The sequence below is a fragment of the Streptosporangium sp. OZ121 genome, assembly GCF_051918885.1.
GTDB lineage: Bacteria > Actinomycetota > Actinomycetes > Streptosporangiales > Streptosporangiaceae > Streptosporangium.
In genome coordinates this window covers 618862-734204 of the sequence record NZ_JBPXMC010000001.1, presented here as the reverse complement: position 1 = coordinate 734204, position 115343 = coordinate 618862, and the positions used below count along the sequence as shown (strand labels likewise).

General features: G+C 71.0%; 100 protein-coding genes and 1 riboswitch (1 of these 101 running past the window's edge). Of the genes, 54 read left to right on the top strand and 46 right to left on the bottom strand.

From position 1 onward, the window contains the following. Positions 1-96 precede the first annotated feature (96 nt). Entirely contained in the window at positions 97-1083 is a 987-nt protein-coding gene (locus ACTOQ1_RS03485; protein WP_440064346.1) for a ferrochelatase, read from the bottom strand. Between the two features lie 93 nt (positions 1084-1176). Between ACTOQ1_RS03485 and ACTOQ1_RS03480 the strand changes: the two genes are divergently transcribed. Both ACTOQ1_RS03480 and ACTOQ1_RS03475 read left to right on the top strand, forming a co-directional pair. After that, a complete protein-coding gene (locus ACTOQ1_RS03480; protein ID WP_440064344.1) occupies positions 1177-3198 on the top strand; it encodes a S9 family peptidase in 2022 nt (673 codons plus the stop codon). Positions 3199-3406: 208 nt separating this feature from the next. Continuing rightward, the gene (locus tag ACTOQ1_RS03475; protein WP_440064771.1) at positions 3407-4141 is read left to right on the top strand and encodes an inositol monophosphatase family protein; all 735 of its coding nucleotides are present in this window, start codon (positions 3407-3409) and stop codon (positions 4139-4141) included. A 157-nt stretch (positions 4142-4298) separates the two neighbouring features. Here the strand turns inward: ACTOQ1_RS03475 and ACTOQ1_RS03470 are convergent, their stop codons facing one another. Next, positions 4299-4463: a hypothetical protein gene (locus ACTOQ1_RS03470; RefSeq protein ID WP_362681299.1), complete on the bottom strand. Its 165-nt coding sequence runs from the start codon at positions 4461-4463 to the stop codon at positions 4299-4301. A gap of 222 nt (positions 4464-4685) precedes the next feature. On the opposite strand from ACTOQ1_RS03470, the gene ACTOQ1_RS03465 reads away from it, so the two are divergent. The 5 genes from ACTOQ1_RS03465 (at position 4686) to ACTOQ1_RS03445 (ending at position 9868) form a co-directional block, all read left to right on the top strand. Then, positions 4686-5339 carry a response regulator transcription factor gene (locus tag ACTOQ1_RS03465; RefSeq protein WP_350946642.1) on the top strand — a complete coding sequence of 218 codons (654 nt, stop codon included), beginning with the start codon at positions 4686-4688 and terminating at the stop codon, positions 5337-5339. A gap of 80 nt (positions 5340-5419) precedes the next feature. Continuing rightward, the gene (locus ACTOQ1_RS03460; protein WP_440064769.1) at positions 5420-6745 is read left to right on the top strand and encodes a sensor histidine kinase; all 1326 of its coding nucleotides are present in this window, start codon (positions 5420-5422) and stop codon (positions 6743-6745) included. Positions 6746-7017: 272 nt separating this feature from the next. Then, complete coding sequence (locus ACTOQ1_RS03455) at positions 7018-7317, top strand: DUF4193 domain-containing protein (RefSeq protein WP_030914836.1); 300 nt, start codon at positions 7018-7020, stop codon at positions 7315-7317. An 81-nt stretch (positions 7318-7398) separates the two neighbouring features. After that, the gene (locus tag ACTOQ1_RS03450; protein WP_440064341.1) at positions 7399-8355 is read left to right on the top strand and encodes a hypothetical protein; all 957 of its coding nucleotides are present in this window, start codon (positions 7399-7401) and stop codon (positions 8353-8355) included. A gap of 55 nt (positions 8356-8410) precedes the next feature. After that, a complete protein-coding gene (locus ACTOQ1_RS03445; RefSeq protein WP_440064339.1) occupies positions 8411-9868 on the top strand; it encodes an alpha,alpha-trehalose-phosphate synthase (UDP-forming) in 1458 nt (485 codons plus the stop codon). 99 nt (positions 9869-9967) lie between these two features. On the opposite strand, the gene ACTOQ1_RS03440 is transcribed toward ACTOQ1_RS03445, so the two are convergent. Then, positions 9968-10264 carry a DUF4235 domain-containing protein gene (locus ACTOQ1_RS03440; protein WP_440064337.1) on the bottom strand — a complete coding sequence of 99 codons (297 nt, stop codon included), beginning with the start codon at positions 10262-10264 and terminating at the stop codon, positions 9968-9970. A 112-nt stretch (positions 10265-10376) separates the two neighbouring features. On the opposite strand from ACTOQ1_RS03440, the gene valS reads away from it, so the two are divergent. The 7 genes from valS (at position 10377) to ACTOQ1_RS03405 (ending at position 17524) form a co-directional block, all read left to right on the top strand. After that, a complete protein-coding gene (gene valS, locus ACTOQ1_RS03435) occupies positions 10377-12914 on the top strand; it encodes a valine--tRNA ligase (protein WP_440064335.1) in 2538 nt (845 codons plus the stop codon). Between the two features lie 386 nt (positions 12915-13300). Continuing rightward, positions 13301-14557 carry an AI-2E family transporter gene (locus ACTOQ1_RS03430; RefSeq protein WP_440064333.1) on the top strand — a complete coding sequence of 419 codons (1257 nt, stop codon included), beginning with the start codon at positions 13301-13303 and terminating at the stop codon, positions 14555-14557. A gap of 11 nt (positions 14558-14568) precedes the next feature. Beyond that, complete coding sequence (locus ACTOQ1_RS03425; RefSeq protein WP_440064331.1) at positions 14569-15123, top strand: PaaI family thioesterase; 555 nt, start codon at positions 14569-14571, stop codon at positions 15121-15123. Further along, entirely contained in the window at positions 15120-15563 is a 444-nt protein-coding gene (dut, locus tag ACTOQ1_RS03420) for a dUTP diphosphatase (protein WP_440064329.1), read from the top strand. Before ACTOQ1_RS03425 ends, dut begins: the two co-directional genes overlap by 4 nt. Positions 15564-15702: 139 nt before the next feature. Further along, positions 15703-16386, top strand: coding sequence for a DUF3710 domain-containing protein (locus ACTOQ1_RS03415; protein WP_440064327.1), 684 nt, complete (start codon positions 15703-15705; stop codon positions 16384-16386). 49 nt (positions 16387-16435) lie between these two features. Continuing rightward, entirely contained in the window at positions 16436-16828 is a 393-nt protein-coding gene (locus tag ACTOQ1_RS03410) for an OB-fold nucleic acid binding domain-containing protein (protein ID WP_344744598.1), read from the top strand. A gap of 33 nt (positions 16829-16861) precedes the next feature. Continuing rightward, entirely contained in the window at positions 16862-17524 is a 663-nt protein-coding gene (locus ACTOQ1_RS03405; RefSeq protein WP_440064767.1) for a DUF3159 domain-containing protein, read from the top strand. A 188-nt stretch (positions 17525-17712) separates the two neighbouring features. On the opposite strand, the gene ACTOQ1_RS03400 is transcribed toward ACTOQ1_RS03405, so the two are convergent. After that, positions 17713-18384 (bottom strand): potassium channel family protein, encoded by a 672-nt coding sequence (locus ACTOQ1_RS03400; RefSeq protein ID WP_329084000.1) that lies wholly within the window; start codon positions 18382-18384, stop codon positions 17713-17715. Further along, positions 18384-19049: a potassium channel family protein gene (locus ACTOQ1_RS03395; protein WP_362681267.1), complete on the bottom strand. Its 666-nt coding sequence runs from the start codon at positions 19047-19049 to the stop codon at positions 18384-18386. Before ACTOQ1_RS03395 ends, ACTOQ1_RS03400 begins: the two co-directional genes overlap by 1 nt. Positions 19050-19165: 116 nt before the next feature. On the opposite strand from ACTOQ1_RS03395, the gene ACTOQ1_RS03390 reads away from it, so the two are divergent. Then, entirely contained in the window at positions 19166-21208 is a 2043-nt protein-coding gene (locus tag ACTOQ1_RS03390) for an APC family permease (RefSeq protein WP_440064324.1), read from the top strand. Between the two features lie 68 nt (positions 21209-21276). Then, the gene (locus ACTOQ1_RS03385) at positions 21277-22524 is read left to right on the top strand and encodes a class I SAM-dependent RNA methyltransferase (protein ID WP_440064322.1); all 1248 of its coding nucleotides are present in this window, start codon (positions 21277-21279) and stop codon (positions 22522-22524) included. 363 nt (positions 22525-22887) lie between these two features. Here the strand turns inward: ACTOQ1_RS03385 and ACTOQ1_RS03380 are convergent, their stop codons facing one another. Continuing rightward, entirely contained in the window at positions 22888-23181 is a 294-nt protein-coding gene (locus tag ACTOQ1_RS03380; protein WP_440064320.1) for a hypothetical protein, read from the bottom strand. Between the two features lie 374 nt (positions 23182-23555). On the opposite strand from ACTOQ1_RS03380, the gene ACTOQ1_RS03375 reads away from it, so the two are divergent. Beyond that, the gene (locus ACTOQ1_RS03375) at positions 23556-25331 is read left to right on the top strand and encodes an MOSC domain-containing protein (RefSeq protein ID WP_440064319.1); all 1776 of its coding nucleotides are present in this window, start codon (positions 23556-23558) and stop codon (positions 25329-25331) included. Here ACTOQ1_RS03375 and ACTOQ1_RS03370 read toward each other — a convergent pair. Beyond that, entirely contained in the window at positions 25315-26001 is a 687-nt protein-coding gene (locus ACTOQ1_RS03370) for a response regulator transcription factor (RefSeq protein ID WP_440064317.1), read from the bottom strand. The two genes, ACTOQ1_RS03375 and ACTOQ1_RS03370, sit on opposite strands and share 17 nt — an antisense overlap. Before the next feature lie 56 nt (positions 26002-26057). Then, positions 26058-27242, bottom strand: a complete 1185-nt coding sequence (locus ACTOQ1_RS03365) for a sensor histidine kinase (RefSeq protein ID WP_440064315.1) — start codon at positions 27240-27242, stop codon at positions 26058-26060. 158 nt (positions 27243-27400) lie between these two features. On the opposite strand from ACTOQ1_RS03365, the gene ACTOQ1_RS03360 reads away from it, so the two are divergent. Beyond that, entirely contained in the window at positions 27401-27637 is a 237-nt protein-coding gene (locus tag ACTOQ1_RS03360; protein WP_440064314.1) for a hypothetical protein, read from the top strand. Between the two features lie 98 nt (positions 27638-27735). Here the strand turns inward: ACTOQ1_RS03360 and ACTOQ1_RS03355 are convergent, their stop codons facing one another. After that, positions 27736-28971, bottom strand: coding sequence for an MFS transporter (locus tag ACTOQ1_RS03355; protein ID WP_440064312.1), 1236 nt, complete (start codon positions 28969-28971; stop codon positions 27736-27738). A gap of 143 nt (positions 28972-29114) precedes the next feature. Between ACTOQ1_RS03355 and pdxR the strand changes: the two genes are divergently transcribed. Next, the gene (gene pdxR / locus ACTOQ1_RS03350; RefSeq protein ID WP_440064310.1) at positions 29115-30602 is read left to right on the top strand and encodes a MocR-like pyridoxine biosynthesis transcription factor PdxR; all 1488 of its coding nucleotides are present in this window, start codon (positions 29115-29117) and stop codon (positions 30600-30602) included. A gap of 110 nt (positions 30603-30712) precedes the next feature. Here pdxR and ACTOQ1_RS03345 read toward each other — a convergent pair whose 3' ends face one another. The 3 genes from ACTOQ1_RS03345 to ACTOQ1_RS03335 all read right to left on the bottom strand — a co-directional run bounded on the left by ACTOQ1_RS03345 (position 30713) and on the right by ACTOQ1_RS03335 (position 32931). Then, the gene (locus tag ACTOQ1_RS03345) at positions 30713-30913 is read right to left on the bottom strand and encodes a hypothetical protein (RefSeq protein WP_440064309.1); all 201 of its coding nucleotides are present in this window, start codon (positions 30911-30913) and stop codon (positions 30713-30715) included. Positions 30914-30990: 77 nt separating this feature from the next. Next, positions 30991-31761, bottom strand: coding sequence for a Clp protease N-terminal domain-containing protein (locus ACTOQ1_RS03340; protein ID WP_440064307.1), 771 nt, complete (start codon positions 31759-31761; stop codon positions 30991-30993). A 105-nt stretch (positions 31762-31866) separates the two neighbouring features. Continuing rightward, positions 31867-32931, bottom strand: a complete 1065-nt coding sequence (locus ACTOQ1_RS03335) for a hypothetical protein (RefSeq protein ID WP_440064306.1) — start codon at positions 32929-32931, stop codon at positions 31867-31869. Positions 32932-33079: 148 nt separating this feature from the next. On the opposite strand from ACTOQ1_RS03335, the gene ACTOQ1_RS03330 reads away from it, so the two are divergent. The 5 genes from ACTOQ1_RS03330 (at position 33080) to mug (ending at position 40800) form a co-directional block, all read left to right on the top strand. Beyond that, positions 33080-34003, top strand: coding sequence for an LLM class F420-dependent oxidoreductase (locus ACTOQ1_RS03330; RefSeq protein ID WP_440064304.1), 924 nt, complete (start codon positions 33080-33082; stop codon positions 34001-34003). A 187-nt stretch (positions 34004-34190) separates the two neighbouring features. Continuing rightward, complete coding sequence (locus tag ACTOQ1_RS03325) at positions 34191-35966, top strand: 3' terminal RNA ribose 2'-O-methyltransferase Hen1 (protein ID WP_440064303.1); 1776 nt, start codon at positions 34191-34193, stop codon at positions 35964-35966. Then, positions 35959-38457: a polynucleotide kinase-phosphatase gene (locus ACTOQ1_RS03320; protein WP_440064302.1), complete on the top strand. Its 2499-nt coding sequence runs from the start codon at positions 35959-35961 to the stop codon at positions 38455-38457. Before ACTOQ1_RS03325 ends, ACTOQ1_RS03320 begins: the two co-directional genes overlap by 8 nt. A 300-nt stretch (positions 38458-38757) precedes the next feature. Continuing rightward, complete coding sequence (locus ACTOQ1_RS03315) at positions 38758-40167, top strand: sugar porter family MFS transporter (RefSeq protein WP_440064300.1); 1410 nt, start codon at positions 38758-38760, stop codon at positions 40165-40167. A 27-nt stretch (positions 40168-40194) separates the two neighbouring features. After that, the gene (gene mug, locus ACTOQ1_RS03310; protein ID WP_440064765.1) at positions 40195-40800 is read left to right on the top strand and encodes a G/U mismatch-specific DNA glycosylase; all 606 of its coding nucleotides are present in this window, start codon (positions 40195-40197) and stop codon (positions 40798-40800) included. 110 nt (positions 40801-40910) lie between these two features. Here the strand turns inward: mug and ACTOQ1_RS03305 are convergent, their stop codons facing one another. After that, on the bottom strand, positions 40911-41477 hold the full coding sequence (locus tag ACTOQ1_RS03305) for a DUF1707 SHOCT-like domain-containing protein (RefSeq protein ID WP_440064299.1): 567 nt from the start codon (positions 41475-41477) through the stop codon (positions 40911-40913). Positions 41478-41484: 7 nt separating this feature from the next. Continuing rightward, positions 41485-42267: a PadR family transcriptional regulator gene (locus tag ACTOQ1_RS03300; RefSeq protein WP_440064298.1), complete on the bottom strand. Its 783-nt coding sequence runs from the start codon at positions 42265-42267 to the stop codon at positions 41485-41487. An 843-nt stretch (positions 42268-43110) separates the two neighbouring features. Between ACTOQ1_RS03300 and ACTOQ1_RS03295 the strand changes: the two genes are divergently transcribed. The 9 genes from ACTOQ1_RS03295 (at position 43111) to ACTOQ1_RS03255 (ending at position 62637) form a co-directional block, all read left to right on the top strand. After that, on the top strand, positions 43111-43836 hold the full coding sequence (locus tag ACTOQ1_RS03295; protein WP_440064296.1) for a metal-dependent hydrolase: 726 nt from the start codon (positions 43111-43113) through the stop codon (positions 43834-43836). A 190-nt stretch (positions 43837-44026) separates the two neighbouring features. After that, the gene (gene acnA, locus ACTOQ1_RS03290) at positions 44027-46822 is read left to right on the top strand and encodes an aconitate hydratase AcnA (RefSeq protein ID WP_440064295.1); all 2796 of its coding nucleotides are present in this window, start codon (positions 44027-44029) and stop codon (positions 46820-46822) included. A 655-nt stretch (positions 46823-47477) separates the two neighbouring features. Continuing rightward, entirely contained in the window at positions 47478-48824 is a 1347-nt protein-coding gene (gene tnpB, locus ACTOQ1_RS03285) for an IS607 family element RNA-guided endonuclease TnpB (protein ID WP_440064294.1), read from the top strand. A 261-nt stretch (positions 48825-49085) separates the two neighbouring features. Next, complete coding sequence (locus tag ACTOQ1_RS03280) at positions 49086-50201, top strand: sugar ABC transporter substrate-binding protein (RefSeq protein WP_440064293.1); 1116 nt, start codon at positions 49086-49088, stop codon at positions 50199-50201. A gap of 193 nt (positions 50202-50394) precedes the next feature. Beyond that, positions 50395-51159, top strand: coding sequence for an ATP-binding cassette domain-containing protein (locus ACTOQ1_RS03275; protein WP_362681189.1), 765 nt, complete (start codon positions 50395-50397; stop codon positions 51157-51159). Continuing rightward, the gene (locus ACTOQ1_RS03270; protein WP_440064292.1) at positions 51156-52403 is read left to right on the top strand and encodes a sugar ABC transporter permease; all 1248 of its coding nucleotides are present in this window, start codon (positions 51156-51158) and stop codon (positions 52401-52403) included. The genes ACTOQ1_RS03275 and ACTOQ1_RS03270 overlap by 4 nt, the downstream gene beginning before the upstream one ends. A 35-nt stretch (positions 52404-52438) precedes the next feature. Beyond that, positions 52439-53647 (top strand): ROK family transcriptional regulator, encoded by a 1209-nt coding sequence (locus ACTOQ1_RS03265; RefSeq protein ID WP_362681183.1) that lies wholly within the window; start codon positions 52439-52441, stop codon positions 53645-53647. 290 nt (positions 53648-53937) lie between these two features. After that, positions 53938-62172: a polymorphic toxin-type HINT domain-containing protein gene (locus ACTOQ1_RS03260; protein WP_440064291.1), complete on the top strand. Its 8235-nt coding sequence runs from the start codon at positions 53938-53940 to the stop codon at positions 62170-62172. Positions 62173-62181: 9 nt separating this feature from the next. Continuing rightward, positions 62182-62637: a hypothetical protein gene (locus ACTOQ1_RS03255; RefSeq protein WP_440064289.1), complete on the top strand. Its 456-nt coding sequence runs from the start codon at positions 62182-62184 to the stop codon at positions 62635-62637. A gap of 197 nt (positions 62638-62834) precedes the next feature. Here ACTOQ1_RS03255 and ACTOQ1_RS03250 read toward each other — a convergent pair whose 3' ends face one another. From ACTOQ1_RS03250 to ACTOQ1_RS03240, 3 genes are all read right to left on the bottom strand, one after another. Beyond that, the gene (locus ACTOQ1_RS03250; protein WP_440064287.1) at positions 62835-63236 is read right to left on the bottom strand and encodes a hypothetical protein; all 402 of its coding nucleotides are present in this window, start codon (positions 63234-63236) and stop codon (positions 62835-62837) included. 311 nt (positions 63237-63547) lie between these two features. Then, a complete protein-coding gene (locus tag ACTOQ1_RS03245; protein WP_440064286.1) occupies positions 63548-64330 on the bottom strand; it encodes a neutral zinc metallopeptidase in 783 nt (260 codons plus the stop codon). Between the two features lie 142 nt (positions 64331-64472). After that, complete coding sequence (locus tag ACTOQ1_RS03240) at positions 64473-65318, bottom strand: neutral zinc metallopeptidase (RefSeq protein WP_440064284.1); 846 nt, start codon at positions 65316-65318, stop codon at positions 64473-64475. 182 nt (positions 65319-65500) lie between these two features. Between ACTOQ1_RS03240 and dxs the strand changes: the two genes are divergently transcribed. Beyond that, entirely contained in the window at positions 65501-67420 is a 1920-nt protein-coding gene (gene dxs / locus ACTOQ1_RS03235; protein WP_440064283.1) for a 1-deoxy-D-xylulose-5-phosphate synthase, read from the top strand. On the opposite strand, the gene ACTOQ1_RS03230 is transcribed toward dxs, so the two are convergent. Beyond that, positions 67365-68021, bottom strand: a complete 657-nt coding sequence (locus ACTOQ1_RS03230) for a DedA family protein (protein WP_440064282.1) — start codon at positions 68019-68021, stop codon at positions 67365-67367. The genes dxs and ACTOQ1_RS03230 overlap by 56 nt on opposite strands. Positions 68022-68182: 161 nt before the next feature. Here ACTOQ1_RS03230 and ACTOQ1_RS03225 point away from each other — a divergent pair, with 161 nt between their 5' ends. Further along, the gene (locus ACTOQ1_RS03225) at positions 68183-69643 is read left to right on the top strand and encodes an amino acid permease (protein ID WP_440064281.1); all 1461 of its coding nucleotides are present in this window, start codon (positions 68183-68185) and stop codon (positions 69641-69643) included. Between the two features lie 57 nt (positions 69644-69700). Here the strand turns inward: ACTOQ1_RS03225 and ACTOQ1_RS03220 are convergent, their stop codons facing one another. Both ACTOQ1_RS03220 and ACTOQ1_RS03215 read right to left on the bottom strand, forming a co-directional pair. After that, positions 69701-71803 carry a 3-hydroxyacyl-CoA dehydrogenase NAD-binding domain-containing protein gene (locus tag ACTOQ1_RS03220; RefSeq protein ID WP_440064279.1) on the bottom strand — a complete coding sequence of 701 codons (2103 nt, stop codon included), beginning with the start codon at positions 71801-71803 and terminating at the stop codon, positions 69701-69703. Continuing rightward, positions 71800-72999: a thiolase family protein gene (locus tag ACTOQ1_RS03215; RefSeq protein ID WP_440064278.1), complete on the bottom strand. Its 1200-nt coding sequence runs from the start codon at positions 72997-72999 to the stop codon at positions 71800-71802. The genes ACTOQ1_RS03220 and ACTOQ1_RS03215 overlap by 4 nt, the downstream gene beginning before the upstream one ends. Positions 73000-73202: 203 nt before the next feature. On the opposite strand from ACTOQ1_RS03215, the gene ACTOQ1_RS03210 reads away from it, so the two are divergent. Continuing rightward, complete coding sequence (locus tag ACTOQ1_RS03210) at positions 73203-74195, top strand: LacI family DNA-binding transcriptional regulator (RefSeq protein WP_440064277.1); 993 nt, start codon at positions 73203-73205, stop codon at positions 74193-74195. A gap of 202 nt (positions 74196-74397) precedes the next feature. On the opposite strand, the gene ACTOQ1_RS03205 is transcribed toward ACTOQ1_RS03210, so the two are convergent. The 4 genes from ACTOQ1_RS03205 to ACTOQ1_RS03190 all read right to left on the bottom strand — a co-directional run bounded on the left by ACTOQ1_RS03205 (position 74398) and on the right by ACTOQ1_RS03190 (position 78395). Further along, positions 74398-75144 carry a hypothetical protein gene (locus tag ACTOQ1_RS03205; RefSeq protein ID WP_440064275.1) on the bottom strand — a complete coding sequence of 249 codons (747 nt, stop codon included), beginning with the start codon at positions 75142-75144 and terminating at the stop codon, positions 74398-74400. A 127-nt stretch (positions 75145-75271) separates the two neighbouring features. Continuing rightward, entirely contained in the window at positions 75272-76117 is an 846-nt protein-coding gene (locus ACTOQ1_RS03200; RefSeq protein ID WP_440064273.1) for a sugar phosphate isomerase/epimerase family protein, read from the bottom strand. Then, the gene (locus ACTOQ1_RS03195; RefSeq protein WP_440064272.1) at positions 76114-77253 is read right to left on the bottom strand and encodes a dihydrodipicolinate synthase family protein; all 1140 of its coding nucleotides are present in this window, start codon (positions 77251-77253) and stop codon (positions 76114-76116) included. Before ACTOQ1_RS03195 ends, ACTOQ1_RS03200 begins: the two co-directional genes overlap by 4 nt. Further along, on the bottom strand, positions 77253-78395 hold the full coding sequence (locus ACTOQ1_RS03190; RefSeq protein ID WP_440064271.1) for a Gfo/Idh/MocA family protein: 1143 nt from the start codon (positions 78393-78395) through the stop codon (positions 77253-77255). The genes ACTOQ1_RS03195 and ACTOQ1_RS03190 overlap by 1 nt, the downstream gene beginning before the upstream one ends. 214 nt (positions 78396-78609) lie before the next feature. Between ACTOQ1_RS03190 and ACTOQ1_RS03185 the strand changes: the two genes are divergently transcribed. From ACTOQ1_RS03185 to ACTOQ1_RS03170, 4 genes are all read left to right on the top strand, one after another. After that, positions 78610-79176 carry a PadR family transcriptional regulator gene (locus ACTOQ1_RS03185; protein WP_440064269.1) on the top strand — a complete coding sequence of 189 codons (567 nt, stop codon included), beginning with the start codon at positions 78610-78612 and terminating at the stop codon, positions 79174-79176. Between the two features lie 188 nt (positions 79177-79364). Further along, positions 79365-80084, top strand: a complete 720-nt coding sequence (locus tag ACTOQ1_RS03180) for a VOC family protein (protein ID WP_440064267.1) — start codon at positions 79365-79367, stop codon at positions 80082-80084. Positions 80085-80349: 265 nt separating this feature from the next. Further along, positions 80350-80982, top strand: a complete 633-nt coding sequence (locus ACTOQ1_RS03175; RefSeq protein WP_440064265.1) for an HNH endonuclease family protein — start codon at positions 80350-80352, stop codon at positions 80980-80982. A gap of 212 nt (positions 80983-81194) precedes the next feature. Beyond that, complete coding sequence (locus ACTOQ1_RS03170; RefSeq protein ID WP_440064263.1) at positions 81195-81680, top strand: ATP-binding protein; 486 nt, start codon at positions 81195-81197, stop codon at positions 81678-81680. Positions 81681-81815: 135 nt separating this feature from the next. Here ACTOQ1_RS03170 and ACTOQ1_RS03165 read toward each other — a convergent pair whose 3' ends face one another. Continuing rightward, positions 81816-83042 carry an HRDC domain-containing protein gene (locus ACTOQ1_RS03165; protein WP_440064262.1) on the bottom strand — a complete coding sequence of 409 codons (1227 nt, stop codon included), beginning with the start codon at positions 83040-83042 and terminating at the stop codon, positions 81816-81818. Further along, complete coding sequence (locus ACTOQ1_RS03160) at positions 83039-83635, bottom strand: DUF3000 domain-containing protein (protein WP_362681124.1); 597 nt, start codon at positions 83633-83635, stop codon at positions 83039-83041. The genes ACTOQ1_RS03165 and ACTOQ1_RS03160 overlap by 4 nt, the downstream gene beginning before the upstream one ends. Before the next feature lie 699 nt (positions 83636-84334). Between ACTOQ1_RS03160 and hemE the strand changes: the two genes are divergently transcribed. Next, on the top strand, positions 84335-85372 hold the full coding sequence (gene hemE, locus ACTOQ1_RS03155) for a uroporphyrinogen decarboxylase (RefSeq protein WP_440064261.1): 1038 nt from the start codon (positions 84335-84337) through the stop codon (positions 85370-85372). Between the two features lie 104 nt (positions 85373-85476). Here the strand turns inward: hemE and ACTOQ1_RS03150 are convergent, their stop codons facing one another. Further along, positions 85477-86562, bottom strand: a complete 1086-nt coding sequence (locus ACTOQ1_RS03150; protein ID WP_440064260.1) for a DUF4349 domain-containing protein — start codon at positions 86560-86562, stop codon at positions 85477-85479. Positions 86563-86707: 145 nt separating this feature from the next. Between ACTOQ1_RS03150 and hemG the strand changes: the two genes are divergently transcribed. The 3 genes from hemG to ACTOQ1_RS03135 all read left to right on the top strand — a co-directional run bounded on the left by hemG (position 86708) and on the right by ACTOQ1_RS03135 (position 89868). Further along, the gene (gene hemG / locus ACTOQ1_RS03145) at positions 86708-88150 is read left to right on the top strand and encodes a protoporphyrinogen oxidase (RefSeq protein WP_440064259.1); all 1443 of its coding nucleotides are present in this window, start codon (positions 86708-86710) and stop codon (positions 88148-88150) included. A gap of 2 nt (positions 88151-88152) precedes the next feature. Next, positions 88153-88854, top strand: coding sequence for a hydrogen peroxide-dependent heme synthase (hemQ, locus tag ACTOQ1_RS03140; protein WP_440064257.1), 702 nt, complete (start codon positions 88153-88155; stop codon positions 88852-88854). Between the two features lie 444 nt (positions 88855-89298). Continuing rightward, positions 89299-89868, top strand: a complete 570-nt coding sequence (locus ACTOQ1_RS03135; protein WP_440064256.1) for a hypothetical protein — start codon at positions 89299-89301, stop codon at positions 89866-89868. Here the strand turns inward: ACTOQ1_RS03135 and ACTOQ1_RS03130 are convergent. Next, on the bottom strand, positions 89846-89983 hold the full coding sequence (locus ACTOQ1_RS03130; protein WP_440064254.1) for a hypothetical protein: 138 nt from the start codon (positions 89981-89983) through the stop codon (positions 89846-89848). The genes ACTOQ1_RS03135 and ACTOQ1_RS03130 overlap by 23 nt on opposite strands. Before the next feature lie 171 nt (positions 89984-90154). Then, positions 90155-90556 carry a peptide-methionine (R)-S-oxide reductase MsrB gene (gene msrB, locus ACTOQ1_RS03125; RefSeq protein WP_440064253.1) on the bottom strand — a complete coding sequence of 134 codons (402 nt, stop codon included), beginning with the start codon at positions 90554-90556 and terminating at the stop codon, positions 90155-90157. A 539-nt stretch (positions 90557-91095) separates the two neighbouring features. Between msrB and ACTOQ1_RS03120 the strand changes: the two genes are divergently transcribed. Continuing rightward, the gene (locus ACTOQ1_RS03120; RefSeq protein ID WP_440064252.1) at positions 91096-91602 is read left to right on the top strand and encodes an NUDIX hydrolase; all 507 of its coding nucleotides are present in this window, start codon (positions 91096-91098) and stop codon (positions 91600-91602) included. A 134-nt stretch (positions 91603-91736) separates the two neighbouring features. Next, positions 91737-92189 (top strand): YbaB/EbfC family nucleoid-associated protein, encoded by a 453-nt coding sequence (locus ACTOQ1_RS03115; RefSeq protein ID WP_440064251.1) that lies wholly within the window; start codon positions 91737-91739, stop codon positions 92187-92189. 93 nt (positions 92190-92282) lie between these two features. Here the strand turns inward: ACTOQ1_RS03115 and ACTOQ1_RS03110 are convergent, their stop codons facing one another. The 4 genes from ACTOQ1_RS03110 to ACTOQ1_RS03095 all read right to left on the bottom strand — a co-directional run bounded on the left by ACTOQ1_RS03110 (position 92283) and on the right by ACTOQ1_RS03095 (position 95053). Then, positions 92283-93092, bottom strand: a complete 810-nt coding sequence (locus tag ACTOQ1_RS03110; protein WP_440064249.1) for a hypothetical protein — start codon at positions 93090-93092, stop codon at positions 92283-92285. A 16-nt stretch (positions 93093-93108) separates the two neighbouring features. Next, positions 93109-93498 carry a hypothetical protein gene (locus tag ACTOQ1_RS03105; protein ID WP_440064248.1) on the bottom strand — a complete coding sequence of 130 codons (390 nt, stop codon included), beginning with the start codon at positions 93496-93498 and terminating at the stop codon, positions 93109-93111. A 230-nt stretch (positions 93499-93728) separates the two neighbouring features. Then, on the bottom strand, positions 93729-94100 hold the full coding sequence (locus ACTOQ1_RS03100) for a hypothetical protein (RefSeq protein WP_440064247.1): 372 nt from the start codon (positions 94098-94100) through the stop codon (positions 93729-93731). A 212-nt stretch (positions 94101-94312) separates the two neighbouring features. Then, complete coding sequence (locus tag ACTOQ1_RS03095; protein WP_440064246.1) at positions 94313-95053, bottom strand: pyrimidine reductase family protein; 741 nt, start codon at positions 95051-95053, stop codon at positions 94313-94315. 146 nt (positions 95054-95199) lie between these two features. Between ACTOQ1_RS03095 and ACTOQ1_RS03090 the strand changes: the two genes are divergently transcribed. Then, a complete protein-coding gene (locus tag ACTOQ1_RS03090; RefSeq protein WP_440064245.1) occupies positions 95200-95586 on the top strand; it encodes a hypothetical protein in 387 nt (128 codons plus the stop codon). A gap of 135 nt (positions 95587-95721) precedes the next feature. On the opposite strand, the gene glgX is transcribed toward ACTOQ1_RS03090, so the two are convergent. The 4 genes from glgX to ACTOQ1_RS03070 all read right to left on the bottom strand — a co-directional run bounded on the left by glgX (position 95722) and on the right by ACTOQ1_RS03070 (position 102097). Further along, positions 95722-97842 (bottom strand): glycogen debranching protein GlgX, encoded by a 2121-nt coding sequence (glgX, locus tag ACTOQ1_RS03085; RefSeq protein ID WP_440064244.1) that lies wholly within the window; start codon positions 97840-97842, stop codon positions 95722-95724. 312 nt (positions 97843-98154) lie between these two features. Continuing rightward, the gene (locus tag ACTOQ1_RS03080; protein WP_329083919.1) at positions 98155-98583 is read right to left on the bottom strand and encodes an OsmC family protein; all 429 of its coding nucleotides are present in this window, start codon (positions 98581-98583) and stop codon (positions 98155-98157) included. Between the two features lie 190 nt (positions 98584-98773). After that, positions 98774-100414 carry an isovaleryl-CoA dehydrogenase gene (locus tag ACTOQ1_RS03075; protein WP_440064242.1) on the bottom strand — a complete coding sequence of 547 codons (1641 nt, stop codon included), beginning with the start codon at positions 100412-100414 and terminating at the stop codon, positions 98774-98776. A gap of 225 nt (positions 100415-100639) precedes the next feature. Further along, on the bottom strand, positions 100640-102097 hold the full coding sequence (locus tag ACTOQ1_RS03070) for an ankyrin repeat domain-containing protein (protein ID WP_440064241.1): 1458 nt from the start codon (positions 102095-102097) through the stop codon (positions 100640-100642). A 143-nt stretch (positions 102098-102240) separates the two neighbouring features. Between ACTOQ1_RS03070 and ACTOQ1_RS03065 the strand changes: the two genes are divergently transcribed. Both ACTOQ1_RS03065 and ACTOQ1_RS03060 read left to right on the top strand, forming a co-directional pair. Continuing rightward, positions 102241-103026 carry a DUF1707 SHOCT-like domain-containing protein gene (locus tag ACTOQ1_RS03065; RefSeq protein WP_440064239.1) on the top strand — a complete coding sequence of 262 codons (786 nt, stop codon included), beginning with the start codon at positions 102241-102243 and terminating at the stop codon, positions 103024-103026. 237 nt (positions 103027-103263) lie between these two features. Further along, positions 103264-103596, top strand: coding sequence for a hypothetical protein (locus ACTOQ1_RS03060; protein ID WP_440064237.1), 333 nt, complete (start codon positions 103264-103266; stop codon positions 103594-103596). On the opposite strand, the gene ACTOQ1_RS03055 is transcribed toward ACTOQ1_RS03060, so the two are convergent. The 6 genes from ACTOQ1_RS03055 to ACTOQ1_RS03030 form a co-directional block, all read right to left on the bottom strand. Then, complete coding sequence (locus ACTOQ1_RS03055) at positions 103551-104312, bottom strand: sirohydrochlorin chelatase (RefSeq protein WP_440064235.1); 762 nt, start codon at positions 104310-104312, stop codon at positions 103551-103553. The two genes, ACTOQ1_RS03060 and ACTOQ1_RS03055, sit on opposite strands and share 46 nt — an antisense overlap. Next, entirely contained in the window at positions 104309-105037 is a 729-nt protein-coding gene (locus tag ACTOQ1_RS03050; protein ID WP_344746662.1) for a phosphoadenylyl-sulfate reductase, read from the bottom strand. Before ACTOQ1_RS03050 ends, ACTOQ1_RS03055 begins: the two co-directional genes overlap by 4 nt. Next, the gene (locus ACTOQ1_RS03045; RefSeq protein WP_440064233.1) at positions 105034-105231 is read right to left on the bottom strand and encodes a hypothetical protein; all 198 of its coding nucleotides are present in this window, start codon (positions 105229-105231) and stop codon (positions 105034-105036) included. Before ACTOQ1_RS03045 ends, ACTOQ1_RS03050 begins: the two co-directional genes overlap by 4 nt. After that, entirely contained in the window at positions 105228-105371 is a 144-nt protein-coding gene (locus ACTOQ1_RS03040; protein WP_440064232.1) for an Insertion element protein, read from the bottom strand. Before ACTOQ1_RS03040 ends, ACTOQ1_RS03045 begins: the two co-directional genes overlap by 4 nt. 79 nt (positions 105372-105450) lie before the next feature. Further along, entirely contained in the window at positions 105451-107133 is a 1683-nt protein-coding gene (locus tag ACTOQ1_RS03035) for a nitrite/sulfite reductase (protein WP_440064231.1), read from the bottom strand. Positions 107134-107654: 521 nt separating this feature from the next. Further along, complete coding sequence (locus tag ACTOQ1_RS03030) at positions 107655-107780, bottom strand: hypothetical protein (RefSeq protein ID WP_440064229.1); 126 nt, start codon at positions 107778-107780, stop codon at positions 107655-107657. A 92-nt stretch (positions 107781-107872) separates the two neighbouring features. Between ACTOQ1_RS03030 and ACTOQ1_RS03025 the strand changes: the two genes are divergently transcribed. From ACTOQ1_RS03025 to rsgA, 5 genes are all read left to right on the top strand, one after another. Continuing rightward, a complete protein-coding gene (locus tag ACTOQ1_RS03025) occupies positions 107873-108718 on the top strand; it encodes a TIGR03084 family metal-binding protein (protein WP_440064227.1) in 846 nt (281 codons plus the stop codon). An 85-nt stretch (positions 108719-108803) separates the two neighbouring features. Continuing rightward, complete coding sequence (locus ACTOQ1_RS03020; protein ID WP_440064226.1) at positions 108804-109202, top strand: YccF domain-containing protein; 399 nt, start codon at positions 108804-108806, stop codon at positions 109200-109202. 93 nt (positions 109203-109295) lie between these two features. Further along, the gene (locus ACTOQ1_RS03015; RefSeq protein ID WP_440064225.1) at positions 109296-110324 is read left to right on the top strand and encodes a YihY/virulence factor BrkB family protein; all 1029 of its coding nucleotides are present in this window, start codon (positions 109296-109298) and stop codon (positions 110322-110324) included. Continuing rightward, positions 110317-110400, top strand: a riboswitch (ZMP/ZTP riboswitch). Its footprint overlaps the gene before it by 8 nt. A gap of 32 nt (positions 110401-110432) precedes the next feature. Next, complete coding sequence (gene glyA / locus ACTOQ1_RS03010; protein WP_362681052.1) at positions 110433-111689, top strand: serine hydroxymethyltransferase; 1257 nt, start codon at positions 110433-110435, stop codon at positions 111687-111689. A gap of 416 nt (positions 111690-112105) precedes the next feature. Further along, positions 112106-113224: a ribosome small subunit-dependent GTPase A gene (rsgA, locus tag ACTOQ1_RS03005; protein WP_440064223.1), complete on the top strand. Its 1119-nt coding sequence runs from the start codon at positions 112106-112108 to the stop codon at positions 113222-113224. Between the two features lie 131 nt (positions 113225-113355). Here the strand turns inward: rsgA and ACTOQ1_RS03000 are convergent, their stop codons facing one another. From ACTOQ1_RS03000 to ACTOQ1_RS02990, 3 genes are all read right to left on the bottom strand, one after another. After that, on the bottom strand, positions 113356-113670 hold the full coding sequence (locus ACTOQ1_RS03000; RefSeq protein ID WP_012893126.1) for a WhiB family transcriptional regulator: 315 nt from the start codon (positions 113668-113670) through the stop codon (positions 113356-113358). 104 nt (positions 113671-113774) lie between these two features. Then, complete coding sequence (locus tag ACTOQ1_RS02995; protein WP_440064222.1) at positions 113775-114704, bottom strand: sucrase ferredoxin; 930 nt, start codon at positions 114702-114704, stop codon at positions 113775-113777. Positions 114705-114967: 263 nt separating this feature from the next. Beyond that, positions 114968-115343, bottom strand: partial view of a glycerol-3-phosphate dehydrogenase/oxidase gene (locus tag ACTOQ1_RS02990; RefSeq protein ID WP_440064220.1) — the end only. It continues 1202 nt past the right edge of the window; 376 of the gene's 1578 nt are visible here — the last part of the coding sequence; its start codon lies off the right edge, out of view; the stop codon is at positions 114968-114970.

Sequence of the window (115343 nt, the reverse complement as noted above, 5' to 3'; positions counted from 1 at the left end):
CGGCCCCGTGACCGCCCAGAGCCCCGCCACCGGGTCAGAGGCGAAGCCAAGGCCCCCATGAACGCCAAGGCCCCGTGACCGCCCGCGGTCGCGCGGTCACCCGCGGCGGCGCGGCGGGGCCGGGCAGCAGGTGGCCGCGCACGCGACGGGCTCGGGCTCGGCGAGCAACTCCCCGACCATCGAGACGAACCGCGGGTGGGTGCCGGCCGTGGACGCCCTGACCAGCGGCAGGCCGATCTTCCTCGCCGTCTCCGCGGCCTCCACGTCGAGGTCGTAGACGACCTCCATGTGGTCGGAGACGAAGCCGATCGGCACCAGCACCACCGCCGGGGCGTCGACCTCCAGCAGGTGGTCGCAGACGTCGGGTTCCAGCCAGGGGATGTGCGGGGCGCCGCTCCGGCTCTGCCAGACCAGGTCCCACGCCCTGCCGCCACCGTCGCCGCCCTCGTCGCCGCCGCTCACCTCGGCGGTGACCAGCGTCGCCGCCCGGCGCAGCTGCGCCTCGTACGCCCCGCCGCCGGGTCCGGCCGTCGCGGCCATCGAGGTCGGGATGCTGTGCGCGGTGAAGACCAGCCGCGCGGAGTCCCTGAGCCCGGCGGGCAGCCGGTCCAGGGCCTCGCGGGTGCGGTCGGCCATCGCCGCGACGAACCCGGGGTGGTCGAAGTAGTGCCGGAGCTTGACGATCTCCGGGGCACCCTCGACCGCGGCCCTGGCGAGCGCGATGTCGTCGATGTACTGGCGGCAGGCCGAGTACGAGCTGTAGGCGGCGGTGACGAAGGCCGCGGCCCTGCGCACGCCGTCGGACGCCATCCGGCGGAGCGTGTCCTCCAGGTAGGGATGCCAGTTGCGGTTGCCCCAGTAGACCGGAAGGTCGATGGTCGGCTCCACGGCCGCGATCAGGTCGCGGCACTGCTGGTTGATCGGGCTGGCCCCGCCGAAGCGCTGGTAGTGCGCCTCGACCTCCAGCAGCCGCTCACGCGGGATCCCCCTGCCCCGGACCACGTTCTCCAGGAACGGCATCACGTCGTCCGGCTTCTCCGGTCCCCCGAACGAGACGACGAGAAGCGCGTCGTAATTCCCCATGGCATTCATCAAACCGCATGCCGGGGTGTCCTCTTGCCTGGTCACCTTGAGTAGTTCGTTATCAACAAGGTTTGTGGATGCATGTTCGGATGCATGTTCGGAGACGATCGCCGAGGTAGGTTCGAAACCGTGACCCCATTTAACGACATCCGCGATTATGTCGGCGTGCCGCGGGTGGCATCCCTGCGGCTATCCCTCGATGGAGCGCGCTTGGTCAGTGTGGTGCAGGCGCTCAATCCCGACGGAAAATCCTACGGGACCTCCCTGTGGGAGATCCCTCTCGACGGACGCCGCCCGTACCGGCTGACCAGATCCGTCAAGGGCGAGGCGGGGGCCGCGTTCACGCGGGACGGCGACCTGCTCTTCGGCTCGCGCCGGCCCGACCCGACCGTCAAGGAGGCCGACGAGGAGGTCCCCGCGCTCTGGCTGCTGCCCGCGGCGGGAGGCGAGGCCCGGCAGGTCGCCTCCAGGCCGGGGGGCATCGCCGGATTCGTGACCGGCGGGAAGACCGTGGTCTTCGGCTCCGACGTGCTCCCCGGCGACGAGGCGGGCGAGGCCGAGCGGCGCAAGACCCGCAAGGACGCGGGGATCAGCGCGATCCTGCACGAGAGCTACCCGGTGCGCTACTGGGATCACGACCTCGGCCCCGGAGAGCCCCGGCTGTTCGCGGGCACCCTGGGCGACGGCGAGCGGCTGACCGAGGTCAGGGACCTCACCCCGCAGCCGGGCAAGGCGCTGTCCGGCCACAGCGCGTGCGACGTGACACCGGACGGCTCCACGGTCGTGACGACCTGGGGCGTGTCGATGCCGCGGGGCGAGCTCCGCTTCGAGCTGGTCGCCATCGACACGAACGACGGCGGCGCCCGGCGGATTTTGGCCGCCGCGGACGAGCACGACTTCGACGGGCCGGTCAAGATCTCCCCCGACGGGCGCCTGGTCGCGTGCGTCAGGAACAACCACGCCGACATCGACCGGATCCCCGAGAGCACCCTGTGGATCGTCGACATCGCCACCGGAGAGGGCCACCCGGCGGGCGGCGAGCTCTGGCCGTCCGACATCGCCTGGGCGCCCGACTCCCGCTCGCTGCTCGTGGCCGCCGACGACCACGGCTGCCGCCCGATCTTCCGGGTCCCGGCCGACGGGTCCGCGCCGGAGCGGCTCACCTCCGACGCCGCCGCCTACTCCTCGCTCAACGTCGCGCCCGACGGTGCCGTCTACGCGCTGCGCAGCGCCGTGGACGCTCCCGCCGCCCCGGTCAGAGTGGCCCCGGACGGCACGGTCGAAAAGCTCGCCTCCCCCGCCCCCGGGCCGGAGCTGCCCGGCACGCTCACCGAGGTCACCGCGACCGCCGACGACGGCGCGGAGATCAGGGCCTGGCTGGTGCTGCCGGAGGGCGCCTCGGCGGAGAACCCCGCCCCGCTCCTGCTGTGGATCCACGGCGGCCCGCTGTCCAGCTGGAACGACTGGTCCTGGCGCTGGAACCCGTGGATCATGGCCCAGCACGGTTACGCCGTGCTGCTGCCGGATCCGTGCCTGTCCACCGGTTACGGGCCGGACATGATCCGGCGCGGCTGGGCCGACTGGGGCCCGCGCACCCACGCCGACCTGATGGCGATCACCGACGCCGCCCTGGAGCTGCCCCAGGTCGACCCCGCCAGGACCGCCGCCATGGGCGGCTCGTTCGGCGGCTACATGGCCAACTGGGTCGCCGGGCACACCGGCAGGTTCAAGGCGATCGTCACGCACGCCTCGCTCTGGAACCTCGACCAGTTCGCCGGCACCACCGACGCGTCCATGTACTGGCAGCGCGAGTTCGGCTCCCCGGGAACCAGCCTGTACGCGAAGCTCTCCCCGCACCTGGCGCTGGAGAACATCTCCACCCCGATGCTGGTCGTCCACGGGGACAAGGACTACCGGGTGCCCATCGGGGAGGCGCTGCGCCTGTGGTGGGACCTGCAGCGTTCGGAGGTGGAGTCGAAGTTCCTGTACTTCCCCGACGAGAACCACTGGGTGCTCAAGCCAGGCAACGCGGTTGTCTGGTACGAGACCGTTCTGGCCTTCCTCGCGCAGCATGTCCTCGGGCGCGAGTGGAAGCGCCCGGAGTCGCTGTCGTGAGCCCGGCGCGGCGAGCGGGGGTCGCCGTGCGGCGGGGGCGGGCCGGGCAAGGACCAGGGGGACGGGCGGGGAATGCCGTACGCCCGGCTGGGCATATGGGGGCGGCGGGTGCCGTCGTGGACCCGTTGGAACGAGTGAGGAGCGGATCGTGGACAGCGCCGTGACCTTCGGCCGGCTGGCGGAGGAGATCGCCAGGGAGGCCGGCGAGATGCTGTTGGCCAAGCGGCCGCCCCGTCCCGAGGTGCTGGCCACCAAGTCCAGCCCGACCGACGTGGTGACCGCCCTCGACCGGGCCTCGGAGGAGCTCATCCGAGACAGGATCAAGGCGGTCAGGCCCGACGACGCGATCCTCGGCGAGGAGGGCGGTCCCACCGGCGAGGGCAGGGTCCGCTGGGTCGTCGACCCGATCGACGGGACGGTCAACTTCCTGTACGGGGTGCCCGAGTGGGCGGTCAGCATCGCGGTCGAGGTGGACGGCGAGGTGATCGCGGGAGTGGTCAACGTCGTGCCCCGCGGCGAGGTGTTCACCGCCGTCAGGGGCGGGGGCGCGTGGCTGGCGGGGGAGCGGCTGAGCTGCAACACCGGCGTACCGCTGGAGCGGGCGCTGATCGCCACCGGGTTCGGCTACGAGAGCGGGCGGCGCGAGGTGCAGGCGGAGGTGCTCCGCCACGTGCTGCCCCGGGTGCGCGACATCCGCAGGGGCGGCTCGGCCGCCTCCGACCTGTGCGCGGTGGCGGCGGGGCGGGTGGACGGCTACTACGAGCGTGGCCCCCAGTACTGGGACTACGGGGCCGGCGGCCTCATCGCCGCCGAGGCGGGGGCCAGGGTCGGCGGGCTGGAGGGCAGGCCGGCCGGTCCCGGCCTCACCCTGTGCGCGGCACCGGGCCTGTTCGAGGAACTGCACGACCTGCTGCTCCCGCTCGACCCGGAACGCGACGCCTGACCCCGGGAGGGGCGCCGGCGGTCCCCGGCTCCGGCCCGTGAGGGCTACCGGCCCCCGGTCGATGGGCCCCCGGTCGGTGGGGCTTCCGGCCGATGGGGGCGAGGGGAGAAGGGCACGAAAAAGCCCCCCGGCCGGTGGGCCGGGGGGCTCCTTCCCGTCAGCGCTGGATGGGGACGCCGTTGTCTGTGGCCAGACGGTGGAGATCCTCGATCTCGGCGGTGAAGGTGTCGGCGAGGTAGTCGTCGCCGGAGGTCCTGGCCTCCTGCAGATTCCTGCGTGCCTGGTCGAGGCGGTGTTCGATTGTGGTGGTGAACTCGCCCATCTCACCTTCTTTCTCACGGGCTCATGGGGACGGAAGATACCGCGATAGAGACTGGAACCGGCTGTACCCAGGGTGAACCACGAGCTAAACCTGTGTGTTTCCGACATCACACGGAGTGCCCGCTCCTGTGAGGGCCTTACCGTGTGCTTACAGGTGGTGAGGGGAGAATGGGCAGCCGGGCCGGCGGTTGCTCAGGGAATGTGACGGGAGGTGCCATAAGCCGTGCGAGTGCTTGTGGTGGAGGATGAGCGGGTGCTCGCCGACGCGATCGCGACCGGGCTCCGGCGCGAGGCGATGGCCGTGGACGTGGCCTACGACGGCGCCGGGGCGCTGGAGCGGACGGGATACATCGACTACGACGTCATCGTCCTGGACAGGGACCTGCCCAAGGTCCACGGCGACGAGGTCTGCCGCCGCCTCGTGGCCTCCCGCACCGCGTCCAGGATCCTCATGCTGACCGCCTCCGGCGACGTCGACGACAAGGTGGAGGGGCTGGGGCTGGGCGCCGACGACTACCTGGCCAAGCCCTTCGTGTTCGTCGAGCTGGTCGCGCGGGTGCGGGCGCTGGGCCGCCGTTCGGCCCCGGCGCTGCCGCCGGTGCTGGAGCGGTCTGGGGTCCGCCTGGACCCGGGCAAGCGGCTGGTGACCAGGGACGGCGCCGAGGTCGCGCTCACCAAGAAGGAGTTCGCGGTCCTGGAGGAGCTGATGCGCGCCGAGGGCGCGGTCGTCAGCCAGGAGGACCTGCTGGACAAGGCGTGGGACGAGAACATCGACCCGTTCACCAATGTGGTGCGCGTCACCATGATGACGCTGAGGAAGAAACTGGGCGAGCCTCAGGTGATCGAGACGGTGCCCGGGGTCGGGTACAAGTTGTGAGCACTCCGGCAGGCGGGGGAGAGGAACGCCCGAGGTTCGTCCCGGTGGGCGAGAACCGCGAGTCGGTGCCGACCCACCCGATGATCAGCCCCCATTCCGAGCGGGGCGCCTGGAAGAGCGAGCGGCTGGAGTCCGGGCCCCCCGCGAGGGAGGGGAGGTCGGCCGAGCGGCCCCCGCCGCCGGCCGGCCCGCCCGCGTGGGACGGGCCGCCCCCGGTGGGTGCCGCCCCGGCGCCGCGGACCCCGCTGGCCCGGCTACGGGCGATCATGGACCGGCTCAGCATCCGGTGGCGGCTGACCATCACCTACGCCGTGCTGTTCTTCACGGCCGGCGCCCTGCTGATGGCCGTGATCTACCTGATGGTGGGCTGGGCGCTCTACGGGGCGTGGCCGCCCTTCCCGTACGACGAGCTGAGGCAGCTCGTGGGGCCGGACATAGCGACCAACTTCAAGCAGGAGTGGTACTGGCAGCAGCACGTCGCGATCACCGGGGCGCAGCGGGAGATGCTGGCCCGCTCGCTGCTCGCCCTGCTGGGAGTCGGCATCCTGGCCGTCATCATCGGCTACATCGTCGCCGACCGGGCGCTCAAGCCCATCCAGCAGATGACCGCCACGGCCCGCAAGCTGTCGGGCTCCACGCTCGCCCACGAGCGGATCGACCTCAAGGGGCCCGACGACGAGCTGAAGGAGCTGGCAGACACCTTCGACGCGATGCTGACCAGGCTCAATGTGGCCTTCGACACACAAAGAAGATTCGTGGCCAACGCCTCGCACGAGCTCCGCACCCCCCTGACGATCAACCGGACGGTCCTGGAGATCGCCCTGGGCGATCCGGAGGCGTCGGGTGACCTGAAGGCGCTGGGCCGCACGCTCCTGGAGGTCAACGCCCGCAACGAGCGCCTGATCGAGGGCCTGTTGCTGCTGGCCCGCAGTGAGCGCGAGCTGAGCGTGCGCAAGCCGGTGGACATGAAGGACGTGGCCGAGACCGTCGTCGACCAGCTCGCCGCGCGGGCCGAGGAGGCCGGGGTCACCGTGATCCCCGAGCTCCGCAGTGCCGAGACCGTCGGCGATCCGGTGCTGCTCGAACGGTGCGTGGCCAACCTGGTGGAGAACGCGATAAAGCACAACCTCTCCGATTCCGGACGTCTGTGGGTCAGGACGGGAATGGTGGAGGGTGCCTTGGTTGTTCAGGTGGCCAACACGGGGCCGCATGTGCCCGCGTACGAGGTGAACAGCCTTTTCGAGCCGTTCCGGCGGCTCAACGCCGACCGGGTCGACTCGGACAAGGGGGCGGGGCTCGGGCTGTCCATCGTCCGCGCGGTCGTGCGCGCCCACGGGGGCAACGTGACCGCCGTACCCAGGGACGGAGGAGGTCTGGTGGTCACCGTGCGACTTCAGTCACGTTGATCCGGCGGGGGGCGTCTCGTTCACGCCGTACATGTGGTTGGATGTGCCGTCGAACACGGTGGTGCATGCCGCCGATGCTGTGGTTTACGCCATATTTGGCTAACCGTGGCCATTGGCAGTACGTCCCTCACGTGTAGGGAGGTTCAGTGACCATTCCGGCGGGGTACCGAAGCAGGAATCTCTCTGGCGGATCGGGCACAAGTCGTGCCTCTCGAACGTTACACACGCGCGAGTGAGCGCAGACAGATAGATGAGGGGGATGGAGCAGACCGATGGCTACCGATTACGACAGCCCACGCAAGACCGACGACGACCTCAGCGAGGACAGTCTTCAGGAACTGCAGGCCCGCCGTACCGACAAGTCCTCGGGCAGCATCGACATCGACGAGACGGATCTCGCCGAGTCGCTCGAACTGCCGGGCGCGGACCTGTCAAATGAGGAGCTCTCGCTCCGGGTGATTCCTCGTCAGGCCGACGAGTTCACCTGCGCGCGCTGCTTCCTGGTGCACCACCGCAGTCAACTCGCCGTTGAGAAGAACGGCCAGCAGATCTGCCGGGAATGCGCGGCTTGAGATGATTCCGATGGCCTGTCCGAGGTGTGCTCTTCCAGGTATGGGTAGGGCCTCAGGACAGCCTTGAGGAGGTTCCGAGACATGACGTCAGAGAACAGGCGGACCGGTGCCGCGCCGGACGACTCCACGGCCGAGGAGTCGGACGGCGCGCCTGATCACAAAGGGGCCGCGGACGCCGGTCCCGATCACGAGGGGGCCGCGGACGGCGGGTCCGGCCGGAAAGTGCCCGTGGACGCCGGTCCCGATCACGGGGTGGCCGCGGACGACGAATCCGAGCGGGGGGCGGCCGCGGGCGGCCGGTCCGACCAGGAGGTGGCCGAGCTCGTCGGCAGGCTCGCCGATCCGGGCGACATGGACGGGGCCGAGCGGCGGCGGCTGCTCGGCCGTCTCACGAAATCACTGGCACGAGGGGCGAAGAGGGCCAAGGAGTCGGGAGAGGGCCGGGGCCGCTGGCTGACCGACGTGTTCATGGCCGTGGCGCCCCGCATCCCCATCCGCGACCTGCACACCCTTTCCGAGCATCATCACGGTCTCACCTCCGAGGCGCTCGCCGACGATCTGGTACGCACCGCGACCAAGGCGACCATGGCGGTCGGGGCCATCGGCGGGGCCGTCGCCGCCGCCGAGTTCGCCGCTCCTCCCCTCCTGCTCTCCGCCCCCGCCCAGCTCGTGGCCGAGACCCTCGTCGTGGCCGCGATCGAGGTCAAGCTCATCGCCGAACTCCACGAGGTGTACGGGATCCAGGTGCCGGGCACCGGCTCCCAGCGGGCCATGGCCTTCGCGATGGCCTGGTCCAAGCAGCGCGGTGTCGACCCCATGGCACCCGGGACGATGACCGTCGCCCTGGGCACCGCGGCCAAGACCGCCCTGCGCAACAGGCTGATGCGCACCCTCGGGCGCCATCTCACCACCTTCGGCCCGTTCCTCACGGGCGCCGTGGCCGGGGGGTTCCTCAACCGCGCCGCCACGAAGAAGCTCGGCGAGGTCGTACGGGCCGATCTGAGGGTCCACCGTGCCCTCCCGCCTGGGAAGTCATAGAAACCTCTCAAACGGGTAGTTAATTCAGTAAGCCCCCGACTACCTGGAGGAATCTGTGCTGGGCCGCAGCGCATTTGTGATCGTCGCCAACCGTCTCCCCGTCGACCGAGTCGGTGAGGACATGTGGCGGCGCAGTCCCGGCGGCCTCGTCACCGCGATCGCCCCCGTCCTGCAGCGCAGGGAGGGGGCCTGGGTCGGCTGGCACGGCGCCCCCGACGAGAACCTCGAACCCTTCGAACACGACGGCATGCAGCTCGTCCCCGTCCCGCTGTCCGAATCCGAGGTCGAGCTCTACTACGAGGGCTTCTCCAACGCCACCCTCTGGCCGCTTTACCACGACGTGGTCGCCGCACCCGTCTACTCCCGGGTCACCTGGGAGGCCTACCGCACCGTCAACGAGCGCTTCGCCGAGGCCGCGGCAGAGGAGGCCGCGGAGAACGCCGTCGTGTGGATCCAGGACTACCAGCTCCAGCTGGTCCCGGCCATGCTGCGCAAGCTCCGCCCCGACCTGCGCATCGGCTTCTTCCTGCACATCCCCTTCCCGCCGGTCGAGCTGTTCTCCCAGCTGCCGTGGCGGCGCGAGATCGTCGAGGGCCTGCTCGGCGCGGACATGGTGGGGTTCCAGCGCCCCGGTGGCGCGTCCAACTTCATCCGGCTCTGCCGCCGCCTGCTCGGTCTCCAGCACCACAAGCACGAGATCTACGTGGAGGACCGGGTGGTGCGCGCCGGGGCGTTCCCCATCTCCGTCGACTTCGGCGAGCTCGACTCCCTGGTCAGGGAGCCGCACATCATCGCCAGGGCCAGGGAGATCCGCGCGGAGCTGGGCGACCCCGAGTGCCTGCTGCTCGGCGTCGACAGGCTCGACTACACCAAGGGCATCGGCCAGCGCCTGAAGGCGTTCGGCGAGCTGCTCTCCGAGGGGGCGATCAAGCCGGGTGAGGCGGCGTTCGTGCAGATCGCCACCCCGAGCAGGGAACGCGTCGAGGAGTACATGCGGCTGCGCGACTCGATCGAGCTCCAGGTCGGCCGGATCAACGGCGAGCAGGGGGAGCTCGGGCAGCAGCCCGTGCAGTACATGCACCAGTCGTACGGCCGGGACGAGCTCGCCGCGCTCTACCTCGCGGCGGACGTGATGGTGGTGACGCCGCTGCGCGACGGGATGAACCTGGTCGCCAAGGAGTACATCGCCTGCCGCAACGACCTGCGCGGCGCCCTGGTGCTCAGCGAGTTCGCCGGGGCGGCCGACGAGCTGCGCCAGGCGTTCATGGTCAACCCCTACGACGTCGACGGCCTCAAGCGGGCGATGCTGACCGCGATGCGGGCCACCCCGCACGACCTGTCACGCCGGATGCGGTCGCTGCGCCGGAGGGTGTCCACCTACGACGTGGACCGCTGGGCGCAGGAGTTCCTCACCTCGCTGGAGTCCTCGGGGTCCACGGGTTCCCAGCTGTCCCCGGAGGCCCTGGGGCCATCGGAGCCCCCGGAGCCGTCGGAAACCACGGAACACCCCTGACCTCTCGCCGGGTGACACCGGGTGACACCGGGTGACACCGGGAGACACCGGGAGACACGGCGTCGCCGCGGGGGCACGGCCCCCGCGGTACGGTCGCCGTCAGGTGGTGACCTCCCTGGCCGCGTCCTTCACGGCCTTCCACGCGTCGTAGCGCTTCCTGGCGGTGCGGGCGACCACGATCTGCGTCACCTGCATGCCGACCCCCATCACCACGGCGTAGCCGATCGCCTCGCCGAGGCTGATCTCCAGGGACTCGTTGTCGACGGGCGGCTTCCTGCCGGTGGCCTTCTCCCAGGCGAACCCGATGGCCTTCTTCGCCCCCCACGCGGTGGCGAGGCCCAGGAGGCCGCCGATGGCCCTCCACGCCATGTCCTGCTTCTCGGTCTTGTCGGCCATGTGGTCCTCCCGTTCGCGGTTCGCCCCAAGAACACTAGTCTCCCCGAGCGCCGCATCGCGTGAAGCCATACCATAGGGAGGCATGACACAACAGCGACCGCGCTCTGCGCCCATGCCCGAGAAACCGACTCTCGACGGCCTGGAAGCCGTATGGGCGGGCCGCTGGGAGACCGAGGGAACCTACCGTTTCGACAGGTCGCGCACGCGCGGGGAGATCTACTCGATCGACACCCCGCCGCCGACCGTCTCCGGCTCCCTCCACGTCGGCCACGTCTTCTCCTACACCCACACCGACACCATCGCCCGCTTCCAGCGCATGCGCGGGCGTGAGGTCTTCTACCCCATGGGCTGGGACGACAACGGCCTGCCCACCGAGCGCCGGGTGCAGAACCACTTCGGCGTGCGCTGCGACCCCTCCGTCGCCTACGACCCCTCGTTCGAGCCCCCGGCCAGACCCGACCCCAAGCGGCAGATCCCGATCTCGCGCGGAAACTTCATCGAGCTGTGCGAGCGGCTCACCGTCGAGGACGAGAAGGTGTTCGAGGAACTCTGGCGCCGCCTGGGCCTGTCGGTCGACTGGTCGCTGACGTACGCCACCATCGGCGACGCCGCCCGCACCGCCTCCCAGCGCGCCTTCCTGCGCAACCTGGCCAGGGGGGAGGCGTACGTGGCCCAGGCGCCCACGCTGTGGGACGTCACCTTCCGCACCGCCGTCGCCCAGGCCGAGCTGGAGGACCGCGAGTGGCCCGGAGCCTTCCACCGGCTGGGCTTCGGCCTGTCGCAGGAGCAGCGGGCCAGGGGGTTCGGCGACCGGGTCTGGATCGAGACGACCCGCCCCGAGCTGCTGCCCGCCTGCGTCGCGCTCGTCGCCCACCCGGACGACGAACGCTACCGGCCCCTGTTCGGCACCACGGTCAGGACGCCGCTGTTCGGCGTCGAGGTGCCGGTGCTCGCCCACCACCTGGCCGAGCCGGACAAGGGCACGGGCATCGCGATGATCTGCACCTTCGGCGACGTCACCGACGTCGTCTGGTGGCGCGAGCTCGACCTGCCCACCCGCGCCGTCATCGGCTGGGACGGCAGGCTGCTGCCGGACGCGCCCGAGGGCGTGCCGCGGGAGCCGTACGCGGAGCTGGCGGGGCGGACCGTGCACGGCGCCCGCGAGCGGATCGTGGAGCTGCTGCGCGCGTCGGGCGACATGGAGGGCGAGCCGCGCGCCGTGAAGCGCGCGGTGAAGTTCTACGAGAAGGGCGACCGGCCCCTGGAGATCGTCACCACCCGCCAGTGGTACATCCGCAACGGCGGGCGCGACCTCGCCCTGCGCGACGCGCTCCTGGCGCGCGGCGCGGAGCTGTCCTGGCACCCGCCGCACATGCGGGTCCGCTACGACAGCTGGGTGCAGGGGCTGGCGGGCGACTGGCTGATCTCCCGGCAGCGGTTCTTCGGGGTGCCCATCCCGGTGTGGTACCCCCTGGACGACGAGGGCGAGCCCGACCGTTCCGCGCCGATCGCGCCGCCCGAGTCCGCGCTGCCGATCGACCCGTCCACCGACGTCCCGCCCGGCTACACCGAGGACCAGCGCGGCAAGGCGGGCGGCTTCATCGGGGACCCGGACGTCATGGACACCTGGGCCACCTCCTCGCTGACGCCGCAGATCGCCGGGGGCTGGGAGCGCGACCGGGACCTGTTCGAGCGGGTCTTCCCGATGGACCTGCGCCCGCAGGCCCACGAGATCATCCGGACCTGGCTGTTCTCCACCGTGGTCCGCGCCCACCTGGAGCAGGGCACCCTGCCCTGGAGCGACGTCGCGATCTCCGGATGGATCCTCGACCCCGACCGCAAGAAGATGTCCAAGTCCCGGGGCAACGTGGTCACCCCGCTCGGCCTGCTGGAGCAGTACGGCTCCGACGCGGTCCGCTACTGGGCGGCCGGCGGCCGTCCGGGCACCGACACCGCGTTCGACACCGGTCAGATCAAGGTCGGCCGCCGGCTGGCCATCAAGATCCTGAACGCCTCCAGGTTCGTCCTGGGCCTGGGAGAGGGAGGCGGGGAGGTCACCGAGCCGATCGACCTGTCGATGCTGGCCCGGCTGTCGGAGGTGGTCCACGAGGCCACCGAGGCCTTCGAGGGCTACGACTACACCCGCGCGCTGGAGCGCACCGAGCGGTTCTTCTGGGAGTTCTGCGACGACTACCTGGAGCTGGTCAAGGCCAGGGCCTACGACGACGCCCCCGGCGGGAGCGGCGCGAGCGACGCGAGCGCGGCGGCGCGTTCGGCGCACGCGGCGTTGCGCGAGGCGCTCGACGTCATGCTCCGGCTGTTCGCCCCCTTCCTGCCCTTCGTCACCGAGGAGGTGTGGTCCTGGTGGCGTGAGGGCTCGGTGCACCGGGCCGCCTGGCCCCAGGCGCGCGAGCGGGAAGGCGATCCCGAGCTGCTGCCCGCGGTGGCCGCCGTCCTCGGCCGGGTCCGCAAGGCCAAGTCCGACGCCCGCCTCTCCATGCGCGCGGAGGTCGCCCGGCTGACCGTCACCGGCGCGCGGGTCGACCTCGTGCGCCGGGCACAGGACGACCTGTGCGGCGCGGGCGTCATCGACGAGTTCGTGCTCCAGGAGGGCGAGGGGGACCTGCTGGTGGAGGTCACCCTCACCTGACCGGCGGGCGCGCACGCGAATCTGTCCTCGCCGTCGGGGAATCCTGCCTTACGGTCGAGGCAGGACAGGTGAGAGGAGGACAGGCATGCCGCCAGGATGTGGCAACTGCAGCTGCTACCTCGAAGACAGGGTGATCTCCCGCCCGCCGGACGAGCGCTGACCTCAGCCGGGTGAGCGCCCGCCCCTGACCGGGCGGGCGCTCAACCCGGCCGCCTCCGCCGGTGGGCGCGTTCCCGACGGGCGTCGCGCGGCCGGCCGCCGGGCAACAGCGGCGCAGGCCCGCGCATAGCCGCAGGTCCGGGTCGGCTGGAATCCCCCGGACCCGTCCGTGGGAGCGCTTCGAAACCCTCGCGCATTTCCCTTCCGGGCGTGACAGTCTGGATTACGTGATCTCCGATCGGGAACGCCTGACCAGCCTGGTGCCTCGCACGTTGCTGCGCATCGCGATGTGGAGCCTCTGCCTGATCATCATCGGCTGGGCCGTCTTCTACTTCGCGCAGTTCATCGCGACGTTGCGCATCGTGGTGCTGCCGGTGGCCATCGCGCTCCTGCTGACCGCGCTGCTGTTCCCGCTCACCAGGCGGTTCGGCGCGATGGGCATGCGGCCCATCTACGCGACCTGGCTCACGATGATCATCGCGCTCACCGTGCTCGGCGGCACCGGCTGGATCATCGGGGTGCGCGCCAACGACGAGTTCCCCGGCCTCGTCGACCAGGTGCGCCAGACGGCCAAGACCGTGGAGAACTGGCTCTACACCGGGCCACTGCACCTGCAGCCGACCCAGATCACCAGCTGGGTCGACGAGATCGGCAAGCAGATCACCACCCAGCGCAACCAGATCACCCAGACGGTCCTCACCGGCGCCACGGTGGCGCTGGAGGTGCTGGCCTCCATCGTGCTGCTGCTGTTCGTGACGTTCTTCCTGCTCAAGGACGGCGACCGGATCTGGTCGTGGTTCCTGAAGGGCTTCGGCGACGTCGCGCCCCGCGTCGACATGGCCGGGCGGGCCGCCTGGGTGACGCTCTCGCACTACGTGCAGGGCACGGTCGCGGTGGCCGCCGTACACGGCGTGATCATGGGTATCGTGCTCGCGGGGATGGGCGTGCCGCTCTGGGCGCCTCTCGCGGTGATGATCTTCCTGGCCAGCTTCATCCCCATCGTCGGCATCTTCTTCGCCGGCGCCGTGGCCACCCTGGTCACCCTCGGCGCCAAGGGCCCGATCTACGCCCTGATCTTCCTCGGCATCCTGCTCGTGGAGCAGCAGCTGGAGAACCACGTGCTCCAGCCGCTGATCGTCGGCAGGGTGCTCCACTTCCACCCGTTGGCGATCATCCTGGTGCTGGCGGTGGGCGGCATCCTGGCGGGCATCGCCGGGGCCGCCGTGGCGGTGCCGGTGGCCGCCGTGATCTACCGGGCACTGCCCGAACTCATGGGCGGTTCCCATCTGGCGCTGCCACCGGCCCCGCCACATCCCGATCCCGGCGGGCCCGTTCCCGGTGGCCCCGATTCCGGTGGCCCTGATCCAGGCGGCTCTGATTCCGGCGGCCCCGAGCCCGGTGATCCGGGTGATCCCGGCGGCCCGGCGCCGTCGGGTGCGGCGGGAAAACCGGTGAATGAGGAATCACCGCAGCCCAGGGGGTAACGTTCTGCCCCGTGACCCGTTCCGCCCTGACCACCCCCCCACCGGATGCGACCCGCCCGAGGCCGCTTCCCGGCGCGCCCGCTCCCGGCACCCCGCTCGGCCCCCACTACAGCCGCTGCTTCGGCTGCGGCGCCGGACACCCGAACGGCCTGCACCTGACCGCCCTCACCCCTGACGGGGTCACGGTGGTCGCCGAGTTCACCGTGGAGGAGACCCACCAGGGCGCGCCCGGCCTGGCGCACGGCGGCGTGCTCGCCGCGGCGATGGACGAGGTCATCGGTATGTCCGTGTGGCTCTTCCAGCGCCCCTACGTCACCGGGCGGCTGGAGACCGACTATCTCGCGCCGGTTCCGGTCGGCACCGTCCTGCATCTTCGCGCCTGGTGCAACGGCATGTCGGGCAGGAAGGCGTACCTTGAGGCTGAGGGCCGGATCGGTTCCCCGGACGGCCCGGTCGCCGTGCGGGCCGCGGCGCTCTTCATCGAGGTGGCCATGGAACATTTCGCCAAGCACGGCGACATCCAGACGATCGCCGACGAGCACCACGAGTACGAGGTGAACCCGTGACCCACACCGTCGAGGTGTTGATCCACCGGCTCGACGCCGACCTGCCGCCGCCCTCGTACGCCCACCCGGGCGACGCGGGCGCCGATCTCCACGCAGCCGAGGACGTCGAGCTCCTCCCCGGAGAGCGGGCCGTGGTCGGCACCGGGCTGGCGATCGCCCTGCCCGACGGGTACGCCGCGTTCGTCCACCCGCGCTCGGGCCTGGCCTCCAGGCACGGCGTGACGCTCGTCAACGCGCCCGGCACCGTCGACGCGGGATACCGGGGCGAGATCAGGGTGACGCTGATCAACACCGACACCAAGAACGCCGTACGGCTGCGCAGGGGAGACCGCGTCGCGCAACTGGTGATCCAGAAGGTGGAGAAGGCGGTGTTCCACGAGGTGGACCGGTTGCCGGGATCGGCGCGAGGCGCCGGCGGGTTCGGGTCCACCGGCCGCTGACAGGGAGCGAACCCGGCGAGATGGGCGAGGTGGCCGGTGGTGATCGGGGACCGGAGCGCGCCTCCGGCCCGCGGGGCCGCCCGCCGCCGTGCCCGGCGGGGGACGAGTGACCAGTGAATCTTCAAGGAGCGTGAGGAAAGTGTTCGGACGTAACCGCCGTGAGAAGTCCCCGGCCGCCAAGGCCGCCAAGGCCGTGGTGGAGGAGGTCGAGCAGGTCCCTTCGCGGGAGTCGGGGCCGTGGGACGCCGACGAGCCCCATCCCGAGCGGGAGCGGGTCGACCTCGGAGGCATGCGCCTGCCGGTCGACGCCGGTTTCGAGGTGCAGCTCAACCTGGCCGGTGACCAGATCGTCGGCGCGGTGGTCCTGTTCGAGGGGAGCGCCCTGCAGGTGCACGCCTTCGCGGCGCCCAAGCGGAGCGGGATCTGGGAGGAGGTCAGGGCCGAGCTGGCCGAGGGGGTCAAGAGCGCCGGGGGCACCGCCGAGGAGCGGGAGGGGGCGTTCGGCGTCGAGCTGGCCGCCAGGATCCCGGCGGAGGGCGGCGAGCAGCCGGTCCGCTACATCGGGGTGGACGGGCCACGCTGGTTCCTGCGCGCGGTGATCAGCGGGAAGGCCGCGGAGGACGCCGGGGTCGCCGCGACGCTGGAGGGTGTCGTCCGGGACATAGTCGTGGTACGCGGCGACGAGCCGATGGCGCCCAAGGAGGCGATCGAGCTCCGGCTGCCGCCCGAGGCCAGGCAGGCCGCGGAGCAGCAGGCCGCCGGGGGCGACGTGCCCGACCTCAACCCGTTCGACCGCGGGCCGGAGATCGCCGAGATCCGCTGACGGGCCCGATCGCGTACGCTGGTTCGACTCGTGTGTGAAGGAGAGGTCCGTGGGTTCTCAGGAGCCGCATAAACAGAGCGGTCTGCGGGGGTTCTTTCGCCGGTTGACCGCCGGTCAGGCCGAATTGGAGGCCGACGAGCTCCAGCAGGACCTCGACCGCCACGGCGCCACGCCCATCGTCTCGTGCGGCATGCGCCGCCGCTTCTGCGTGACCGGTACGCTGCGGACGGTGACACTGCGCCCCCGCGGAGGCGCTCCGGCGCTGGAGGCCGAGCTTTACGATGGTTCCGATGTGATCGACCTGATATGGCTGGGCCGAAGGAAGATCGCGGGCATCGAGCCGGGGCGCCTGGTGCTGGCGGAAGGACTCGTCAGCGTGCAGGATGGCCGCAAAGTCATGTTCAATCCGAGATACGAGCTGCGCCCCGCGGGCGGTGCGTGAGTGATTGACGATCACGAGACGGTGAGCGAGAAGATGACCACCACCGGCGAGACCACCGCGCACGACACGGTCGAGGCCGCGATCCGCAGCCAGCTTGCCAAGGCCTTCGGCGGAGTGCGGGGCGTCATCGAGGCCGCCGTGCCCACCATCGCCTTCACCGGCATGTGGGTCGCCACCTCCAACCTGAAGCAGTCCCTGATCGTCAGCATCTCGGCCGCGGTGCTGCTGCTCGTCGTGCGGCTGCTGCAACGCTCGACGCCGCAGTTCGTGGTCAACAGCCTGATCGGCATCGGCATCGGCGCGTTCTTCGCCTCCCGCACCGGCCAGGCGGAGGACGTCTTCCTGCCGGGCATCCTCTACAACGCCGGCTACTCCGTGGTGATGCTGCTGTCGATCGTCACCCGATGGCCGGTGGTGGGCTTCCTCATCGGATCCGTCACCGGCGACCCGACCGCGTGGCGCGCGGATCCGGCCGTGGTGAAGCTGTGCACCAGGCTCACCTGGCTGCTGATGATCCCGTGCGTGGTCCGGGTGGCGGTGCAGCTCCCCGTCTACCTGATCGGCCGGGACGACGCCGTCGCCGAGCTGGGCATCCTCAAGATCGCGATGGGCTGGCCGCTCCAGGTCGCGGCATTCGCCGCCATGGTGTGGCTCCTGGCTCGGGGCAGGACCCCGGTGCGGCCCGCGGTCTCCTGACCGCGGGGCCCGGTCCCGGGTCCGCCGCCCTCCGCGCCGTCGCGGAGGGCCTCCCTTTCCCCGCCGGCGCGGCCCTTCCCGCCTGCTCCGGGTCCGGGCCGGGAACGGCGTGCGGCGCGGGGGGATCCCGGCTTCGCACCTGCTCCGGGTCCGGGCCGGGAACGGCGTGCGGTGCGGGAGATCCCGGCTCAGCGGGGCGTGCGGTGCGGAGACAGGAGCTCGGCCAGCTCCTCCTCGACCTCCTGGCTGGCCACGAACATCAGCTCGTCACCGGCCTCCAGCGGGTCGTCGGCGGTGGGCACCAGCACCCGGCCCTCGCGCAGGATCGCGACCAGGGCGGTGTCGTTGGGCCACGGCACCGAGCCGGCTCGCTGGCCGACGACCGGCGCGTCCTCGGGCAGGGTGAGCTCGACCAGGTTGGCCTGCCCCTGACGGAAGGTCATCAGCCGCACCAGGTCGCCGACGCTGACCGCCTCCTCGACCAGCGCGCTCAGCAGGCGCGGGGTCGAGACGGCCACGTCGACGCCCCACGACTCGTTGAACAGCCACTCGTTCTTGGGGTGGTTGATCCTGGCGACCACGCGCGGCACGCCGTACTCCGTCTTGGCGAGCAGCGACACCACGAGGTTGACCTTGTCGTCGCCGCTGGCGGCGACGACCACGTGGCACTCGGCCAGGCCCGCCTCGTCCAGCGAGGAGATCTCGCAGGCGTCGGCGAGCAGCCACTCCGCCCGCGGCACGGTATCGATCTTGATGGCCTTGGGGTCGATGTCGACGAGCAGGACCTCGTGGCCGTTCTCCAGGAGTTCGGCGGCGATCGACCGGCCGACCGCTCCCGCGCCGGCGATGGTGACGCGCATCAGTGCTCCTCCTCCGGCGCCCCGGACAGCACCTTGTTGATGCGGTCCATATCGGTCTCGACCGCCATGACGTGCAGCACGTCGCCCTCCTGCACCACCGAGTCGTTCTTGGGCAGCAGGGTGTCGCCGATCCGGTTGATGAACGCCAGTCGGGTGCCCGCCGCCGCCTCCAGATCCCTCGTCGGGGTGCCGATCCAGCCGGGGTGGTAGGCCACCTCCGCCAGCACCACGCACCCGCTGGGGTCGCGCCAGAGCGGCTCGGCGCCCTCGGGCAGGACGCGGCGCAGGATCTGGTCGGCGGTCCAGCGGACCGTGGCCACGGTGGGGATGCCCAGCCGCTGGTAGACCTCGGCGCGCCGGGAGTCGTAGATCCTCGCCACGACGTTGTCCACGCCGAACGTCTCGCGGGCGACCCTGGCGGAGATGATGTTCGAGTTGTCGCCGCTGCTCACCGCCACGTAGGCGCCCGCGGCCTCGATGCCGGCCTCCTCCAGGACGTCCCGGTCGAACCCGATCCCGGTCACCCTGCGACCCCGAAACCCCGCCCGCAGGCGGCGGAACGCCTGCGGGTCACGGTCGATGATCGCGACCGAGTGGCCGCTGTCCTCGAGGATGTGCGCCAGGGTCGAACCGACCCGGCCACACCCCATGATCACGATATGCATGCTCCCCCGCCGGTCGCTGTGAGGCGGATCTTGATCCCGATGTATTCAGCCAGTATGGACCGCCCCAGGAGTGCCGCGTGAGTGGGGCCGAGTAATAACGGCTAGCATCTGCAGACGTGTCGAAGGTGACGGACCTTGTCAAACGCCTTTTCATCGGGCGGGCGCTGCGCAGCACGCAGCTGCACGAGCAGCTGCTTCCCAAGCGCATCGCGCTGCCCGTCTTCGCGAGTGACGCCCTCTCCTCCGTGGCCTACGCCCCGCAGGAGATCCTGGTCATCCTCTCTCTCGCCGGAGTCTCCTTCTACCACTTCAGCCCCTGGGTCGCCGTCGCCGTCGTGGTGGTGATGCTCACCGTCGTGGCGTCGTACCGGCAGAACGTGCACGCCTACCCCAGCGGGGGCGGCGACTACGAGGTCGCCACCGTCAACCTCGGCCCGAACGCGGGCCTGACCGTCGCCAGCGCCCTGATGGTCGACTACGTGCTGACCGTCGCGGTCTCGGTCGCCAACGGCGTCGACTACGTGGGCGCCACCATCCCGTACGTCGCCCAGCACAAGCCGCTGGTCGCGATCCTCATCGTCGTGCTGCTGACGATCGTCAACCTGCGCGGCATCCGCGAGTCGGGCGCGGCCTTCGCGATCCCCACCTACGCCTTCATGTTCGCCGTCCTCGGCCTGGTCGCGTGGGGCGGTTTCCGGGTGCTCGTCCTCGGCGACGAGCTGCACGCGCCCACCTCCGGGTACGAGATCATCGCCGAGCAGACGAACCTGACCTCCTTCGCGGCGGCCTTCCTGATCCTGCGCGCGTTCTCCTCCGGCTGTGCCGCCCTCACCGGCGTCGAGGCGATCAGCAACGGCGTGCCCGCCTTCCGAAAGCCCAAGAGCAAGAACGCCGCGAACACCCTGCTGATGATGGGCCTGGTCTCGGTGACCATGTTCGTCGGCATCATCACCCTGGGGCTGGCCTCGGGCGTCAAGGTCGCCGAGCCCTCCGTCGCCTACCGCGACGTCCTCATCGACGGCAAGCCCGCCGGAACCGGCTACTACCAGCAGCCGATCATCGCCCAGGTGGCGGACGCGGTCTTCGGCAACGGCTCGCTGCCCTTCTTCGTCATCGCGGCCGTCACCGCGCTGATCCTGTTCCTGGCCGCCAACACCGCCTTCAACGGCTTCCCGGTGCTCGGCTCGATCCTGGCCCAGGACCGCTACCTGCCCCGCCAGCTGCACACCCGGGGAGACCGGCTCGCCTTCTCCAACGGCATCGTGATCCTCGCCGCCGGGGCCTGCCTGCTGCTGTGGGGCTTCGACGCCGACGTCAGCCGCCTGCTCAACCTCTACATCGTGGGCGTCTTCGTGTCGTTCACGCTGAGCCAGATCGGCATGGTCAGGCACTGGACCCGGCACCTGAGGACCGAGGGCGACCTGAGGGTCCGCCACCAGATGCACCGCTCGCGGACCATCAACTTCTTCGGCGGCGTGATGACCGGCGTGGTGCTGGTGGTGGTGCTGGTCACCAAGTTCACCCACGGTGCGTGGATCGTCTGCGTGGCCATGCCGGTGCTGTTCCTGATGATGAAGGGCATCCACCGCCACTACGAGAACGTGGCCGCCGAGCTCGCCGTCGCCGAGGACCCCCAGGTGGACGAGTCGATGCTGCCCGCGCGCAACCACGCCATCGTCCTGGTCTCCAAGATCCACAAGCCGACCCTGCGCGCCCTCGCCTACGCCCGCGCCACCCGTCCCTCCAAGCTGGAGGCGATCACCGTGGGGGTGGAGGGCCCCGAGGCCAGGGCGCTGCAGGAGGAGTGGGAACGGCGCGGCATCCCGGTGCCGCTGAAGATGCTCGACTCGCCCTACCGCGAGATCACCCGGCCGATCCTGGAGTACGTCAAGTCGCTGCGCCGCCGCTCGCCCCGCGACGTGGTGAGCGTCTACATCCCCGAGTACGTCGTCGGCCACTGGTGGGAGCACCTCCTGCACAACCAGAGCGCGCTGCGGCTGAAGGGCCGCCTGCTGTTCCAGCCGGGTGTGATGGTCATCAGCGTGCCCTGGCAGCTGCACTCCTCCGACCGGCTCAAGGGCCGCCCCGAGCCCTTCGCGCCGGGTGCCGTACGCCGTCCGCGCCAGGAGGCGGCACGGGACGAGGACGTCAAGGCATAACCTTTCGTATGCGCTCCTGACGCGAGGAGGCTCGACCGACGACGGATTTTCCCTTGGGGGCAACGACCATGGCCATCGAACTGACCGTAGGACCGGTTGCGCACGGTGGCTGGTGCGTCGCCCGCCACGACGGCCGGGTCGTCTTCGTACGGCACGCGCTGCCCGGCGAGCGGGTCACCGCCGAGATCACCGAGGAGACCTCCCGGTTCCTGCGGGCCGACGCGATCGAGATCCTGGAGCCCTCCGCCGACCGGGTGACCCCGCCGTGCCCGTTCGCGGGCCCCGGCCGCTGCGGCGGCTGCGACTGGCAGCACGCCTCCCTCGACGCGCAGCGCCGCCTGAAGGCCGACGTGGTGGCCGAGCAGCTCAAGCGCCTGGCCTCGATCGACTGGAAGGGCACCGTCGAGGAGGTCCCCGGAGCCCCGGACGGGCTCGGCTGGCGCACCCGCGTCCAGTTCGCCGTCGACCGCGAGGGCGGCCTGGGCCTGCGCCGCCACCGCTCCCACGACGTCGAGCCGGTGGACGCCTGCCTGATCGCCCACCCCGAGGTGGAGAACGTCGGCGCCGAGGTCATGAACTGGCGCAACGCCTCCTCGGTCGAGGTCATCGCCTCCACCACCGGCGACCAGGCGGTCGTGGTCGCGCCCAAGCCCCGCCGCACGGTGGCCGTGCCCGACCTCGACACGAGCGTGGCCGTCTTCGTCGACGAGGGCAAGGGCCGCAGCCGCGTCGTCCACGGCCGCAACCATCTCGTCGAGCGCGTCGCCGAGCGCGACTTCCAGGTCACCGGCAGCGGCTTCTGGCAGGTGCACCCCGGCGCCGCCGCCACCCTGCTCGACGCCGTCATGGAGTTCGCCGCCCCGCAGCCGGGGGAGTGGGCCCTCGACCTCTACTGCGGCGTCGGCCTGTTCGCCGCCGGGCTGGCCGAGGCGGTCGGTCCCGAGGGGGCCGTGTTCGGCGTCGAGTCCGAGTCCGTGGCGGTCCGCGACGCCGAGCGCAACCTCCGCGACCTGCCCCAGGCCCGCTTCGCCAGGGGACGGGTGGAGAACGCCCTCGACCGCTTCGGCATCGAGCGCGCGGACCTGGTCGTCGTCGACCCGCCCAGGGCCGGGCTGGGCCGCGACGTCGTCGACCGCGTGACCACCCTCCAGGCGACCCGGATCGTGTACGTCTCCTGCGACCCGGCCACCCTCGCCCGTGACCTGGCCTGGTTCGCCGAGCGGGGCTACCGCCTCGCCGATCTGCGGGCTTTCGACGCCTTCCCGATGACCCATCACGTGGAGTGCGTGGCGCACCTGGTCAGCGAGACGGTCTAGCTGTTGACCTGGGAAGACGCAATGAATGGTGTTTCATCAAACCCCAGGGTTCCCCCCGTGGATTGCGCATAAGTGCGCATGAGATGCGCACGATCATGGAAGCGCCCCGCGACCGGTTCGGTCGCGGGGCGTACGAGACAGGCCCGGGGCTCACGGGGTCGGGGCTCTCGCGTCTGACGCCACTGCCGGCCCGCTCGGCGACGAACGTCCCGAGCCCGCGGACGGAGTAGGCGATGTCCCCAGGCTGAGACGCTCGGGGCGAATCACCCTGGAACCTTATAGGTTGCCGAACATCCGGAAAAAGGTGACCTTTATCTAGGTTCCGCACTTCGGGTCACCCGAATGGAAAGAGCGGAATATCGGTCAGCGTATGCGACCGAAGACCAGGATTTCTGTCCTGGCGGTCGCCACGGTCATCACGTTCTCCACACACCTCTGGGTAGGAGCATTCATGACACTGGTGAGGAAAATTCTCGCGGGGACGGCTCTGTGTGCGTCGGCGCTTCTGGTCCCCGCCGCCGTCGCGACGCCGGCATCCGCGTCGACCTCGGCGTCTGCGTCGATGTCGGGTCCCGTCTCCATCGCCGCGAACAGCTGCGGCCTGCCGACGAGCGCCAGGCCGCCGAGCAGGTTCATCAGAAGCTGGAGCGACTGCAACACCTGCATCAGAGAGGCCTACAAAAGGTCGAACCCCACCCTCGGCCTCCGGTACTACTGCACCTACAACCCGAGTAACAACCTGAACGACCTGCACCAGTACCTCGGTTAGCCGCAAGAGCCGGCGGCCCCGCCATCGGCCTGGCCTGAATCCATTTCGTGAAGGAATCCGGGCCGCACGCCATGTGCGGCCCGGATTTCGTCATCTCCTGGCGAATCACGTCAAGGCGCGAAAAGAGGGCTGGAAGGTGAACGCCACAGTCGGGGCCGCGCTGCGCGCAGGTCCGGGGGCCGCGCTGCGAGATCCCAGCTGACCTGCGAGAACGAGGTATCGTGCAAGGGAGCCGGGTGCCTCTTGGTGAGGGGGAAGACACGTGGCGACGCTCCTGTCGATCAACGTCGGCCTGCCCAGGGACGTCCCGTGGCACGGCACGACGGTGCACACCGGGGTGTGGAAGCGGTCCGTGGCCGGGCCGCGCACGGTACGCCGCCTGAACATCGACGGGGACGGCCAGGGAGACCTTCGGGGGCACGGCGGCGAGCACCGCGCGGTGCTGGTCTACCAGATCGACTCCTACCGGCACTGGCAGGAGGAGCTCGGCCGCGACGACTTCGTCTACGGCCAGTTCGGGGAGAACTTCACGGTCGACGGGCTGCCCGACGACGAGGTGTGCGTCGGCGACCGCTACCGCGTCGGGGAGGCGGTGTTCGAGGTCACCCAGCCCCGGGTCACCTGCTACCGGGTGGGCCTGCGGATGAACGAGCCGCGGATGGCGGCCCTGCTGGTGTCCCACCGGCGTCCCGGGTTCTACCTCCGGGTGATCACCGAAGGGCGGGTGGAGGCGGGCGACGAGATCGTCAAGGTCGCCTCCGGCCCGGAGGCGATGTCCGTCGCGGAGATCGACGCCCTGCTCTACCTGCCGGGCCACCCCCGCGACCGGCTGGAGCGGGCGCTGCGCATCCCCGCCCTGAGCGAAGGCTGGCGGGGGTCCCTGCGCGCCCTGCTCGACCGGCCTGATGACAGGGGCACGAAGAAGGGATCGGCGGGGAACCCGGGGCTGACACCCGTCGCGGCCGGGCCGTCGCCCGCCTGGCCGGGGTTCCGGCCGCTGCGGATCACCCGGATCGACGCCGAGAGCCGCAGCGTGTTCTCGCTGACCCTGGAGGCCGTCGACGGGGAGCCGCTGCCCGCCGCCCTGCCGGGCCAGTTCCTCACCGTACGGCTGCGCCCCGAGAGCGGCGGCCCGCCGGTCATCCGCAGTTACTCGCTGTCCGGTCCTCCCGACGCCGGTCGCTACCGGATCAGCGTCAAGCAGGAGCCCAGGGGTGTCGCCAGCACCTATCTCCGCACCCACCTGCGTGTCGGCGACCTTCTCGAAGCGGCGGCGCCGCGCGGCACGTTCACCCTGGAAGAAGGCGACGCTCCGGTCCTGCTGCTCTCGGCGGGCATCGGCGCGACCCCCGTCCTCGCCATGCTGCACGCCCTCGCCGCCGCCCGCTCGACCCGCGAGGTGTGGTGGCTGTACGGCACGCGCGACGGTACGGAACACCCGTTCGCCGCGGAGAGCGGCGGCCTTCGCGCCCTGCTTCCCAACGCGCACGAGCACGTCTGCTACAGCCGGCCCGCGCCCGGCGACCGCCAGGGAGTCGACTACGGCACGGCGGGACGGCTGTCGGTCGAACTGCTCGGCCGCCTCGGCGTCCCGCACGCCGCCGACGCCTACCTGTGCGGTCCTCCCGCCTTCATGCGCGACCTGCCGCCCGCCCTCGTCGCCTCCGAACTCGCCCCCGCGAGCGTCCACACGGAGGTCTTCGGCGCGGAGGCGGCGCTGACGCCGGGAGTGACCCCGGTAGCCGCCCGCCCCCCGCACCCACCCGACGGCGCGCCGGGAGCCGGGCCCGCCGTCACGTTCGCGCGCAGCGGCCTCACCGTCTCCTGGAACCCCGCCTACGAGAGCCTGCTCGACCTCGCGGAGGCGTGCGATGTGCCGACTCGCTGGTCGTGCCGTACCGGGGTCTGCCACACCTGCGAGAGCGGTCTGCTGTCCGGCGCGGTCGGCTACTCGCCGGAGCCGGTGGAGGCCCCCGCCGACGGCAACGCGCTGATCTGCTGCTCGCAACCCCGCGAGGACCTCATCCTCGACCTCTGAATCGCGTCGTGGTCCGGGCCGGCGTGCTCGCGTCGTGGACCAGCAGGGCGATCTGGACCCGGTTGTTGAGATCCAGCCGGGTCAGGATCCGTGACACGTGCGTCTTCACCGTCGGCAGCGCCAGATGCAGCTCCCGCGCGATCTCCGCGTTGGAGCGGCCGCGCCCGACCGCCAGGGCCACCTCCCGCTCCCGCTCGGCCAGCAGCGCCAGCCGGGCCCGGGCGGCGGCGGCCCGGTCCTCCTGCTCGGAGCCGTCCGTCACCTGCTCGATGAGGCGGCGGGTGACGGCGGGGGAGAGCACCGGATCTCCGGCGGCCACCGTCCGCACGGCCGTGACGATGTCCTGCGGCGGGGTGTCCTTGAGAAGGAACCCGGCCGCGCCGGCGCGCAGCGCCCGCAGTACGTGCGCGTCGGTGTGGAAGGTGGTCAGGACCAGCACCTCCGGGGCACCGGGCCGGGCCCGGAGCCTCTCGGTGGCGGCCAGCCCGTCGACGCCCGGCATCCGGATGTCCATCAACACCAGATCGGGTCCGTACGCGGCGACCAGGGCGGGTACCTCCGCCCCGTCGGCGGCCTCCGCGACGATCTCGACGTCCGGGGCCCCGCCCAGCATCAGGCGCAGCCCGGCCCGCACGATCGCGTCGTCGTCGACCAGCAGGACGCGGATCACCTCGTCCCCCTCCTCGGCTCCGGCCCGCGACGGGTGCGGATCACTTCGTCCCCTCCTCAGCCCCGGCCCGTGACGGACGCGATGTCCGTCGCGGGCCAGGGTAGTGAGGCGTGGACCAGGAAACCACCGTCGGCGGGACCGGCCGTCAGCTCACCGCCCGCCAGGCGGGCCCGTTCGGCCAGCCCGATCAGCCCCTGCCCGACGTCCCCGCCCCCGCCCGTGCCGGAGGCCGGAGCCGGTCCGGGCGGCGGCGCGTTACGGACCTTCACCGCCAGCCCGCCCGCCGGGCCCCCGGTCACCTCCACCGCGACCGCCGCGCCGGGCGCGTGCTTGCGTGCGTTGGTCAGCGCCTCCTGGACGATCCGGTACGCCGTACGCCCCACCACGGGCGGCGGCGCCGGTCCTTCCGGCGGCCCGGTCAGCTCGATCCGGCCGCCCGTCGCCCGGGCCTCCGCCACCAGCCGGGCCAGGTCCGCCAGTTCCGGCTGCGGACGCTCACTCTCCTCGGGTCCGGCCCGCAGCACCCCGATCACCTCGCGCAGGTCGCGCAGGGCCAGGTGGGCGCTCTCCCGGATCACCCCGGCGGCCCGCGCGATCTCCTCCCTGGGCGCGCCCGGGTTGAACTCCAGCGCCCCCGCGTGCACGCTCAGCAGCGACAGCCGGTGACCGAGCACGTCGTGCATCTCGCGGGCGATCTCCTCCCGCGTCTCCCGCCGGACCCACTCGGCGCGCGACTCCGCGTCCGCCTCGGCCAGTTCGGCACGCTCTCGCAGCGAGGCGATCAGCTGCTGCCGGGAGCGCCGGAACAGCCCCCACCCGATGGCCCCGGCGATCAGCGCGAAGTACGTCAGCGCCGAGTCCGCGCGGGCCTCGGGCAGCTCCGCCACCTGCCACAGGAAGACGGGCAGCGGCGCGAAGGCCAGCGCCGCCACCCACGCCGTGACCCGCCACGGCCGGGTCGCGGCCACCGTGAACACCGCCACCATCGCCGGGCCGGTCAGGTAGTGCGCCTGGGTGCCCGCGAGCAGCAGCGTCACCGCCAGCGACACCGGCCAGCGCCGCCGCAGGAGCACCGCCGCGCACCCCAGCCCGCCGGCCACCTGGTCGGCGTCCCGCCACACGGGATCGAGGTCCTCGGGGATCGGGACGGACTGCGAGCTGACGGCGGCGAAGCAGGCGGCGAAGAGGAACAGCGCCAGGTCGGCGACCCAGTCGCGGCGGGTGCGGTGGATGCGGCGCATACTTCGAAAACCTACGCGCCCCCCGCCCGCGACCGGGCGTCCAGGCCGCGGCCGGATACTTAAGTACGACTCCCGGCCCGCCGGCGGCCGACCTTGGTCACCACCCGGCCGTCCTGAGCCCGATCCGGTGCCCGCAGCCACGCGCCTACCGTCGGGCCATGACCTCCACCTCGAACTCCCCCCTGGCCGCCCTGTCCGGCCTGATCTGCTTCGTCCTCGTCGTCGGCGGCACGAGCGGCCTCCTGCACGAGTGGTTCGGCTGGATCCACTTCATGGGCTTCGTCCGTTTCCTCGTCCCCGGCGGCTACGAGGTCTACAGCTACGTCGTCATGATCGTCCTCGGCCTCGCGGTGGGCGCGGCCGGTGACGCGGTCACCCGGCGAGGCCGCGGATGACCCGCCGGGCGTCCACGAGCCGGCCCGCGCGACGGGGCGGCGGGCCATCCGGCGGGAACGGCCGCCCGGCCTCGGCGATCTCGCGGCGTCCGCGCCCGCTACCCGGACACCCCCTCGGCGGCCGGCTCCGCCCGCCGGGTTCGCAGGGCCCAGCGCACGGCCGGTCCCGTGGCGAGGCCGGACAGCAGGAACAGGCCGCCGAGCACCAGCCAGCCCGGGGTCCCCCAGGTGAGGATCAGCGTCGTGAGCAGCAACGGGCCGAGCATCCTGGCGACCGCCGCGCCGGACCCGAAGAAGCCCTGGTACTGCCCCTGCCTGTCGGCCGGGGCGAGATCGAACCCGATCTCCCAGGCGCCGGAGGCGTGCGCCATCTCGCCGAACACCTGCAGGCAGGCCGCGAGGAGCAGGACGAGCGCGGCGGCCCACGCCGAGGACCAGGCCGGTGACAGGGCGAACACCGCGCACGCGGCGAGCAGCACCGCGCCCGCCCGCCGTACGGACCTGGCGGCGCTCTCCAGGTCCGTGACCCGCCGGGCCACCCGCACCTGGAACAGCACGACGCCCAGGGTGTTGAGGATCAGCAGGGCGGAGACCGTCCAGCTCGGGGCCTCGGTCCGCTGGACGATCCACAGGGGGATGACCAGGCTGAGCAGCGGCATGTTCAGCAGCGTGACCATGTTGAGCAAGGAGAGCAGGGCGTACGGCCTGTCCCTGAGCACCGCCAGCGCCGGTTCGCCCGCCGGTGCGGGCGCCGCGGGCGGCACCGGGGGAAGGCGGAGCAGGATCAGGGCGGAGAGCAGGAAGCTCAGCGCGTCCATCGCGAGAACCGTCAGGTAGGCCGCCCGGCTGTCGAGGTGCAGCGCCGCCCCGCCGAGCGCGGCGCCGACCGCCAGCCCGGCGTTGACCGTCGCCTGCAGGTGGGCCCGGACCCGCGTCCGCCGCGTCCTGTCCACCAGACCGGCGAGCAGCGCCTGCCTGGCCGCGGCGAGCCCGCACTGCGAGATCGCGTACAGGCAGGCGGCCACCACGAACACGGGGAAGGAACGGACGAACAGGAACGAGCCGACCGCGGCGGCCGTGGCGACGGCCAGCAGGACCGCCGTGCCGCGAGGTCCCCGGCGGTCGGCGAGGTGGCCGAGCGGGACGCCCGCCACGAAGCCGACGGCCCAGCCGAGCGTCAGCGCGAAGCCGACCTGGGTCGGCGAGAGCCCCACGATCCGGATGAAGTAGAGCGCCGAGCACACGTAGTACGCGCCGTCCCCGATGGAATTGGTCAGTTGCGCGAGGGCGAGGACCCGGGGCGGCCCGGACGAGGGCATGATCCGGTTGAGCATGGTGCTCCTTCGTCGGTTTTTCGGTCGTCACGGGCCTGGCAGGGCTCGCCGCGAGCCGTACGGAGGGCAACTTTAGGGAGACCATTGGTCCCATGTAAGATCCAATATGAGGAGAGTCCACTGGGCCAATACGAGGGGACGCAATGGACTTCCACGTGAGCCTCACCGGTCGTGGCGATCTGTCCGCCCGCATCTACCGGCAGCTCCTGGACGCCGTCCTCGACGGCCGCCTGCGCCCGGGGGAGCGTCTGCCCCCCACCCGCGAGCTGGCGCGGCGGCTTGACGTGTCGCGCAACACCGCGGCGGTCGCCTACGAGCGGCTCACCGCCGAGGGCGTTCTCGTCGGCCGGGTCGGGGCGGGCACCTTCGTGTGCGCCGAGCCCCTCGCCCGCACCCGTCCCAGGAACGCGCCCGCGGGCGGCGGCGTGCGTCCCCGCCGCCTCTGGCGCTCCCCGGCCGCCCCACCGGCCGAGCCGGAGGGAGAAGTCGCCTACGACTTCAGGGTGGGGCTCCCCGACGCGGAGCTGTTCCCGCTCGAAACCTGGCGCAGGCTCGTCGCCCGCGAGCTGCGTCCGGCGCTGGTGCGCTCCGCCGGCTACGGCGACCCCTCCGGGTACGCGGACCTGAGGGAGGCCGTCGCCCGCCACGTCGGTGTCTCCCGCTCGGTGCGGGCGAGCGCCGATGACGTGCTCGTCACGCAGGGAGCCCAGCAGGCGCTCGACCTGATCGGCCGCGTCATGATCGAGCCGGGCTGCCGGGTGGCCGTCGAGGAGCCGGGCTACCCTCCGGCCAGGCTGCTGTTCCGGTCCCTGGGCGCGCGGGTCGTCGGCGTACCCGTCGACGGGGAGGGCCTGGACGTGGCCGCCCTCCCCGACTCCGCCCGCCTCGTCTACGTCACGCCGTCACACCAGTTCCCGCTGGGTACGCCGATGTCGCTCGGCCGCCGCGCCGCGCTGCTCGAATGGGCCGGGCGGCGCGGCGCCGTGGTGATCGAGGACGACTACGACAGCGAGTTCCGCTTCGAGGACCGCCCGCTCGAACCGCTCCAGAGCCTCGACCGCAGCGGTCACGTCATCTACGTCGGCTCCTTCTCCAAAACGATGCTGCCGATGCTGCGCCTGGGCTTCCTGATCGCCCCCGCCTCGCTCCAGCCCGCCCTCCGCGCCGCCAAGCGGCTCACCGACTGGAGCGGCGAGCTTCCCACCCAGGCGGCGCTGGCCGGCTTCATCGACGAGGGCCTCCTCGGGCGGCACGTCCGCAAGGCGACGCGCGAGTACGCGGCCCGCCACGAGCGGATCCTCACCATCCTCCGGCGTGACCTCCACGAGTGGCTGGAGCCGGTTCCCTCCGCCGCGGGCCTGCACCTGTGCGCCTACCTGAAGCCGGACGCCGGGGTCGACACGGCCCTTGTGGCGGCGTACGCGCGGGAGGCGGGCGTCGCGCTGCAGGACCTCGCCGCCTACTACGGTGAGGCTCCCGCGAGGGCGGGGCTGGTGCTCGGGTACGGTTCGATCCCCCTGGAGAGGATCGAACCGGGCCTGGGGCGGCTCGCGGAGAGCTTCCGCGAGGCGGGGAGTTCTCGTGAGGCGGGGAACCTCCGCGCCGGACCGCGATGCCGGCCGGTGCCCTGACGGTGTCCACCGGTTCTCCCTCGCCGTCCTCCCGCCGTCGCCCCGACCGGTCGCGACCTCCGCGAGGTCGGCCACGATCCGGTGATCGAACCGCTGGGCACGCGGAACACCTACTGGCCGGCCTCCGGCTCCCGGCCCGGGCCCGCCTCGGTCAGGAAGCGCCCGATGAGGGCGCGCGCGCCCATGCCCGCGCCCATGCCCGCGCCCATGCCCGCCGGCACCCCGGCGAGCACGCCCGAGCCCATCCCCACGAGCACGCCGACGGCGATCCCGGTGGCCAGCCACGCGATCACGCCCGCTACCAGGTACACGGCCGGGCGGGTGGTCACCGGGTACCCGCGGTGTGGACGTCCCGTCCCTCGGGGCGGGGAGGGAGTCGCGCCCACGCCTACGCCTCGTCCGCCGTGCCGAGGCGCTCCTCCAGCCGTTCGAGCCTGAGCAGGACGGGGCGCAGCTCCTCGCGCACGGCCGCCGACAGGGCGCTCGCCGCGTCGGCGGGCAGGGCCGGGGGAGGGGCGGCGGGCCGGGTCTGCGCGCGCAGGTGGACGTACCCGGCGAGCGCGGCCGAGACCGCGTGGCGGGTCAGCCGGTGCTCGGCGCCCAGCTCCCGCAGGATGCGCCCGGCCGCCCCGTCCGGTTCGGCGACCAGCCCGAGGAGCAGGTGCTCGCAGCCGACGTAGTTGTGACCGAGCGAGGTGGCCTCGGTGACGGTCATCTCCAGGGCCGCCGCCGCGGGCGCCCCGAAGGCGATCTCCGCCTCGTCGGAGCCGGTCGCGGCCGGGGTGTCGAGGCTGAGCCGGTCCAGGCGCCGCCGCACCTCCTCGGGGTCGATCTCCAGGGCGCCGAGAACCTGGATCGCCAGGTTGCCTCCCTCGGCGAGCATGCCGCCCAGCAGGTGCTCGGTGCCGACCTCGGCCGCACCCAGGGCGCGCGCCTGCTCCACCGAGAGCCTCACCACGTCCCGGGCTCGCGGGGTGAAGTGGGTGAGGCGCGCGGTCAGGTCGTCGAGGTCGGGGGCGCCGAGCGCCGTCTCGCGGATGGCCGTCACCCGCCGTACGGCCTGCTCCAGAGCCCGCTGGCACACGGCGGAGACCGGCACGCCCGCCTTCTTTACCGCTTCGGCCAGCTCGTCGGGCAGATAGACATTGATCTTCGGCATCACATCTCCCCTATGGGGTTACAGGAGGGTTATAACCCATTGATAACCCCAAAGGAGGCGCTTGTCCAGTGCCTGCCCGGGTTTCCCGGGCCCGCCGAGGGCCGTCTAGCGCGTCGCGCCGGTGAGGAACCGGGTGATACCGGGAGAGAGGGCCGTGCCTCTGGTGGAGAGCCACGCCAGGCGGTTGCGGCTGGTGAAGGCGGCGAGCCTGCGGGCCTCCAGCCGCGTGAGGTCGCCGGGACCGGCCAGCACGGGCGTCAGGGCGATCCGGTCCCAGGCGGCGCTCTCGCCCAGGGAACGGGCGATCTGAGGGTGCGCGGCGCGGACGGCCGAGGCGATCGGGCGCAGGCGGCTCCCGGCGCCCGAGGCGGTGTCGACGGGCGCCAGGAGGTTGACGGCGGCGATCTCGGCGCCCGCCGCCCGGGTGGTCCGGAGCATCTCCTGGTCGGCGGGGGACAGTCCGGCCCCGGTGACCGGGAGGGTGAAGCTCACCGTGAGGGAACGGCCCTCGCCGGCCGCCTCGCGCTGCAGGGCCGCGATCGCCCTGGCCCGCCGCAGCACGGTGGCGCCGCCCGCCGGGCCGTGTACCTCGAAGTCGATGTACGTGGCGTCGAAGGTGCCGATCGCCCGGCGGTAGGCGGCGGTGAGCCTGGCGAGGTCGGAGCAGGCCGCGGCGAGCTCGCGCCCCGCCGGGCCGCCGAAGGCGAGGCCCGCGTTCCCGCCCGCGGCGCGCAGGGGGGCGAGCCGGTTGGCGACCGGGTTGCCCCCCTGCGCCTGGAGCCCGCCCCACTTGGGGACGCAGCCCTTCTGCCCGGCGGTGAGATGGCCCAGCGTGAACCAGCGCACGTGGCTCCTTCTGGCCTCCCTGGAAAGGTTGAAGCGCGGCTCGCGGACCGCGTCCACGAATGCCACGAAACCCGAAGGGCGGGTGACGGCCGGTGGGGGCGAGGGCTCGGCCGCGGGCCCCGAGGCCGTTCCCGGGGGTGTCGCCCCGGACCCGGCCCGCCCGTCGAGGGGGGCCCACTCGCCCTGCGCCCTGGAGGGCAGCAGCCAGATCGCGGCCCCGGTGCCCGCGGCGAGCACGATCGAGGCGAGCACCACGAGGGGCCGGGGCGGGGTGCCGGGCTCGCGGACCCGGCGGGTGTGGGGGCGGTCGGTCGCCACAGGCATGTGATCCCCTCCTCGACGGCCAAGGGGTGATCGCTGTGAGTGGTCGATCCGCTACCCGTTGCGTCAGAGGCCAGAACGTTAGCAAGCGTTCCCGCCATGGCGCGGGCTTTCTGCGGATGCCGTCCGGAGTGCCCGGATAATGGTTCCCATGAAGTTGAGGATCTTCACTGAACCGCAGCAGGGTGCCACCTACGACGAGCTGCTGACGGTCGCGCTGGCCGCGGAGCGGCTGGGGTTCGACGCCTTCTTCCGTTCCGACCACTACATGCGGCTCGGACCCGGAGACCCGGGACCCGGCTCCACCGACGCCTGGACGACCCTGGCCGGCCTCGCCAGGGACACCTCCACGATCCGTCTCGGCACCCTGGTCACGCCGGTCACCTTCCGGCTGCCGGGCCCGCTGGCGATCAGCGTGGCCCAGGTCGACCAGATGAGCGGCGGGCGGGTGGAGCTGGGCCTGGGCACCGGCTGGTACGACGCCGAGCACACCGCGTACGGCATCCCGTTCCCGCCGATCGGCGAGCGGTTCGGCAGGTTCGAGGAGCAGCTGGAGATACTGGTCGGGCTCTGGACCACGCCCAAGGGCGAGACGTTCTCCTTCGAAGGCGCCCACTACCGGCTGGCCGACTCGCTCGCGCTGCCGAAGCCCGCGCAGAGCCCGAAACCGCCGATCATCATCGGCGGCACCGGCGCCACGCGCACCCCGCGCCTGGTCGCCCGGTTCGCCGACGAGTACAACGTGCCGTTCCGCACCCTGGAGGACACCTCGCAGGCCTTCGACCGGGTCAGGAAGGCGTGCGAGGCGGAGGGCAGGGAGCAGGTCGTGTTCTCCGTCGCGCAGACCGTCTGCGTCGGTTCCGACGACGCGGAGATCGCACGGCGGGCCGAGGCGACCGGGCAGGACCTCGCCGCGCTGCGTGCGACGGGCCTGGCGGGCACCCCCGCCGAGGTGGCCGAGAAGATCGGCCGGTTCGCCGAGCTGGGCGCCGAGCGGATCTATCTGCAGGTGCTGGACCTGGACGACCTCGACCAGCTGGAACTCATCTCGGACGAGATCCTGTCCCACGTGTAGGTCGCGGGCCCGCGCGCCAGCGCGCACGGACGGGCCGCTCCTCCTCGCCGTCCCGTTGGCACGCCACCGCCGAACCGGCTCGCAGCCGAACGGCCGAGCCGGTTCGCCGGCCATCGATGGCCGGATCATGGGGGTTCGGGGTGTTAACCGATGGCCGTCCCGGCGTGGGTGCGGCACACTGAACCGGGTGTTGCTGACGATCTCCACCACCGTGAGCCCCGCCACGGACCTCGGATTCCTGCTGCACAAGCACCCCGACCGGGTCCAGGAGTTCGGGCAGTCGTACGGCGTGGCACGTGTCCTCTACCCCGAGGCGAGCGAGGAGCGCTGCACGGCCGCGCTGATGCTCGACGTCGACCCGATCCGTCTGGTGCGCTCGCGCGACCGGTCCACGCCCGACTACACGCTGGGCCAGTACGTCAACGACCGGCCCTACGCCGCGTCGTCGCTGCTGGCCGTGGCGCTGGCCGACGTGTTCCGCACGGCGCGCACCGGGCGCTGTGACAGCCGTCCGGAGCTGGCCGCGGGGCCGATACCGCTGGAGATCACCCTGCCCGTGCTGCCGTGCAAGGGCGGTCCCGAGCTCGCGCGCCGGCTGTTCGAACCGCTGGGCTGGCGGGTCGAGGCGACCGCCCTGCCGCTGGACGAGGAGTTCCCCGAGTGGGGCGACTCCCGTTACGTGCGGCTGGTGCTGCGCGGGGAGGTCCGCCTGGCCGACGCGCTCAACCAGCTCTACGTGCTGCTTCCGGTGCTCGACGACGCCAAGCACTACTGGGTGGCCCCCGACGAGGTGGACAAGCTGATCAGGGCGGGCGAGTCGTGGCTGGCCGCCCACCCCGACCGGGGCCTCATCACTCACCGCTACCTCGGCCGTCGCCGGGCCCTCGCCCGTACCGCCTTCGCCCGCCTCGCCGAGATCGGCGACGACGTGGAGGAGGACCTCGAGACCGCTGTCGAGGAGGACCTCTCGGCCGACCCCGCCGAGGAGGGCACCGCCGGAGAGGGCGCCGCCGGTGAGGGGTCGGCAGAGGCCGGTGAGGGGCCGGCAGAGGGGAGCCCCGTCGCGGGGAGTGCCACCGGGGGAGACACCGTCGCGGAGGGCTTCGCGGCGGGGAGCTCCGCCGTACCGGGAGCCGGTTCCTCCGTGCCGGGAGCCGCCACCGCCATCGGCGGGACCGGCGCGCCGGGCGGGGCACTTCCGGCCGGCGAGATCCCTTCCGAGGGGCGGGCGCGGACCGGGCCCGGGGGCGCCGCCAGGCGGCCGTTGAACATCCTTCGCCTGGAGGCCGTGCTCGCCACGCTGGAGGGACTGGGAGCGAGCACCGTCATCGACCTCGGGTGCGGTTCCGGCCGTCTGGTCGCGGCGCTGCTCGAACGGCCCCGGTTCACCAGGGTGGCGGGAGTGGACGTTTCCTCCCGGGCGCTGGCGCTCGCGGCCAGGCGGCTGAGGCTCGACCGGATGCCGGAACGCCGGCGGGAGCGGCTGGAGCTGTTCCAGGGCGCGCTGACCTACACCGACGTCCGGTTCGCCGGGTATGACGCCGCGGTGCTGATGGAGGTCGTCGAGCACGTCGATCCGCCGCGCCTGGACGCGCTGGAGCGGGTGGTCTTCGGGACCGCCCGGCCGGGGCACGTGATCGTCACGACCCCCAACGTCGAGCACAACGTCCGCTACGAATCCCTGAGCGGTGTGCGCCACCCCGACCACCGCTTCGAGTGGACCCGCGCCGAGTTCCGCGCGTGGGCGGCGAAGGTGTGCGGCGAGTACGGCTACCGCGCCGAGTTCCTGCCGGTCGGCGACGACGACCCCGAGGTCGGCCCGCCCACCCAGATGGCCCTGTTCGGCCTCGCGGGCGTGAAGGGTCCCGCGGGCGCGCCAGGCGGTCCCGGGAGTACCGAAGGCGGTCCCGGAAGTACGGAGGCGCCCGTGGGCGCGGGAGACGCGGGAGGTGGAGATGACTGAGATCGCCGTACCGGAGATGTCGCTCGTCGTGCTCGTGGGGGTGTCCGGCAGCGGCAAGTCGACCTTCGCCGCCAGGCACTTCGCGCCGACCCAGGTGATCTCCTCCGACTTCTGCCGGGGGCTGGTCGCCGACGACGAGAACGACCAGGCCGCCACCCCCGACGCCTTCGACGTGCTCCACTACATCGTCGGCACCCGCCTGCGGCGCGGGCTGCTGACGGTCGTGGACGCCACGAACGTGCAGTGGGAGGCGCGCAAGCAGCTGGTCACCCTCGCGAAGTCGCACAACGTGCTGGTCGACGCGATCGTCCTGGACGTACCGGAGGAGCTGGCGATCGCGCGCAACGAGTCCAGGCCCGACCGGGACTTCGGGGCGCGCGTGGTCGTCAGGCAGCGCAAGGAACTGCGCCGTTCCATGAGCAGGATCTCCCGCGACGGCTTCCGCCGGGTCCACGTGCTGCGCGGGGCCGAGGAGATCGAGGCCGCGACGGTCGTCACCGAGAAGGCGTGGACCGACAGGCGCGAGCTGACCGGCCCGTTCGACATCGTGGGCGACGTGCACGGCTGCCGCGCCGAGCTGGAGACGCTGCTGCGCGACCTCGGCTGGGAGGTCGATCCCGGCGGCGCGGGGGCGGTCCACCCCGAGGGCAGGACGGCGGTGTTCGTCGGCGACCTGGTGGACCGGGGGCCCGACTCGCCGGGCGTGCTCCGGCTGGTCATGGGCATGGTCGCGGCCGGGACCGCGTTGTGCGTGTCGGGCAACCACGAGCAGAAGCTGGCCCGCGCGCTCAACGGCCGCAAGGTCCGGGTGGCCCACGGCCTCCAGGAGTCCCTGGACCAGCTGGCCGCCGAGCCGGAGGAGTTCAGGCGGGAGGCGCTGGCCTTCATGGACGGCCTGATCAGCCACTACCAGCTCGACGGGGGCAGGCTCGTCGTCGCCCACGCCGGGCTCAAGGAGGACTACCACGGCCGCGCCTCCGGCAGGGTCCGCTCCTTCGCGCTGTACGGCGACACCACCGGCGAGACCGACGAGTACGGTCTGCCGGTGCGCTACCCCTGGGCGCACGAGTACCGGGGCCGGGCCATGGTCGTCTACGGCCACACCCCGGTCCCCGAGACCGAGTGGATCAACAACACGATCTGCCTGGACACGGGAGTGGTCTTCGGCGGGCGCCTCACCGCGCTGCGCTACCCGGAGCGGGAGATCGTCTCGGTGCCCGCCGAGCGCGTCTGGTACGAGTCGGTCAAGCCGCTGGCCGCCCCCGGTCACCGCGCCCCCGGCATGCTCTCCGTCGACGACGTGCGGGGCACCCGCCACATCGAGGTGCGCCACGGCGGCGGCCGCATCAAGGTCCGCGAGGAGAACTCGGCCGCCGCCCTGGAGATCATGAGCCGGTTCGCGGTGGACCCGCGCTGGCTGGTCTACCTCCCGCCGACGATGGCGCCTCCGGAGACCTCCCGTCTCGACGGCTACCTGGAGCATCCGGCCGAGGCGTTCGCCGAGTTCGCGGCGGCCGGGGTGACCCGGGTGGTGTGCGAGGAGAAGCACATGGGATCGCGGGCGGTGGCCGTGCTGGCCGCCGACCCGGAGGTGGCGGCGGCTCGGTTCGGGGTCACCGACGGCAGCGCGGGGGCGGTCTACACCCGTACCGGAAGGTCGTTCTTCGCCGACACCACCGAGCTGGTCGACAGGCTCAGGCGGGTGTGCGCGCCGCTGATGGAGGAGCTGGGGTCGGGCTGGATCGCCCTCGACTGCGAGCTGCTGCCCTGGTCGGCCAAGGCCGAGGGGCTGATCCGCGGCCAGTACGCGTCGGTGGGCGCCGCGGCACGCACGGTGCTGCCCGAGGCGATCACCGTGCTGGAGGCGGCGGCCGGGCGCGGTTTGGATGTGGGCGATCTGTTGGACCGCACCCGACGCCGCTCCACCAACGCTGCCCGTTTCAGGCAGGCATATGCACGTTACTGCTGGCCTGTCTCCGGACTTGAGGGGCTTCGGCTGGCACCGTTCCAGATCCTCGCCTGCGAGGGCAGGGCGACCGCGATCCAGGAGCCGCACTCCTGGCACCTGGACCTGCTGTCGCGGCTCGACGACCCGCTGATCGCGCCCACCCGGCACGTGTTCGCCGATCCGGCCTCGCCGGAGTCGACGGAGGCGGCCACGGCCTGGTGGTCGGCGCTGACCGCCGAGGGCGGCGAGGGCATGGTCGTCAAGCCGCTCGACCCGCCGGACGGGCGGAGCCGGGTGCAGCCCGGGGTCAAGGTGCGCGGGCGGGAGTACCTGCGGATCATCTACGGGCCCGACTACACCGAGAGCCTGGACGTGCTGCGCCGCCGGTTCCTGGGCCGCAAGCGATCGCTCGCCCTGCGCGAGCACGCGCTGGGTCTCGAGGCGCTCTCCCGGCTGGCCGAGGGGGAGCCGCTGTGGAGGGTGCACGAGGCGGTCTTCGCCGTCCTGGCACTGGAGTCCGAGCCGGTCGATCCCCGGCTGTAGTCCCCGCCCGTGGTCCCCGCCCGTGGTCCCCGCCCGTGGTCCCCGCCTGTAGTCCCCGCCCGTGGCCCCCGTCGTCGGTTCCGGCCTGTGGTCCCCGCCGGTGCTTCCGGCCGTGGTCCTCGCGGGGGACGGCGCCGGTGGGAGCCGGGGGAACGACGCCGGCGGGAACGGCGCGGATGGGAACGGTGCAGGTGGGGGCGGTGCGGACGGGGACGGTGCCGGTGGGGACGGCCGTCATGCGGCCGTCCCCGAAAGTCCGGGAGCCATGTCTCAAATCTCCTCCTGGGGAAAAGAACCCTCATGGCCAGCACCGCTCCCACGGGCACCTCCGGTGAGAACATCGGGCACGTCGTCTTCATCACCGCCGCGGCGGCGATCGGCGGCTTCCTCTTCGGGTACGACAGCGCCGTCATCAACGGCGCCGTCACCGGGATCGAGAAGAACTTCGACGTCGGCCCGGTCCAGACCGGCTTCGTCGTGGCGATCGCGCTGCTGGGCTCGGCGCTGGGCGCCTGGATCGCCGGAGGGCTGGCCGACCGCTGGGGACGCACCAGGGCGATGCAGGTGGCCGCGATCCTGTTCGCGGTCAGTTCCATCGGCCAGGCCCTGCCCTTCGCGCTCTGGGACCTGGCCCTGTGGCGGGTGCTCGCCGGTGTGGGCATCGGCATGGCCTCGGTGATCGGCCCCGCCTACATCGCGGAGGTCGCGCCGCCCGCCTACAGAGGGCGGCTGGGGTCCTTCCAGCAGCTCGCGATCGTGCTGGGCATCGCGGTCTCCCAGCTGGCCAACTACGCGATCGCGGAGCTGGCCGGGGGCGACGTCAACAACGAGCTGCTCGGGCTGCAGGCCTGGCAGTGGATGCTCGGCGCCTGCCTGATCCCCGCCCTGCTCTATCTGGTCTTCGCGACGGTCATCCCCGAGTCGCCGCGCTTCCTCATCGCGGTCGGGAGAACGGACGCGGCGCGCAAGGTGCTGTCGGAGGTCGAGGGCGAGGGAACCGACCTGGACGCCCGGCTGGCGGAGATCGAGACCTCGCTGCGGGGCGAGCGCCGACCCCGCCTGCGCGACCTGCGCGGTTCCCGGCTCGGGCTGATGCCGATCGTCTGGATCGGCATCCTGCTCTCCGTCTTCCAGCAGTTCGTCGGCATCAACGTGATCTTCTACTACTCGGCGTCACTGTGGCAGTCGGTCGGCATCAACCAGTCGGACTCGCTGCTCATCAGCTTCTCCACCTCGATCATCAACCTCGTCGGCACGTTCATCGCCATCGCGCTGGTCGACAGGATCGGCCGCAGGCCGCTGCTGCTGATCGGCTCCGCGGGCATGACGGCCGCGCTCGCCGTGGCCGCGTGGGCCTTCAGCGCGGGTGTCCCGAGTGGCGAGGCGGTCAAGCTGCCCGAGGCCCAGGGTGCGGTCGCCCTGGTCGCCGCGAACGTCTTCGTGCTGTTCTTCGCGCTGTCGTGGGGTGTGATCGTCTGGGTGCTGCTGGGGGAGATGTTCCCCAACCGCGTCAGGGCCGCCGCGCTCTCGGTGGCCGCCGCCGCCCAGTGGGTGGCCAACTGGCTGATCACCGTCTCGTTCCCTTCGCTGAGCGAGTGGAACCTGGCCGGGGCCTACGTGGGGTACGCCGCCTTCGCCGCGCTCTCCTTCGTCTTCGTGCTGTTCAAGGTACGGGAGACCAAGGGGCGAAAGCTCGAGGAGATGGGCTAGGTTCGCCCCGTGCCGTCCAAGAGACCCGTGCCGTCCAAGAGACAAGAAAGCGCCCCGCCCGCGAGGCGGGCGACCTCCGGAGCGCGGGTCCCGGCGCGGCCGAGCCGCGCCGAGCTCGAGGCGGCCGCGGAGAGGACGATCGAGGACGTGCTCGGGCCCTCGCTGGACGTGCTGTTCTGCGGGATCAACCCCGGCCTGTACTCCGCGGCCACCGGCCACCACTTCGCCCGCCCCGGCAACCGCTTCTGGCCCGCGCTGCACCGCTCTGGCTTCACCCCCCGGCTGCTCTCGCCCGCCGAGCAGGACCTGCTTCCCTCGTACGGGCTGGGCATCACCAACGTGGTGCGACGGCCCACCGCGCAGGCGGCGGAACTGTCCGCCGAGGAGTTCCGCGCGGGCGGGGAGCGCCTGGCGGGGCTGGTCGCCGAGATCCGCCCGAGGGTGCTGGCGGTGGCGGGGGTGACCGCCTACCGGCAGGCGTTCGGCGTGCCCAAGGCCGTGATCGGGCCGCAGGAGAGCGAGATCGGCGGCGCGACGGTGTGGGTGCTGCCCAACCCGAGCGGCCTGAACGCGCACTGGACGCTGGACGGGATCGCGGGCGAGATGCGCAGGCTCCGGGAGTCCCTCGCCTGACCGGCCGGTGCGAGCGCCCCGAGAGCCGGGACGGGTGGCGGGCGAGCACGTCGCCCGCTCGCCCGAAGCCCTCAGAGGCCGGCAGAGGCCGGTCAGAGTCAGAGGGTGGGTCAGGCCGGGGGGCCGACCCTGCGGGAGCGCGTCCTGGAGCGCCCCCGCCCGCGGTGGAGCATACCCAGCACCGCCATCACCAGCCAGGCGAGGAAGACGAACTTGAGCACCCCGAACCCGCCGATCAACACCCCGGCCACCATCACCAGGATGATCAGGGGGAAGAACGGCGGCCCGCCGCGATGACCCCTGGGGTGGCGGCCCCCGGGGCGGTGGTGGCGCCAGGGGTGGGCGTGCGCGCGATGCCGGTGACCCGGTCCCCACGGCCCGCCCGGTCCCCATGGACCTCCGCCCGGCCCCCACGGTCCTCTCCCCGGTCCCCAGGGGGCCCCCGCGCCCCAGGGACCCCAGGTGTCCTCGGACTCCTCCGGCCGGAGGGCGCTCGGGCCGGGCAGGTCCGCGCTCACCCGGGCCAGCTCGCCGCCGGTCCGCGCGGACAGGATCAGTTCGAGGCGCTCGTCGAGCTCCTCACGGGTCAGGCGGCCCTGCACGTAGTGCTCGCGCAGGGACTCCATCGCCACGTCACGCTCGGCGTCTCCGATACGGAGGTCGTCTCGGGGGGTCATGGTCGGGTCACTCCTCGCCGGTGTCGCCGTCGGCCAAGATCTGGTAGAGCTTGCGGCGCGTCTCGACCAGGGTCTGCTTGGCCTGCCGGATCTGCGCGTCGCTGCCGGTCTGCAGGATCTGGAGCATGGCGAACCCCGACTGGCGGGTGATGTCCATCAGCTCCCAGGTGCTGTCGTCGACGTCGGGCGTCATCTCCTCCCACGGGGCGCGCACCTCGTCGGCGTGCTCGGCCACGTAGGCGCGTCCGGCGTCGGTGAGGCCGAAGGTCTTGCGGCCCTCGTTCTCCTCGGCCAGGACCAGGCCCTCGTCGGTGAGCTGCTGCAGGGCGGGGTAGACCGCTCCCGGGCTGGGCTTCCAGCCGCCCTCACTGCGCCGCTCGATCTCCTGGATGATCTGGTAGCCGTTGCACGAGGACTCGGTGAGCAGGGCGAGGATCGCCGCGCGGACGTCGCCGCGCTTCGCCTTGCGCCCCCTCCCGAACGGAGGGCCGCCGAACGGGCCCCCGCCGAACGGGCCTCTGCCCCCCCTGCCGCCCCGGCCCATGTCCCAGGGGAACCCGCCGAAGGGGAAGGGGCCGCGGTGGCCGCGGTGCCGGTGCTCGCGAGGCCCGCCCTCGTGGTGCTCGTGGTGCGTGTGGTGTGGCGCGCGGGGGCCGTGCTCCGGGCCGCCCTCGTGCCATCCGGCGGCCATCTGCCGCCATGCCTCCCTGGCCGCGCGCTTCATCTCGCGCCTGACCTCGTGGGACCCGAATCCGGCCCAGGGAGCGCCCATCGCGTTGGACGATGTCATGCCGTACCTCCATGCTGCGATCGTCTTTTGATCGCTCTCGATGCTTCAAAGATATATCGAGAACATTCTGACGGCAACCTCATGTCACGAAATGTGGGTTATGTGGGACCTGAGGCATTTGATCGTTGGCGGGGTGAGACGCTTCCCGGTCCGCCGGGCCGGGGATCGACCGGGTCCGGCGGGAGTCACCGAGCGGGTGACCCGGCACGGGCCCCGAGGCCTCGCTTCGCCGCCCTCCGCACCTTTTCGACGACTGTCGCGGAGAGTAATAGATCATCACTCTGAGTAGAAGTGAGGCAGATCACGTAATTCTTGCCGGATTCTGGAACAAGTACTGAGACCTGCACGTTACAAAGGACGTAGACGGGATTCGTTCCGCGCCGGAAGGGCTGGGGGGTGCTTTCGGCGCGGAACGGTCCCGTCTGTCGTTTCTCCACGTTTTCGCACGTCCCTTCTTGATCGCGACCCTCCCGGGTTCGCGTCCTGGCCTTCCGGTGACGACCCCCGGAGGGTTCCCGCTCCAGGCCCGCCCCGTGAGGGTGATCACTCCGCCGAGACGCTCCCGGGCCGCCGTCCCAGGCACCATTCGCCCGTTCCATCCGTTCCCCATCCGTAGGAAGATTCGGATGACAGGCACCTCTCGTGAAGGGACGGGAAGATCGAAGCGGACCGTCGTCGCCCTCGGGCGACCCTGGAGTCGGCCGGAAACGATCAGTACGCACGCGACGGGGCCGTCTTGCCCGCGCGACACGCCGATGGCGTGAAATGGCACGGTCCTCCATCTGGAGGAGGCTTTGACGTACAGTCTCCCGAGGTGATCTTGATGGGGGTTTTTGACCGATGATGGGGCATACGCATGCGCTGACAGGGGCGATCGCCTGGCTGGGGGTGGCGCCCGCGCTGGCCGCGCTGCCCTTGCTGACCGAGACGTCCAGGTTCATCGAGACCGGTGTCATGGTCAACGCGCTCAACCCGGCCGAGTTCGTCGCCGGGGCCATCATCTGCGCCGGTGCCGCGATGCTGCCCGACCTCGACCATCCGAGCGCGACGATCGCGCAGACGTTCGGGCCGGTCACCTGGGGGCTGAGCAAGGCGGTCTCGTGGCTCGCCGGAGGCCACCGCAACGCCACCCACTCGCTGGTGTTCGCGATCGCGACGGGCTTCGGCGCGCACTACCTGGCCAACACCTATCCGATCGGCCGCGACATCCTGGTGATCCTGCTCATCGGCCTGGCGCTGCGGGCGATCGGCATCGGCATCCCGGGCAAGAAGTTCGCCTCGGCGATGCTCAACGTCGGCATGACGGCCGGGCTGTTCGTGGTGTTCCGCAGCGACAACGTGGAATACGCCTGGCTGGGGCTCGCGGTCGCGATCGGGTGCCTCACCCACGTCGTGGGCGACTGCTGCACCGAGAAGGGCTGTCCGGTGCTCTGGCCGATGCGGCAGAAGTGGCTGCTGCCGTGGAAGATCGGCATCAAGACGGGCCGGGCCTTCGAGCAGAAGTTTCTCGCCCCGGTACTTTCCGTCGTCGTTCTCGGGCTGCTGTACCTCCGCCTCGCTCCGCAGTGATCATACTGAGGAGTAATTTGATGTCGAGATACCCGGAGGGATATCTTGATATCGAGACATCCGCTGCAACCTGTGGGTGGCCTGGAAGTTAGGCAGACCTAACAGTTCGGGGCGCTCGGGCGGTGCGGCAGGATTCAATCGCGCCCTATGTGCCGGCGCGCCAGACATCAGGTGATGAGGGAGGCGAACCGTGTCCGCGAACAGCTTCGGCAGTCGTGACACGCTCCGCGTCGGTGACGCGGAGTACGAGATCTACCGGCTGGACGCCGTGGAGGGGTCGGGACGTCTCCCGTACAGCCTGAAGATCCTTCTGGAGAACCTTCTCCGCACGGAGGACGGCGCGAACATCACCGCCGACCACATCCGTGCGATCGGCCAGTGGGACCCCAAGGCCGCCCCGAACGTGGAGATCCAGTTCACGCCGGCCCGCGTGATCATGCAGGACTTCACCGGCGTCCCGTGCGTCGTCGACCTGGCGACCATGCGCGAGGCCGTCCGCGACCTCGGCGGCGACCCCGCCAGGATCAACCCGCTCGCCCCGGCCGAGATGGTCATCGACCACTCGGTCATCGTCGACTTCTTCGGCGGCGCCGACTCCTTCCAGCGCAACGTCGACAGGGAGTACGAGCGCAACCGCGAGCGCTACCAGTTCCTGCGCTGGGGCCAGACCGCCTTCGACGAGTTCAAGGTCGTCCCGCCGGGCACCGGCATCGTGCACCAGGTCAACATCGAGCACCTGGCCCGCGTCGTGATGACGCGAAACGTCGAAATCGACGGCAAGACGGTGCTGGCCGCGTACCCGGACACCTGCGTCGGCACCGACTCCCACACCACCATGGAGAACGGCATCGGTGTCCTGGGCTGGGGCGTCGGCGGCATCGAGGCCGAGGCCGCGATGCTCGGCCAGCCGATCTCCATGCTCATCCCGCGCGTGGTCGGTTTCAAGCTGACCGGCAAGCTCCCCGCCGGGGCCACCGCCACCGACCTGGTGCTCACGATCACCGAGATGCTCCGCAAGCACGGCGTCGTCGGCAAGTTCGTGGAGTTCTACGGCGACGGCGTCTCCAGCGTGCCGCTGGCCAACCGGGCCACGATCGGCAACATGAGCCCCGAGTTCGGCTCGACCTGCGCGATCTTCCCGATCGACGGCCAGACGACCGACTACCTCACGCTGACCGGCCGTCCCGCCGAGCAGGTCGCCCTGGTCGAGGCCTACGCCAAGGCCCAGGGCATGTGGCTCGACCCCGAGGCCGAGGAGCCGGTCTTCTCCGAGTACATCGAGCTGGACCTGTCCACGGTCGTCCCGTCGATCGCCGGCCCCAAGCGGCCCCAGGACCGCATCGCGCTGTCGGACGCCAAGAGCGCCTGGCGCGCGGCCGTCAAGGACTACGTGTCGAGCGAGCAGGGCCCGCTCGACGAGGCGTCCGGCGAGTCGTTCCCGGCCTCCGACTCCCCGGCGGTCTCCCACGACGACAACGGCGACAAGCCGCACCCGGCCGGCCTCAACGGCGAGCGCCCGCACAAGGTCGTGCGGGTCACCCTGGCCGACGGCACCGACTTCGAGATCGACCACGGCGTGGTCACCATCGCCGCGATCACCAGCTGCACCAACACCTCCAACCCGTACGTCATGATGGGCGCCGCGCTGCTCGCCAGGAACGCGGTCGAGAAGGGCCTGACCCGCAAGCCGTGGGTCAAGACCTCGCTCGCCCCCGGCTCGCAGGTCGTCACCGGCTACTTCGAGCGCTCCGGCCTGCAGCCGTACCTCGACAAGATCGGTTTCAACCTGGTCGGCTACGGCTGCACCACCTGCATCGGCAACTCGGGCCCGCTGCAGGAGGAGATCTCCGCCGCCATCCAGGAGAACGACCTCGCGGTCACCGCCGTGCTGTCCGGCAACCGCAACTTCGAGGGCCGGATCAACCCCGACGTCAAGATGAACTACCTGGCCTCGCCGCCGCTGGTCGTCGCCTACGCCCTCGCGGGCACCATGGACCTCGACCTGAACAACGAGCCGCTGGGCGTGGGCTCGGACGGCGAGCCGGTGTTCCTCGCCGACATCTGGCCGGCGCCCGAGGAGATCGCGGCGGTCGTCGCCTCCTCGATCGACCAGGAGATGTTCCTGCACGACTACGCCGACGTGTTCAAGGGCGACGAGACCTGGCGCTCGCTGCCGATCCCGACCGGCAACACCTTCGAGTGGGACCCGGACTCGACCTACGTCCGCAAGGCCCCCTACTTCGAGGGCATGCCGCCGGAGCCGCAGCCGGTGACCGACATCTCCGGTGCCCGGGTGCTCGCGAAGCTGGGCGACTCGGTCACCACCGACCACATCTCCCCGGCAGGCGCGATCAAGGTCGGCACTCCCGCCGCCGACTACCTCAAGGAGCACGGCGTCGGGGTCAAGGACTTCAACTCCTACGGCTCGCGCCGGGGCAACCACGAGGTCATGATCCGCGGCACCTTCGCCAACATCCGGCTGAAGAACCTGCTGCTCGACGGCGTGGAGGGCGGTTACACCCGCGACTTCACCCTTGACGGCGGGCCGCAGTCCTTCATCTACGACGCCTCGGCCAACTACCAGGCCGCGGGCATCCCGCTCGTGGTGCTGGCCGGCAAGGAGTACGGCTCGGGATCCTCGCGCGACTGGGCGGCCAAGGGCACCGCGCTGCTCGGCGTCCGCGCCGTCATCGCCGAGTCCTACGAGCGCATCCACCGCTCCAACCTCATCGGCATGGGCGTGCTGCCGCTGCAGTTCCCCGAGGGCGAGACGGCGCAGTCGCTGGGCCTGACCGGCGAGGAGACCTTCGACGTCGTCGGCGTCGAGGCCCTCAACGAGGGCGGCGTCCCGCAGACCGTGACGGTCCGGGCCGACGGCAAGGAGTTCCAGGCGGTCGTGCGCATCGACACCCCCGGAGAGGCCGACTACTACCGGCACGGGGGCATCATGCAGTACGTCCTGCGCTCCCTGCTCGCCAAGAGCTGAGCAGGGGGGCGAGGCCGCACGTAAGCCTCGCCCGCATGGGGGCACACCCCAGACGAGAACCGCCCGGCGGGACACCATCCCGCCGGGCGGTTCCGTGCTTTCCGGAGACTTTCGCGCGTCCCGATGCCCCGGAATCCTGAGGATTTCCGAAGGGCGGTGCCGGGCAGGGGCCGGGGCGGGCGGGGGGAGCGCCGCACCGCGCCGGGAAAAAGGCAGCTCAAAGCCGCGATCCCGGTAACCGCGGGGGTTGGAAGCAGTTGGTGGTGGAGCGTGTATCAGGATGTGTGAGTGATCGTGAAAGGGTGGGTTAAGGCGCGGGGTGTCCACCCGATCACCGCTTACCGGTGGTCATCGGGAAGGCGCCTGGCCTGTGCCCGCTCGTAAGGTCGGGCGGCTGATCCTGGTCGCAGACGTCGATCCCCTCGCCTCGCACGGCGCAGCCACCGTGGGGTACGCCCGCGTGTCTTCGGCGCAGGCGTCTTCCTCGGCGTGCCCGCCTCCACCGCCACTGCCACCGCCGGCAAGGCCACCGGCTCCGTCTGCGGCTTCCTGCGCTCCCGAGGCGGGCGTGGGTCTGTTCGCCGGTCGGGTAGTCGTTGATCATGACTCCTACGCTACGTTGACGGTCGGCGACGTACCGTGAGGGGGAGGGTTGATGCGAGTTCACCAGGCCTACCGCTACGCCCTGGACCCCACCCCCGAGCAGGCGCGCCTGCTCGCCTCCCACTGCGGCGCGGCGCGATTCGCCTTCAACTGGGGCCTGGCCCACGTCAAGGCCGCGATGGACCAGCGTGCGGCCGAGCAGTCCTACGGGGTGCCCGATGAACACCTGACCGAGGTGGCGTGGTCGCTGTACGGCCTGCGCCGGGCGTGGAACACCGCCAAGGGCGACGTCGCGCCGTGGTGGGCCGAGCACTCCAAAGAGGCCTATACCAGCGGTCTGGACGGGGTGGCGCGGGCGCTGAGGAACTGGGCGGCTTCGCGTCACGGCGCCCGCAAGGGGCCGAAGATGGGGTTTCCCCGGTTCAGGTCCAAGCACCGCGCCGCCCCTTCGTGCCGGTTCACCACCGGAGCGATCCGGGTGGGGGCCGACCGCCGTCACGTGACGTTGCCCCGCCTGGGGACGATCCGCACGGGCGAGTCGACCCGGAAACTCGCCCGGCATCTGGAGCGCGGCACGGGGCGGATCCTGTCGGCCACCGTCCGCGGTGAGGGGGGACGGTGGTTCGTCGCGTTCACCTGCGAGCTCGACCGCCCCGACCGCGCCCCGGCCCGGCCGGGCGCCGTGGTCGGGGTGGATCTCGGGGTCAAGGACCTCGCGGTGCTGTCCACCGGCGAGGTCGTCGCCAATCCTAAGCATCACCGCTCGGCGCTCAAGCGGCTGCGCCGGTTGAACAAGCAGCTCGCCCGCCGAACCGGGCCACGCACCCCCGACGGCGGCAGGCGCGAGGCCTCCGCCCGCTGGGCCACGGCCAAGGCCGCGCTGGGCACGGCACACGCGCGGGTGGCCAACCAGCGGCGCGACGGCCTGCATAAGCTCACCAGCCGCCTGGCGGCCACCTGGGGCACGGTCGTGGTCGAAGACCTCACCATCTCCGGGATGCTCGCCAACCGCAGCCTGGCCCGCGCCATCTCCGACGCGGGCCTGGCCGAGGTGCGGCGGCAACTGTCCTGCAAAACCGCATGGAGCGGCGGCAGGCTCGTCGTCGCCGACCGGTGGTTCCCCAGTAGTAAGACCTGTTCGGGTTGCGGCGCGGTGACAGCCAAGCTCGCCCTGTCCGAACGCACCTACACCTGCGCCGGGTGCGGCCTTGCTCTGGGGCGGGATCTCAATGCCGCGCTCCATCTGGCCGCGCTCGCGGCCGACGTCGCCCAGAGTCGCGGGGAGACGCGAAACGCCCGTGGAGGAGCGGTAGGACCCGGCACCCGTGCCGGGCGCGCACCGGCGAAACGGGAACCCCGGAAACGGGGAACGCTCCGGCGCAAGCCGGAAGCTGCCTGAGAGCGCGCTCACCACAGCACACTCACAAGCAACGGTGAAAGGCCGGTCGGACCCGGGACGGTTAAGGGCGCGTTTCTGGATTGTTACCGGCCACAACAAACTTTACCTATGGAGGGTCTGGCGCTCCAGGCCAACGGCGGAATACGTTGCCGCAAACAACATTCAACGGAACGGTGAGCCGAGACCCGGCAGAGCCTTACCCGCGAATTCGGCATGCCGCACGTCCGTACCCCCCAATTTCGAAGAAAGGACCCGTGCACCATGCGCAAGGGGATCCTCAGCCTTACCGCCGCCGCCGCGGCGATGACCCTCGGCCTCACCGCTTGCGGGAGCGACAGCCCCGAAACCAGCGCCTCGAGCGGTGCCGCCCCCACGGAGAGCGCGGCGGCCGCGGGCAAGGTCGGCGTCATCCTTCCCGACAGCAAGTCCTCCGCCCGTTGGGAGACCGCGGACCGCAAGTATCTGGAGGAGGCCTTCAAGGCCGCGGGTGTCGCCTACGACATCCAGAACGCCCAGGGTGACAAGACCCAGTTCCAGACCATCGCCGACCAGATGATCACCAACGGGGCCACGGTCCTGATGATCGTCAACCTCGACAGCGGCACCGGCAAGGCCGTGCTCGACAAGGCCAAGGCGCAGGGCGTGGCCACCATCGACTACGACCGCCTCACCCTCAACGGCGGCGCCCAGTACTACGTCAGCTTCGACAACACCAAGGTCGGCACCCTGCAGGGCGAGGGCCTGGTGAAGTGCCTGACCGACAAGAAGGCCGAGAAGCCGATCGTCGCCGAGCTCAACGGCTCGCCGACCGACAACAACGCCACGCTGTTCAAGAACGGCTACGACGGTGTGCTCAAGGCCAAGTACGACTCCGGCGAGTACGTCAAGGGCCCGGACCAGTCCGTCCCCGAGTGGGACAACACCCAGGCGGGCACGATCTTCGAGCAGATGCTCACCGAGCAGCCGAAGATCGCCGGCGTCCTCGCCGCCAACGACGGTCTCGGCAACGCCGCCATCTCGGTCCTGAAGAAGAACAACCTGAACGGCAAGGTCCCGGTCACCGGCCAGGACGCCACCGTGCAGGGCCTGCAGAACATCCTCGCCGGCGACCAGTGCATGACCGTCTACAAGGCGATCAAGAAGGAGGCCGACGCGGCCGCCGCGCTCGCCATCGGCCTGGCCAAGGGCGAGAAGCCCGCGGCGACCGGGACGGTCAAGGACACCGAGAGCGGCGCCGACGTGCCCTCCGTCCTCCTCGACCCGCAGCCGATCTTCTTCGACAGCGTCAAGGACGTCGTCGCCGACGGCTTCGTGACCAAGGACGAGCTGTGCACCGGCGAGTTCGCCGCCAAGTGCACCGAGGCCGGAATCCAGTAAGGCGCGGAGGGGGCGGCCGGTCGTTCCCCCCGGCCGGCCGCCCCCTCGCGCTCGATCGCGGCACACCTCACCCTGTGACGCCGGGAGACGCGGCAGGTGGGCGTCTCCCGGCGTCGCGGGGCGGGACGCCGCCCGCAGGCGCCCGAGCCGCGCGAGCTTCGCCGCGCGAAATGAACACAGGGAGCACAACCCCATGACCCCCGCACTGGAACTCCGCGGGATCGACAAGAGTTTCGGTCCCGTACAGGTCCTGCACGACGTCTCCCTCTCCGCATACGCCGGAGAGGTGACCGCGCTGGTCGGCGACAACGGCGCAGGCAAGTCCACTCTCGTCAAGTGCGTCGGAGGCATCCACGCGATCGACTCCGGCGAGTACTTCTTCGACGGCAAGCCCGTCCAGATCGGCAGCCCGCGCGACGCGGCCGACCTGGGCATCGAGATCGTCTACCAGGACCTCGCGCTCTGCGACAACCTCGACATCGTCCAGAACATGTTCCTCGGCCGCGAGCACAAGCGCGGCATCGTCCTCGACGAGGACACGATGGAGGAGATGGCGGCCAGGACCCTGGAGAGCCTGTCGGTCAGGACCGTCAAGTCCATCCGCCAGCTCGTCGCCAGCCTCTCCGGCGGCCAGCGCCAGACGGTGGCCATCGCCAAGGCCGTGCTGTGGAACAGCAAGGTCGTCATCCTCGACGAGCCGACCGCCGCCCTCGGCGTCGCCCAGACGGCGCAGGTGCTGGAACTGGTCCGGCGCCTGGCCGACCAGGGCCTGGCCGTCGTCCTGATCTCGCACAACATGAACGACGTCTTCGCGGTGTCCGACCGGATCGCCACCCTCTACCTCGGCCGGATGGCGGCCCAGGTCAAGACCTCGGACGTCACCCACGCGCAGGTCGTCGAACTGATCACCTCCGGCCGCAGCGGGGACCTCGGCCTCACCAACGGAGTCACCGTATGACCGCCACGATTTCGCCGAAGACCGTACACGAGGCACCCTCGATCAGGACCAACGTCCGGGGTTACGCCGAGAGGGTACGCGGCGGCGACATGGGCGCGCTGCCCGCGGTGTTCGGCCTCGTGGTGCTCTGCGCGATCTTCGCCATCCTGCGTCCCTCCTTCCTGACCGCGGGGAACTTCGCCAACCTGTTCACCCAGGGCGCCGCGGTCACCGTGATCGCCATGGGCCTGGTCTTCGTGCTGCTGCTCGGCGAGATCGACCTGTCGGCGGGCTTCGCCAGCGGCGTCTGCGCGGCGGTGCTCGCGATCATGCTCAGCAGCCAGGGACTGCCCTGGTACGTGGCGGTGGGCGCGGCGATCCTCACCGGCGTGGTGATCGGCACCGCGATCGGCTCCATCGTCGCGAAACTCGGCATCCCGTCGTTCGTGGTGACGCTCGCGGCCTTCCTCGCCTTCCAGGGCCTGGTCCTGCTGCTCGTCAAGGGCGGCACCATCATCGCCATCCGCGACGAGACCATCCTGTCGATCGCCAACAAGAACCTCCCGCCCACGCTGGGCTGGATCCTGCTGGTCGTGGGCGTCGCCGCCTACGCCGGCCTCCAGCTGCTGCGTTCCCGCAAGCGCGCCTCCCGCGGCCTCACCTCCGACCCGCTCTCGCTGATCGCGGTCAGGGTCGGCGCCCTCGCGCTGCTCGGCGGTCTCGCCGTCTACTTCCTCAACATCGAGCGCAGCCGCAACGTCGCCGTCGTCTCCCTGGCGGGCGTGCCGCTGGTGGTGCCCATCATCGTGGTCCTGCTGCTGATCCTGACGTTCGTGCTCCGCCGCACGGCGTACGGGCGTCACCTGTACGCGGTCGGCGGCAACGCCGAGGCCGCGCGCCGGGCGGGCATCAACGTCGACCGGATGAAGATCAGTGCCTTCGTGATCTGTTCCTCCATGGCCGCGGTCGGCGGCATCATCGCCGCCTCACGGGCCAGCTCGGTCGACCCCAACACCGGCGGCAGCAACGTGCTGCTCTACGCGGTCGGCGCCGCCGTCATCGGCGGAACCAGCCTGTTCGGTGGCAAGGGCCGGGTGCTGGACGCCATCCTCGGCGGTGCCGTGGTCGCGGTCATCGAGAACGGCATGGGCCTGATGGGCTACAGCTCCGGAGTGAAGTTCATGGTGACCGGATCGGTCCTGTTGCTGGCCGCCATGGTGGACGCGCTGTCCCGCAAGCGGGCGGCCGCCACTGGTCTAAGGTGATCAGCGACTCCGATCCACCGAAGGAACATCACGTCATGCGGGCAGGCCCCTCCCAGGAGGAGATCAGGCGTCACAACCTTGGGGCCCTGCTCCGGCACGTCCATCTGAGCGGCCCCACCTCGCGTGCGGAACTCACCAACCGGATGGGCCTCAACCGCAGCACCATCATGGCGCTGACCGCCGATCTGACCGCCGCGGGGCTGGTCAGGGAGGAGCTCCCCAGGGAGACGGGCAGGGCCGGGCGTCCGTCCCTGGTGGTCCGCCCGGAGTCGGCGCGGGTCTACGTGTTCGCCCTCGACGTGGGCGTCGACCGGCTGGTCGCCGCCCGCGTCGGCCTGGGCGGCACCATCCTCGACCGCCGCGAGACGGTACGGCGGCGCGGTGACTTCTCCCTGGAGGAGATCGTCGGCCCGCTCGCCGCCTTCGCCCGGCAGATGCACCGCAGGACCCGGCCCGACACGGTGTGCGTCGGGGTGGCGGCGGCCTTCTCCGGGGGAGTGGGACGCGGCGACGGGGTCGTCAGGTTCGGGCCCAACATGGTCACCGTGGACGACGTGCCGTTCGCCGACGAGATGACCCGGCGGCTGGCCTTCGGCCTGCCGGTCACCGTCGGCAACGACGCCAACCTCGCCGCCCTCGCCGAGCAGACCAGGGGCGTCGGCGTCGGCTGCCGCGACCTCGTCTACCTCCACGGCGACGTCGGCATCGGCGGGGGAGTGATCGTCAACGGCCAGCTGCTCGGCGGGCACCTGGGCTTCGGCGGCGAGGTCGGGCACATGATCGTCAACCCTGACAAGGGACGGCTCTGCGGGTGCGGCTCGCACGGCTGTCTGGAGGCGGAGGTCGGGGAGCGCGCCCTCCTGGAGGCCGCGGGCCGCTTCGGCTCCCGGGTCGGCAGGGACGCCGTCCGCGCCGCGGTCGACGCCGCCGACCGGGGAGACGTCGTCGCGCAGGCGGCCCTGAGCCGCGTCGGCGACTGGCTCGGCCTGGGCGTCTCCAACCTCGTCAACCTGTTCAACCCCGAGATGGTCGTCTTCGGGGGCACACTCAGGGAGATCTATCTCGGCTCCGCCGCGCAGGTCCGCAGCCGTCTCGCCCTCGACGCCCTGCCCCCGTGCCGCGAGCAGCTGCGCCTGCGCACCTCGGCCCTCGGCGATGACGCCACTCTCGTCGGCGCCGCCGAGCTGGCCTTCTCCCAGGTCCTCGCCGACCCTCTCGAGGTCCTCGCCCGCGCGGGCTCCTGACCCCGCGCGGTTCCCGGTCTCCGATCCCACAACCCCTCTGTGCGCATCTGCTTCTGACCACATCCGGCCATGTGCTTTTAATAATGAAATTTGCTGACTTGTGGTGAATTATGCATGTTTGAGGCCTTTGATAGCTCAAGCAGCACTTGTGACTTATGGGGGGAGCGGGTTACATTCCTGACGATCATTTGTGAGCGGGCTGGGAACTTGCTGTAAGGCATCCTCGCCTGGCGGTCTCGCGCGACCGAACAGGGCTCCCTGATTGTCGACGGGTCGGAGGATGACGGCACATGGGCCGTTCTGCTTGGCTGCTCGGAAACGCTCGCCTGCTGCGCTGGGCGGTGATGGTGACGCTGTTCCTCGCCGTCCCCGGACTGATCCAGCTGACCGCGGAACCCGCCAGGGCGGAACCGGCACCCCCGGTGCAACCGGTCGCCCCGGTGCAGATGACGGGGTCGGCACAGGGCCGTCCCACCCTCACGGACGCGAGCGCGACCATGGCGAAGCCGGACAGGCCGGCCGGTCCCGCGGTGAAGCCCAGGTGGCCCAAGAGGGCGCTGCGCCCGGACTCGCGCCCCCTCCATCGGCGACCGGCGGAGCGCCGGCCGGAGAAGCGGACGGGCACACCGAAGAAGCAGGAGAAATCAGCGGAGACCTCGCCGAAGGCCGCCGCCTCCGGCGCGGCCGACTGCCTGCACTCCGCCTGGTCGAGCTTCGTGACCTACGCCTCGGGCGACACCGTCTCCTACAACGGTCACGACTGGGTCGCCTTCTGGCCGGTGCGAGGCACGGCGCCGGGCAGCTTCCAGTGGACGGACAAGGGGCCCTGCGCCGTCGGCGGAGGCGGGGGCGGGGACCCGTTCACCCCCGAGATCGTGGACATGTTCCCCGACGACGGGGCCTCGGTCTCCTCGCTGACCCCGCTGCTCGTGGCCCACGCCGTCTCGTACGACAGCGGCTACACCCCGCTGCGCTACGCCTTCGAGGTCTGCCGGAGCTTCGAGGAGGAACCGGGCGAGTTCCCCTTCCCCATCCCTCCCGACGAGGAGGACTGGTGCTGGTCGTCGGGGCTCCAGCCCGCCGGGGTCAACACCATCCGGGTGCCCGCCGGCCGGCTCGCGTGGGGCAAGAACTACATCTGGTCCTTCAACGCCACCGACACCACCAGAAACGTGCAGGCGAGCTCGGAGCAGCTGACCTTCACCACCGGGGTCCGCCAGCACGGCATCACCTCCCAGCTCACCGCGCGCGGGGCGAACGGCCAGGAGTTCCACCAGCTGGCAGGGAACTACACGACGGCCTTCGTGGACGCGTCGGTCAAGACCGCCGGTCCCCAGCTCAACGTGACGCGCTCCTACAACAGCCAGGACCCCCGCACCAGCGGGATGTTCGGCGCCGGCTGGTCGACCAGGTTCGACATGGGGATCAGAACCGAGCCGTTCGACGGGGGCACCGCCCTGCTGGTCACCTACCCGGACGGGCGCAGGCTCCGGTTCGCCCCCAACGGTGACGGGACCTTCCAGGCGCCACCCGGCATGCACGCCACGCTCGCGGCGGTCACCGGCGGGGGCTGGCGGCTGATGGACAAGTCCTCCACCTCCTACGCCTTCGACGCGACGGGCCGGCTGACCAGGGTCAGCGACAGCAGGGGACGGGCCCAGAACCTCACCTACGGCGGCGACGGCAGGCTCGCCAGGGTTGTCGCGGACGGCGGCAGGTCACTGACGTTCACCTGGACCGGCGCCCAGGTCACCTCCGTCTCCACCGACCCCGTCGACGGCGCCCCGCTCACCTGGACCTACCAGTACGAGGCGGGCAAGCTCGTCAAGGCGTGCTCGCCGGTCGCGGCGCCCAACTGCACCTCGTACGCCTACGGCTCCGGCTCGCAGTACCAGAGCGTGATCCAGGACGCCGACCCCGCCGGGTACTGGCGGTTCGGCGAGCCCCCGACCGTTCCGAGGCCCGAGCCGACGGGCCCGCCCGATCCCTTCTGCGAGCTCTACCCCGAGGAGTGCGAGGGGATGCCCACCACCACGGCGACCGGCCTGGGCTGGGCCGCGGGCAGCGCCGACTACCAGGGGGTGACCCTCGGCCAGACCGGGGCGCTCACCGGATCGGGCAACGGCGCGGCCACCTTCTCCTCGGCGGACGAGAACGTCAGCGAGGTCAAGCTTCCTAAGTTCGCCGTCCCCAGGCTCGGCTCCGACCTGGCGGTCGAGGCGTGGTTCAAGACCGCCTCCCACGGCATCGTCCTGTCGCTTCAGGAGAACATGGCCGAATGGTTCGGTGTCACCGAGCCCACGATCTACGTGGGCACCGACGGCAGGCTCCGCGGCCAGTTCCGCACCGGCAGGGACGACGCCCACGTCATCTCGCCCATCACCTCCGCCGCCGCGGTCAACAACAACCAGTGGCACCATGTCGTCCTGTCGGCGACCGGGCAGACCCAGACGCTCTACCTCGACGGTCAGCAGGTCGGGACCCTCGCCCGCAAGGCGGACAACAGCTGGCTGCCGAACGCCACCGTGGGCAACGGGTTCATCGCGGACCAGTGGCCGGCGACGCCTCAGTCCGGGGAGCCCGTCAGGTTCCCCTTCAACGGCCAGATCGACGAGTTCGCCCTCTACGACACGCCGCTCTCCGCCGCGCAGGTCACCGCGCACTACACCGCCGCCCGCACCGCGGTGCCGTACAAGCTCGCCAAGATCACTCTGCCGTCGGGCCGGGTGTGGGCCGAGAATGTCTACGACGCCGCGACGGAGCGGATCAAGACGCACACCGACCAGCACGGAGGCGCCTGGCAGGTCGGTGTGCCGGTGTTCAACCCGGAGACCGGCATGTCGGTGGTCACGGTCACCGACCCGCACAACGGCAAGCTCCTCTACGAGCACGACGCGCTGCGCGGCTACCGCCTGGTCTCCGAGACCGACCAGCTCGGCAAGAAGAGCGTCACCGAGTACGACGAGGGCGGTTTCCCGTTCATGGAGATCGACCGCAACGGAGAGTACTCCTACTTCGCGCACGACAAGCGGGGTAACCGGATCTTCGAGGCGCGGTGCGGCACCGACTGGAGCAGCCCCTTCCCGTGCACGACGGAGTACAACTCCTACTACCTGAACGCCGCCAACGAGTTCGACGCCCGCAACGACCAGCTCGTCGTCTCGCGTGACGGCAGGTCGGCGTCGGAGACCGACGACACCTACGCGACCCGCTGGGAGTTCGACGCCTTCGGCGAACTGCTCAAGGAGACGACCCCCGCGACCCCCGACTTCCCCAACGGCCGGTCCTCGACGTACACCTACACCGACGGCACCGAACCCGCCGTGGGCGGCGGCCTGACCCCCGCGGGGCTGCTGGAGTCGGAGAAGGACGCCAAGGGCAACGAGACCGCCTACCGCTACACCGTCTCCGGCGATCTGGCGGAGGAGAAGGACCCGTCGAACCTGGTGACGACGTACGGACACGACGCGCTGGGCAGGGTCACGTCGAGGAAGGAGGTGTCGCAGGCCAACCCCGCCGGCATCACGACCAGGTTCGCCTACGACGGCGCGGGCCGTCTGGTGACCCACACCGGGGCCGGGGTCAGGAACGAGGTCACCGGTGTCACGCACACCACCGAGACGCGCTCGGCGTACGACGCCGACGGCCTCAAGCTGAGCGAGACCGTCGTCGACCTCACCGGGAACGACCCCGAGCGCAAGGTCGCCTACACCTACGACACCTACGGCCGGGTGGAGACGATCACCGGCGCCGAGGGCGGGGTGATCCGGCACGGCTGGGACCACACCGGCGCGCGTACCGGAACGACCGACGAGCTGGGCAACGTCCTGAGCTACGCCTACAGCGTGCGGGGCGAGCTGACCTCGCGCACCCTGAAGAACTGGCGGGGCAGCCCGGTCAACCCGCAGACCCCCAGGGACCTGGTCCTGGAGTCCTTCACCTACGACCCCGAGGGCCGCCTGGCCACCAGGACCGACGTGATGGGCCGCAAGCTGTCGCGCACCTACTTCCCCGACGACTCCCCGGCCCAGATCATCGCCGACGACGTCAGGCTGAACGGCGGGACCGACCCCTGGGACGTGGTCCTGGAGGACAACACCTACGACGCGGCGGGGAACCTCACCAGGCAGCGCACCGGCAACGGGGCCGAGGAGACCGTCTACGTCTACGACGCCGCCGACCGCCTCACCTCCGAGACGTTCGATCCCCAGGGACTGGCCCGTAAGACGGCCTACGTCTACGACGCCAACGACAACGTGATCAAGGAGACGTCGACCGCCGCCGGGACGACCCGCTCGGAGGTGACCGAGGCGGCCTACAACGTCGACGACCTGCTGACGCGCAGGACGGTGGAGAACGGCGCGCAGGACATCGTCACCTCCTGGACGGTCGACGACCGAGGCCTGGTCGTCGCGATGACCGAACCGCGGGGCAACGTGCCGGGCGCGAACGCGGCCGACTTCACCACCACCTACCGCTACGACACGGCCGAGCAGCTGGTCGAGGTCAAGGCACCGCAGGTCAAGGTGGAGAAGGCCGGGGCGGTGGCCGACGCCCGCCCGACCCTCAGGCACGGCTACGACAGCGCGGGCCGCAGGACGCACTCGGTCGACGCTGAGGGCCGGACCACCACGAAGGCCTTCGACCGGCTGGGGCGCACCACCTCGGTGACGGGCGCGGCCTACACCCCGCCCGGCGGCAGCACGCTGACCCCGAAGACGAGCTACGCCTACGACGCCGCCGGCAGGGTCACCAAGTACACCGACGCCCGCGGATCGGTGTGGAGCACCGAGTACGACGCGCTGGACAACCGGGTGCGCGTGACCGAGCCGGGGCCGAACGGCCAGCCGGGCGGCCAGTGGACCTACGAGTACGACACCGCGGGTGAGCTGCTGACGAGCGTCAACCCCCTGGGCGCGCGGACGCAGGCGACCTACGACGACCTCGGCCGCCAGATCACCGCGACGATCGTGGAACGCAAGCCCACGCAGAAGACGCTGATCACCCGGATGGAGTACGACGAGTCCGGCAACAAGGTCAAGGAGACCCTGCCGGGCAGCGGGCGAGTCTTCGAATACAAGTACAACCCCGCCGGGGAGGTCATCTCCGAGACCGATCCCCTGGACAAGGTGACCCGGTACGAGTACGACCTGGCCGGCCGTACCGTCAAGGTCACCGACCCCCTCGAGAACGCCTCCGTCACCGAGTACGACCTGGCCGGCAGGGAGACCGCGGTCAAGGACCTCAACGACTCCGGAGCGGTGCAGCGCACGTTCGGCACCGGTTACGACGTGGCGGGCAACCCGGTCACCGAGACCTCGGGCGAGGGCCGGGTCGTGCGGCGCTCGTACGACGCGACCGGGGCGATGGTCGAGCTGGTGGAACCGGTCACGGCCACCGACTCGATCACGACCACGTTCGGGTACGACGCGAACGGCGAGATGACCCGGAGCACCGACGGGCGGGGCAACACGGTCTGGACGGCCTACAACAACCTCGGCCTGCCGGAGTCGGTGATCGAGCCCGTCACGCAGGCGCACCCCGCGGCGGCCGACCGGACGTGGACCACCCACTACGACGCGGCCGGCAACACCACCGCCGTCGTGCAGCCCGGCGGGGTCCGCGTCGACAGGGAGTACGACCACCTCGGGCGGCTCACCAAGGAGACCGGCACGGGCACGCAGGCCGCCACGCCGGTGCGCGTCTACGGCTACGACCTGGCCGGGCGGGACACCGCCATCGGCGACTACAACCTGGAGTACGACGACAGGGGACTGCTGACCAAGGTCTCCAAGGGGACCACCCAGGTGGCCGCCTTCGCCTACGACGACACGGGCAACGTGACCCAGCGGGTGGACCCGTCCGGGACGGCGACCTTCGGCTGGGACGTCGACGACCGCCTGAAGACGGCGGGCGAACCCGTGACGGGACGCTCCTTCACCTACGGCTACGACGACGCCGACCGGCTGACCTCGCTGACCTCGGCGACACCGAGGACGACGCAGGCATTCGGATACGACGCGATGGACCGCATCACCAGCCACTCGCTCAGGAACTCCTCCGGCACCGAGATCGCGAAGATCACCTACGGCTGGAACAAGGACGACAGCCTCGTCTCCAAGACGACGACCGGCACGGCCGGCGCCGGTGCCAACACCTACGGCTACGACCACGCCGGGCGGATGACCTCGTGGAAGGCGCCGAACGGGAACGTCACCACCTACGAGTGGGACGCCTCGGGCAACCGGACGCGCGCCGGGAGCGAGACCTTCGTCTACGACCAGCGCAACCGGGTGACCTCGGGCGGCGGGACGGACTACACCTACACGCCGCGCGGCACGCTGGCCACCGAGACCACCGGAGGGGTCACCAGGAACCTGACGTTCGACGCCTTCGACCGGCTGGTCGCCGACGGGGACGCCACCTACGCCTACGACGGTCTCGGCCGCCTGGCCTCCCGTACGCGGGGAGGCTCGACGGAGAACTTCGCCTACTCCGGGCTGGAGAACGACATCGTCGCGGTGACCGACGGGGCGGGCGCCGTCCAGGCCAGGTACGGCCGGGACCCGTCCGGCGGCCTGCTCGGGCTCAAGGAGGGGAGCGCCGCCGCCGTCGGGGTGATGTCGGACCAGCACGGTGACCTGGTGGGCACCTTCTCGGGCACCGCGCTGGTCGACTCCACCGCCTACGACCCGTACGGCGAGGTGACGGCGAGGACCGGGACGGCCGCCAGGCTGGGCTACCAGGGGGAGTACACCGACCCGGTCACCGGCAAGGTGAACATGCACGCCCGCTGGTACGTGCCCGGCACCGGCGGGTTCGCCTCCCGCGACGACGTGACGCTGAGCCCGTACCCGTCGATCAACCTCAACCGCTACACCTACGCCATGGGCGACCCGATGTCGCTCGACGACCCGACCGGGAACTGCCCGTTCTGCATCCCGCTGCTGTTCCACGCCGCGCGGATCGCGGCGCAGATCATCGCCCGGCAGATCGCGCAGCGGATCGCCGCCGAGGCCGCCAAGCGGCTCGCGGCGGAGGCCGCCAAGCGGATCGCCGCCGAGGCGGCCAAGCGGGCCGCTCAGCAGGCCGCCAAGCAGGCCGCCAAACAGGCCGCGAAGAAGGCCGCGAAACAGAGCGCCAAGCAGGCCGCCAAGCAGGGAGCCAAGCAGGCCGCGAAACAGGGCGCGAAGAAGGCCGCCAAGCAGGGGATAAAGAAGGGCGTCAAACAGGCCGTCAAGAAGGGCATCAAGCAGGCCCGTAAACAGGTCGGCAAGAAGGTGACCAAGCAGGCCGCCAAGAAGGCGGCGAAGCAGGTCGCCAAGAAGACCGCCAAGTCCACCAAGAAGGCGGTCAAGAAGGTCGCGAAGAAGGTCGCGAAGTCCACCAAGAAGGCGGCCAAGAAGGCGAAGGCCAAGGGCAAGTCGACCAAGTCGAAGCAGCAGCAGAAGAACGAGATCTCCATCGAGATAGGCGGTGACGCCGGCGACATCGGCAGCGCCGAGCCGGTCGACCTGGGCATCGAGTTCTGCGGCAGCTTCAAGGCCTGCGTGAAGGACGTCGTCGAGGACCTCGTCGAGAACACCACCGAGGACCTCGTCGACGACATCATCGACGAGGTCGCCCCCGACCTGCCCGTGGACCTCCCCGGAGCGGGGGGCTCGTGCGACCGCGGGCGCAAGCCCAACAGCTTCGTGCCCGGCACCCGGGTCCTGATGGCCGACGGCTCCACCAGGGCCATCGAGGACGTCAGGGTCGGCGACCACGTCGCGGCCACCGACCCCGCCTCCGGCGTCACCGGGGCCAGGCCCGTCACCACCCTGATCACCGGCGACGGCGTCAAGGACCTGGTCCGCGTCACCATCGACCTCGACGGCCCCCGCGGCGACGCCGCCGACGTCGTCACCGCCACGGACGAGCACCCGTTCTGGGTCCCGTCCCAGCGCGAGTGGGTGAACGCCGGCGACCTCAAACCGGGCATGTGGCTGCGCACCTCAGCGGGCACCCACGTCCAGATCACCGCGATCGAGAAGCGGACCGCCGTCCAGCGAGTCCACAACCTGACGGTCGACGACCTGCACACGTATCACGTTGTCGTCGGTGATCAGGCGATTCTCGTTCACAACGACGGGATCAAAGATGACTTGATGCGGTTGGCTGGAGATGAGATGAATAGAATAAAATGCGAGTTCGAGGCTGGGCGTCGGGACCATATGCCTGGAGCTGTCAGTGCCGGGCGAACCGATGACGGGAAGGTTTACTATGGCGAAAGCGGTAGTGACGAGCCGGTTCGTCCAGAAATTTCAGCTCTCCTGCCGAACCCGAGTCGGCACAGGAGTGGAAGGCCGGCAGACCTTTGCGCTGAGGCGAATCTCTGTTCGCGGGCTTTGGGTGACGAAAAGAGCATGGCGGATCTATCGAAAATGGATGCCGTAACGGTTAACCAGAAGGGTGAGCGATTCAAAATGTGCCCGAACTGCAGCGCCTGGTTCGGTGACACCGTGGGACATGTTCACACGGGTTAGAAGGTGGTCATGTTGTTGAACTTGGAAAACCACTCTTCTGTGATGCGGGAGGTCATCTCTCACTGCCTCTGGGTAAGGCAGTATGAATTTAATGCGGAAGAGGTCGTTGCGAGATATGCGAGAAAAGGCTGGGAGGTTGGTGGCCTTTTGGAGGATTTCATATCTCGCTACTCCAACATGCGATTCATATTTCCTGGCGCATACTTCGGCGCCGAACCTGAGTTGACTACGGACGTAGCCGTTGCTGTGGGGGTGTATCCGGGGTGGGTGGCGGAGGCTCAGAAAAGAGCCGGAGTCAAGCTGTGGCCCATCGGTGAAGCTTTTGAAACTTGCGATGCGGTTCTTCTTGGCGAAGACGGCTTCATCTACTTCTATGGCGATGCGGGTTTGCAACGAGTGGGCTCAGGATTCCCTGAAGCCATGTTGGCGTTAGTGACAGACCGGTGGGATAAAACATTCTTCTGACCCGGATCCGGCGATAGGGCTGATAAAGAGGATTATCGTCAAAATCTCTTCGAGAAATTTATGACTTCTAATCTTCGTGGTGCGGTCTATGGTGGCCGGGGTTGTGCTTTGAGTAGGTATGGACCGTTTGGGGCTGCGGCGATCCGTGGGATGTCGCGCCGTCGGCACCCGGGACCGTGGGTGCCGACGGCGCGGGGTTACTTCACGAGGCCGACGACCAGGTTGCGCAGCTCGATGTGACCGGCCTTGAGCTCGGCGACGTCACCCTCGACGCGCTTCATGGAGAGCTCCAGGTTGCCGACGGAGCGCTTGACCACGGAGAGCTCCTCGCGGAGCTCGGCGTGCCCGGTTCGCATCTCGGCGCGGAGCTCGGCGTGCCCGGTCCGCATCTCGGTGCGCAGCTGGTCCTGCCCGGCGCGCAGCTCGTCCTGCCCGGTTCGGAGTTTGTCCATGTCTGTCCGGATTCCAGACATCTCCGTTCGCAGGTCGGTCAGGACCTCGAAGATCCCGGCGTTGATCACCTTGCTCTCCTCGTTCTCCAGGCGGAGCTTGGCGACGTCCGTTTCCAGGACGCGCAGGCGAATGTCTGTGGTGTTCATGTCCGTCTTTCTCCTTGCCGTCGACCAGCGGGGGGACCGAGCCTGGTTCCGTGGCGTGGAGGGAGCTCACGGGGAGGGATGTTCGGTCGGCGTCGCCAGATTACCCAACGTCACGAGGCGGTCGCCACTCGTGTTCGCGTTTCGGGGGAGACCGCTCGCGCCGGGCCGGGATGAGTCCTGTACCCCCCCCGGGGGGATGCGACTTACACCGGGTGGAAAGAACGACCACCCGTCGCGCGTCCGTGGGACGGCGGCGGGTGGTCGCGGAAATCAGGAGATCGGGGGGAGATCGGGGGTTGGAGGGGCGGGGGTCAGGCGACCCTGGACTTGGGGGCGGAGAAGGTGTTGCAGGCGCCGGGGGTCTCCTGCTGGAAGCCGCGGGTCACCCAGTAGGCGATGCTCTTGGTCGTACCGTGGCTGGCCGTGCTGTAGGCGGCGTTCAGGACGTACCTGAAGTCCGACTCGCGGCGGCCGAGGGAACGCCAGATGCTGCCGATGAAGGCGCCGCTCAGGCACTCGGCCTGGAGCTCGACCTTGCGCAGCTCGGGCAGGTACGCCTTGTCGTTCTTGTACTTCCGCTTGAAGACCGTGGGCAGGATCCCCGAGAGCTGCTGGACGTGGTGGCCGTACTCGTGGGCCAGGGTCTGCAGCAGGAACAGCTCGGTCGCCTGGGAGAGGATCCCCTTGTCGAGGTAGAAGGTGATCTTCTTGTTCAGCGAGCAGTAGACCGCCTGGGCGCCCTTGGGGAACTTGCCGCAGCCGGTCGGGACGCCGATGCGCGTGGTGACCGCGAACCTGGGCTTGGAGAACGGCAGTTTCGCCTTGGAGAACTGGTACTCCCAGCCCTCGTTGAGGCAGTCCAGAGCGAAGCTGAGATAGGTCTCGGCGGTGTCCAGGTCGTCGTTGTAGACCGGCTGCTCAGGACAGGCATCCGGTTCGAGCTTGCCCGTCTTGTAGATCGGGTTGGCGGTCAGGGCGGCCTGGCCCGTGGGTACCGGCGCGAGTCGTCCGGTGGTGACCGCGGCGCCCGCCGTACCGGCGAGCAGGGTGCTCACGAGCACGCCGGAGAGCAGTGCGATAAGGGGGATGCGCATGATCCTCAACCCTAGGGGAGGTGAAAGGGGGGGTAAAGCGGATATGCGGCCACGCTTGGAAAGCGCGGCCGCATATCGCGGTTTCGTGCCGGAGGTCAGGCGACGTGAGGCGTGCCGGAGATCGGGCGACGGGTCGGGCGGCTCAGGCGACGCGGCCGGCCGGGGCCGTCCAGGTGTTGCAGCCGGACGGGGAGCCCGCGTTGAAGCCGCGCTCCATCCAGTAGGCCTGGCTGCGGCCCTTGCCGTGGTCGTTCTTGGGCCAGTTCTTGTGCCCGTTGGCGCTGACCCAGCTGACCATCGCCTCCCACTGCGCCTGCTCGACCGGCAGGTCGTCGGCGGCCTGGCGCAGGAAGGCGGAGGCCAGGCAGTCGGCCTGCAGTTCGAGGCGGCGGGAGAAGGCCAGCTTGGTGGACGAGGAGGCGCGCCAGATGCTGCGGCCGTAGTAGTCCATGATGCCCGCGAGGCGCTGCACGTGGTGGCCGTACTCGTGGGCGATGAACTGGGCGTGGTTGGCCGGGTGGGCGTTCTTCAGGACATCACGCGTGACACCGATGTAGATGGTGCGGTTGCTGGAGCAGTACAGTCCCCCGGCGCTGCTGGGCCACCGGCCGCAGGGGGTGTTCACCTTGGTGGTGGAGAAACGGAGCTTCGGGTGGGAGAACCCCAGGTTGGTCTTCCTGAACTGGGTCTTCCAGGCAAGGTTCAGGCAGCGGATGAGCTTGGTCACGAAGGTCCGGTAGGAGGCCGCGCTCCCCGCGCGGATCTGTCCGGCCTGGCAGCGCATGGTGGGCAGGGTGCCGGTGCGGTAAAGGGGACTGGCCGTCGCGGCGGCCCGGCCGCGCGGGGGTGCCTGCTCCCTGGCGGGGGCGGCGGAGCTGGAGGGGGTGGTCGTACCCGACGTCGTCCCGGTGACCGGCGCGACCTGCTGCGAGGCGGAGGGCGCGATGGTCCGTGCGGCGGACGCGCCGGCCGGGGCCAGGCCCGTCACCAGCGCAAACGTCAACGAGGCGGCAACAAGAGATGATAGTTGCCTATAGGGGAGAGTTTTCATGGTGGGGCAAAGGTTATTGCAAGTGTGGATAAAACGTGCAGAATCACCGCTCTCGGGGGTTGCGTCCTCCATCGCAACTAGACTCGTCGTGACGTTGACTGGACAGAGAGGATGATTCCGTGAGCGAGCGGACCGGGCAGCCTGGAAATCTTCTGGAGTCGGTCAAGGGGCCAGGAGACCTCAAGCGCTTGGCGGTGGACGAGCTACCGGTCCTCGCCGCCGAGATCAGGGATCTCCTGATCTCCTCCACCGCCCGCAGCGGCGGCCACCTCGGTCCCAACCTCGGCGTCGTCGAGCTGACGATCGCGATGCACCGGGTCTTCGACTCGCCACGCGACCCCATCCTGTGGGACACCGGTCACCAGGCCTACGTCCACAAGATGCTCACCGGCCGGGCCGGGCAGTTCGACACGCTCCGCCAGGAGGGCGGCCTGTCGGGTTATCCGAGCCAGACCGAGTCCGAGCACGACATCATCGAGAACTCCCACGCCTCGACCGCGCTGTCGTACGCCGACGGCCTGGCCAAGGCGTACAGGCTGCGCGGCGAGGCCGACCGCACGGTCGTCGCGGTGATCGGGGACGGGGCGCTCACCGGCGGCATGGCCTGGGAGGCGCTCAACAACATCGCGGCGCGCAAGGACCTGCCGCTGATCATCGTGGTCAACGACAACGGCCGCTCCTACTCGCCGACCATCGGCGGGCTCGCCTCCCACCTGGCCTCCCTGCGCACGAACCAGCGCTACGAGGACGTGCTCGACTTCGTCAAGGGCAACCTGACCAAGGTCCCGGTGGTCGGCGCCCCCGTCTACGACGCCCTGCACGGCGTCAAGAAGGGCCTCAAGGACGTCCTGGCCCCGCAGGTCATGTTCGAGGACCTCGGCCTGAAGTACATCGGGCTGGTCGACGGCCACGACGAGCAGGCCGTGGAGTCCGCGCTGCGCAGGGCCCGCGACTTCCGCCGCCCCGTCATCGTGCACGTGCTCACCAAGAAGGGCTTCGGCTACTCCCCGGCGGAGAACCACGACGAGGACTGCTTCCACTCACCGGGCGTCTTCGACCCGCTGACCGGTGAGGAGAAGCCGAAGCCGCACGGCTGGACCAACGTCTTCGGCCAGGAGATGGTGCGCCTGGGCGCCGAGCGGCGCGACATCGTGGCGATCACCGCCGCGATGCTCGGCCCCACCGGCCTGATCCCGTTCTCCGAGGCCTACCCCGACCGCCTCTACGACGTCGGCATCGCCGAGCAGCACGCCCTGACCAGTGCCGCCGGCCTGGCGCTCGGCGGCCTGCACCCGGTGGTGGCCGTCTACGCCACCTTCCTCAACCGGGCCTTCGACCAGCTCCTGATGGACGTCGCCCTGCACCGGCTCCCCGTCACGGTCGTGCTCGACCGGGCGGGCGTCACCGGCGACGACGGCGCCAGCCACAACGGCATGTGGGACCTGTCGATCCTGCAGGTCGTCCCCGGCCTGTCGGTCGCCGTCCCCCGCGACGAGCCCCGCCTGCGCGAGCTGCTGGCCGAGGCCGTGGAGATCGACGACGGCCCGACCGTCCTGCGCTACCCCAAGGGAGCGGTGACCACCGAGATCGAGGCGGTCGGCCGTCTCGGCGAGATGGACGTGCTGCGCGCGGGCGATCCCGACGTGCTGCTCGTGGCCGTGGGGCCGATGGCCGGACTGTGCCTGGAGGCCGCCGACCTGCTCGACGCCCAGGGCATCTCCGCCACGGTGGTGGACCCGCGCTGGGTCAAGCCCCTGGACGAGGCACTGGTGCCGGCCGCCCGCGCCCACAAGCTGGTCGTGGTGGTCGAGGACAACGGCCGGGTGGGCGCGGTCGGCGACGCGGTGGCCCGCATGCTGCGCGACGCCGACGTGGACGTCCCGATCCGCACCTACGGCATCCCGCAGCGCTTCCTCGACCACGCCAAGCGCCCGAAGATCCTCGGCGAGATCGGCCTGACCTCGCAGGACATCGCCCGCCAGATCACCGAGGCGATCGCGAAGCGCTCCCCGGCCCTGGAGAACCACCCGGCCCGCTGACGGCGTCTCCGGCGCCCGCCCCCTCCCGGGGCGGGCGGGCGCGGTGGTTGATCACGAGGAGGCCCGCGACCACGACGGCCACGCACGCGAAGATCGGCACCAGCAGGTGCTGGTTCTGGCGCAGGGCCTCGCCCGCCAGGGCGCCCAGCGACAGGTAGACGGTCACCCAGACCGCGCCGCCCGCCAGGGCCCAGCGGACGAGGCGCGTGTACGGCACGCTCGACGCCCCGGCGACGACCGGGGTGAGCGAGCCGACCACGGGCAGGAAGCAGGCGGCCGCCAGGGCCGGGCCGCCGCCCGTGCCCGTGGCCAGTCGCTCGGCCCGCGACCAGCGCCGCTCGCCGATCCGGCGCCCGGCCCCGCCGTGGCGCAGCCGCGATCCGTACCGGCGGCCGACGAGCCAGCCGCCGGTCGCGTACAGGACACACCCGGCGCACCCGGCGAGCGCCACCACCGCGACGTCCCAGGGATCCGCCAGCGTCGCCCCCGCCACGAGGATCGCCGCGACACCGGGGATCAGCGATCCGGCGAACGCCAGCACCGCGAGGAGTACCGAACCGACCAGGTACGGAGACGACGACTGCAGCATGTCCAGGAGCATGACCCCAGGATCGCGGCCGTGGGCGGCGGGCGGCATCGGGGACCTCCCCCTAAACAACCCCGAGTTGACCGTTCCCTCAAACAACCCAGGAGTTCTCCGTTCGGCGGCCCGTCCGTTGGGCATGTGATCTGAAACACACTGCCGACGGTCGAGGAGGGGCCATGAGTGTCTTGCGCGTCAAGTCGGTGGAGCAGTCGATCTCGGATACCGAGGCACCGGAACACCGGCTGCGCAAGGACCTCAGCGCGCTGGACCTCACCGTCTTCGGCATCGGCGTCGTCATCGGCACCGGCATCTTCGTGCTCACCGGCCGGGTCGCCAGGGAGACGGCCGGACCCGCGGTCGCCCTGTCCTTCGTGGCCGCGGGCGTCGTCTGCGCGCTGGCGGCGCTCTGCTACGCCGAGTTCGCCTCCACCGTCCCGGCGGCCGGGTCCGCCTACACCTTCGCCTTCGCCACCCTCGGCGAGTTCCCCGCCTGGATCATCGGCTGGGACCTGATGCTGGAGATGATGCTCGGCGCCGCGGTCGTCGCGGTCGGCTGGTCGGGATACCTGACCTCGCTGCTGGCGTCCCTGGGCATGACGCTGCCCGGCGCGATCGCGGGGGAGGGGGCGGCGTTCAACCTGCCCGCCGCGCTGATCGTGCTGATCCTCACCGCCGTCCTGGTCGTCGGGATCAAGCTGTCGTCCCGGTTCAACCTGGTCATCGTCACGATCAAGCTCGCGGTCATCCTGCTGGTCATCGTCGCCGGGCTGTTCTTCGTCAGGGCCGCCAACTACTCCCCGTTCATCCCGCCGTCGAAGCCGACCCCCGCGGTGGAGGGGCTGTCCGCGCCGCTGATCCAGGTGCTGTTCGGGATCACCCCGGTCGCGTTCGGGGTGCTGGGCATCTTCAGCGCCGCGGCCATCGTGTTCTTCGCCTACATCGGCTTCGACGTGGTCGCCACCGCCGCCGAGGAGACGCGCAACCCGCAGCGGGACCTGCCCATCGGCATCCTGGCCTCGCTCGGCATCTGCACGGTGCTCTACGTCGCGGTCTCCCTGGTCGTCGTGGGCATGCAGCCCTACGGTCAGCTCAGCGAGGCGGCGCCGCTGGCCGACGCGTTCAAGGCGGTCGGCCAGACCTGGGCCGCGTCACTGATCAGCATCGGGGCCCTGGCCGGCCTGACGACGGTCGTGATGATCCTCATGATGGGCATGTCGCGGGTGATGTTCGCCATGTGCCGCGACAACCTGCTGCCGGGCGGGCTGGCCAAGGTGCACCCCAAGTACCGGACCCCGTACCTGATCACCATCATGATGGGCCTCGTCGTCGCGGCCCTGGCCGGGCTGGTGCCGCTGTCCACCATCGCCGAGCTGGTCAACATCGGCACGCTCTTCGCGTTCGTGGTGGTCTCGATCGCGGTGATCATCCTCCGCCGCACCCGCCCCGACCTGCCGCGTTCCTTTCGCACCCCGCTGGTGCCGCTGGTGCCGATCCTGTCGGTGCTCGCCTGCCTCTACCTGATGCTCAACCTCCCGGTGGAGACCTGGCTCAGGTTCGTGGCGTGGATGCTCCTCGGGGTCCTGATCTACTTCGGGTACGGCTACCGGCACAGCCGGCTGTCGGAACACTCCCGGTGACCGCCGTACGGCTCCCCCGCCGCGGGAGGGCGGGGGAGCCGTACGGGGGACGGATCGTCAGGCGGGGACCGAGGCCACGCCCGGCGGCAGGAAACGCGGCTCGGCGATGCCCGTCCGATCGAGGTAGGGGGTGACGCCGCCCAGGTGGAACGGCCAGCCCGCGCCGAGGATCATGCACAGGTCGATGTCCTGGGGGGCCGAGACCACGCCCTCCTGGAGCATGAGGCGGATCTCCTCGGCCAGCGCCCGCAGCGCCCGCAGCCGCACCTCCTCCGCCGTCGACGGGGAGGTGCCGCCGGTGAAGAGGGCCACCGCCTCGGGGTCCAGCGAGAAGTCCGGCGCGTAGACGCCCGGCTTGCCCGCCGCGACCAGCCGGGCGAGGTTCTCCGACACCCCGTAGCGGGCCGGGAAGGCCTCGTGCATCGTCTCGGCGACGTGCAGCGCCACGGCGGGGCCCACCAGCTGCATCAGCGCGAACGGGGTCATCGGCAGGCCGAGCCCGTCCAGCGCGTGGTCGGCGACCTCCAGCGGGGTGCCCTCGTCGACGGCGCCGATGACCTCGCCCATGAAGCGCGTCAGCAGGCGGTTGACCACGAACGCGGGCGCGTCCTTGACCAGCACCGACGACTTCTTCAGCGACCGCCCGACGGAGAAGGCCGTGGCGAGCGTCGCGTCGTCGGTCTCCGCCCCACGCACGATCTCCAGCAGCGGCATCACCGCGACCGGGTTGAAGAAGTGGAAGCCCACCACGCGCTCCGGGTGGCGCAGCCCCGAGGCCATCTCGGTCAGCGACAGCGAGGAGGTGTTCGTGGCCAGCACGCACTCGGCGGAGACGACCTCCTCCACCTCGGCGAACACCTTCCGCTTGACCTTCATGTCCTCGAACACGGCCTCGATGACGAAGTCGGCGTCGGCGAACGCGTCCTTGGTCAGCGAGCCGGTCACCAGGGCCTTGAGCCGGTTGGCCTGGTCGGCGGAGACGCGCCCCTTGCCGAGCAGCTTGTCCACCTCGGCGTGGACGTAGCCGACGCCCTTGTCCAGCCGGGCCTGGTCCAGGTCGGTCAGCACGACCGGGACCTCCAGGCGGCGGGCGAACAGCAGTGCCATCTGCGAGGCCATCAGGCCCGCGCCGACGACGCCGACCTTGGTCACCTTGCGGGCCAGCGCCTTGTCGGGGGCGCCCGCGGGCTTCTTGGCCCGCCGCTGGACCAGGTCGAAGGAGTACAGGCCGGCGCGGAGCTCGTCGCCCATGAGGAGGTCGGCCAGGGCCTGGTCCTCGGCGTCGAAGCCCTCGTCGCGCGAGGCGGTGCGGGCCAGCTCGACCAGCTCCAGCACCCGGTAGGGGGCCGGGGAGGCGCCGTGCAGCCTCATGTCGAGCAGGAAGCGCGCGTCGGCGACCGTCTTGGCCCAGTCGTCCCCGCTGTGGTCGGTACGGGAGACCGTCACGTCACCGCGCAGCACCTGGGCGGCCCAGCGCAGCGACTCCTCCAGGAAGTCGGCGGGCTCGAACATCGCGTCGGCGACACCGAGCGCGAACGCCTCCCTGCCCTTGATCATGCGGTTCTGCGAGAGCGGGTTCTCGACGATCAGCTTGACGGCCGCGGCCGGGCCGATCAGGCGGGGCAGCAGCTGGGTGCCGCCCCAGCCGGGGACCAGGCCGAGGAAGCACTCGGGCAGCGCCACGGCGGGCACCCCGGAGGAGATGGTCCGGTACGTGCAGTGCAGCGCGACCTCCAGGCCGCCGCCCATCGCCGCGCCGTTGACGAAGGCGAACGAGGGCACGTCCAGCTCGCCGAGGCGGCGGAACACGTCGTGCCCCAGCTTGCCGATCCGCAGCGCCTGCTCCCGCTCGGTGACCAGCGCGGCCCCCTTGAGGTCGGCGCCGACGGCGAAGACGAACGGCTTGCCGACGACGCCCACCGCCGCCAGGTCGCTTCGCCCGGCGACCGCGTCCAGGGCCTCGCCCAGCGAGGTCAGCCCGCCGGGGCCGAACGTCGACGGCTTGGTGTGGTCGAAACCGTTGTCCAGCGTGATCAGGGCCATGGTGCCCGCCCCGTACGGCAGCTCCACGTCGCGGACGGCCGCCCGGGTGACGACCTCGTCGGCGAAGAGCTCCGCGATGTCGGTGGTGCCCGCGCTGCCCGTCTTGGTGTCCGTCACTTCTCACCCTCCCAGCCGAGGTTCTCCCAGATGACCGTTCCGCCCATGCCCAGGCCCACGCACATCGTGGTCACGCCGTAGCGGACGTCGGGGTGCTCGCCGAACTCGCGGGCGAGCTGCGTCATCAGGCGCACCCCGGAGGAGGCCAGCGGGTGGCCGAAGGCGATGGCGCCGCCGTAGGGGTTGACCCGGGGGTCGTCGTCGGCGATGCCGAAGTGCTCAAGGAACGCCAGCACCTGCACGGCGAACGCCTCGTTGATCTCGAACAGCCCCATGTCGGAGATGGAGAGCCCGGCCAGGCGCAGCGCCCGCTCGGTGGACGGGATCGGCCCGACGCCCATCACCTCGGGGTCCACGCCCGCGAAGGCGTACGAGACCAGGCGCATCTTCGGCGCCAGGCCGAGCTCCTCCGCGACGTCGGCGGCGGCCACGACACAGCCGGTGGCGCCGTCGTTGATCCCGGAGGCGTTGCCCGCGGTGACCCGGCCGTGCGGGCGGAACGGGGTCTTCAGCCCGGCGAGGCCCTCCAGCGTGGTGCCCGGGCGGGGTGCCTCGTCGGCGGTGGCCAGCCCCCAGCCCTTCTCCGCGGACCTGATCGCCGTCGGGACCAGGTCCGGCTGGATCCTGCCGTCGGCGTACGCCTTGGCGACCTTCTCCTGGGAGGCGAGGGCGAAGGCGTCCGCGCGGTCCTTGGTGATGGAGGGGTAGCGGTCGTGGAGGTTCTCGGCGGTCATGCCCATGACGAGGGCGGAGCCGTCCACGAGCTGCTCGGCCAGGAAGCGGGGGTTGGGGTCGACGCCCTCGCCCATGGGGTGGCGGCCCATGTGCTCGACGCCGCCGGCGATGGCGACGTCGTAGGCGCCGAAGGCGATGCCGCCGGCGACCGAGGTCACCGCGGTCATCGCGCCCGCGCACATGCGGTCGATCGAGTAGCCGGGCACGGTCTTGGGCAGGCCGGCCAGGATCGCGGCGGAGCGGCCCAGGGTCAGGCCCTGGTCGCCGATCTGCGTGGTGGCCGCGATGGCCACCTCGTCGACGCGCTCGGGGGGCAGATTCGGGTTACGCCGGATCAGCTCGCGGATGACGCGGATCACCAGGTCGTCGGCGCGCGTCTCGGCGTACAGGCCCTTGGGGCCCGACCTGCCGAATGGTGTGCGCACACCGTCGACGAATACGACGTCACGAGACGAAGGCACGGGGTTCGCTCCTCGTTGCTGGATGGCTTCCCCACCATGCTACTCGTCAGTAACAACGCTTGGCGCGGCCGGGCGCGCGCGAGGTGGGTAAGTTGTCCCCAAGGGTGTGCGGGCTTACGGCCCCACCTCGCGGGCCGTGTCCCGGGATGCGGGGCGGGGGTAACTCTGGCAGACTTTGGAAAACGCTTTCCGGGAGGTTGTCGGTGGTCACGCTTGAGGATGTCGCCCGGCAGGCGGGCGTCTCGCTCGCCACGGCGTCGCGGGTGCTCAACGGCAGCACCCGGCAGGTGGGCGCCTCCCTGCGGGCCAAGGTGGAACTGGCCGCCGCCGAGCTGGGGTACCGCACCAACGTGGCCGCGCAGACCCTCGCCAGGGGGGCCAGCAACGTGATCGGCCTGGTCGTCCACGACCTCACCGACCCCTACTTCGCCGCGATCGCCGACGGGGCCATGCGGGTCGCCGAGAGCCAGGGGCTCATGGTCATGATCGGCACGACCCACCGCGACCCCCAGCGGGAGATCGCCTACGTCTCGACGCTCAACGCCCAGCGGGTCCGCGCCGTGCTGCTCGTCGGCTCCCGGGTCACCGACCAGGAGGCGACCCGGCGGCTCCGGACGGAACTCGACCACTACCGGGAGTCCGGGGGCCGGGTCGCCTGCGTGGGCCAGAACCTGCTCGGCGTCGACACGGTGGTGCCGGACAACCGCCTGGGCGCCGCCGAGCTGGCCCGAGCCCTCGCCGGGCTGGGGCACCGCAACTTCGCGATCCTCGCCGGGCCGGACTGGCTGATCGCGCCCAGGGACAGGGTGGAGGGGTTCACCGGCGCGCTGGAGGAGCTCGGCCTGCCCGCGCCGCGCGTCCTGAACGGCTCCTTCGACCGGGAGGGCGGCTACGCGGCGGCCACCCAGGTGTCGGGGGTCACGTGCGTCTTCGCCGTCAACGACGTGATGGCGGTGGGCGCCCTGGCCGCCTTCAGGGACCGGGGCATCCGGGTTCCCGAGGACGTCTCCGTGGCGGGCTTCGACGACATCTTCACCCTGCGCGACCTGGTTCCCTCGCTGTCCACCGTACGGCTGCCGCTCGCCGCCATGGGCGGCCGCGCGCTGGAGCTGGCCCTCGACCCTTCCGAGGAGTCCAGGGCCGAGATCGTGACCGGCGAGGTGATCCTCCGGGAGAGCACCCGCGGCCTGGGGTGACCACCTCCGTCCAGGGAAGCCGGTCCGCCGCCCGTCACGGCGAGCCGGATCCGGCGGCCCGGCCGCCACGGGGTCGTCATGAGAGGCCGGAGGCGGTGAGGCCGGCACGACGATCGGCCCGGACACCTTCCGGGGTGTCCGGGCCGATCGTGTCGTAGGGGAGGGTGGGGACAGGGAAGAGAGGGGAGTGGCGGGGAGGGGGTCAGCGCATGCCGGGAACGGGGTTTCCCTGCTCGTTGACCGGCGGGACGATGATCTGCCCGCGCAGCCAGCGGATCGTCCTGATGACCCCGTCGCCGTAGCCGGGGGAGTGCTGGCGGCCCCGGCCGAGCTGGCGGGAGACGTCCTCGGCCGCGCTCTCCTCCATGCCGAGGTTGAGGCCGGTCGGCCCGTGGATGGGGCGGGGCGTGTTACGGACCGGGGACTTCCTGCGCGTGCCGAGGACCCACTCGCACACGGCGATGGTGCCCGCGCACCATTCCTTCTCCCACTCGCCCGACGCGTTGGGCCGGCCCTCGGCGGCCAGCTGGGCGATCCTGGCGATCTCGGCCTCGGTGCGCAGGATCACGCCGCGCCCGCCGACCAGGTGTCCCCAGCCCTCCGAGGATCGGCGGCCGGGGATGGGCAGCCCGTCCTTGGCGCCGATCAACCAGTTCAGGGTGCTGATGACCCCGTCGGCCGGCACGACCCGGCCCTCGCGCGGAACCCGCTCGGCGGCGTCGATCTCGGCGCGCGCGTCGGCGAGGGTGGGCTGGGAGCCGTTGGTGGGGCGGCCGCTGATCGGCGCCTGCTCCCGCTTGCCCAGGGCCCAGAGGATCGCCTCTCCCTGGCCGGAGGGGGCCGAGTCGGGGTTGGCCGCCTCCCACTCCCTGATCGCTTCCAGTACGGCCATCACATGTTCCGGCGGCCGCTGTACGGCGGGGCTGGCTTCGCTTTCTGCGGTCGTCATACCCCTACCGTACGAGTACCTGCCATGTCACTCCAACGTGAAGCGGTAATCCGGGCCCTGCCAACGCGTTTTCCCGCGTGTTGGAACGGTCCCCCGCCCCCGGAACGCCGTGGCGGGGGACCGCGTGTCAACCGCCGACGAACTCGGCGAAGGCGGCCTTCACCCTGGCCAGGATCCCGTCGGGGTCGGCGGCCCACACGTCCGCGTTGAAGATCTCCACTTCGACGTCCCCCGTGTAGCCCGCCTCGGCCACCGCCCGGGTCATCGGCGCGAAGTCGATCACCCCGTCGCCCATCACCCCCCGGCCGAGCAGCACGTCGGCGGGCAGCGGCGACAGGAAGTCGCACACCTGGTAGCTCGCGATCCGGCCCGACGCCCTCGCGATCTCCTCCAGCACCCGCGGGTCCCACCACACGTGGAAGGTGTCGACGACGACGCCCACCTGCTCGGCGGGGTGCGCCTCGGCCAGGTCGAGCGCCTGGCCGAGTGTGGACAGCACGGCCCGGTCGGCGCAGTACATCGGGTGCAGCGGTTCGAGGGCGAGCCGCACCCCGCGCTCGCCCGCGTACGGGGCCAGCACGGCCAGCGCCTCGGCGACCCGCTCCCGCGCGGCGGGCAGGTCGCGGGAGATCGTGCCCAGCGGCTCGCCGGGCACCACGCCGGGCAGGCCGCCGACCACCATGACCAGGCAGGCGGCGCCCAGCGCCGCGGCCTCGTCGATCGCCCTGCGGTTGTCGTCCAGGGCCTCGGGCCCGCCGGAGGTGAGGAACCCGCCCCGGCACAGCGACGACACCCGCAGCCCGGCGTCCGCGACGAGCTTGACGGTCTGCTCCAGACCCTGCGCGGCGACGTCCTGCCGCCACAGGCCGATGGCCTCGACGCCGTGCCGCACGCACCCGTCGACGGCCTCGGCCACCGACCACCGCTTCGTGGTCCACTGGTTCAGCGAGAACCGGCTCGTGCGCGCTCTCACCGGCCGTTCACCGCCAGCAGGGAGCGCATCCGGGAGACCGCCAGCTCGGGGTCGGCCAGCAGTCCGGCCCCGTCGGCCAGGCGGAACACCTCGGCCAGGTGGGGCAGGGAACGGGCCGCCTGGGCGCCGTTGACCATGGCGAAGGCGTCCTGGTGGCCGTTGAGCCACGCCAGGAAGACGATGCCCGTCTTGTAGTTGTACGTCGGGGCCTCGAAGATCTTCCGTGAGAGCGGGACCGTGGGCTCCATGATCTCGTCGTACCGTCCGAGGTCGCCCGCGTCGAGCGCCTCCAGGGCCGCCGCGGCCGCGGGGGCGATCGCGTCGAAGATGCCCAGCAGGGCGTGGCTGCCCGACTTGATGAGCGAGGGGTAGTTGAAGTCGTCGCCGGTGTAGAGCCGCACGCCCTCGGGCAGCGCCGCGCGCAGCCCGATCTCGTGCTCGGCGTCCAGCAGCGAGACCTTGACCCCGTCCACCTTCGCCGCGTGGTCGCGGATCAGGGACAGGAACGACGCGGTGGCCTCGGGCACGTCCCGCGAGCCCCAGTAGCCCGCCAGGTTCGGGTCGAACATCTCGCCCAGCCAGTGCAGGATCACCGGCCGGTCGACCCGGGAGAACAGCTCGCCGTAGACCCGGTGGTAGTCCTCCGGGCCCCGCGCGATCGCGGCCAGCTGACGGCTCGCCATCACGATGACCCCGGCGCCCGCGTCCCGCACGGTCTCGATCTGCTCGGTGTAGGCCGCCACGACCTCGTCCAGGGTCCGGGCGTGCGGGGCCTGGTCGGTGCCCGCGCCGCAGGCCACCAGCTCCGCCGGGTCGCCGAAGGCCTTCGCCTCGGTGGCGCTGCGCCGGATCAGCTCGCGGGTGGCCGCCCAGTCGAGACCCATGTTGCGCTGCGCGGTGTCCATGGCGTCGGCGACCCGCAGCCCGTACGACCACAGGTGGTGCCGGAAGCGCAGGGTGGCGTCCCAGTCGACGGCGGCCGGGGAGCCGGGGGTGTTGTCGCCGAGCGGGTCGGCGACCACGTGGGCGGCGGCGTAGACGACGCGGCTCGCCGCCGGGCCCTCGGGCCTGGTCCAGGTGACCGGCTCGCGCAGGGTGTGCTCCCCGCCGGGCAGCGCGATCCTCAGGGCGGTCATCAGGGCTCCACCGGCAGGCGGCGGCCCTCGGCGGAGGAGCGCAGGCCCAGCTCGGCGAGGCGGACGCCGCGCGCGCCCGAGGCGAAGTCGTAGGGGAAGGGCGCGTCCTCGGCCACGTGGCGGACGAACAGCTCCCACTGGATCTTGAAGCCGTTGTCGAACTCCGCGTTGTCGGGCACCTCCTGCCAGCCGTCCCTGAAGCGGGCGGTGGCGGGCAGGTCGGGGTTCCAGACAGGCTTGGGGGTGGTGGCGCGGTGCTGGATCCGGCAGTTGCGCAGGCCCGCGACGGCGCTGCCGTGCGTGCCGTCCACCTGGAACTCCACCAGCTCGTCGCGGTTCACCCTGACGCTCCAGGAGGAGTTGATCTGCGCGATGGTACCGCCCTCCAGCTCGAACACCCCGTAGGCGGCGTCGTCGGCGGTGGCCCGGTAGCTCTCGCCCCGCTCGTCCACCCGCTCGGGGATGTGGGTGACGGCCTGGGCGTAGACCGAGGTGACCCGGCCGAACAGGTTCTCCAGCACGTACGCCCAGTGCGGGAACATGTCGAGGACGATGCCGCCGCCGTCCTCGGTGCGGTAGTTCCACGACGGGCGCTGCGCGTCCTGCCAGTCGCCCTCGAACACCCAGTAGCCGAACTCGCCGCGCACCGACAGGATCCGGCCGAAGAAGCCGCCGTCGATCAGGCGCTTGAGTTTGAGCAGGCCCGGCAGGAAGAGCTTGTCCTGCACGACGCCGTTCTTCACACCCCTCGCGGTCGCGGCCTCGGCCAGCGCCAGCGCGTCCCCGTACGTCTCGGCGGTCGGCTTCTCCGCGTAGACGTGCTTGCCCGCCTCGATCGCCGCGAGCACGGCCTTCACCCGGGCCTGGGTGACCTGGGCGTCGAAGTAGATCAGGTTGGCGTCGTCCGCGAGGGCGGTGTCGAGGTCGGTGGTCCAGTCCGCGATGCCGTGCTCGCCCGCCAGCCTCTCCAGTTTCTCCGCGCTCCGGCCCACCAGCACCGGCCTGAGCAGAACCCTCCCGCCGTCCGACAGCGTCACGCCGCCCTGCTCGTTGATCGCCAGGACCGATCGGACCAGGTGCTGGCGGTAACCCATGCGGCCCGTGACACCGTTCATCACGACGCCGATGCTTTGCGGGGACATCTTTTCTCCGACCTCCGATTGGAAAGCGCTTTCCTTTCCACGGTACGGCAGCCGTCCCGCCTGCTGCAAGCGCCGAGGGAAAGGAGGGGTGAGCTGGAGGGCGTCCGCGGGGGCGGCGGACGGGCCGCGCCGGCGGCCGGTCCGAGGGTGGCGTGCGCTCCTCGCCCTCCCGGCGGCGCGGGACCGGTAAACTCCGGTCACCGATCGTTCGAAGATGGGGGCTGGGGTGTCGGCCATCCGGCTGCTGGTGCTCGGGGCCGTCCGCGAACGCGGCCGGGCGCACGGTTACCAGGTGCGTAGCGACCTGGAGAGCTGGGGCGCGCACGAGTGGTCCACGGCCAAGCCCGGCTCGATCTACCACGCGCTCAGGCAGATGGCCAAGCAGGGGCTGCTGCGCGCCCACGAGATGGCGCCGAGCGCCGCGGGCGGACCGCCGCGCGTGGAGTACGAGCTCACCGACGCGGGTGACGCGGAGTTCCTGGACATGTTGCGCAAGGCCCTGGCCAGGCACGACCAGAAGATCGACGAGCTGACGGCCGGGGTGGGCTTCCTCACCTGCCTGCCCAGGGAAGAGGTGGTCGCGCTGCTGAAGGAGCGGCTGGCGGCACTCGACGGCTGGCGGGCGGAGGTCGCCCGCCACTGGACGCCCGACGACGCCGACTCCCGGGACGGGGAGCCGATCGCCGAGATCATGCGACTCTGGACGCACTTCTCCGGCAGCGGCGCCGAGTGGACCCGCGGGCTGATCGAACGCCTGGAAAGAGGCGCGCACACCTCCTGAGGGAGGCCGCGTCGCGCCGTCGGCCCCCCGAGGCCACCAGCCCGCCCCTGGCGCGGCCGGCCACGGATCCTCGTTCGCCGGGGTTCCCGCGCGGATACACGACGATTCGGAGAACGCCGTCGTTCATTTGCCGATACCCTCGAATCCGGCAGTAGTAAAATTTGACTAGTGTTCATCCGGAGAGTGACATGGCCAACGAGACGACCGTGCCGGCACTGCCCTGCCGATCGATCGACGAGATCGAGGAGTTCTACACCGCGCTGGGTTTCACCAGGACCTATCACCAGGTTCGCCCGAACCCGTACCTCGCCCTACGGCGGGAGGACATCCATCTGCACTTCTTCACCATCCCGGGCTTCGACCCGGAAGACTCCTACGGCACCTGCATCATCACCGTCCCCGATACCGGAGCTCTCTTCAGCGCCTTCGCCGAGGGCATGCGATCCACGTACGGCAAGCTCCTGATCTCCGGGATCCCCCGGATGACCAGGCCCAGGAAACGGAAGAACGCCGACGACCTCGCCGGGTTCACGATCGTCGACCCGGGAGGGAACTGGATCCGAATCTTCCCCTCTTCCAAGGACGCGATTCAGGAGGAACCCCCGACCGGCAGACTCGCCACGGCACTGCAGAACGCCGTCGTCATGGGCGACTCCCGCGGCGATCACCGGCAGGCCGCCAAGATTCTCGACGGCGCGCTGGCACGAGCCGGGGACGCGCCGAACGCGGACCTCGTCGAAGCGCTCGTCTACCGCGCGGAGACGGCCCTGGCGCTCTCCGACCGCGAGCGGGCGGGCGAGCTGCTGGCCCGCGTCCGCGCGATCCCCCTGGACGCCGCGGAGCGGGAACGGCTGGCCGACTCGCTGGCCGGCGCCGACGACATCGAGGCGATCCTGTCGGCCGGTTGAGCCTCGCGAGGATTCCGGCGTTCACCAGATCTTCATGCCGCGTTGGCGGGGAAAGGGGAGGGCCGCGCCTTTCCGTGCGCCGTGTCGTCGCAGATCAAACGCATCCGATCATGGACCGAGGCAGTATCCGACCAAGCGCGCCCTGACTCGTCGTCAAACCATGACATTTCAGCATTTGTCATGAGTTGAGACGTTCCGTCTGTCGTCCTCTCGCCGTGCCCAGACCCCCCGACTGGCCGAGGTGGAGCGACAGAAGGGGCCACTCGTGAAACGAGTCGTCACCGGGCTTTCCGCTGCCCTCACGGCAATTCTCCTCACCGTCTCCCTGACGACGGGGACGGCGTCGGCGACCCCGCCGAACATCCCCTCGGCGTCCACCGCCGCCAGCAGGCTGGCGACGCTCACCGTCGCCCCGGAGACCAACCAGTCCTCCTACGACCGGTCGCTGTTCAACCACTGGATCACCATCAGCGGCGCCTGCAACACCCGCGAGACGGTGCTCAAGAGGGACGGTACGGGAGTGGTCGTCAACTCCAGCTGCGTGCCCACCTCCGGCAGGTGGTACTCCCCGTTCGACGGCGCCACCTGGACCGCCGCGAGCGACGTCGACATCGACCACATGGTGCCGCTCGCCGAGGCGTGGCGCTCGGGCGCCTACGCCTGGACCAGCGCGCAGCGCCAGGCCTACGCCAACGACCTGGGCGGTCCCGAGCTGTGGGCGGTCACCGACAACGTCAACCAGGCCAAGGGCGACCAGGACCCCTCGACGTGGCAGCCGCCGCTGGGAGGCTTCGACTGCACCTACGCCAGGGCGTGGATCCAGGTGAAGTACTACTGGAAGCTGACGCTGCAGAGCTCGGAGAAAAGCGCCCTGCAGGGCATGCTCGCGACCTGCTGAGCGTCTCGTCCCCCTGGCCAGGGGGACGAGACGCCCGCCGTCGTCCCCGCGGGGCGAATGTCCCGGGTTCTTCGCCGGTCGCGTGAAAAGCGCGCGGAAGCGCGTACCCGCGCGTGTCGAGCCGGACACGAAGGGTAGTCGTCCTTTGAAGGATTCCCGCGAGGGCGGATGTGACGACGGCGATTCGTGCGACCAGGTGGAGGGCTTCGGGCATGGAGACGGGAAAGCTCGCGGAGGTATTTCTGGACAGCGCCTACGAATCGGTCGGGCGGGCGCGCCGCGAGACGCGCGAGGCCCTCGGCCCGGACCACGTCCTGCTGCCGGACGTGGTCCAGGTGGTCTCGGAACTGCTGGCGAACGCCGTGGAGCACGCCGACCGCGGGCTGGTGGGCGACCTGATCGGCCTGACGCTGAGCGCCACCCTCGACTCCGTCCACGTCGAGGTCTCCGATCCCGGCTCCGCCTCCCGCGCCCCGTACATCCCGCGGGACCTGCCTCCCGGTGCCGGGCGCGGGCGCGGCCTGCTCATCGTCGACCGGCTCTCCGGCGGGCGCTGGGGGACCCGCGAGCACGGCCCGGGGCTGGGCCGGACGGTGTGGTGCGCCGTTCCCTACGTGCGGCCGGAGCCGCTCGCGGCGGAGGAGGACGAGGCGGAGCGGTTCTCGTCGTGGACCCTCTCGGCGGCCTGCCGGAACTGAGCCGGAGCGTTCCCACAGGCCCGGGAGCAAGGCTGGGGAGCCAGGTCGGGGAGCCGGACGGGGAAGCCGGGCCGGAGCGGGCCAGGCCCGCCCGGGTCCCGGAAATAGTGATCTACTTTGTAAAGGGCGGGGGTCTCACGCCTGTCCCTTGATCTCCAGGCGGAGTAGCGCCTTGGCGATCGGATGGGCGGTCAGCCCGATCTGCCACTCGCGGGCGCCCAGCTCGCGCAGCCGGGCGATCACGGCCTCGTCGTCGATGACCGGGGGAGGCTCCCAGGTCAGCCGGCGTACCGCGTCGGGCTGGATCAGGTTCTCCGCGGGCATGTGGTGCTCGTCGGCGAGCGCGGCCACCACGGCCCTGGCGGCGGCCAGCCGGCGGGCGGCCACCGGGTCGCGGTCCATCCACCGGTTGGCCGGCGGCGGTCCGTCGCCTGGGGTGCTGGGCTGCGGCAGCTCCGCCTCGGGCAGCGAGCGGGCGGTGCCGATCGCGGCCAGCCAGTCGCGCAGGTGCCGCCGGGCGCTGCGGCCGGTGAACGGGGGGATGTCGGTGAGCGCCTTGGTGGTGCGGGGCAGCTCCAGCGCGGCCGTGACGATCGCCGAGTCGGGCAGGACCCGCCCGGGGGCGACGTCGGACTCGCGGGCGAGCCCGTCGCGCAGCGTCCACAGCTCCCGTACCACCGCCAGCCCGCGCAGCGAGCGGACCTTGTGGATCCCCGAGGTGCGCCGCCACGGGTCGGAGCGCGGGGCGGGGGCCTTGTGCGCGAGCACGGCGGCGAACTCCTCACGGGCCCACGCCAGCTTGCCGCTGGAGACCAGTTCCTCGTGCAGGACGTCGCGGAGCTCGATCAGCACCTCGACGTCGAGCGCGGCGTAGCGCAGCCAGTCCTCCGGCAGCGGGCGGGTGGACCAGTCCGCTGCCGAGTGGCCCTTCTCCAGCCTGAATCCGAGGACGTTCTCCACCATGAGGCCGAGCCCGACCCGCTCGTAGCCGAGCAACCGGCCGGCCAGCTCGGTGTCGAACAGCTCGCGCGGGTGGAAGCCCACCTCGGCCAGGCACGGCAGGTCCTGGGAGGCGGCGTGCAGCACGATCTCCGCGTCGGCCAGCGCCGCGTCGAGCCCCGACAGGTCGGGGCAGCGGATGGGGTCGATCAGGGCGCTGCCCGCGCCGGCCCGGCGCAGCTGGACCAGGTAGGCGCGGCCGCTGTAGCGGTAGCCGGAGGCGCGTTCGGCGTCGACGGCGACGGGGCCGGTGCCCTCGGCGAAGGCGCGCACCACGCGTGCGAGAGCGGCCGGGTCCTCGATGACGGGTGGGATTCCCTCGCGAGGTTCCAGCAGCGGGACTACGGTCGTCTCATCGGTCACGTTCTGAAGGGCTCCGGATCTTCGCGACGGCGCGGCGGCAGCGCCGCCACGTCGGGTGGCAGGGGTGGTATGCCCGCGGCAAGGCACATCAGGTCGCACCAGGCGGCGACATGGCCGGAGAGGTCCTCCTGCAGCGGCGACCAGGACGCGCGCAGCTCCAGCTCGGTGGTCACCGGGTCCTCGGCCTTGTTGCCGAAGCCCTCGGAGACCGCCCGGGTGACGGTGCCTCCGGCGGCTGCGTAGCCGGCGTCGTGCGCGTCGAGCGACTCGGTGAGCCAGCTCCACGCTACGGGGCCGAGCAGCGGGTCCTCGGTGATCTCCGGCTCCATGTCGGCCCGCACATAGGCGACGAGCCGGAACTGGCCGTCCCAGCCGCGCTGGCCGTCGGGGTCGAAGAGCACGATGAGGCGGCCGACGGCGAGCTCGTCGTCGTCGCGGTACACCGACGCGCCGATCGCGGCCGAGTAGGGGGCCAGGCGCTGCGGGGCCGGGATGTCCTCCAGCTCGATCTCCGGCCTGACCTCCGCGGGGCGCATGCTCGCCACCGCGCGCCTGAAGGCGGCGGGAGCGGGCGGCGCGTCACCGACGGTCATATCGGAAGCGTAGGTCGAAACTGAGCGCATGGGGACCACTGGGGTGTGTGTAGGAGCCATTGGAGCCGATCAAGCCGCTGCCGGCGGCCTGCGGAGGGCGGGGACGACCCCGCCGATGGGAACTCCCGGAAGGAGCGCGCGACCGCGCGTGGCGCCGGCCCGTGCGGCGCGGGGCCGTTCCGGGCGCCCGCCTCGGCCGTGGTCGCCGGAGTGGGGTCGTGGTCGGGGAACCCGTCCGCGGGCGCAGGAGGCACGGTGCTCACCGCGATGTTCGGGTGAACTCCACATGGTGGACATCGCACGGGCCTTTCGTCGGGTCGTGGTCCGACGTTGGCACGTCGCGCCGACATTTCCGCGCAGCGTGCTCGGCGTGTCCCCAAAGTGGTGCGGGAATCGATGCCGCGCGGTGAGTTGGCGAACATTTGGACCAGCCGGGGGCCGGGCCAGGATCGCCGATGGGAGGAACTGTACCCGGAAACATGATCGCTTCGCTCCGCGCGACGGCACTTGTCGCGTACCAACATCGGATTTCAGTGGACGAAGCTCTCAAAACCGGTAAGACGCGATCATTGTCATCACTTGGCCGTGCCTGGGTGGTGTGAGGTGGGATCTCATTGAATGGTCGGTGATTTCGTATCGGTCTCACCGGTCGGCGGCCTTGGTGAGCCGACCGGTCCCCCGACATGGCACCCTGGTGGGGTGACTTCCGAGCCCGCCGACTCCGCTTTCCTGCGCGCCTGCCGCCGCCGGCCCGTCTCCCACACCCCGGTGTGGTTCATGCGCCAGGCAGGGCGCTCGCTGCCCGAGTACCGGGCGCTCCGCGAGGGGGTGCCGATGCTCACGGCCTGCGCCACCCCCGAGCTGGTCGTGGAGATCACGATGCAGCCGGTCCGCCGCTACGGCGTGGACGCGGCCATCCTCTTCAGCGACATCGTCGTGCCGCTCAAGGCGATCGGCGTCGACCTCGACATCAAGCCCGGCGTCGGGCCGGTGGTGGCCACGCCGATCAGGGACGCCGAGGCGGCCAGGGCGCTGCGCCCGATCGAGCCGGACGACGTCTCCTACGTCACCGAGGCCGTCCAGGCGCTGACGAAGGAACTGGGCGCGACCCCCCTGATCGGTTTCGCGGGAGCGCCGTTCACGCTGGCGTCGTACCTCATCGAGGGCGGCCCCTCCAAGAACCACGACCACACCAAGGCCATGATGTACGGCGAGCCGGAGCTGTGGCACGCCCTCATGGACAGGCTGACCGAGATCACCCTGGGCTTCCTGCGCGTGCAGCTCGCCGCCGGGGCCTCCGCCGTCCAGCTGTTCGACTCCTGGGTGGGGGCGGTCTCGCCCGACGACTACCGCGAGTTCGTCCTCCCCTACACCAGCCGGATCTTCGCGGGCCTGGCCGGTCTGGACGTCCCGCGCATCCACTTCGGCGTCGGCACCGGCGAGCTGCTCGGCCTGCTCGGCGAGGCGGGGGCCGACGTCGTGGGCGTCGACTGGCGGGTCCCGCTCGACGAGGCCGCCCCGCGGGTCGGTCCCGGCAAGGCGCTGCAGGGCAACCTGGACCCGGCGATCCTGCTCGCCCCGTGGGAGGTCGTGGAGCGTCGCGCGGGCGACATCCTCGCCCGCGCGTCCAAGATCGAGGGTCACGTGTTCAACCTGGGGCACGGAGTGCTGCCCGGCACCGATCCCGACCAGCTGGCCCGTCTCACCGACTTCGTCCACGAGGCCTCGGCCCGCTGACCGTCCCGCTCATCGAGGACCACTCACCGAGAATCGCTCGCCGGGACCGCTCACCGAGAACCGCTCGCCGGGGTTCGTCTCCCGGCCCCGTTCCCCGGAGGCGTTCACCCGGGGGTGTCGTTCCTTCGCGGGCTCATGGGGACGGGCCCCTCGTCGTCGTCCTTCACCCTGTCGTCGCCGTCGTCGCCGTCGTCGACCTCCCTGTCCTCGACCGGCGCGGGGTCCGGGTCCGCCGGCGCGGGAGCGAGCGGCCTGTCGCCCCGCCCGCCGCGGCGCAGGCGCAGCAGGAAGGCCAGCACCAGCCAGACCAGGCCGATCAGGACCAGCCAGGGGAGCAGCACGCCCAGCAGCGTCAGGCCGATCTTGACGGCGGCGACGAAGGCGCTCCACCCCGTTTCCAGGCCGCCGAAGAAGCCGGACGGCTCGTCGTCCTCCTCCTGGACCACCGCCGCAGGGCCGACCAGGTTCAGCGTCAGCGTCGCCATGCTCGTCTGCGAGGCGAGGGTCCTCTGCCTGGCCTGCAGTGACTCCAGCTCGCTCTCGCGGTTGGAGACCTCCCGCTCCACGTCGAGCACCTCGCCGATGGTGTTGGCCCGCTTCAGCAGCGTGCGCAGCGAGTCGAGCGCGGCCTTGGCCGACTTCAGCCGGCTCTCCACGTCGGCCACCTGCTCGGTGACGTCCTTGGTGTTCTGCTGCAGCGACTCACGCGTGCCCAGGTCCTTGCCCAGGCGGTCGAGCGTTCCCGGGTAGTTCCCCGGGGGGATCTTGAAGACCAGCGTCGCGGAGCCCTCGCCGTCGGAGTGGGCGTCCGACCTCTCCCTGGCCAGGTAGCCGCCCGCGGTGGTGACGATCTGCCGGGCGCGGTCCGCCGCGGCGGTGACGTCCTTGGCCCTCACCGTCATCTCCGCGGTGTAGACGATCGCCCGGTCCTCCGGGAGCACCTTCACCTGGGCGGTGTTCTGGGAGTCGGACGGGGACGCCGGGGACACCGGGGACGCCGAGGACGCTACGTCCTTGCTCGCGGCCTCCCTGGCGGCCGACTCCCCCTCGGGAGCCCGCATGTCGGAGTCGGCGGCGGGTGCCGCGGCGCCGGATGTGCTTTGTAACTCGCCGCCACCGCAGGCGGACACCAACAGCGCCAGGCCCACCAGGGGGGCCGCCAGGCGCGGGCCGTACCGGAATCTGCTCATGAACATCATGACGGCGGGTACGGCGGAGAGGTTCTGCGAGGGGCAGTCACGATGGCGTCACGTTCTGCGCGCCGTCGGGTCACGGGGGCGCCGGGGGCGCCGGGCGGGATGCGCGGGCGGGCGGGGGGACCGATACGGTCGGGTCATGGAAGGCAAGCGGAGGCATGTGGTGGTCGTCGGCGGCGGGATCGCCGGACTGGCCGCCGCGTGGCACCTGCGGCGGCACGGCGAGCACCTCAGGGTGACCGTCCTCGACGGTGCCTCGCGGATCGGCGGCAAGCTCCACGCCACCGAGGTGGCGGGTGTCGCGATGGACGCGGGGGCCGAGGCGATGCTCGCCCGGCGGCCCGAGGGCAAGGAACTGGCCAGGATGGCCGGGCTGGGCGAGGAGCTGAGGCTCCCCGGCACCACCAAGGCGGGCATCCTGACCAGGGGCGTGCTGCGGCCCATGCCCGAGGGGCACGTCATGGGCGTCCCCTCCGATGTCCTCGCGCTGGCCAGGTCGGGCGTCCTGAGCCCGGCGGGCCTGGCCCGGGTGCCGCTGGATCACGTCCTGCCGGCCACGCGCGTCACCAACGACGTGTCGGTGGCGGCGTACATCCGGGCCAGGATGGGCGAGGAGGTGGTCGACCGGCTCGTCGAGCCGCTGCTCGGCGGCGTCTACGCGGGCAGGGCCGAGCGGCTCTCGCTGGACGCGACCATGCCGAGGATCGCCATCGCGGCCAGGTCCGAGCGGTCGCTGCTCACCGCGGCCAGGGAGATCGCCGCCGACGCCCCCAAGGACGCCGGGCCCGTCTTCACCACCCTGAGCCGGGGGATGGGCAGCCTGCCCGAGGCCGTCGCCGCCGCCTCGGGGGCCGAGATCAGGACCGGTGTCACGGTCAGGGAGCTGCGCAGGACCGAGGACGGCTGGCTGCTGGTCACCGGCCCCGTCCCCGCGCCGGAGACCGTCGAGGCCGACGCGGTGATCGTCGCCGTTCCGGCCCCCGCGGCGAGCCGCCTGCTCGCCGGGGAGGTGCCCGGGGCCGCCGCCGAACTGGCCAGGATCGAGTACGCCAGCATGGCCATCGTCACCCTCGCCTATCCGCGCGAGGCGTTCCCCAAACCGCCGACCGGCAGCGGCTACCTGGTCCCGGCCGTCGACGGGCGCCCGATCAAGGCCGCCACGTTCAGCTCGGTCAAGTGGCCGCATCTGGCGGAGAGCGACCCCAACCTGGTCCTGCTGCGCTGCTCGATCGGCAGGATCGGCGAGGAGGCCGTGCTCCAGCGCGAGGACGCGGAGCTGGTCGCGCTGGCGATGGCCGAGATGGTCGAGGTCATGGGCGTGCGCGGGCTGCCCCGCGACTCCCGGGTGACCCGCTGGGGAGGCTCCCTGCCGCAGTACGAGGTGGGCCACCTCGACCGGGTGGCCCGCATCCGGGCCGCCGCGGCCGACCAGCCGGGCCTGGCCCTGTGCGGTGCCGCCTACGACGGCCTCGGCATTCCCGCCTGCGTCGCCACCGCCCGCACCGCGGCGGCCCGGATTCTCGACCACCTGGACCCCACGGGAGAATGGCAGGACAGCACCGATTCGTTGACAAAGGGGTGACGATGACGGACGGGAACCCGCGGCCCAAGGCGCGCGACCTGAACCAGGTGATCCGCTACACGATGTGGTCGGTCTTCAGGATGAAGGAGCACTGCCCGGGACACCGCGAGGGCATGGCCGCCGAGGTCGAGGAGCTCATGGCCCAGATGGGGCGCAAGGACGTGGTCACCCGCGGCCTGTACGACGTGGCGGGCTTCCGCGCCGACGCCGACTTCATGTTCTGGTGGCACGCCCCGACGGCCGAGGACCTGCAGGAGACCTACTCGCGCTTCCGCCGCACCGGCCTGGGGCAGCTGGCCGAGCCGGTCTGGTCGGCGATGGCGCTGCACCGCCCGGCCGAGTTCAACAAGTCACACATCCCGGCCTTCCTGGCCGAGGAGGAGCCACGGGCGTACGTGAGCGTCTACCCGTTCGTGCGCTCCCTGGAGTGGTACCTGCTGGACGACGCCGACCGCCGCCGGATGCTCGCCGAGCACGGCAGGATGGCCCGCGACTACCCCGACGTGCGGGCCAACACCGTCGCCTGCTTCTCGCTGAACGACTACGAGTGGATGCTGGCCTTCGAGGCCGACGAGCTGCACCGCATCGTCGACCTGATGCGCGTCCTGCGCGGCGCCGAGGCCCGGCGGCACACCCGCGAGGAGACCCCCTTCTACACGGGGGTCCGCAAGCCCCCGAGCGAGCTGATCGCGGCACTGCCCTGACGCGCTCCCCGGCCTGAAGGCCGGGGACTCGGCCCGTGCCGCGTCAAGCGGCACCCCTGAGGCTTCCTGCGCGGCCTTCGCGCGTTCCCGCGCCACCACCGGGTCCGGCCCGGCGAGGGCGCGGTTCCCGCGAGCCTCGCGAAACCCGCTTTCCGCGGGCGCCGGGAGCCTCGCGAAAACCGTGAGCCCCGCGGACTCCGGGGGTTCGGCGGGTTCTGGGAGGTTCGGGAGTTCCGCGAGGTGAAGGGCGTGTCTCCTGTGACGACTCGGCGAAAAATAATCCCGTGAAGGTCTCTTTACCGCTCCTTGCTTTGTCATACTCGGGGAAAATCACCTGTCTATGTGAGGCCAAGGGTGAAAAGGGGCGAAGGTCTGGCACGGTCCAGGCGGCGTGCTCGGGGGCGCCGGAGGAAGAAGTCTCGCTCGCGCGTTCTCGAGGTCTCGGTGGCCGTCGTCGCCTTCGCGGTGGGGGCCCTCGCGGTGAGCGGGTGGTTCTCCGGTGGGGCGGCCCCCGCGGGCGGGACGGCTCGGGCGCCGGTTCCCGGCGGCGTGGCCGCCCTGGCGCCTCCCGGGGCCCCGGCGGCCGGCAAGGTGGTCGCCGCCGAGGTGGACGGGAAGGGCGAGGGAAGCGAGGAGGCGGCCGAGAAGCGGGCCAAGGCCGAGAAGAAACGCCAGAAGGACAGGGAGACCGAGGCGTCGGGGCCTTCCAAGCACACCGACAAGAAGGCGGTGGCCTACTTCGAGAGCCGTAAGGTGACCAAGCGGATCAAGGACATCCGCATGGTCGGCGGCTATCTGCGGATATATACAGACCTGCCGGAGACGGCGGACAACTCGAAGCAGGCGATCAAGCTCTGCGAGGCGGGCGTCGACTATCTCGTCGGAGAGCTCGGCATGCCCAGCCCCGTGGTCTTCGTTCAGGCCGAGTTCGGGGAGAACGGCAACCCGGTCCTGGCCAACGTCCTCGGCCCCGACGACGCCGACTGCCGCCTCACCTATCCGAGTCCGCGATAGTCGACGCGGGGGGCCGCCGGGTCACCCGGACCCTGGTCCTGCCGCAGATCGAGCAGCGCTGGGTGACCACCCGGCCGATGGTCTCGATGATCTCCCATCTGTGGCGGAGATGCACGGGAGCTCCTTAGGGTGAGCACGCTACGGATGTGTCCGAGCACTACGCGTCATCTCACTTTGCCCCTCCTGGCGGCGGTTAACCTCCCGGACGGAGCGAGGTGACCGCCGAGCGCGGGAAGGCCCCGCCGGAGGTCGGTCCGGCGGGGCCTTCCACAGGTGAGCCGGTAGCCTACTCGACGGGCTCCAGCCTCAGCGAGATGGAGTTGATGCAGTAGCGGTCGTCGGTGGGCGTCCCGTAGCCCTCGCCGTGGAACACGTGGCCGAGGTGCGAGTCGCAGGTCGCGCACCTGACCTCGACGCGGGTCATGCCCATTGAGCGGTCCTCGATCAGCGTCACGGCCTCGGACTTCGACGGCTCGTAGAAGCTGGGCCAGCCGCAATGGCTGTCGAATTTGGTATCGGACCGGAACAGTTCGGTGCCGCAGGCCCGGCAGCTGTAGACGCCCACTGTCTTGGTGTCGACGTACTCGCCGGTGAAGGGACGCTCGGTCCCCGCCTGACGGAGCACGCGGAACTCCTCGGGAGAGAGCTGGACGCGCCATTCGGCGTCGCTCTTTACCACCTTGTCCATTCCACCAGCCTATGCGGTCGCAGAAGCGGGCGGAGGAGCGAGTCCCGGCGTCGGGCGCCCGGCACGTACGCCCGACTGATATGCCAGGAAAAATCATGATGGGCGAAGCATCCTTTGGTGACCGTTTTGGCGTCTTTAAGGGTGTGGAGGGTGGTTCACCTTCCCGTTGAGGGGTGAAATCATCTGCCGGTCGTCCGCGTACCGCGGATCGGCCACAATGCCGCCGTCCGGGTGGCGCGCCAGCGCCCGGACACCGGTGGGTACGGCAGGTGATCGTGCGGTCCGTCCCGTCGAGTGCCCGGTCCCGCCGCCGTGGCGGCTCCGGGGCGGACCTACCCGCTCCCCGCGCGCCGGTTCCGAGGACATCTCCCGCTTCCGCGTCCGTCGTCTCCGAGGGCTTCGGAGCGCGCGTCTGGGCACCCGTCGCCGCATGCGAGCGATCCAGGTCCCGCGGCGACGGCCCGGATCCCGGCTGGTCTACGGTTGGTCCCGACCGGCGGGCGGACGCCCGCGCCTCCCCTCAACCAGGACGGGCTCCCTTGAGCGACCACGACCATGACCACGACCGTGACCAGGATCCGGCCCCCGTCGACCCGCGCCCGGCCGGCCGTTCCCACATCGGGGTCAGCTGCAGCTTCGTCTGTCACGACGGCGAGGGCCGGATCCTCCTGCACCGGCGCGGTCCCGGGGCGAGGGACAGCCGTGAGGTGTGGGACTCCGGGGCGGGCGAGCTCGGGTTCGGCGAGGACTTCGAGGAATGCGTCAGGCGCGAGGTCGGCGAGGAGTTCGGCGCCACCGCCCTGGACCTGGTCCAGGTGGGGGTGGCCAATGTGAGGCGGACCTCGGGCGGGCTGCCGACGCACTGGGTGTCCGTCCAGTTCGCGGTGCTGGTCGATCCGCGGGAGGTCACGCCGTCGGAGCCGGACCGCATCGGGAACCTGACCTGGTTCGGTGAGGGCGAGCTGCCGACCGGCCTTCACCCCGCGCTGCCGGGCCTCCTCTCCCACGCGGCCCCCCACCTCGGCTGGTCGACCGCGCACGTCTGAACGGTGTCCGGCCGGACCTATCGCCGTACGTCCTCCTGTGACCTGATGAGGGCCACGTGCCCGCGTTGGGGCCGGATGGGGTAATAGAGTGCACATGACACTCTTTGATCTTGAGTCGTTTCCTGGAGGATCGGATGACCACGGCTGACGGCCGCTTCGGGCGGACTGGCAACCCTGAGGTGGACCGGCTGGCGGAGGGATTTGACAAGCTCTCGGCGCAGTACGAGGGGATGCGCGAGGAACTGGCCGATATGCGGGCCCACGGCGAGGCGGCCGACGGGCTGGTGAAGGTGGAGGTCGCTCCCGGCGGGGCCCTGCTGGGCGTCGACATCAATCCCAGAGCCATGAGGCTGGGCTCCGAGGCGCTGGGGGAGGCGATCATGGAGGCCGTCGGGGAGGCCACGAAGGTGGCGTCCGCCCGGATGGACGAGGTGCTGGCGCCCCTGCTCGGCGGCATGACGGGGTTCAGTGAGGCGCTGCAGGGTCGGATGCCCAGCCTGGACCCGGGGGCCGGTGTCTCCGCGGATCCGCGGGTCGCCGAGGCGCTGCGGAGCCTGCGGGAGCTGCGCGACAAGTACGAGGGCTGACGCGGCCCCGCGCCGGATCGGCGCCGGCGTGGTGCGCGACGGGTGGCCCGACGTGGGGGCGGGGCACGCGGTGCCCCGCCCCCACGTTCGCGATCAGGTGTAGGACCAGCCTTCCCCCGGCGACCTGACCGCGCTCCTGCGCGTGATGTCGTCGAAGTCCGTCTTGCCGTCGGTACCGTCGCTGTTGAGGTTGGCCTGCGGCATGGGGAACTGGTTGTCCGCGCTCATCAGGGCGGTCAGATTGCCCATGCTGAAGATGATGGCCGCCGTCGCGCCGACGATCGCGTTGACCGCCGTGCCCATCAGCAACAGCCCGGACGACGCCTGGGTGGCCTGGGCCATCGCCACCACCACGGCGCCCTTCGCGGCGATCGGCGGCACGGCCGAGGCCATCATCTGCTTGCCGATCAGCTCGGCGATCTCCGAGGCGATGATGATGCCCAGGAGGCTGTCGACGATCACCCCGGCGTTGTTGACGATCTTCTGGATGTCCGACTGGGCGTCCTGCACCGCGTTGGCCATCTGCGTCGCGGCCGTCTCCGTCTGCAGGGCCTCCTGGTGGACGACCGCCATGAACCTGTCGAAGGCCTTGCGGTCCTCGCCCTCCGGCCAGGCGGCCTGGACCGCCTTGAGCTCGTTGTCCCACTCCCTGATCCGCATGTGCAGGAGTTTCAGGTTGATCGTGCGCCAGTCGTTGAAGACCTTGGTGATCGCATCGTCGTCCCACGGCTGGGCGAGTAACCAGACGGCCGCCGCGCCCGCCGCGGGTTTGGCCAGCGTCCCGGCCAGCTGAATCTTCGCCAGGCTGGCGGCCCACGAGGGGCCGATCTTGCCCAGGACCTTCATGCCGCCGATGACGGCACCCCCGGCTACGGCACCGATGAAGACCTCTTCGCCCGCCATGGCGCCTCCTTCCTGTTCAGTCGGTGGGCCCCAAGGCCTTGCCCTTTGTCGCACCTTCGAGGGCGGACCTGTCCAGCGCGATCTTGCCCGGGAGGTCCGCCATCTTCTGTGCGTCCTGTACGCGAATGGCGGTCGCCAGCTCGGCCTCCCGGTAGTGGAGCACCACGCTGAGCAGTCCCGCGTGGATGCCGTCGAGGCATTTGACGAAGTCGGCGGCCTGCTTGGCCTGGTACTCGCGGGCCGGTGTGTAGTTGTTGGCCACCGTGGCCGCGCCGATGGCACCCCACTGGTAGGGGTGGAGGTGGGTGCCCTCGGCCAGGGTGCTGACCTGCTCCGCGATGGGGCGGAGGACACTGATCAAGTTCTGCGTCGCGGCCTTGAGTGCCTCGGTGTTGACGTCGACCACTGCGCACCGGCCTCCTGGATGTCACGCGTGCCGCACCCCCGTGGCACGACTCCGGGTTTCCTGTCCATGAACGAGGAGTAAACCAGGAGAATAGCCAACATTGCAGGTGTCTCTCGATCTTTGTGGCAAAGATCAAAAAAGCCCGGCACGGACGAGCGGGGCTCGGCGGTGCCGGGAAGCCTCCCGGGCCCATGCCTACCTGGCGTGAGAGCGGGAGTGGGCGGCCGGGGTCAGCTCCGGCGGCGCCGCGCGACGGTGAACGTCACGTTCACACTGATGATCCCGACCCACATGAGCACCAGGATGAACCCGAGGAGCGATTCGCTCAGGCCGGTGTAGGACACCGCGATCGTTCCCGGCACCCCGAGCCCGAGGGAGATGATCGCCAGGGCCAGCCGCTGCCCGGCGTCCAGGGAGGGGCGGACTCCGGGGCTCTCCCCGCGGGCGCGGGCGGCGAGCCGGTCGTCCACCCGCTTGTCGATCTCCTGGTCCACCTTCTCCAGAAAACCCTCGACGAGGGAGTCTTCGTATTCCGGCCCGAGGTGTCGTCGGGCCTCAAGGGAGGCGCGCAGGTCGTCACCGGAGGAAGAAGCTCGTGGCATATTCGAGATATATCGTTTCTTTGCCGAGATGTCCAGACGAATGCGGTCTGGCCTCGCGGACCTCCGGAACCCGCCGAACCCCGTCGCGAGGTCGCGGGACCCCGGCGTCATGAGTCCCGATGTCCCGCAGCCCCGATGTCAGGGAACTCTGGAGTCACGGGGCTTTGGAGCCGAAAAGTCCCCGGAGCCGAAAAGTCCCCGGAGTCCCGGAGCTAGACGGTCCCCGCCTCCTCGCCGCGTTGCCGGACGTACCGCGTGAAGAGGAACCCCTCGTCCTCCAGGACGTGGGCCAGGCGCAGGCGCGCGAGCGTGGACGGGCCGTCGAGGACCCTGGCGGCGTCCCCGCCGATCAGCACCGGGCTCACCGTGAGGCAGAGCTCGTCGACCAGGTCCGCGGCGGCCAGCTGGGCGTTGACCTTCGGGCCGCCCTCGCACAGCACCCGGGTCAGGCCGCGCTCGGCGAGCTCCCGCATCGCCAGCGCCGGATCCACCCGCTCGTCCCCGGCCACGATCACGTCGGCGTGCCTGGCGGCCTCCTCGCGGCGCTTCCCGGGCGCGGCCTCGCAGGTGATGACGATCGTCCGGGCGTACGGCTCCGCCTCGGCGAACAGCGGGCCCGACAGGTCGAGGTCGAGCCCGCGGGTGATCACCGCCACCGGCGGGACGGCCGGGCGGCCCTCGCGCAGCCCTCGCCACGACGGCCTGGCCCGTGCCGGGCCGTACCCCTCGGCCCGTACGGTCGCCGCCCCGGCCACGATGACGTCGGCCAGCCCGCGCAGCACCCAGAAGACGTGGCGGTCGCCCCGGCCGGAGAGCTCGCCCGACAACCCCTTCAGCCAGGTCCCGCCGTCGGCGCTGGCGACCATGTTGATCCGGAGGCAGGGACCGGCCGGGTAGGCGTAGGCCCGCGCGAGGTCGACCTCGGCAGAGGTCTCGGGATGGATGAGGCGCATCGCCCTACCTTCGCACGAAGGCGGTCCGTGAGCTTTCCCGGCATGGTCGATAACGGTTGCGACGGCTTGTAGTGACTTCGGACGGCTCCCGATACATGATTCATCCTTGGAGACACGGGGAGGGCTGTGTGGGGCTTGTCGCGATCGTGACATGGTTGATCACCGCGATGGTCGGGATCTACCTGCTGTACCTGTGGCTCTCCGGGGGAGGGCTGCGCCAGCAGGCGACCAAGGTCACTCGCTTTCCGACATTGCTGATCTTCGCTCACCCGGTCCTGGCGGTCTCCGCCCTGGCCTGCTGGGTCGTCCACGTGCTCACCCTGGATCCGCTCTTCGCCTGGTTGTCGTTCGGCGTGCTCTCGGCCTCCGCGCTGCTGGGCTTCACGATGTTCACCCGCTGGCTGGGCGGTGGCCGCCACGCCCGCGGCGCCGAGCAGCGCTTCCCCACGGTCGCCGTCCTGCTGCACGGCGCCGTGGGGGTGGTGACGTTCGTGCTCGTCCTGCTCACCGCCGCGGTCGCGTCCGGCGCCTGAGAGGCCTCAAGGGCGCCCAGGGGACCTCCGAGGGCGCCCCAGAGACCTGGAAAGACGCCGAAAGGCCTCAGCCGCCCGAGGGATCTCAGGGCGCGGGAGAAGGATCTCAAGCCGCGCGGGAGACCTCGAAGCGCTCTACAGGCGCGCGCAGCGCAGGATCCGCACCGAGCGCGCGGTCACCTCCACCGAGGCCTCGGCCGGCCACGACTCCTCGGCGAACGGGGCCTCGGCCGGCCCGTCGTCCGCGGTGTCGAGCACGCGCTGCCACCGCTTGCCGTACTTCGCCTCGGGCAGGTTGAAGGACATGTCCTCGTGGTGGGCGTTGATCAGGAGCAGGAAGGAGTCGTCCGTGATCCGCTCGCCGCGCGTGCCCGGTTCGGTGATGGCGTCGCCGTTCAGGAAGACGGTCAGCGACTTGGCGTAGCCGGTGTGCCAGTCGCCGGCCGACATCTCCTCGCCGGCCGGGGTGAGCCAGACGATGTCGCGGGTCCCGTCGTCGGCCTTGTGGCCGTGGAAGAAACGGCGCCGCTGGAAGACGGGGTGCTCGCGCCGCAGCTTGGACAGGCTCCTGACGAAGTCGAGGAGCTCCCCCTCGGTGTTGACCAGCGACCAGTCGATCCAGGAGATCTCGTTGTCCTGGCAGTAGGCGTTGTTGTTGCCGTGCTGGGTCCTGCCGATCTCGTCGCCGGCCAGCAGCATCGGCACGCCCTGGGAGATGAACAGGGTGACCAGGAGGTTGCGGCGCTGGCGCCGGCGCAGGTTCACGATCTCCGGGTCCTCCACCGGGCCCTCGGCTCCGCAGTTCCACGACCGGTTGTCGTCGGTGCCGTCGCGGTTGTTCTCCTTGTTGGCCTCGTTGTGCTTGCGGTCGTAGGAGACCAGGTCGGTCAGGGTGAACCCGTCGTGGCAGGTGACGAAGTTGATGGAGGCCACCGGGCGGCGCCCCGAGATGGCGTACAGGTCGGCGGACCCGGTCAGCCGGGAGGCGAACTCCGGCAGCGCGGACCCGCTCCCGCGCCAGAAGTCGCGCACGCTGTCGCGGTACTTGCCGTTCCACTCCATCCACAGCGGCGGGAAGTTGCCCACCTGGTAGCCGCCGGGCCCCACGTCCCACGGTTCGGCGATCAGCTTCACCTGGGAGATCACCGGGTCCTGCTGGATCAGGTCGAAGAAGGCGCTCAGCCGGTCGACGTCGTGCAGCTCGCGGGCGAGGGCGGAGGCCAGGTCGAACCTGAAGCCGTCCACGTGCATCTCCAGCACCCAGTAGCGCAGCGAGTCCATGATCAGCTGGAGGGCGTGCGGCGAGCGGACGTTGAGGGAGTTGCCGCAGCCGGTGTAGTCGAGGTAGTAGCGCCGGTCGCCGTCGTGCAGGCGGTAGTACGACCGGTTGTCGATGCCGCGGAAGCCCAGCGTGGGCCCCATGTGGTCGCCCTCGGCGGTGTGGTTGTAGACCACGTCGAGGATGACCTCGATCCCCGCCTCGTGCAGCGCCCGCACCATCGCCTTGAACTCCAGCACCTGCTCGCCGCGCCGGCCCGAGCCGGAGTAGGCGGCGTGCGGGGCCAGGTAGGCGATCGTGTTGTAGCCCCAGTAGTTGGTCAGTCCCCGGGCGACCATCGCGTGCTCGGGCACGTACTGGTGCACCGGCATCAGCTCCACCGCGGTGACGCCCAGGCTCAGCAGGTGGTCGACGACCGCCGGGTGGGCCAGCCCCGCGTAGGTGCCGCGCTGCTCCTCGGGCACCGCGGGGTGGCGCATCGTGAGCCCGCGCACGTGCGCCTCGTAGATCACCGTCTGGTGGTACGGCGTCCGGGGCGACCTGTCGTTGCCCCACTCGAAGAACGGGTTGATCACCACGTTCTTCGGCATGAAGGGGGCGGTGTCCTCGTCGTTGCGGTTGCCGGGATCGGTGAACTGGTACGAGAACATCGCCTCGTTCCACTTCAGGTCACCTTCGACGGCCTTGGCGTACGGATCGAGGAGCAGCTTGGAAGGGTTGCACCGGTGCCCCTGGGAGGGGTTGTAGGGGCCGTGGACGCGGTAGCCGTACCGCTGCCCCGGCATGATCCCCGGGACGTAGCCGTGCCAGACGAACCCGTCGACCTCGGTCAGCTCGACGCGCTCCTCGCGGCCGTCGTCTCCGAAAAGGCAGAGTTCGACACGCTCCGCTACCTCGGAGAACAGTGAGAAGTTGGTACCCACGCCATCCCAGGTGGCGCCGAGCGGATAGGACTCTCCCGGCCAGACTGCGCGCATGTGACCCCGTTCTCCTCTGGTCCGGCTCCCTTGTGCAGGCTGTATCTCGCCCCTGTCACTTTAAGGTGGTATCGAGGAGTTTCGTATCCGGGGTTTGGAGTGCTTTCCGTACCTGTCCTTTCCGTGCACGCCGCGCGACCACGCGTGACCGGTGAGGTACGCGTGGCCGCGAAGGCGTCGTGATCGGCCCGCCGCCGACCACCCTCGGTGACCGGTTCGAGGCGACCGTCCACTCCGGGCCGCCCACCCGTGGTGAGCGCCCGGAGGGACGGTCCGGCCGCGGTCAGCCCGATCGCGGAGGCAGGGCCGCGATCAGCTCAGCAGCTCGGCGTTGAGGCTGATCGTCGTGCCCGAGAGGGCCTTGCTCACGGGGCAGTTCGCCTTGGCGGTCTCGGCCGCCTCCTGGAACTGCTCGGCCGTCAGGCCGGGAACCTGGGCGCGGACCGAGATGACGATCCCGGTGATGCCCTCGCCCGGCTGGAAGGTCACGTCCGCCTTCGTCTCCACGGTCTGGGGCGGGGTGCCGGCCTGGGCCAGCCCGTGGGAGAGGGCCATCGAGAAGCACGAGGAGTGGGCGGCCGCGATGAGCTCCTCCGGGGAGGTCTTGCCGTTGGCCTGCTCGGCGCGCGAGGGCCAGGACACGTCGAACGTGCCCACCCCGGAGGAGTCGAGGGAGACGCTGCCCGAACCGTCGAGCAGCGCGCCCTTCCACTGAGTCGTCGCGGTACGTGTCGTCGCCATGGCGATTGTCCTTTCGATCATGAACCGTTGGCCATGACCGACCCTACTCGGCGCCGTGACCCCGCCGTGTCCCGGCCAGGTCCTCCGCCGTGTCCTCCGCCGTGTCCCGGCCAGGTCCTCCGCCGTGTCCCCGTCATGTCCCGGCCGTGTCCCGGAGCGCCCGTTGTGCCGGAACCCGGGGGGCCGGGGTTCAGAACGAGGCGCGCTCGACGAGGACGTCCAGGTCCAGGCCGGTGGGCAGGGTGCCGAAGGCGCGGCCCGCGTCGCCGGACAGGCGGGAGACGCAGAAGGCGTCGGCCACGGCCGCGGGAGCCAGCCGGACGAGCAGGGAGCCCTGCAGCACCAGCGCCATGTCCTCGGCGACGCGCCGGGCCCGGATCTCGAAGTCGGTGGTGTCGTCCAGGGACTTGCGCAGGCGGTCGGTGGCGGCGTCCAGGTGCCGGTCGGCTCCGGCGGCGAGCGCGACTTCGGCGAAGAACGCCTCCTGGGCTTCGGGCTCGCGGCCCAGGGCGCGCAGCACGTCCAGCGCCGCGACGTTCCCCGACCCCTCCCAGATGCCGTTCAGCGGCGATTCGCGGAACAACCGCGGCATCTGCGACTCCTCGACGTAGCCGTTGCCCCCCAGGCACTCCAGCGCCTCCGCCGCGTGGACCGGGGCGCGCTTGCAGACCCAGTACTTGCTCACGGCCAGCGCGGTGCGGCGCAGCGCGGCCTCGGCCTGGTCGCCGGCGATGGCCCGGTCGGTGGCCCCGGCCAGCCGCGTCATCAGGACGGTCGCCGCCTCCGACTCCAGGGCCAGGTCGGCCAGGACGTTGCGCATCAGCGGCTGGTCGGCGAGCTTCCTGCCGAACGCGCCACGGTTCCTGGAATGGTGGACGGCCTGCGTGACGCCGTACCTCATGCCGGCCGCGGAGCCGATCACGCAGTCCAGCCGGGTCATGTTGACCATCTCCAGGATGGTCCGCAGCCCCCGGCCCTCCTCGCCCACCAGCCAGGCCGTCGCGCCGTGGTACTCCACCTCGGCGCTGGCGTTGGACCTGTTGCCCAGCTTGTCCTTCAGCCGCATCAGGTGGACGGCGTTGCGGGTCCCGTCGGGAAGGACGCGGGGGAGCAGGAAGCACGACAGCCCGCCGGGAGCCTGGGCGAGGACCAGGAACACGTCGCACATCGGGGCGGAGTTGAACCACTTGTGGCCGGTCAGGACGTAGCTCCCGTCGCCCTGCGGTTCGGCGCGGGTGGTGCCCGCGCGCACGTCGGATCCGCCCTGCTTCTCGGTCATCGCCATCCCGGCGAGCACGCCGCGCTTGCCGAGCGGCGGGCGCAGCCCGAAGTCGTAGCTGCGGGCGGCGAGCAGGGGTTCCCAGTCCGCGGCGAGCGCCGGGCTGTGGCGCAGCGCGGCGATCGAGGCGTAGGTCATCGAGATCGGGCAGCCGTGCCCGGCCTCGACCTGGCTCCAGACGTAGAACTTGGCGGCGCGGGCCACGTGCGCGCCCGGCCTGGCGCTCGACCACGGGGTGGCGTGCATGCCGTTGTCGACGGCGACGGTCATCAGCTCGTGCCAGGCGGGGTGGAACTCCACCTCGTCGATCCGCCGCCCGTACCGGTCGTGGGTCCGTAGGACGGGCGGGTGCTCGTTCGCCAGCCGCCCCCAGTCCTGGGCCTGCTCGGAACCGGCGAGGAGGCCGAGCCGGCGCAGTTCCCCGGTGGCCCACCCCGCGCCCTCGCGGGCCACGCCCTCCATCAGGGCGGCGTCGGCGGACACGTCGTGCCCGGTGAGCGGATGAGCCTGGTTGAAGACGTCATGGGTCACGTGCGGCCTCCGGTGAATCATCCGGCTCGTCGCCGGCTTCTGTGCCTATCTCAACACCCTTCCGGAGGGGGAGCGCCCTTTATTGGGGGCTATATCCGATTTTCGTCCATAGTTGGACACCGGCCCCCGGAAGTTCACCCCGCCGTACGCGGGACGGGCCCGTCCGCGCCCCGACGACGCCGGGGCAGGGACGGGGCAGGGACGGGGCAGGGACGGAGCCCGAGCGCGGAGCGGCCGGCTCGCGGGTCAGGGGTTCTTGACCAGATCGCGGATGTAGTCGTCGTCCTCGTCGCTCTCGGCGAGCACGCGGTCGGCACCCCGCTGGGCCCGCGCGTCGCCCCGGGTGGCCAGGCCGCGGGTGGCTTCGGCGACCGTGTTCAGGTCCTCGTCGTCGAGCCTGGCGGCCAGCGCGTCGCGGACCCGCTCGCTGTCCTGCGGGGCCTCCGACAGGCCCGCCAGGCCCATGGTGGCCCAGTCGCGTACCTCCGCGTCGGGGTCCTGCGTCATGGAGATGAGCAGCGCGAGCCCCTCGGCGTCGCCCGGGGGCAGGACGGCGGCCAGCGCGGCGGGGTCGGCCTGCGTGCGGGTCCAGCCGTCGGCGTTGATGATCTCCAGCACCTCGGGCAGGGCGCGCGGGTCGGCGTGGTGGCCGAGCGCGCCGAGCACCGAGCGCAGCACCCGCTCGTCGCCCTCGGTGGCCGCCATCCGGCGCAGGATCGGCAGCGCCTCCTCCAGGTAGGGCTTCTCGTCGCCGGTGAACCCGAACTGGGCGAGCACGTCGACGGCGAACTCCCGCTTGCGCGGGTCCTCGTTGGAGCACAGCCGCGCCGCCGCGTCGAAGGTCTCCCCGTCACCGCGCCCGCTCAGCGAGCTCGCCACGGTCCACCAGGTCTCGGCCTCCTCGTCGATGTCCCGGTAGGGCATCGCCCGCTCGACCATCTCGTCGAACGGCAGCCGCTCGCCCGTGGCGTCCTCCAGCAGGGTGGCGACGGCCGCGTGCCCGCGCTGGCAGGTGAGCTCGGCCAGGCGGGTCCCGTCGGGGCCCACCGCCGCGACGGTCACCAGGTCGGTGCCGTCCTTCGCCCTGCTGCGGCCCACGACGAACTGCGAGTCCTCGGGGACCTGCTCGGTGATCTGCTCCAGGAGCGCGCTCTCCAGCTGGGTGCCCAGCCAGTCGTAGGCGATGGACAGCGGCGTGTCGCCGTCGCCGTCGGGCCGGTCGGCCTCGGCGCCCGCCCGCAGCAGCGCCTGCACGACGCCCAGGGCACCGCGCCGGGTGGCCAGGGTGAGCGCGGTGTCGCCGGTCTCGTTGGCGTCCTCGGGGTCCGCCCCGGCGGCGAGCAGCGTCTGGATCGCGTCGGCCCGCCCGTTGGCGGCGGCCCAGAGCAGCGCGGTCCACCCGCCGGCCTCCCGCCCCGACACGTCGGCACCGGCGGCCAGCAGCGCCTCCAGGGCCTCGACACGGTCCAGGGCGGCGGCGGCGGACAGGGGCAGCCCTCCGTCCTCACCGCCGCTGATCCGGTTGGGGTCGGCTCCGTGGGCCAGCAGCGCGCGCACGACGGCCACGCGGCCCTGGTTCGATGCCAGGTAAAGGGCGGTGGGCTCTTCCGCGCCCTCGGGGTCGGCGCTCGTGCCGCCCTGCAGCAGCCGCTCGGCCCGCTCGGCGTCGTTGGCCGCCACCGCGTCCAGGAGTTCTCGGTACATGTCTCCGGATCATATGGCGTGCCTCCCCGGCTCGGCCGTACGCCGGCCTCGCGCCTGGCGACGAGGCGTCATCCGATGTGTTTACCGGGCTTCCTCCTTCTGAGGGATCCTCTATTGGGGCAACTCGCGATATGTTGTGAGTTATGAATGATCCCGGGGATATGCGGGTCTCGGACGCGGAGCGGGAAGCCGCCGTCGAGTGGTTGCGGGTCGCCTCCGTCGAGGGCCGCCTGACCCTCGGGGAGCTGACCGAGCGCACCGAGGCGGCCTACACCGCCCGCACCCAGGCCGAGCTGGCGGTGGTCACCTCCGACCTGCCCGGCGGCCACCCGGTGCCCGCACCCGCCTACCCCCCTGCGGGGCGGAGCGGCCAGGCGCGGCGCTGGTTCGTCGCGGTGATGGGCAGCTCCAAGCGGCGCGGTTCGTGGAAGATCGACAAGCCGCTCGGCGCCGTCGCCGTGATGGGCGACGTCGTGCTGGACCTGCGCCAGGCCGAGGTCCGCACCGGGGGAGTGGTCGACATCATGGCCACCGCGGTCATGGGCGACGTGAAGATCATCGTCCCGGACGGGGTGGACGTCGAGCTCGACGGCATCGCCGTCATGGGGGACAAGAAGGTCCAGGTCATCGAGGCGCCCCCGGGCACGAACGCGCCGCTCGTCAGGGTCAGGGCCTACGTCCTCATGGGAGACGTCAAGGTGGTGGGGGACGCCAAGGCCAAGCCCCTCAAGAAGGCGTGGGCCGCCTGGCGGGAGCAGTGGAACGAGCTGCGCGGCGAGCTCATCGGCGAGCCGGGCCCCTACCAGGTCGGACCGGGCTCCCACCAGACCCACCCCTCCCACCAGGAATGGTCGCGGCACCCGCAGGCGCACCCGTGGCCTCCGGCGCCGCCCCAGCCTCCTCACCCCCCGCGGCCGCCCCGCCACTGAACGCGGCCCCGCTCTCGCCGCCCGCACGGGGACCTCGATCCCCCGGCGGGTGAGCTCCGGGACGCGTGCGACGTCCCGGGATCCCTGAGGCGTAGTGATCGGTGACACACACCGACAGTGAGGATCCCCCGATGCGAGATCGGGCTGACCTCGGGCACTACGTGGAGCAGCGCTCGGCCCGCCTGTTACGGGCCGCATACCTGCTGTGCCGCGACTGGGGGCACGGCGGAGGACCTGTTGCAGACGGCCCTGGCCGAGGCGTGGCTCGCCTGGCGGAGGGTGGGCGACGATCCGGACCCGTACGTCTACCGCATCCTGGTCAACACCCACGCCACCTGGTGGCGGCGCAGGTGGCGCGGGGAGGTGCCGAGCGAGGTCCTTCCCGAGGCGCCGGACGGCCACACGAGCGCGGCACCCGGACGAGGTGCTCGACGCCATCCAGCTTCGGCGGTTCCCGAGGCGACCGGAGCCCTCGCGGCCCGAGGTCACCCGTTCCGCCCCGGATCTCACCCCCGGCAGGTGCCTCAGGCCGTGGCGAGCGCCGGATGCCGGTGCGTGGCCCGCTCGTAGCGTTCGAGCAGCACCGCGGCGACCTCGGGGGCGGCGCCCAGCACGTCGGCGACGGCGTCGGCGCCCGCGGCCAGGGTCTCGCGGCGGATCTTGTCGGCGAAGTGGCCGGGGGCGAGCAGGTAGGGGGCGACCACGATCCGCGAGGCTCCCGAGCGTCGCAGACGCAGCACCGCCTCCTCGGGGGTGGGGCCGGCGGCCGAGGCGTAGGCGGCGGTCACCGACCGCCAGCCGCGCGCCCTCGCCCAGTCCCCGGCGATCCCGGCGACCGTCGCGTTGGCCCGCCGGTCGCTGGAGCCGGCCGAGACCAGCACCACGGCGGTGCCGGGCTCGCCCGGCTCCACGCCCGCCTCGGCCAGGCGCCGCTCCAGCGCGGTGACCAGCAGCGGGTGCGGGCCCAGCGTGGCGCCCGCGTGCACGCGCAGCAGGGGCCTGCGGGCCGTCGCCTCGGCCAGCGCGCCGGGGATGTCGACCCGGCTGTGGTAGGCCTCGGTGAGCAGCAGCGGCAGCACCGCCGCCTCGGCCAGCCCCGACAGCGCCATGGGAAGCGTCGGGGTGGCGTGGTCGAGGTAGGCGGTGCGTACGAGGAGCTCGGGCCGCGCGCCCCGTACCAGGTCGAGCAGGTCCTCCACCGTCGCCGCGGCGCGCGGGTCGCGGGACCCGTGCGCCACCGCGACCAGCGGTGTCCCGACAACGGCGCCGGGGGCACGCCACGTCATACGTGCAGCCCGCACTCGGTCTTGCCCATGCCCGCCCAGCGACCGCTGCGCGGGTCCTCTCCCGGGGCGACCTGGCGGGTGCAGGGGGCGCAGCCGATCGAGGGGTAGTTGTCGTAGTGCAGCGGGTTGATCAGCACCCCGTTGTCGGCCATGTAGTTGTCGACGTCCTCCTGCGTCCACCGGGCGATCGGGTTGATCTTGACCATCTGGCGCTTGGCGTCCCACTCGACGACCTTGACGCCGGCGCGGGTGACGGCCTCGTCGCGACGGATGCCGGAGACCCAGGCGAGGTACGGCTCCAGGGCGCGGTTGAGCGGCTCGACCTTGCGCAGGTAGCAGCACAGGTCGGGGTTGCGCCCGAACAGGCGCGGACCCAGGTCGCGCTCCTGCTCGGCCACCGTGCGGGACGGCTTCACGTCGATCACGTTCACGTCGTAGACCTGCTGGACGGCGTCACGGGTGCCGATCGTCTCGGCGAAGTGGTAGCCGGTGTCGATGAACAATACGTCCACGCCCGGCTTGACCCGGCTGACCAGGTCGATCAGCAGGGCGTCGCTCATCGAGGCGGTCAGGCAGAGCCGGTCGCCGAAGGTCGCCGCCGCCCAGCGGATGATCTCGAGGGCCGAGGCGTCCTCGAGGAACCGCGCGGCGGACTCGACGATCTCCTGCAGATCGAGCGTTCCCCGCTGCTGACGTAATCCGACTTCGATGTCCACCAGTGTCATCGCTCGCTCACCCAATCCTCGTTCGCCGCGCGGGCAGGTCGTGCCGCGCGGACCGCTGCGCTCGTCGTCGTGCCGGAATCCAGCCGGAATCCGGCCGGATCCACCGTGCGGGCCGTGCGGATCGCGGTGACCTCACCGGTCGGAGAGGTCACCGCGGTCATCGCGTTCGCCGCGCCGGATCCGCCGCGCGTCACGAGCGCACCCCGATTCCGAGAAACCTCAGTTTGAAGGCGCGCACGCACGACCGGCAGTACCAGCCGCCGTCGCCCTCGTAGGGCTCCAGGTCTTCCTCGCCGCAGTACGGGCAGTGGAAGGGAACGGCTCGCTCGCTCATCCGCTCCTCCTCGTCCCGGTACGCGTCCGGCGCGTCCGGCTCGTCCGGCCCGTTCCCGGGAGGACGGAGTGTCGGCCGTTCACTTCAGGTCCGCCTCGTCGGCGCGCTGCACCCAGTCGGAGAAGGTCTCCTCCTCGTCCTTCTGCTTCTCGAAGTTGCGGAGCACGCGCTCCACGTAGTCGGGAAGCTCCTCGGAGGTGGCCTTCAGGCCGCGGACCTTGCGGCCGAAGCCGGGGTTGACGCCCAGCGAGCCGCCCAGGTGGATCTGGAAGCCCTCGACCTGCTCGCCCTTGTCGTTGACGACGAGCTGGCCCTTGAGACCGATGTCGGCGACCTGGATGCGGGCGCAGGAGTTGGGGCAGCCGTTGACGTTGATGGTCAGCGGGTTCTTGAAGTCGGGCAGCCGCTGCTCCAGCTCGTCGATCAGGTTGGCCGCGGTGACCTTGGTCTCGACGATGGCCAGCTTGCAGAACTCGATCCCGGTGCACGCCATGGTCTGGCGGCGGAAGGTGGAGGGGTTGACCCGCAGGTCGCCCGCCTCCAGCTCGGCGACGAGGCTGTCGACCCTGTCGGGCGCCACGTCGAGGATGACCATCTTCTGCTCGACCGTGGTGTGCACCCGGTCGGAGCCGTGCCGCTCGGCGATGTCGGCGATCAGGTGCAGCTTGTCGCCGTCGAGGCGGCCGACCTTCGGGGCGAAGCCGACGTAGAAGTTGCCGTCCTTCTGCGGGAAGACGCCCACGTGGTCCCTGCGGCCGCCGCGCGGCCGCTCGGGCGCCGGGCCGTCGGGCAGGGTGTATCCCAGGTATTCCTTCTCCAGGATGTCGCGGAACTTCTCGACACCCCAGTCGTTGATCAGGAACTTGATCCTGGCCCGGTGGCGCAGACGGCGGTAGCCGTAGTCGCGGAAGATGCCGATCACGCCGCCGTAGGCGGGGGCGACCTGGTCCGGGGTGAGGAAGACGCCGAGCCGCTTGCCCAGCATCGGGTTGGTGGACAGGCCACCGCCCACCCACAGGTCGAAGCCGCGCTCGCCGTTCTCGTTCACGACGCCCACGAACGCCACGTCGTTGATCTCGTGCACGGTGCAGTGCGCCGGGCACCCGCTCACCGCGGACTTGAACTTGCGCGGCAGGTTGGAGAAGGCCGGGTCGCCGATGTAGGTGTCGTGGATCTCCTGGACCAGCGCGGAACCGTCGATGACCTCGTCGGTGTCGATCCCGGCCAGCGGGCAGCCCAGGATCACCCGCGGGGTGTCGCCGCAGGCCTCGGTGGTGGACAGGCCCACCGACTCCAGACGCTCCCAGATGTCGGGGACGGCCTCGATCTCGATCCAGTGCAGCTGGATGTTCTGCCGGTCGGTGACGTCGGCGGTGCCGCGGCCGTAGAGGTTGGAGATGTCGGCGATGACGCGCAGCTGGGCCAGGTTGAGCCGGCCGCCGTCGATCCTGACGCGGAGCATGAAGTAGCGGTCGTCGAGCTCCTCCGGCTCCAGGATCGCGGTCTTGCCGCCGTCGATCCCGGGCTTGCGCTGGGTGTAGAGCCCGAACCAGCGCATCCGGCCGCGCAGGTCGGCGGGGTCGATGGAGTCGAAGCCGCGCTTGGAGTAGACGTCGATGATCCGTTGACGGACGTTGAGGCCGTCGTCGTTCTTCTTGTTCTCCTCGTTCTTGTTCAGGGGCTCGCGGTAGCCGAGAGCCCACTGACCTTCGCCGCGCGGGCGCTTGTGATGTCGATTCGCCGACCGGGCTGGGGTCGTCATGTGCGCGTCCTTTTTGTGGCTCGATGGAATGATTTCCGGACGCGCACCGGCGGCACCTCCCGCCTCATCGTCGAGTGCGGGGGTTGATTACTCAGAAGAGGACGCCTGTTACGCGGCCGAGCTGGGTGAAATCAGCAGGGGGCGACGGTTAACGGACGTCACAACAGATGGCACTGCGGACACGCAGGAGGTCGACGTGGCGTCGCACGACGAGCAACGGGTCCGCTGGCATGTATACGACGATACCCCGGGCGTCGTGGATGTCCAATGTCAGGTCCACTATCTGGACGTGAACGTGGACATCCGGTCGCGGACGCGGGAATCCGGACCCGCGCCGGAGCGCGGGGTCCGGGAGCGTCCGGAGCGCGGGGCACCGGCCCGCCCGGAGCGCCGGCCCGGCAAGGGGGCCGGTCCGGTGGAGAGATCGGTCCGGCGGGGACACCGGTCCGATGCAGAGACCGGCCCGCCCGGAGCGCCGGCCCGGCAGGGGGGTGGACGCTCCTGACGGGCCGGGTCGGGGGTCATCCCTGGCGCGGCCAGTCCAGCGCCGACTCCCTGGGCTCGGGGGCGGGCTGGTGCTGGCAGTCGCACCACGAACCTCCCCGGCACTTCTCGTGCCGCCGCTCCTTGCAGTCTTCGCAGATCACGTGCAGTCCTCGCAGATCATGAGTCCATTCTGCGCTGTTCCTTCTAGAATATTACTCGGTTATCCTTGTCCGGGTCGCGACAGGGAGGCGTCATGGGGCTGATGGACGAGCTGCTGGCGGACCTGCGCGCCGAGACGGCCGAGTTCGACGCCATGATCGGAGGCCTCGGCCCCGGCGAGTGGGAACTGCCCACCCCGGCCGAGGGCTGGGCGGTCCGGGACCAGGTCGGCCATCTCGCCTGGTTCGACGACGCAGCCGCCCTCTCCGCCGTCGATCCCGAGGCGTTCCGCGCCGCCCTGCCCGCGTTCCTCGCCCGAGGGGAATCCGCGGTGGACGAACTCGCCGCCGTCTCGCGCGGGCTGACCGCGGCCCGGCTCCACGAGTGGTTCCGCGAGGCGAGGGCCCGCTGCCTGGAGGCCTTCGCCCGGCTGGACGCCGGTGCCAGGCTGCCCTGGTACGGGCCCGAGATGTCGGCCGCGTCCTTCGTCACCGCGCGCCTGATGGAGACCTGGGCCCACGGGCAGGACGTGGCGGACGCGCTCGGCGTCGAGCGCGTGCCGACCGCCAGGCTCAGGCACGTGGCGACGCTCGGGGTGCGCGCCATGCCGTACGGCTTCGCGGTGCGCGGTCTGGAGCCGCCGCCGCGCCCGGTGCGGGTGGAGCTGACCATGCCCGACGGGTCGCCGTGGGAGGCCGGACCCCCGGCCGCCGCCGACGTGGTCCGCGGCCCCATGCTCGACTTCTGCCTCCTGGTGGTCCAGCGCCGCCACCTCGCCGACACGTCCCTGCTGGTGCGCGGCGAGACCGCCCGGACGTGGACCGCGATCGCCCAGGCCTTCGCCGGGCCCCCGGGCAAGGGGCGGGCCCCACTCGGGCCGGGGCCCGGATCAGGGCGTGGGTCGGAGCCCGGACCAGGGACTGGATCAGAGCCCGGATAAGAGCCTGGATCAGGGACTGGATCGGGGGCGGTTCAGGGGGATACCGGATGGAACCGGTCTCGTCCCGCCTGACATGCTCGTGAACATGCGGACGCTGTTGAACGTCATCTGGCTGGTCTTCGCGGGAGTCTGGCTGGCGATCGGCTACGTCCTCGCGGGAATCGTGTGCTGTGTCCTGATCATCACGATCCCGTTCGGCATCGCGTCGTTCCGGATCGCCGCCTACGCGCTGTGGCCCTTCGGCCGGACCGTGGAGCGCGACCCCGAGGCGGGGGCGCTGTCGACCATCGGCAACGTGATCTGGTTCGTCGTGGCCGGGATCTGGCTGGCGATCGGGCACCTGCTGACCTCGATCCCGCTCTTCCTGTCGATCATCGGCATCCCGTTGGGCCTGGCCAACCTCAAGCTGATCCCGGTCTCCCTGCTGCCGCTGGGCGCGCGCATCGTCGACGTCGGCGACGCCGGGGCGTTCCGCCGAGGGTAGGTTTCGCCACAGGCGGTGCGGGCAGGGGCGTGAGATTGGATCGTTGCCCGCCCGACTCGTGATCAAGCGCGGCTAGGAATACCGTTGTGTGGCATGACGTCCACTGATGCCCCGGCCCATCGGCCCGGGCCCGAGCGGCGCCCTCCGCGCGGGCCCGGGGTTCGCTGGCGCGCCGGTATCGCGTGGATCCGCGGCACGGACGTCTGGGCCAGGTTGCGGGCGCTGCGCGCGTGGGTCCGCGGCACCGACGTGTGGACCCTGATCGTCGCCACCACGAACGCGGGCATCACCTATCGCGTCACCGGCCTGGCGGGCGAGGCGGCCTTCTTCGCGTTGCTGTCGCTGCCGCCGTTCATGCTCGGCCTGATCGGCGTGCTCGGCCAGCTGACCCGGGTGTTCGGCCCCGAGACGGTCAAGAACGTCAGCGTCTGGATCGACCAGCAGGCCCACCTGCTGTTCACCGACAGCGCCGTGGACACCGTCGTCACCCCCCTTCTCCAGGACGTGCTGAAGCCCGAGAACCAGGTCTCGCTGATCTCCCTGGGCTTCCTGCTCGCGCTCTGGTCGGGCTCGCGGGCGCTGTTCGTCTACGTCGACCTGATCTCGGTCGCCTACGGCCTCGGCGAGGAGCGCGGCATCATCCGCACCCGCCTGATGTCCTTCGGGTTCTATCTCGCGGGCCTGCTGATCGGGCTGGTGGTCATGCCCGTGCTCGTCCTCGGCCCGGCCGCGCTGCGCGGGGCCCTGCCGGCCGACTACACCGTGCTGGTCGACATCCTCTACTGGCCGGTGGTGATCATCGGTTCGGTGATCTTCCTTACCCTGCTCTACCACGTGAGCGTTCCCGTACGCACGCGCTGGTGGCGCGAGTTGCCCGGGGCGTTGCTCGCGCTCGTCATCTGGATCGTCTGCGCGGCGGTGCTGCGCGCGGTCCTCGCCGCCTGGTTCTCGCCGGTGTCCATCTACGGCTCGCTCGCCGCCCCCATCGCCGTGCTGCTGTGGCTCTACATCACCGCGCTGGCCGTGCTCATCGGCGCCACGCTCAACGCCGAGGTCGACCGGCTCTGGCCTGTCGAGGGCGCAGGCCGCGCCGGGCGCGGAGCCCAGTCCGCTATCGTCTAAGCGCGACTGGCGCATAAGGTGGGAGAGACCACCGGGGAGCGAAAAAGCGAGGAGGCCGAGCGCCTGGGTCTTCGCGCGATGTCGACGATGACAGGGGAGTGAAGGCGCATGAGCGCTCTTTCCAGCGTGGATCCGCAGATCGCCGAGCTCATCAGGGCCGAGGAGCGGCGGCAGTCCGACACCGTCAAGCTGATCGCCTCGGAGAACTACGTCTCCAAGGCCGTCCTCGAGGCCACGGGCACCGTCCTGACCAACAAGTACTCCGAGGGCTACGCCGGCAAGCGTTACTACGAGGGCCAGCAGGTCATCGACCAGGTCGAGACCCTCGCCATCGACAGGGCCAAGGCCCTGTTCGGCGTGAACCACGCCAACGTGCAGCCCTACTCGGGCTCGCCCGCCAACCTCGCCATCTACCTGGCCTTCCTGAAGCCGGGCGAGACCGTGATGGGCATGGGCCTGCCGTTCGGCGGCCACCTGACCCACGGCTGGTCGGTCTCGGCCACCGGCAAGTGGTTCAACCCGGTCCGCTACGGCGTGCGGCAGGACACCGGCCGCGTGGACATGGACGAGGTACGCGAGATCGCCCTCCGCGAGCGTCCCAAGCTGATCTTCTGCGGTGGCACCGCGGTCCCGCGCACGATCGACTTCCCGGCCTTCGCCGAGATCGCCCGCGAGGTCGGGGCCGTGCTCGCCGCCGACATCGCGCACATCGCGGGCCTGGTGGCCGGTGGCGCCCACCCGTCGCCGGTCGGCCACGCGGACGTCATCTCCACCACCACCCACAAGACCCTGCGCGGTCCCCGGGGCGCCATGCTCATGGCCACCTCCGACGAGCACGCCACCGCCCTCAACAAGGCCGTCTTCCCCGGCCTGCAGGGCGGGCCGCACAACCACACCACCGCGGCCATCGCGGTGGCGCTCAAGGAGGCGTCGACCGACGACTTCAAGGACTACGCCCGCCAGGTCGTCCTGAACGCGCAGGCGCTGGCCGAGGAGCTTCTGGGCCGGGGCTTCGACCTGGTCTCCGGCGGCACCGACAATCACCTCATCCTGTTCGACCTCACTCCCAAGGGCATCGGCGGCAAGCCCGCCGCCCAGGCCCTGGACAAGGCCGGGCTGGAGACCAACTACAACAGCGTGCCCTTCGACACGCGCAAGCCGTTCGACCCCTCGGGCATCCGCATCGGCACCGCGGGTGTGACCAGCCGGGGCATGGGCGTCGCGGAGATGCGGCAGATCGGCGCATGGATCGACCAGGTCGTCACCGCGCTGGCCAAGGACGAGGAAGAGGCCAAGCACGTGATCACCCGCGTCCACGGCGAGGTCAGGGAGCTCACCTCCCACTTCCCCGCCCCCGGCCTGTGACCGTGCCCGTGGCGTCCGGACCGCCGTTCGGATGACCTTCGCGGTTCGCGAGGTCTCCGGGGCGCCGTGACGCGCCGATCGACCACGTGGAGCAGGACGAGCAGGAAGAGCAGGACGAGACGCCCGGCCGGGACTCCCCGGCCGGGCGTTCTCGCGTCGCCGGGCGCCGGCGGCGTCCGGGCCGGCCGGGATCTCCGGGCCTCGGCCGCGGGAGGCGCGCCAAATGTGTTTGCGCCACAGGGGCGGCACTGCGCTAAAGTTCTCCCGAAGACGCCGTTCGAGAGACGCGCGGCCACGAGGCGACAGGAGGTGGGGACCATGCGGGTTGTTCTGGTGAGCCTGCCGTCCGTCAACCTCCGGGTGCCCGCCTAGCCGATTCGCGACAGGGCACCCGGCCTTCCACAAGGGTGCTTACGTTGTCTTCGCCAATCGTCTCTTCTTCATCCGTTCTCACCGCGCTCGGCTGGAACGACTCCTTCGCCGCCGAGCTTCCCGAGGGCCTGATCCCCGCCCGGGTGTCCCGCGTCGATCGCGGTGCCGCCGAGGTGCTGACGGCCTCCGGTCACCTCCGGGCCAACTACGGCGCCAGGGTGCGGCGCGACGCCGCCGCCGATCCCGTGGCCCTGCCCTGCGTCGGGGACTGGGCCGGGCTCCGCCGCCTGGCCGAGGGCCGCTTCGAGCTGGAGGCGCTGCTGCCCCGGCGCACCGCGTTCGTACGCGGCGGCGTCGCCAGGGTCTCCAGGGGCGGGCTCTCCGGAGACTCCCAGGGCCAGGTGCTCGCCGCCAACGTCGACGTCGTCTTCGTCGCCGAACCCGCCCTGCACGCCACCGACACCGCCGACCTGGGCCGGATCGAGCGGCTGCTCGCGCTCGCCTGGGAGAGCGGGGGCCGTCCGGTGGTGCTCGTCACCAAGTCCGACCTGATCGGCGAGGGCCTCGACTTCCTGATGGACGAGGTCGCCTCGGCGGCGCCGGGTGTGGACGTGCACCCGATCTGCTCCGTCACGGGCGAGGGCGTCGACATCGTCCGCGGATACCTGGAGGGCACGCGCACCGCGGTGGTGCTCGGCGCCTCGGGGGCGGGCAAGTCGACGCTCGTCAACGCCCTGGCGGGGGAGGGGGTCATGGAGACCCAGCAGGTCAGGGCCGGTGACGGCCGGGGCCGTCACACCACCGTGCACCGCGAGCTCATCCCGCTCGCGGGGGGCGGGCTCATCATCGACACCCCGGGCATCCGCCGCGTCGGCCTGTACGACATGGGCGAGGGCGTGGACATGGTCTTCTCGGACCTGGAGGAGCTCGCCGAGCGGTGCCGGTTCGGCGACTGCCGCCACGACAGCGAGCCGGGCTGCGCCGTGATCGCCGCGATCGAGGACGGCACGCTTGCCGAGCGGCGACTGGAAAGCTGGAACAAGCTCCAGAGGGAGGCCGCGTGGATGGCGTCCAGGAGCGACGCGCGGCTCCGCAAGGAGCTGCAGGGAAAGTGGAAGAGCATCACCAAGGAGATGCGGAAGGCGGGCCGTAACAGGCCCTGACACGCGGGGGAAGCCCGCCGTGCGGTCTCCCGCCCCGGGGGCCGCACGCGCGGGGCCCGACACGACAACGTGTGATCTCGCAGGGGGTGCGCGAGATCACACGTGCGGGGGAAGCCGGGTGGAGGTACTGCTCAGGCGACGGCACTGATGCCGGCGCTGGCGGCGCGGCGCATGCGACGGCGACGCTCGGAGGCGCGCTCGTCCTCGTTCAGACCGCCCCAGGTGCCGTACTTCTCCGGACGGGAAAGCGCGTAGTCCAGGCACTCCGCGCGAACGGGGCACTGGGCGCAGATGGCCTTGGCCTTACGCTCACGGATGTCACGCTCGGGCTGGCGCTCGCCGTCGGGGCCGAAGAAGAGCACGAGGTCCTCGCCCCGGCACGCGGCGTCATCCTGCCAGCCCCAGCTGGGCCGAGGCCGGGCGGTCTGCCGACGTACCTGAGACATGAGAAAACCACCTTATAGTGAGAGGTATTTCTGGTTAATGCCGCATTGGACGCTTGTGACGTCCCTGGGTCCAACGCCTGGATTGGCCGTGATGTTCCCTCAGGTCAGGTCAGGGCGGACGTGGCGTACCGCACAGGGGTGAGCCTGTCCAGCGTGACCAGCCGGTAGGTAGTGATCGTATCGGCGCAAGCCGTACCGCATGGCGTTGTCAGCGTCATGGGTTCAACCACTACCCGAAAACGAGCGCCACTACCGCGCACAAATGCCTCGGTGACGGCGCCGTCCAACCTGGAGGATTCCACGGCCACTCCGCCAACCGAGAGATCACCCGTATGAATGCGGATGAAATGCTCAGCGGCCTGCAGTGGCTCAGGGATGCCTGCGCGTCCCCGGAAACGGTCGAGGATGACCTCGCCGGACCGGTACGCGTCGGCTGCCGCGATCGCAGCAGCCTGAGACATGCTGCCGTAGTAAAGCCCGTGTGGCAAGCACACGAGGTTGGCGGCGTATCGATCGCCGCCAACATGTGATGTTTCCCATACTGTGTCCGGCAATGTTTTTGCCAAGGACCGAGCTAGGGGTAGTCCAATGCGGGCGCAGCACGCGTTGCGCTTGGCATGCGTGCAGACCAGAAAAACCGGCTCACTCACAAGTATGCAGGACTCCGGGACCACTCCGGCCACCACGCTGTCAAGGTTAAGATCGTCCGGATCTGCGATGACGCCTTCGGCGATCCATGGCTCGGCGGAGCCGGAGTCGGCGACCATGACGTGAATGCCGGTTTCCTCGACGTTCCTGCGTCCGGGGCGACGGATCAGCTGGGGCCGGATGCCGAGCCGCGTGGCGCGTTTGATAAGGATGTGAACGTCCTCGGGGAGGCTGCAGTCCTCCAGATGGGAGGCCCAGGGGCCGGAGTGCTCGATGAGCAGCCAGAAACGGGCTCCGACGGTCGCGCTGGCGTAGACCGGCAGCTCGCCGGTGTGACAGCCCGGTGGGTGCGTGCACCCCTTGGCCGTCGTATTCGCCCTGCTCACGACACTCCCCGCGCTCACGCTCTCTCCTCGCTCTGACTTAGGTAAGACTAACCTAACAGTCTGATCGAGGTGGCGAAGAGTAAAACGATCACAGGGATGTAAAGGCCGCGCGCCCGCTGCGAGGAGTACGCAAAAGGCGGCCGGCGTTCGCGGGAGGCGGGCGTTCGCGGGAGAGCGGGAGGCAGCCCCGCGGGGAGGGACCCGATGGGTTCGGCGGCCTCCCGGCCGCCGGTGGACGGGCGCGGGTGTCAGTAGGGTGGGTGTCAGTAGGCCAGTGCGGCGCGTGCCAGGGGAAGGGCCGCGGCGCGGTCCTGCGGGACGAGGCCGATCCTGGTCCGCCGGTCGAGGAGGTCGTCCACGTCCAGGGCGCCCTCGTGCCTGACCGCCCAGACGAGCTCGGCCCCGGTGACCCCCGTCGGCCCGGGCTCGGCCAGCCAGGGGTCCTCCGCCATCAGGGTCCGTACGGCGCCCGCCTCGCTCCCGTACCGCTCCAGCAGCCGGTCCGCCTCCCGGCCCTTCTCGCCGTCAAGGCCCTTCCCGCCCTTCCCGCCCTTCGTGCCGTTCGTGCCGTTCGCGCCGTTCGCGCCCTCGGGGCCGTCCACCGGGACGGCCCCGACCAGGGGCAGCTCCGCCGTGCGG

Bases quoted from the DNA above. Each gene is read 5' to 3' on its own strand.
- ACTOQ1_RS03485 (WP_440064346.1), bottom strand. From the start codon at position 1,083: ATGGGGAATTACGACGCGCTTCTCGTCGTCTCGTTCGGGGGACCGGAG.
- ACTOQ1_RS03480 (WP_440064344.1), top strand. From the start codon at position 1,177: ATGTTCGGAGACGATCGCCGAGGTAGGTTCGAAACCGTGACCCCATTT.
- ACTOQ1_RS03475 (WP_440064771.1), top strand. From the start codon at position 3,407: ATGCTGTTGGCCAAGCGGCCGCCCCGTCCCGAGGTGCTGGCCACCAAG.
- ACTOQ1_RS03470 (WP_362681299.1), bottom strand. From the start codon at position 4,463: ATGGGCGAGTTCACCACCACAATCGAACACCGCCTCGACCAGGCACGC.
- ACTOQ1_RS03460 (WP_440064769.1), top strand. From the start codon at position 5,420: ATGATCAGCCCCCATTCCGAGCGGGGCGCCTGGAAGAGCGAGCGGCTG.
- ACTOQ1_RS03455 (WP_030914836.1), top strand. From the start codon at position 7,018: ATGGCTACCGATTACGACAGCCCACGCAAGACCGACGACGACCTCAGC.
- ACTOQ1_RS03450 (WP_440064341.1), top strand. From the start codon at position 7,399: ATGACGTCAGAGAACAGGCGGACCGGTGCCGCGCCGGACGACTCCACG.
- ACTOQ1_RS03440 (WP_440064337.1), bottom strand. From the start codon at position 10,264: ATGGCCGACAAGACCGAGAAGCAGGACATGGCGTGGAGGGCCATCGGC.
- valS (WP_440064335.1), top strand. From the start codon at position 10,377: ATGCCCGAGAAACCGACTCTCGACGGCCTGGAAGCCGTATGGGCGGGC.
- ACTOQ1_RS03405 (WP_440064767.1), top strand. From the start codon at position 16,862: ATGACCACCACCGGCGAGACCACCGCGCACGACACGGTCGAGGCCGCG.
- ACTOQ1_RS03400 (WP_329084000.1), bottom strand. From the start codon at position 18,384: ATGCGCGTCACCATCGCCGGCGCGGGAGCGGTCGGCCGGTCGATCGCC.
- ACTOQ1_RS03395 (WP_362681267.1), bottom strand. From the start codon at position 19,049: ATGCATATCGTGATCATGGGGTGTGGCCGGGTCGGTTCGACCCTGGCG.
- ACTOQ1_RS03385 (WP_440064322.1), top strand. From the start codon at position 21,277: ATGGCCATCGAACTGACCGTAGGACCGGTTGCGCACGGTGGCTGGTGC.
- ACTOQ1_RS03365 (WP_440064315.1), bottom strand. From the start codon at position 27,242: ATGCGCCGCATCCACCGCACCCGCCGCGACTGGGTCGCCGACCTGGCG.
- ACTOQ1_RS03360 (WP_440064314.1), top strand. From the start codon at position 27,401: ATGACCTCCACCTCGAACTCCCCCCTGGCCGCCCTGTCCGGCCTGATC.
- ACTOQ1_RS03355 (WP_440064312.1), bottom strand. From the start codon at position 28,971: ATGCTCAACCGGATCATGCCCTCGTCCGGGCCGCCCCGGGTCCTCGCC.
- pdxR (WP_440064310.1), top strand. From the start codon at position 29,115: ATGGACTTCCACGTGAGCCTCACCGGTCGTGGCGATCTGTCCGCCCGC.
- ACTOQ1_RS03340 (WP_440064307.1), bottom strand. From the start codon at position 31,761: ATGCCGAAGATCAATGTCTATCTGCCCGACGAGCTGGCCGAAGCGGTA.
- ACTOQ1_RS03335 (WP_440064306.1), bottom strand. From the start codon at position 32,931: ATGCCTGTGGCGACCGACCGCCCCCACACCCGCCGGGTCCGCGAGCCC.
- ACTOQ1_RS03330 (WP_440064304.1), top strand. From the start codon at position 33,080: ATGAAGTTGAGGATCTTCACTGAACCGCAGCAGGGTGCCACCTACGAC.
- ACTOQ1_RS03320 (WP_440064302.1), top strand. From the start codon at position 35,959: ATGACTGAGATCGCCGTACCGGAGATGTCGCTCGTCGTGCTCGTGGGG.
- ACTOQ1_RS03315 (WP_440064300.1), top strand. From the start codon at position 38,758: ATGGCCAGCACCGCTCCCACGGGCACCTCCGGTGAGAACATCGGGCAC.
- ACTOQ1_RS03305 (WP_440064299.1), bottom strand. From the start codon at position 41,477: ATGACCCCCCGAGACGACCTCCGTATCGGAGACGCCGAGCGTGACGTG.
- ACTOQ1_RS03300 (WP_440064298.1), bottom strand. From the start codon at position 42,267: ATGACATCGTCCAACGCGATGGGCGCTCCCTGGGCCGGATTCGGGTCC.
- ACTOQ1_RS03295 (WP_440064296.1), top strand. From the start codon at position 43,111: ATGGGGCATACGCATGCGCTGACAGGGGCGATCGCCTGGCTGGGGGTG.
- tnpB (WP_440064294.1), top strand. From the start codon at position 47,478: ATGCGAGTTCACCAGGCCTACCGCTACGCCCTGGACCCCACCCCCGAG.
- ACTOQ1_RS03280 (WP_440064293.1), top strand. From the start codon at position 49,086: ATGCGCAAGGGGATCCTCAGCCTTACCGCCGCCGCCGCGGCGATGACC.
- ACTOQ1_RS03275 (WP_362681189.1), top strand. From the start codon at position 50,395: ATGACCCCCGCACTGGAACTCCGCGGGATCGACAAGAGTTTCGGTCCC.
- ACTOQ1_RS03270 (WP_440064292.1), top strand. From the start codon at position 51,156: ATGACCGCCACGATTTCGCCGAAGACCGTACACGAGGCACCCTCGATC.
- ACTOQ1_RS03265 (WP_362681183.1), top strand. From the start codon at position 52,439: ATGCGGGCAGGCCCCTCCCAGGAGGAGATCAGGCGTCACAACCTTGGG.
- ACTOQ1_RS03260 (WP_440064291.1), top strand. From the start codon at position 53,938: ATGGGCCGTTCTGCTTGGCTGCTCGGAAACGCTCGCCTGCTGCGCTGG.
- ACTOQ1_RS03255 (WP_440064289.1), top strand. From the start codon at position 62,182: ATGTTGTTGAACTTGGAAAACCACTCTTCTGTGATGCGGGAGGTCATC.
- ACTOQ1_RS03250 (WP_440064287.1), bottom strand. From the start codon at position 63,236: ATGAACACCACAGACATTCGCCTGCGCGTCCTGGAAACGGACGTCGCC.
- ACTOQ1_RS03245 (WP_440064286.1), bottom strand. From the start codon at position 64,330: ATGCGCATCCCCCTTATCGCACTGCTCTCCGGCGTGCTCGTGAGCACC.
- ACTOQ1_RS03230 (WP_440064282.1), bottom strand. From the start codon at position 68,021: ATGCTCCTGGACATGCTGCAGTCGTCGTCTCCGTACCTGGTCGGTTCG.
- ACTOQ1_RS03225 (WP_440064281.1), top strand. From the start codon at position 68,183: ATGAGTGTCTTGCGCGTCAAGTCGGTGGAGCAGTCGATCTCGGATACC.
- ACTOQ1_RS03205 (WP_440064275.1), bottom strand. From the start codon at position 75,144: ATGACGACCGCAGAAAGCGAAGCCAGCCCCGCCGTACAGCGGCCGCCG.
- ACTOQ1_RS03195 (WP_440064272.1), bottom strand. From the start codon at position 77,253: ATGACCGCCCTGAGGATCGCGCTGCCCGGCGGGGAGCACACCCTGCGC.
- ACTOQ1_RS03190 (WP_440064271.1), bottom strand. From the start codon at position 78,395: ATGTCCCCGCAAAGCATCGGCGTCGTGATGAACGGTGTCACGGGCCGC.
- ACTOQ1_RS03185 (WP_440064269.1), top strand. From the start codon at position 78,610: ATGGGGGCTGGGGTGTCGGCCATCCGGCTGCTGGTGCTCGGGGCCGTC.
- ACTOQ1_RS03180 (WP_440064267.1), top strand. From the start codon at position 79,365: ATGGCCAACGAGACGACCGTGCCGGCACTGCCCTGCCGATCGATCGAC.
- ACTOQ1_RS03170 (WP_440064263.1), top strand. From the start codon at position 81,195: ATGGAGACGGGAAAGCTCGCGGAGGTATTTCTGGACAGCGCCTACGAA.
- ACTOQ1_RS03160 (WP_362681124.1), bottom strand. From the start codon at position 83,635: ATGACCGTCGGTGACGCGCCGCCCGCTCCCGCCGCCTTCAGGCGCGCG.
- ACTOQ1_RS03150 (WP_440064260.1), bottom strand. From the start codon at position 86,562: ATGAGCAGATTCCGGTACGGCCCGCGCCTGGCGGCCCCCCTGGTGGGC.
- hemG (WP_440064259.1), top strand. From the start codon at position 86,708: ATGGAAGGCAAGCGGAGGCATGTGGTGGTCGTCGGCGGCGGGATCGCC.
- hemQ (WP_440064257.1), top strand. From the start codon at position 88,153: ATGACGGACGGGAACCCGCGGCCCAAGGCGCGCGACCTGAACCAGGTG.
- msrB (WP_440064253.1), bottom strand. From the start codon at position 90,556: ATGGACAAGGTGGTAAAGAGCGACGCCGAATGGCGCGTCCAGCTCTCT.
- ACTOQ1_RS03115 (WP_440064251.1), top strand. From the start codon at position 91,737: ATGACCACGGCTGACGGCCGCTTCGGGCGGACTGGCAACCCTGAGGTG.
- ACTOQ1_RS03110 (WP_440064249.1), bottom strand. From the start codon at position 93,092: ATGGCGGGCGAAGAGGTCTTCATCGGTGCCGTAGCCGGGGGTGCCGTC.
- ACTOQ1_RS03100 (WP_440064247.1), bottom strand. From the start codon at position 94,100: ATGCCACGAGCTTCTTCCTCCGGTGACGACCTGCGCGCCTCCCTTGAG.
- ACTOQ1_RS03095 (WP_440064246.1), bottom strand. From the start codon at position 95,053: ATGCGCCTCATCCATCCCGAGACCTCTGCCGAGGTCGACCTCGCGCGG.
- glgX (WP_440064244.1), bottom strand. From the start codon at position 97,842: ATGCGCGCAGTCTGGCCGGGAGAGTCCTATCCGCTCGGCGCCACCTGG.
- ACTOQ1_RS03080 (WP_329083919.1), bottom strand. From the start codon at position 98,583: ATGGCGACGACACGTACCGCGACGACTCAGTGGAAGGGCGCGCTGCTC.
- ACTOQ1_RS03075 (WP_440064242.1), bottom strand. From the start codon at position 100,414: ATGATTCACCGGAGGCCGCACGTGACCCATGACGTCTTCAACCAGGCT.
- ACTOQ1_RS03070 (WP_440064241.1), bottom strand. From the start codon at position 102,097: ATGTACCGAGAACTCCTGGACGCGGTGGCGGCCAACGACGCCGAGCGG.
- ACTOQ1_RS03065 (WP_440064239.1), top strand. From the start codon at position 102,241: ATGAATGATCCCGGGGATATGCGGGTCTCGGACGCGGAGCGGGAAGCC.
- ACTOQ1_RS03055 (WP_440064235.1), bottom strand. From the start codon at position 104,312: ATGACGTGGCGTGCCCCCGGCGCCGTTGTCGGGACACCGCTGGTCGCG.
- ACTOQ1_RS03050 (WP_344746662.1), bottom strand. From the start codon at position 105,037: ATGACACTGGTGGACATCGAAGTCGGATTACGTCAGCAGCGGGGAACG.
- ACTOQ1_RS03040 (WP_440064232.1), bottom strand. From the start codon at position 105,371: ATGAGCGAGCGAGCCGTTCCCTTCCACTGCCCGTACTGCGGCGAGGAA.
- ACTOQ1_RS03035 (WP_440064231.1), bottom strand. From the start codon at position 107,133: ATGACGACCCCAGCCCGGTCGGCGAATCGACATCACAAGCGCCCGCGC.
- ACTOQ1_RS03025 (WP_440064227.1), top strand. From the start codon at position 107,873: ATGGGGCTGATGGACGAGCTGCTGGCGGACCTGCGCGCCGAGACGGCC.
- ACTOQ1_RS03020 (WP_440064226.1), top strand. From the start codon at position 108,804: ATGCGGACGCTGTTGAACGTCATCTGGCTGGTCTTCGCGGGAGTCTGG.
- ACTOQ1_RS03015 (WP_440064225.1), top strand. From the start codon at position 109,296: ATGACGTCCACTGATGCCCCGGCCCATCGGCCCGGGCCCGAGCGGCGC.
- glyA (WP_362681052.1), top strand. From the start codon at position 110,433: ATGAGCGCTCTTTCCAGCGTGGATCCGCAGATCGCCGAGCTCATCAGG.
- ACTOQ1_RS03000 (WP_012893126.1), bottom strand. From the start codon at position 113,670: ATGTCTCAGGTACGTCGGCAGACCGCCCGGCCTCGGCCCAGCTGGGGC.